A 109,763-nucleotide genomic window follows, 5' to 3' on the forward strand; every position below is an offset into this window, starting at 1 on the left:
GCTGCCCCTCGGCGACGTGTTCGGTCCCGCGGGGCTCGCGCTGGAGGCGGCCGCGGCGCAGCAGGACGACCCGGCCGCCAAGCTCGCGCTGCTCAACGACCACCTGCGGAGCCGCTGCCTCACGGCGGAGCCCGACGTGACGCTCGTACGCGAGGTCGTGGCCGCCATGCGGACGGCGACGCCGGGGACGACCGTCGACGACCTCGCGGCCGCCCACCACGTCTCGACCCGGACCCTCCAGCGGCTCTTCCGCCGCCACGTCGGCGTCGGCCCGAAGTGGGTCCTGCAGCGCTACCGCCTGCACGAGGCGCTCGAGCAGCTCGAGGACCGCGCGGGCGCAGACTGGACGCGCCTGGCGCTCGACCTCGGCTACTTCGACCACGCGCACTTCATCCGCGACTTCCGGGCCGTGACAGGCCGCACCCCGGCCACCTATGAACGCGAAGCGCGCTCGGTCCGCCGCCAGGCCGACGCGATCCCCGAAGCCGGGTGAGAAGCGCCGGGGGCAGGGGGGCGCGTCCGCGGCGATCAGGTCCGGCCGATCTCCCGCACCAGGCCATCCCGGGCCTTGCCGCCGAGGCGTCCGAACACGATCGACAGAAGCGGGTCGACGAGCTTCAGGGGACCCTTGAGCGACAGGCGCGCGTCATAGGTCACGTCGGCCAGGCCGCCGTCCCCGGCCGCTACGCTGATCTCGTCGATCGACACCACCCACGAGTTGTCACCACGCAGGACGACGGACGCTCCGCGGGTGACCGCCGTGGTCTCGTACTCCAGCGTGGTGGTCTTCAGCCTCACGCGGTACCGCGACCCGAGCGCGCCGGCCTCGCCGCGCGTCAGCTCGATGGTCTCGATCGATGGGTCCCACGCGGTGACGTTGCGGAAGTCCGCCATGTAGGCGAACGCCTCGTCGACGGTCAGGCGGGACGGGACGGTGGTGACATAACGGGCCATGACGGGTCTACGCAGCGGGCCCGCGGATGGACCGTCGGCCGCCGCCCCGGGACTCGACCTCAGGCAGGGATGGCGGCAACCGTTGCAAAGGCATCGGCGGGTCTCCTGGGTCTCGCCCTCGCGCTTCCGTCGGGCGCCGAGGCCCACGCGACCGAGCTCGTCGGCACGCAGACCCTGGCGATCCCGCGCTGGATGTTCTTCGTCGGTGCGGCGATCGTGCTGGTGATCTCGTTCGCAGCCCTCGGCAAGCTCTGGAGCCGGCCGAAGCTCGCGGTCGCCGCGCAGCGCACGGTGCTCCGCGTCCCGCGCTGGCTGGACCCGCTGTGCGGCGGCGTCGGGGTCGCGGGCTTCGCCGGCCTGGTGTACGCCGGGCTCGCCGGCGATCAGGACCCGGCCCAGAACATCCTGCCGACCGCGGTGTTCGTCGCGTTCTGGATCGGGGTCCCGATCCTGACGCTGCTGTTCGGCGACGTGTTCCGCCCGTTCAACCCGTGGCGCGCGATCGGTCGCGGGACGGGCTGGCTCGTCGGCCGGGTGGGCGGGGACCTGGCCGCCGTGGAGCCGCTGCGCTACCCCCGCAGCTACGGCTACCTGCCGGCGGCCGCCGGGCTGATGACCTTCGTGTTCTTCGAGCTGGCGTACACCGACCGCAACGAGCCGGCGACGCTCGCGGTGCTCGTCCTGATGTACGCGGCGGTGCAGCTGATCGGGATGGCGTGCTTCGGCGTGCAGGTGTGGACGGACCGGGCCGACGCGTTCGCGGTGTACTTCCGACTGTTCGCAAGCCTCTCGCCGCTGCACTGGGCGGGCCGCGAGCTGCAGCTGCGCGTGCCGCTGAGCGGCACCGCCAAACTCGCCGATGTCCCCGGGACGGTGGTCCTGCTGTGCGTGATGATCGGCTCGACGAGCTTCGACGGGTTCACGGTCTCGCGCCTGTGGAACACCATCGCCAAGGACGTCCTGCGGGTCTACAACGACGCCGGGATAGCCGCGGTGCAGGCCGGTGAGCTCACGTTCGCCACAGGGCTGGTCGTCGTCGTCCTCATCATCGGTGCGCTGTACCGGCTCGGCGTGCAGGGCATGCGCCGCCGGGACCGCGAGCACTCGGCCGCCGAGCTCGCGCTGCGGTTCGCGCCGAGCCTCGTCCCGATCGCGCTGGCCTACGTCCTTGCGCACTACTTCGGCCTCCTCACCTACCAGGGGCAGACGCTGATCGCACTCGTGTCGGACCCGCTCGGGCACGGATCGGACCTGTTCGGCACGGCGGACCGGTCGGTCGACTACGAGCTGGTCTCGGCGACGGCCATCTGGTACGTGCAGGTCCTCGTGCTGCTGGTGGGGCACGGCGCCGGGCTGGCGGTCGCCCACGACCGTGCGCTGACGATCTACGCCACACCGGCGGCAGCGGCGCGCTCGCAGCGGTGGATGCTCGGCGTGATGGTGCTCTTCACGCTGCTGGCGTTGTGGCTGCTGTCGGCGCTCGCCTGATCAGGGGGACGACACGGCGTAGAGCCGCGGCGGCGTGCTGACGCCCTGCAGGGGCGTGACGCCGCGGTCGGCGAAGGCCACGTCCCCGGCCGGAGCGAGCGCGGCGGGGATCGCGCCGGTGACGAGGATCTCCCCGGGTGCGGCGAGCGCGGCGACGCGCGCGGTGACGTTCACGGCTGCCCCGAACCAGTCGCTGCCGCGCTGGACGGCGGGCCCGCGATGCATCCCGATGCTGACCGAACGCGGGTCGGCGAGCTCGCGGACCAGCCGCCGCGCGAAGGTGACGGCCTGACCGGCGTCGTCGAAGCGCAGCAGACACGCGTCGCCGAGCATCTTGAAGTCCTCGGCACCGGGCGGGAGCAGCCGGCCGACCTGCGCGCAGAACGCCTGAGCGATGTCGGCGGCGTACTCGTCGCCGTGGCGCTCGGTCAGCATGGTGAACCCGACGAGGTCGGCGATGACGAACACGTGCGGTCGGCCGGAGTCGGTGGCGGCCGCGGCGGCCGGCGCGCCTGCAGTGGACCACGGGCCGCTCACGTGCAGCAGCCTTCGTGGCACGGCGCCACCGGGAGGGCGGCCGTCGGGGCGTCGTCCGGGCGACGACCGAGGAGCCGCATCGCGTTGAGCGTGACGAGCAGGGACGTGCCCATGTCGGCGGCGACGGCGACCACGAGCGTGACCAGGCCGAACGGGGCGAGCACCACGAGGACGCCCTTCAGCGCGAGCGAGGCGATGACGTTCGCGCGCATGATCCGCCGGGCGCGGCGCGCTTCGGTGACCGCGACGGCGAGCCGGTCCAGGCGGTCGGACATCAGCGCGACATCGGAGCTCTGCAGGGCGATGTCCGAGCCCGCTGCCCCCATCGCGACGCCGACGTCGGCGGCAGCGAGCGCGGGGGCGTCGTTGACGCCGTCGCCGACCATCGCGACCCGCCCGTCCTGCTGGAGCGCGCGGATCGCGGCGAGCTTGTCCTCGGGCAGCAGGCCGTGCCGGACATCGGTGATGCCCACCTGCGCCGCGATGGCGGTGGCGACCGGGCCGGCGTCGCCGGTCAACATGGTCACCCGCCGGATGCCGGCCGCCCGCAGCGCCGCGATCGCCGCGGCGGCCTCGGGGCGGGGCCGGTCGGCGAGCGCGAACAGCGCGAGCACCCGGTCGCCCTCGCCGAGCGCGATCACGGTCTGCCCGCCGGCCTGCAGCCCGGACAGGTCGGCGTGCTCGCCACCCGTCATGTCGGCGACCAGCCTCGGCCCGCCCGCCCAGAGGTCGCGGCCCGCGACGGTGGCGCGGGCGCCGCGCCCGGGGAGGGCGCTGAAGTCCCGTGCCTCCGGGAGCGCGAGCCGCTGCTCGCCCGCGGCCTGCACGAGCGCGCGGGCGAGCGGATGCTCGGAGCCTGCCTCGACCGCCGCCACGAGCGCCAGCGCGTCGCCGTGCGCGAGCGTCCCAAAGGGGCGGACGGCCGCCAGGGCCGGTCGCCCGTCGGTCAGGGTCCCGGTCTTGTCCAGGGCGAGTGTGGTGACGTCCGCGAGGTCCTCGAGCGCCTGGCCGCCGGTGATCAGCACGCCCCGGCGGGCGGCGCCACCGACTGCGGAGACCACGGCGACCGGCACGGAAATCACCAGCGAGCACGGGCACGCGACGATCAGCAGCGCGAGCGCCCGGTACAGCCACGTGTCGAAGTCCCCGCCGAACGCCGTAGGCACGACGGCGAGCACGGACGCCGCCAGCACGACGGCCGGGGTGTAGATCCGCGCGAAGCGGTCGACGAACCGCTCGGCCGGGGCCTTGCTCGCCTGGGCGTCCTGGACCATCGCCGCCACGCGCGAGAGCGTCGACTGCGCGGCCGGACGGGTCGCGGTGACGACCAGCGCGCCCTCCGCGTTCAGCGCTCCGGCGAAGACGTCGTCACCGGGGCCGACATCGACGGGGATCGACTCGCCGGTGATCGGCGACTGGTCGACCGCCGACGTGCCGGAGTGCACGGTCCCGTCGAGCGCCAACCGCTCGCCGGGACGCACGACGAACCGCATGCCGGTCTGGACCTCGGCGGCCGGGAGGGTCCGCTCGACGTCGCCGGCGAGAACGCGGACCTCGGTGGGGGCGAGGTCCATGAGGTCGCTGACCGAGCGCCGCGAGCGCTCGAGCGCAAGCGTCTCGAGCGTCGTCCCGACCGCGAACAGCACCAGCACCCACGCGCCCTCCCCGTACGCGCCGATCCCGACGCCGCCGATGGCGGCCAGCGCCATGAGCACGTTCATGTCGAGGCTTCCGGTCCGCAGCGCCGCGATCGCGGCACGTCCGGCGGGCCAGCCGCCCACGACCATCGACGCGAGGTACAGCACGGCGTCCGGCCCGCCCGTGAGCGTGAACAGCACACCGAGCAGCAGCAGCGGCACCGACACGGTCGTCGACAGCGCCCGCGCGTCCCGGCGCCAGAACGGCAGCGCCTCCCGGCGGCCGGACTCGTCCCGGACGCGGTAGCCGGCCGCCACCGTCGCCGAGCGGACCGCGGCAGCCGTGACCGGTCCGTCGACGACCAGCGTCCCGGCGCCGAACGACACCACAGCGCCGCGGACGTCCGGGAGCGCCAGGACCGCCTTCTGCAGCGTCGCGGCGCAGGCGGCGCAGTCCATCCCGTCGATCAGGTACCGGGAGCGTTCGTCGTCGGTGCGCGGGGCCGCGGTCGACGCCGCGTCCGGAGCCGCCGTCGGCAGCATCGGGAGCTCGACCGGGCTCACCCGGGCACCGCGCCCGCCGGGAGTGCCTGAACTCGGGGGAAGACGCGGACCTCCGTCCGCTCGGAGCTCCACGTCAGGCCGACCATGCCGACAAGCTAACGAGCGTTGCGACCGGGACGGCGAACCTGGGACTCGTCCTCGCCAAGACCAGGTGGGGAGCCACGTCGACGCGTGTTCTGACCGTCCGCCGGAACGACCCGGTTGCCAGCCACGCGATGGGGAAGACGCGCAGCTCCGTCCCAGACCGATCGAGGTAGACCCGATGATTCTCCGCTACGACAAGGTCGGCGTCCAGCTGCCGCCGCCGTCCGATTTCGACCCCGCCGGCGCCGCCGTCGTGCAGGAGCTCATGGGCGGCCGCTTCGGCGAGATGTCGACGTTCATGAACTACACGTTCCAGAGCTTCAACTTCCGCAACCGCCAGGGCGCACGGCCGTTCTACGACCTCATCGCGAACATCGCCGCCGAGGAGTTCGGCCACATCGAGATCGTCGCCGCGGCGATCAACACGATGCTCACCGACGTCGACGCCACCAAGTCCAAGCCGAGCCCGAAGAAGTCGCCGCTGCTGGGCGTGCACCAGCAGCCCGGTGCGTTCAACCCGCAGCAGTTCATCGGCGGCGGCCCCGGCACCCTCTGCGCGGACTCCAACGGCAACCCGTGGACCGGCGCGAACGTCTTCAGCTCCGGCGACCTCATCGAGGACCTGACGCACAACTTCTTCCTCGAGACCGGCGCCCGCAACAACAAGCTGAAGGTCTACCAGATGGTCGACCACCCGGCCGCTCGTGCCCTGACGGGCTACCTGATGGTCCGCGGCGGCGTGCACCAGGTCGCCTACGCGCGCGCGGTCGAGCACCTGACCGGCGCCGACCTGACGAAGCTCTTCCCGTCCCCGCGGATCCCGACGGACAAGATCCCCGAGTGCAAGCCGTACATCAAGAAGGGCGAGCACCTGAAGCTCTATCGCTGGTCGCCCGAGGACTACCGCGAGATCGCGGCCGTCTTCAACGGGCCCCATCCGGAGACCGGCGAGGACCTGCAGGTCGTCGACGAGGCGCCCGAGGGCTTCGCGCCGAATGACCTGCCCGACCAGCCGGCGTCGTTCGCCGGCGACTACGCGCCGGAGGAGATCGCCGAGATCGCGACCCGGCTACGCAAGGACGCGGGCCTCGGCGACGTGCCGCTCGGCGTCGTGGCGTAGGACGACGGGAGGGATCGGGGGCGCGCCGCTGTCGGCGGCCTCCGGTTCACGCCAAAGCCTGACCGGATGCCCGTCTACGGATACCCTCGCCGTCATGTCCGACGAGCTGTACGCCGAGAGGGTCGCCGGGAACGAGGTCGCGTTCCGGCGCGTCAACGAGAGCCTGCGTGCCTCGACGGTGGCAGCGGACCACGACCAGCCGCATCCCTTCTGCTGCGAGTGCGGGCGCATCGGGTGCAGCGAGCTCCTGCAGCTGAGGCTGGCGCAGTACGAGCAGGTCCGGGCGAACCCGCGGCAGTTCTTCGTCGTCGACGGCCACCAGATCGACGAGGTCGAGGAGGTCGTGGCACGGCACCCGGGCTTCCTGATCGTCCAGAAGAGCGGGACCGCCGGCGCGATCGCCGCCGCTGAGGACCCTCGCGGCTAAGGCAGGCAGAAGCGCATGAGCACGCTGGTCCCGCCGTCCTTCGCGGTGGTGACCCGCAGCGTGTCGGTGAGCTGCTCGATGATGAGCAGTCCCTGTCCGAGCCCGCCGGGACTCCGGGCATGGCCGAGCCCGGGCCCGGTGTCGCGGACGACGATCTCGAGCGCGTCCTCGGCACCGGAGATCTGCAGGTCGATCACGCCGTCGGCGACGCCGGCGTAGGCGTGGATCACCGCGTTGGAGACGGCCTCGCTGACCGCGATCGCGACCGCGTCGATCGTGTCCTCGCGCGCGCCGAGCGCAGCCGCCCGCTCACGGCACCGCATCCGAACCGCGGCGACGGACGACGGCACGGCAGCGAGTCGCTCGGTCGTGACCTGACCGGGGTCCGACGGTTGCCGGCGTGACGCTTCATCCACCCTGCGGGCCTTCCCTGGGACGTGCTGCCTGAACCGGCCGGTCATCCTGCCGTCGTCCCCAGCCTACGTCAGCGGCTTGCGCAGGTATCGCTGCTCCGTGTCCATAGGGACGAGCGCGACGCTGCCGTCTGCACGTCAGGGCGCGAGGCGCGGGAGCGGTTTCGTCCGTCGCTGGACCGCGAGCGCCGCGTCGGCACGCGCGACGACCTCGGCGGTGCTCTCGTGTGGTCGTAGCGCTGCGAGCCCGACCGTGATGAACGCGGCGTCCGGGGCGATCGCGAGTCGAGCTTCGATCGTTGCGAAGCGCGCGCGGGCCGCGTCGAGTCCCGCGTCCGCGAGCGAGCAGACGAACTCGTCGCCACCGACACGTGTGATCAGGTCGTACGTGCGCAGGTGCTGTCGCAGTGCGGCCACGACGCGCACCAGGAGCACGTCGCCGGCAGCGTGTCCCTGCTCGTCGTTGACGCGCTTGAGGCCGTCGACGTCGACGTAGGCCACGACGAGTCCGAGCCCCGTGCGACGCGAGCGCTCGACCTCGCGCGCCAGCTCACGCAGGCCGACGCCGCGCGTCCTCGCCCCGGTCAGCGGATCGCTCTCGGTCTGGGCGATCCGGCCGAGCAGCTCGTTGCGGTCCGTGGTGGAGTGCAGCCGCCCGCGAGCGGAGACCTGGCGGTCCTCGGCCGAGCTGCGCCGGTCGCGGCCGGCGGCCGCCTCGTGCTCGGCAGCGCTCGTCCGTCGCTCGTCCGCGCGCTCGCGCTCGCCGGCGTTGGGCCTGCGCTCGGCTGCATCGCGTTCGAGCCGCACCGTCCGGGCGGCGGACTGCACCTCGCGCGCGTCGGCCTCGCGGTCGCGCTCAAGAGCGCTGAGGTCACGGGAATGCGCGACGGCGTCGCGCGACTCGGCGGCCCGCTGGATGTCGTGGCTGCTCGACGCCGCTGTGTCGGCGGTCAGGAGCAGGTCGTCCGGGCGTCGGCCCAGTGCCGCCATGGGCAGACGCAGGATCGCGTGGGTCCCGCGCGGAGACCGGGCGACGATGCCGAAGCTGCCGGACAGCCGCGCAGCCGTCCGCTCCACGCGCTGCAGCCCCAGGTGACCGTCGGCGCGCGCAATGCGGGCCGCGCCGGGCTCGAACCCGAGGCCGTCGTCGGTGACCTCCAGGACGAGGTCGTCGCCCGCTGCCGTCAGGACGACGGCAGCGGCCGCGGCGTGCGCGTGCTGGACGACGTTGCTCAGGAGCTCGCGGACGGTCTCCCGGAGGAAGGCGTCGTTGTACCCGTCGACCGCGGGCTGCACGTCCACCGTGATGCGGACATCGCTGCGCAGGCTCAGCGCGTGCGCGATCCGGCCGATCGCCACACTGAGCGGCAGCTCCTGCAGCGTCTCCTCGTGCATCGTCCCGGTCAGCGCACGCAGCTCGGCCACGGCGCCCTCCAGCGCCGCGCCGAGGGCCGGCAGCGCAGCGCCGTGAACCTCCCGTGCCTCCGCGAGCTCCTGCTGCGCGACCATCAACAGCTGGAGCGGGCCGTCGTGCATGACGTTCGCCAGCGTTGTGCGCTCGCCGGCTATCGCGCGACGAAGGCGGTCCTCTTCGTGGCCGTCATCCCTCGAGGTCGTAGGAGGTGCCCCCCGAGCGGGAGTACCTGGAGTCGACGCGCTGGGTGCCTGCTTGTCTGACCATCAGCTGCCTATCGTAGATGACGATCCCCCGCGTGCCGTCCAGCTTGGCGGTGGTGATGTGCGTGCTCGACCCCGAACCGGCGCCGGAAGGCTTGTGGCAGGTCGCGGGCCGGCCTGTCGCGAAGCAGATGTGTCGTGCGGAGCTGAGGGGGTAGCAGCCCGCCCATGAGCGATCAACGCGATTCCCCGCCCAGCGACCCCCGCGACTCCGAGAAGGACACGGAGGACGACCCGTACGCCGGCACGCTCGAGAAGCCGCGGAGCGAGGACGAGGGCGGTGACGGCGTCACCGATCCCATCCCCGACGCATGAGCGACCCCGCGCGGGTCGACGCCCGCCGGCGGCGCTGCTGAAGGCCGTAGAGGCAGCGCCGCCGAACGCCGCCGCCGAGGCGGTCGGGGACGTTCTCGGCGACGCGCTCGGGGCCCGCGACGTCAGCTTCCTTATCGCCGACTACAGCGGCCAGTCGCTCATCCGGCTGAGCCACTCCGACGGCGCGGGCGGCCACAGCGCGGGACGCGAGCGCGCCGAGACGGTGCCACTCGCCGGCACGCCCCAGGGCGAGGCGCTGCTCACGCAGGACGTGCAGGTCGTGCGCCGCGACGGCACCAGTTGGGTCTACGCGCCCGTGACCAGCCGCGGCGAGGCCGTGGGAGTGCTCGAGCTGGTGGTCGACGGCGACGTCGCGACCGACGTCAGCGCGAGCATCGCGGTGATCGCGCACGCCCTGGCTTACGTCGTCATCGTCAACCGTCGTTTCACCGACCTCTTCGAGTGGGGCCAGCGCACGCTCCCGCTCTCCCTGGAGGCCGAGATCCAGCACCGGCTGCTGCCCGGGTCCTACACGTGCGAGGGAGGGCAGTTCACGCTGGCCGGCTGGCTGGAGCCCGCGGGGGCATGCTGGAACGGACCGCGGCGTCCGTCGACGCTGCCTCGGTCCTCACGGCGGCGCGGCACCTGCATCCACGGGAGGCCGTGCAGCGCCTCGTCCGGGAGGTGGTCGCGGCCTGCGGCGGCGACCTGCGCGACGACGCGACGGTGCTGTGCCTCGACTGGCACGGCGGCAGGTCCGCGGTGCGCGACGCGCGGGCCGGCGCGGACACCTAGCCGAAACCGTTGACGACCGGGGAGGGGGCTCCGTGCGCCGCACACAACGCCGGGCGCAGCGTCGGTGGCCGGTCCCAGCACCGTGCAGCCGCTTTGTTCCGCGATCGCCCCAGCAGCGCCGGCAGGCTGGTCGAGGTGACGTTCGCGGGGCGGTCGTCACCCGCTCGGTGCCGTTGAGGCGGAGCCGCGCCGTCAGGCGCCACGCTCGCGGGCCGCGTCGACAACCGTCGCACCGCCGATCAGGTGCTCGTCGACGATCCGGGTGACGAGGTCCTCGTCGAGCGCGCCGTACCACTGGTCCTCCGGGTGGACGATCAGCAGGGGACCGTGGTTGCACGGGTAAAGGCATCCGGTGCGGGTGACGAGGACGTCGTCGTCGCCGAGGCCCCGGGCCTCCAGCACGTCGAGCAGCCGGCGGTGGTTGCGGGCCGCGCCGCGGGCAGAGCACCGCGGCCCACGGCAGATCAGGACGTGGTGGCGATGCTGCGGGATGCGCGACCACGCGGGCTCCGACAGTGCCGCAGGACTTGCGTCGATCGCGACAGTCGGGCGTGACATGGCATTCGCGACGAGGCGCTCGCCGTGGGTCCGCGGGAGCGATGTGGTGATGGCGACCGGCGGCCGGCCGGGACCGCGGGCGCCCCACTCGGCTGCCACGCGGCGCGTCCAACCCGCGAGGTTCGCGTCGGCGGGAACGGCCAGCGGAGTGAGGATGACCTCGCTCGCACCCGCGGCCACCGCGGCGTCGAGGGCGTCGGTGAGGGCGGGCGTCCCGCCGGCGAGGAACGCGACCGCGACCCGCGTGTCCAGCCGCTGCGCCGCCGCCGCCGCGAGGCGTCGCAGGGCCGCCTCGCGACCGCTGCCGTCGGCGTCGCGGACGACGATGATCCGGTGGACGCTCATCCCGGTGACCCGGTTTCGCGGCGGTCGCTGCTGGCGACCGGGTGGACGACGGGGGTGCCGGTGACCGGATCGGGGATGACCCGGCAGGCGACGCCGAAGACCGCCTGGACGAGCTCGCCGGTGATGATGTCGGCCGGCGCGCCCTGGGCGACGATCGCGCCGCTGCGCATCGCGACCAGATGGTGCGCGTAGCGGGCGGCGAGGTTCAGGTCGTGGAGGACCGCGACGATCGTGCGGCCCCGCTCAGCGTTGAGCTGCTCGAGGAGGTCGAGGATCTCGAGCTGGTAGGCGAGGTCGAGGAACGTGGTCGGCTCGTCGAGCAGCAGCAGCGGCGTGTCCTGCGCGAGGGCGACGGCGATCCAGACGCGCTGACGCTGGCCGCCGGAGAGCTCGTCGACGCGGCGCGTGGCGAGGTCGGTCGTGCGGGTGGCGGCGAGCGCGCCGGCGACGGCGTCGCGGTCGGCGGCCGACCACTGGCGCAGCCACCGCTGGTGCGGGTTGCGGCCGCGGCTGACCAGGTCCTCGACGATGACGCCGTCGGGTGCGATCGGCTGCTGCGGCAGCATTCCGACCCGGGTGGCGACCTCGCGCGTGGGCCGGTGGTGGATGTCGGTGCCGTCCAGCAGGACCTGGCCGGCGTCGGGCTTCATCAGCCGGGCGAGCCCGCGCAGGAGCGTGGACTTGCCGCAGGCGTTCGGGCCGACGATCGCGGTGACGCGGCCCTGCGGCACCTCGAGCGTGAGGCCGTCGACCACCGGCGGACCGCCGCCGAAGCCGAGGGTCAGCCCGCGCGCAGACAGGGTGGGCGTGTCGGTCATCCGGTGGCTCCGGTGCGGTTGGCGCGGACGAGCAGGGCGAGCAGGACCGGCGCGCCGAGGACCGCGGTCACCACGCCCACGGGGAGCTCCAGCGGGGCGATGACGCGGCGCGCTGCGAGGTCGGCGGCGCTGAGGAGCAGCGCCCCGCAGGCGGCCGACGGGAGCAGGCCGAGGTGCCGCGGGTCGATCAGGCGACGGGCGATCTGCGGGGCGACGAGGGCGACGAAGGCCACCGGGCCGGCGACCGCCGTCGCCGCGGCGGCCAGCGCGACGGCGGTGACCAGGATCACGGCCCGCGCGGCTTCGACCCGTGTGCCCTGCAGCCGCGCGAGGTCGTCGCCGAGCTCCAGGCTGCGCAGCTGCCGGTTCTGCGTGGCGAGCAGCGGGATCAGCACCGCGGCGACCACCGTGATCGACCAGGCCTGCGTCCAGTCGCGGCTGACGAGGCTGCCCGTGAGCCAGATCTCGGCCGCACGGGCGTCGTACAGGTCCGCCCGCGTGAGCACGTAGGACGTGACCGACCCGAGCGCCGCAGCCACGCCGATCCCGACGAGGACGAGCCGGTACGGGCTCAGTCCGCGCCGATAGGCGAGTCCGTAGACGAGGACGGCGCAGACCAGCGCGCCGGCGAGTGCGGCGAGGCTGATCGCGACCCCGGTGGCCCGGAACCAGACGATCCCGATGACCGCCGCGGTGGCCGCGCCGGCGTTGATCCCGATGACGTCGGGGCTGGCCAGGACGTTGCCCGCGACCCGCTGAAAGACGCAGCCGGACGCGCCGAGCGCTGCGCCTGCCGCCAGGCCGCAGATCGCGCGCGGCAGCCGCAGCTCCTGCACGACGTAGACCGACCGCGGCGGCCCGTCCCCGAGTACCGCGGCCGGGACGTCGGCGATCGCGATCGGGAAGTCCCCGACGGTGAGCGTGACCACCACGGCAGCGAGCGCGGTGAGGGCCAGCAGCCCGGTGACCAGCACCGTGCGGACAGAGGCGCTGCCGGGGCGGCGGGCGGGCGCCTGGCTGCGCGCGATCACAGGCCGCTCAGGCGCTGGCGACGGACGAGGAGGATGAAGACCGGCGCGCCGACGAGGGCGGTGACGATGCCCACCTGGATCTCCTGCGGGCGAGCGACGACGCGGCCGACCGTGTCGGCGACCACGAGCAGCGTCGCGCTCAGGACCGCCGCGTACGGCAGCAGCCAGCGATGGTCGGGACCGGTGATCGCCCGGGCCGCGTGCGGCACCGTGAGCCCGACGAACCCGATCGGCCCCGCGGCCGCCGTCGCGCTGCCCGCCAGCAGCACGACCGCTGCTGCCCCGGTCCCCCGCGTCCAGGCCAGCCGGCGACCGAGGGCCACGGCCAGCTCGTCGCCCAGGGCCAGGACGTTCAGGCCGCGGGCGAGGCCCGCGCTGAGCGCGATGCCGACGAGGACGAACGGCAGCAGCGGCGCGACGACGCCCTGGCTGGTCCCGTTCAGCGACCCGACGACCCAGAAGCGGTACTGGCGCAGCGTGTCGAGGTCCAGGAACGTGAACGCCGAGGTGATCGCGCCCAGCATCGCCGAGACGCCGACGCCGGCGAGCGCGAGCTTCACCGGCGTGGCGCCGGTCGGGCCGGTCGACGCGAGCAGGTAGACCAGGCCGCCGCCGAGCGCCGCGCCGAGGAAGGCGAACCACACGTAGCCGCTCAGCGTCGTGATGCCGAGGGTGGCGATCGCGAGCACCGCCGCCAGCGAGGCGCCCGCCGTCACCCCGAGGATGTCGGGCCCGGCGAGCGGGTTGCGCGTCAGGCCCTGCGCCAGCGCACCCGCGACGCCGAGCGCGGCGCCCGCCTCGATCGCGACCAGGGTGCGCGGCACCCGCACGTAGCGCACCGCGCGCTGCACGTTGGAGCCGTCGAAGCCCGAGTAGGCGTCGACGACGTCGCGCACCGCGACGTTCCCGTTGCCGACCAGCACCGAGCACACCGCGGCCGCGGCCAGCAGCAGCAGTGCGCCGGCCAGCCCGGCGGCCTTCGCCGCCGGGTGGCCGAGCAGTCCCTCGTTCATCGCCGCGACCGGCGCGGCCGTCTACTTGACCCGGTCGGGGTGCAGCCAGCGGGCGACCATGCTGACCGAGTTCGCGAGCCGGACCCCGCCGCTCACGTCCGCGAAGCCGATCGAGTAGACGTGGCGGTTCTTGACCGCCGGCACGTTCGCCAGCGCCTTCTCCTTCAGGATCGCCGCGACCTCCTTGGTCGCGCCCGACGACGGCAGGTTCGTGTCGCAGCACGCCTCGACGAGGATGAAGTCGGGGTTGCGCTTCAGGATTTCCTCGACGCCGACCTTCGGGTTGTAATGCCCCTTGAGCTCGGGGAAGACGTTCGTGCCGCCGGCGAGCTTGATGATCTCGTCGGCCGGGTCGACCGTGCCGTAGACGCCGAACCCGTCCTTGCCGTAGCTGACCATCGCCACCGACGGCTTCGGGGCCCCGGCGACCGCCTGCTGCACGCCCGCGACCTCCGCCTTCATCGCGGCGATCGTCTTCTCCGCCGCTGCCTTCCGGCCGAAGACCGTGCCGAGCCCGCGGAGGTTCTCGTAGACCGTGTCGATGGTGACTGACGGCGTCCCGAGCTTGTCCTGGTCCTCGCCGTCCTTGCGCGGGCAGACGGTCGTCACGAGCCACGAGTCGATCCCGAGCTCCGAGAGGCTCGCCCGCGAGCCGTACTGCTCCGCCGTGAACACCCCGGGGAAGCCGCTGATGACGAAGTCCGCTCCGCGCTTGAGGAGCTCCTCCTTGCTCGGGATGTCCTTGAAGTACGTCGTGCCCTTCTGCTGCGCGGCGTACTCCGGCAGGATCGTGTTGTCGATGTACGCGGTCCCGACGAGCTGGTCGGTCAGGTCGAGCGCGTGCGCGAGCTCGATCGCCGGCTGGTAGACCGCGAAGATCTTCGACGGCGCCTTGCGGACCGACACGTCGATCCCGCAGTCCTTCACGGACGTCGCTGCGGTCGCAGTCGTCGTGGCGGCGCCGGGCGCGGTCGGCGTCGAGGCGGATCCGGAGTCGTCGGAGCCGCAGGCTCCGAAGGTCAGGCCGAGCGCGACGACGGCCAGCGGGGCAAGGGCACGGCGGCGAGCACGCCGACCGGGCAGGGGCAGAGCAACAGACATTGAGACCTCCTCGGGATTACGCGTCCCGTCAGCGGGGTGATCGAGAAGGAGGAGTTCCTGGCTTCGGCCCCCGGAGGGACCGTTCACAGTGGCGCGACCGCGCCGGCTTTCCACCGGCTTCCTCGCTCCGTCTCGCTGAAGGCCGTGACGCTATCACTCCCGTCAGCGGGCTAACCCGCGCGGCAGCCGTTGTGCGGTCAGCGCCGCCGCCCGCAACCCCGCCGGATCAGCGGGAGAGCCGCAGCGCGCGCGTCGCCGCGACCACGTGGCCGAACCCGTCGCGGCCGCGGAGCGTGGCCGCGTAGCGACCGGGCGCAAGGCGCGGGAGGGGGCGGCACCGCGCAACGGTCGTCGCCCGCGACAGGCGGACCGTCGCCGCGGTGCTGCGCCGACCGGCCCGGCGGACGGTGATCGTCGCCCGTGGGATCGATCCCCCGATGGCCCGGACGCACACGCGGCCGGCGCGGAGCGTGGTGAAGGACGCGCGGGCGTGGGGCCGCAGCACGACCGCGGCGGTGGCGGACGCGGTCGGGGCACCGCGCGTGTACTGCTGGACCGCGTGCGGGGGTCCGAGGTCGACGGGCACGGCGAGGCGGCCGGCCGCGTCGGGCCGCACGACGGTGGTGGCCCCGCCGGTGACGACGTCGACCTTCGTCAGGCGCGGGAAGAACGGCGGGGTCGTGACGCGGGTCGCGCCGCTGCCCGTGACCGTCAGCCCGCTGCGCCCGGCGTCGCGGAGCTCGAGGAACTCGAGCGCGCGTGCGGGGTCGGCCGCGACGTCCCAGCCCCATACCGCGAAGCGTGGCTCGATCGCGCGGAAGGAGAAGCGCGCGGGGACCTTACGGGGCCGGGCGAAGGCGGCGGTGAATGCAGGCAGGCTGTCGGCGATCTCGCGCGCGAAGTTCGGGACCGAGTGGCAGCCGGCGGGATACTCGACGAAGCGGTGCGGGACCTGTGCCGCCGTGAGCGCACGGTGGAAGCTGCGGCTGCCGTTCGCGACGGCGATCTCCAGCGCGCAGCCGGGCAGGTCACCCGGCTGCTCGCCGAGCGCAGGATCGAGGGTGCCGTCGGCGGTGAGGACCTGCAGGTCGACGTCCCGCAGGTTGCCGACCAGATCGACGGGGTTGTGGCCGCGCCAGCGGACCTCCTGCGTGCCCCGCGGACCGTAGATCGCGTCCGGCGATCCGCCCTGCAGCAAGGGGCTCGCCGTCAGCACCTCCTGGTTGGGATGCAGGTTGCTGTCGCCCGCGCCCGAGAGGCTGGACGCGGCGGTGAAGAGGTCAGGGTGCCGCGCGGCGAGCATCATCACGCCGTAGCCGCCCATCGACTCGCCGAAGATGGCGCGGTGCGCGCCGCCCGGAGCCGTGCGGTAGGTGGCGTCGATCAACGGAATCAGCTGGTCGATCACGAAGGTCTCGTACTGCGGCGCCCCGCCGGCGCCGCCGTTGTACCAGTCGCTCCAGTAGCCGCTGTCGCCGCGCGGCGCGACGATGATCGACCCGTACCCGCGGGTCAGCCGCTCACCGCCGTACGAGGCGAACGTCGTCTCGTCGTGGTTCGTCCCGCCCAGGTAGTAGGTCACCGGCCAGCGCCGGGCGGGCTGTTCGGCGTAGCCGACCGGGAGGTAGACCTGGACCTTCACCGGCCCTGCGAACGCCGTCGTCGCGACGGTCAGCTCGATTCCGCGGTCGCCGAGCGGCCGCTGCGCGCTGATCCTGGCCTCGCCGGCGCGAGCCGAGGGGGCGGTTAGCACGAGCAGCACGACAGCGCCCAGGAGCGCGGCTGCCGCCGCGAGTCCGTCGTGGCGAGTCTTCTGGCCACCTGTTGCGAGCATCCCTGACCCTCCTCCGGTACGCCGGGGATCGGCGTGGGAAGACCATGCCAGAGGGCGGGCGGCGGCGCGCGTGGCCGGCCCACGAAGATCGGCGCGGGTCCCTGTGCGCCGAACCCGCGCAGGGTTCACCGGCGGTGTGGGAGGATCGACGGCCGCGTACTCGCCCGCGGCACGATCGTGATCCCGGCGAGCATCCGCTACCCGTCGAAGAAGGCCCCCGTGCACCAACGATCCCTTGCGCTCCTGGGCGCGCTCCTCGCGTTCGGCGCGTGCGCCGGCACCGCGCAGGCCGCGAACCCGCCGGCGTTCGCCGCGCCCGCAACCGCGACCGTCCACCCGGGCGTGATGACCTTCACCAAGGGGTCGCAGTGCACGGCGAACTTCGTCTTCTACGACGCCACGACGACGTACATCGGCCAGGCTGCGCACTGCTCGGGCACCGGCGGGGCGACCGAGACCGACGGCTGCACCGCCAAGTCGCTGCCGATCGGCACGCCGGTCGAGGTCGGCGGGGCGTCCAAGCCCGGCCGGCTGGCCTACAACTCGTGGCTGACGATGCAGGCAGCGAAGGAGAAGGACGCCGACACGTGCCAGAACAACGACTTCGCGCTGGTCGCGCTCGACTCGGCCGACGCCGGCAGCGTCAGCCCGGCGATCCCGACGTTCGGCGTCCCGACCGGCCTGAACACCACCGGGGTCGAGGCGGGGGAGACGGTCCGCAGTTACGGCAACTCCGGGCTGCGCGGCGGCATCGCACTGCTCAGCCCCAAGACCGGGTTCAGCGTCGGGCAGGGCTCCGGCGGCTGGAGCCACACCGTGTACACCCTGACGCCCGGCCTGCCCGGCGACTCGGGCAGCGGCTTCATCGACGCGCGCGGGCGTGCGTTCGGGATCCTGTCCACCCTTTCGCTCCTCCCGCTGCCTGGGTCCAACGGCGTCAGCGACCTGTCCCGGGCGCTCGCCTACATGGGCGCCCACGGCGGCCCGGCCGTGGTGCTGGCGGACACGAGCCGCGCCGCGGCTCCGGTGCCCGCAGCCGCGAGCGGCCCCGCGCAGGCGCCCGCGACGAAGGCGACGACGACGAAGGCCAAGAAGGCCGCGGCGAAGGCGAAGAAGGCGAAGGCGAAGGCCAAAGCGGCGAAGGCGGCAAGGGCGAAGGCGAAGAGGAAGGCGGCGGCGGCCAAGGCCAGGCGGGCCAAGGCCGCCAAGAAGAAGGCGCAGCCCGTCCGGGGGTAGGTCGGGTCCGGGGCCGCTCGGAGCACACCCGCTGACGGTCCCTCTGCGGGCCGCGCGGCGGACTATCCTCGGCGGGCGGTCGCCCGGTGGGCGCCTGCGATACGCCCCCACCCCGGAAAGGGACGCCGATGTCGGAGACCACCTGCCACATGTCGATCTCGCTCGACGGCTTCGTCGCCGGGCCGGATCAGAGCCAGGATGACCCCTTGGGCAAGCGCGGGAAGGAGCTCCACGCCTGGCACATGGGCGACCCGCGCGCCACCGAGGCGAACACGACCGCGGCCGGCTGGCTCATGCGCCCGCGCGGCGCCTACGTCATGGGCCGCAACATGTTCGGGCCGATCCGCGGTGAGTGGGACGGGGACTGGCAGGGATGGTGGGGGGCCGAGCCGCCCTACCACGCGCCGGTCTACGTGCTGACCCACCACGCGCGCGAGCCGCTCGAGCTGGAAGGCGGGACGACCTTCCACTTCGTCACCGGCGGCTTCGACGCCGCCTACGCCCTCGCGCGTGAGACGGCGGGGGACGACGGGGTCGACATCGCGGGCGGCGCCTCGACCGTGCGGCAGGCGCTCGCCGCCGGGGTCGTCGACGAGCTCACGCTCGACATCGCCCCGGTCCTGCTGGGGGCCGGCGAGCGGATCTTCGACGGCGTCGCGTCCTTCGGCTTCGAGCCGGTCGAGGTGCTGCACTCGCCGCTGGCCACGCACATCCGGTACCGCCGGGCAGGGTGAGGATCCCGGCGCCGTGATGAGTTTCCGCCGCGCCCGCCGTCTCATCGGGCGCCCGGACGATCACCAGACCCAGGAGACCCCCTTGTCCCACGCAGCGACGGCCGACGCGAAGGCCGGCCCACGATGAGCCCCCGCGACCCGATCACGGTCACGCCATACCGCGTCGCCGACCTGCTCGCCGAGGACGAGCGGATGCCGGTCTGCGTCCACGTCATCGACCATCCCGACGCACGCGTGCTGGTCGACACCGGCCTCACCGAGCTGCACCCGGCGGCCGCCGACCTCGATCCGCGGCTGCAGCCGCTGACCGAGCAGGACCTCGATCTCGCGAGCATCGACATCGTCGTCAACACCCACCTGCACTTCGACCACTGCGGCGGGAACCACCTCTTCGCCGGCCGGCCGGTCTACGTCCAGCGGCGTGAGCTCGACGACGCGCGTAACCAGGACGACTACACGATCCGCGAGTGGGTCGACGCCCCCGGCGTGCGCTACGTCCCGGTCGATGGCGAGCTCGAGCTGCTGCCCGGGCTGCGCCTGGTCCCGGCCCCGGGCCACACGGCCGGCATGCAGATCGTCGTCATCGAAACCGGTGGCCGTCCCATCGTCGTCGGCGGCGACGTGGCGGTCTGGTTCGGCGAGCTAGACGACCCGCAGACCGAGGGCCAGCGCCGCGTGTGCGCGCTGGACCCCGAGCTCGTCTGGCTCACGCACGTCGACGAGCCGTGGCGACCGGCGAGGGTCCGCTCGTCCTTAGGCTCGACCTGAGTCGGTCGGCGCCGTGATGCCCGGTCAGGCTGCTGCGTTCGCTACGCGGCGGGGGATGGTCCGGCCCGGCGCACGATCGGGGTGGGGTGACGTCCCTGCCGGCCGCATCGATCTCGACCCGCCTGAACGTGGGGCAGATCTTCACCGTTCGCTCACCGCGCAGCCGCTCAGGACCGGTACACCAGGGGCATGAACACCACGTCGACGGCCGCGGCGCTGCTGGAGCCGATCCCGGCACACGAGAGCTGCGGAAACCGGGTGGACGAGCAGGGCACGATCGTCTGCCACGGGAGCTTCACGTGGAAGCTGCGGCGTGCTGCGGAGCCGGGAGCCCGCTGACGGGCCGGCGGTCGATCCTCCGGGACAAGAGTCCTGCCGCGAGCACGCAGCCGGTCGAGGCCCACAGGCACGCCTCGAGGCCCTGCCACTGGTAGAGCGCCCCGGAGAGGATGGTCCCCGCCAGCCGGCCACCGGCGTTGGCCATGTAGTAGAAGCCGACGTTCATCGCGACCTTGTCGCCGTCGGCGTAGGCCAGGATCAGGTAGCTGTGCACGGCGCTGTTGAGGGCGAAGACGACGCCGAAGACGATGAGGCCGGTGATCACCGCGAGGACCGGGTCGGCGCCGGTCGCCAGCACGATCGCGATCGCGGCCGGGAACGCGGCGAGCAGGAACGCGAGCCAGGCGGCCGTGCCGCCGTCCGGGCTGCGGACGTAGCGGGGCGCAGTGGCCTGGACGAGTCCGTAGCCGAGCACCCAGACGGCCATGAAGATCCCGACCTGCCAGAACGACCAGCCATGCTCGGCACGCAGGAACACCGGCAGACCTACCACGAACCACACATCCCGGGAGGCGAAGAGGAAGACGCGGGCCGCCGCGAGCGCGTTCACCGCGGGGTTGTTGGAGAACATCTGCCGGAACCGGGCCTTCGCGTCCGGGCGGCCCAGCTCCCCCCGCATCAGCGTGACGACAGCGACCAGGGCGGCGAGGACGAGGCCCGCGAGGAGCAGCATGCCGGCCTGGAAGCCGACCAGCGTGAGCAGCAGGCAGCCGAGGAAGAAGCCGACGCCCTTCAGCGCGTTCTTGGAGCCGGTGAGAATCGCCACCCAGCGGTAGAGCGCACCGGCGTCGTCCTCGGCCACCACGAGCCGGACCGCGGACTTCGAGCTCATCTTCGTCAGGTCCTTGGCGATCCCCGAGAGCGCCTGGGCGGCCATGACATAGCCGACCGCGAGCCACGACGGGGGCACCGCGCCGAGCATCACCAGGGCGACCAGTTGGACCGTCAGCCCGCCGATCAGCGTCGCGCGGAGGCCGAGCCGGGCGGCCAGCCACCCGCCGACGAGGTTCGTCACGACCCCGAAGACCTCGTAGAAGAGGAACAGCGAGGCGACCTCGAACGGGCTGTAGCCGAGCTCGTAGAAGTAGAACAGCACGAGCATCCGGCTGGCGCCGTCGGCGATCGTGTCCGCCCAGTAGGCCGCAGTCACAAGGACGTAGTTGCGTACGTCGGCGGACCGCGGCACCCCTGTCTCCTGCGTGACCGCCGGCATCGCTCAGGTCGCGAGGGCAGCGCCGACGAGTCCGGCGAGCTCGACCAGGCGGTTCGCGTAGCCCCATTCGTTGTCGTACCAGGCGAGGACCTTCACCTGCGTCCCGCCCGTGACCATCGTGGAGAGGGCGTCGACGACTCCCGATCGTGGGTCGTTCGCGTAGTCGACGGACACCAGCGGCCGTTCCTCGTAGCCCAGGATGCCGGCGAGCGGACCGTCGGCCGCGGCTTTCAGCAAGGCGTTGACCTCGTCGACGGTCGTCGGGCGCTCGACCTCGAACACGGCGTCGGTGAGCGACGCGTTCAGCAACGGCACCCGGACGGCGAGGCCGTCGAGCTTCCCGGCCAGTTCGGGGAGGATCAGGCCGATCGCGGCCGCCGAGCCCGTGGTGGTCGGGATCAGGGAAAGCGAAGCCGCCCGCGCCCGGCGGAGGTCCTTGTGCGGGGCGTCGACGATCGTCTGCGTGTTGGTCGCGTCGTGCAGCGTCGTGATGGTCCCGTGCCGGATCCCGAGACCGTCCTGAAGGACCTTGACCACCGGTGCCAGGCAGTTGGTCGTGCATGACGCGGCCGTCAGCACCCGGTGCTCCGCGGGGTCGTACCGGTCGTCGTTGACGCCCATGACGACGTTCAGCGCCTCGACGTCCTTGACCGGCGCGGCGACGATGACCGTCCGCACGCCGGCATCGAAATAGGGCTGGAGCGCCTCCACGGTCCTGAACCGCCCCGAGCACTCCAGCACGATGTCGACGTCGTCCCACCCCCCGCCACCGGGGGTGGCGGCGTCGGTGAAGACGAGGTCGGTGCCGTCGACGGTCAGGGTGCCGGCGTCGCCGCGGGCGCCCCGATCCCAGCGGCCGTGGACCGAGTCGAACGTGAACAGGTGCGCCGCGGTGTGCGCGCCGCCGATGGGCTCGTTGACCTGGACGAACTCGAGGTCGGGCCGGTCCCAGCCGGCGCGCAGCGAGAGGCGACCCATGCGGCCGAACCCGTTGATGCCGACGCGCATCGGCTCAGGTCGCCCGGGCGGGCTTCGCGGCGCGGATGATGGCCGCCGCGGCCTGGTCGTGCACGCGGTGCGTCTCGCGGATCTCGATCGCGCCGAGCCCGGCGTCGGTCAGCGCCTGCTCGAACTCCTCGCGGGTCAGCGCGCCGGCGATGCAGCCGGTCCACGCTGCCATGTCCGCACGGGTCGCGGCGTCCATGCCGGGGTCGGCGATCACGTCGGAGACCGCGAACCGGCCTCCGGGCCGCAGCACGCGGGCGACCTCGCGCATCACCTGCGGCTTATCGCCGGAGAGGTTGATGACGCAGTTGGAGATCACTACGTCGACCGACGCGTCGGGAAGGGGGATGGCCTCGATGTGGCCCTTGACGAACTCGACGTTCGCGAGCCCCGCCTGCGCCGCGTTCGCGCGGGCGAGCTCGAGCATCTCGTCGGTCATGTCCAGGCCGATCGCGCGGCCGGTCGGGCCGACCCGCGCCGCGCTGATGAACACATCGCCCCCGGCGCCGGACCCGAGGTCCAGCACCGTCTCGCCATCGTGCAGGTCGGCGACGGCGGTCGGGACGCCGCAGCCGAGCGACGCATCGAGAGCGCCGCCGGACGCGGCGAGCTCGTCGGCGTCGTAGAGCGCATCGCCGAAGACCTGCGTGCCGGCCGCGTCGGTCAGCGCGACCTCCGCCGGGCCGCAGCACGACGCCGGGGCGCTCGCCCCGGCCGCCGCGGCGCGCGCCGCGGCCGCGTACTTGGCCCGGACCGTCTCGCGGACGGCGTCGGCATCGGCCCGGGCGTCGCTCAGCTCAGCCATGTGGTCAGCTCCTTCAGCGCCCCAGGGCGCAGGTAGTAGTACATCCAGGTTCCGCGCCGCTCGGCACCAAGGACCCCTGCGGTGACCAGGACCTTCAGGTGCTTGGCCACCGCGGCCTGCGACATGTCGAAGAGCGGCAGCAGCTCGCACTGGCAGATCGCCTCGGGGTCTGCCTTGCGGATCGTGTCCACGATCCGCAGCCGGGTCGGGTCCGCCAGGGCCTTGACGAGCGTTGCCAGTTCGACCGCCGCCTCGGCATCCAGGTCCGGGACGACGGCCGCGATGCAGCAGCCGCCGGCCTGACGTTCACGGGGGGACATCACCGGTGCGGTCGTGCTCACGATGCCTCACCATACACAACCGAAAGGTGATGACAAAACCGATCAGTTATGCTCTAGTGGAGCGTGGAGCATGAACCAGGGTTCCGCCACCGTTGCGGTGGTGAATGTCCGGACGAGCGCCCGGCCCGGCCGGAGGTGGCCCCGAAAGGTGGCCGACGGTCAGGCGGCCAGGCGGGAGTGGGCTGCCGACACGTCGTCGCCCGCGATCGCCACGCGGTCGCGTCCCGCAGCCTTGGCCTCGTAGAGCGCGCGATCGGCACGGGCGAACCAGCTGTCCGCGGCCTCGCCGGGGAACGCCTCGGCGATGCCGACGCTCGCGGACAGCTGCAGCGTCTCGCGCGGACCGGCTACCTCGAGCTGCCGCACCGCCACCAGGAACCGCTCGGCCAGGCGGCAGCCGTCCTCGGCGCTCGCGTCGCGCAGGATCACCGCGAACTCGTCGCCCCCGAACCGGGTGACGACGTCCCGCCGTCGGGGAAAGCTGCGGGCCAGCGCGCTTGCGAACGCCTCGAGCGCGCTGTCGCCGGTCTGGTGGCCGTGGCGGTCGTTGATCTGCTTGAAGTTGTCCAGGTCGACGACGGCGAGGCACGCCGGCTCGTCGACGAGCGTGCGCACCTGCACGGCGCGGGGCAGCTCGCGCTGCAGGACGCTGCGATTCCCGAGCTTGGTGAGCGGGTCGACCTCCACCTCGCGGCGGGTGTCGTCGAGCTCGACCCGGAGGACCTCGACGCGCTCCCCGAGCTCGCGGGCCAGCTGGACCTGGCGTGCGCTGCGCTCGTCGGCGATCTCCGACAGGCGCTGGACGGTCTGCAGGGCGGTCGCCTTCAGCTCGGCGGCGGGGCCTCCGGCCGCGGCGCGCAGGCGGTCGAGCTGCCCGGCCGCGTCCGCGTCGTTCGCGCCGTCGCCCACGATGGCCTGCGAGAGCCCGTCGACGACCAGCCAGACCGCGTCCTGCAGGTCGGTCATCGAGCGGGCCACGGCGTCGCGGTCCTCGCGGACGTGGGCGACGACGTGGCGGCGGAGCCCGGCCCAGTCGCGGCCGGTCGGGGCGGCGCCCCCGCGGGCGTTCGGGGCCGGCTCGAGGAGCAGGAGGTGCCGTGCCCAGGCGTCGAGGCGGGCGGCGGGCTCGGGCCCGCCGGACGCCGCCTCCGCAAGGGCACGCACGATCGCGGCGGCCGCGTCGAGGACCGAGTCAGGGGTGCCGTCCCGGCTGCCGCGAGCAGCGGCGGGGGCCGGCTGCGGCTCGGGGGCGCTGGAGCGACGGAGCTTCACGCCACCGCAGTCGCCCGGAGCGCGGCGGACTTGAGCGCGCGGTCAGTCGCGCCAGGACACCGCGAACTCCGACGTGCGGACCGACCGGCGCGGCTGCACCGGCGCGGTCACCGCGGCGTGCACGATCTCGGAGCCGAGCTCCAGGTCGAGGTGCACCACGTTCTGCCCGCGTTCCCGCAGCGCACTCCGTGCGCTGCGATCGCCGACCGAGTCGCAGATGCGCTGCAGCCGCTTGGCCAGCTCCGCATCGCCGACGTGGGTGAACCGGATGTACCGCTGCCCTTCGAGCTCGTGCAGGCGCGGGCTCGCGTCGCGGTCGCGGTCGGTGTTCGGCCGCCGGCCCGGGAACTGCCGCACGACGCAGACGTCGGCGACGGCTCGCCCGTCGATGAAGGCCTGCCCGGTCGTCTCGGTCCGCTGGCCGCGGCGGTGGGCGTGGTTCGTCGTCGTGGTCCCGTGATCCATCTGTGTGCCTCGTTGTTCGCGCATCCGTGCGGTGGCGCCCAGGTGGGACGCCACCGCGCCGTCGTACCCAACGATGGCCGCGCTACACGTTGTCGCATTTGACACCACTGCGGCGCCGCCGAAGTCAACGCCGGGGCAGTGCGGCGACCAGGTCGCGGTGGGCCAGCACGACGGCCGGGTGCTGCTGCAGCGCGTCGAGGTAGCGGTAGCCGAATGCCGTTGCCGGGTCGGGGACGCGGAGCAGCGCGTCCACCCGCACCAGCGCCGCGTCGGCACGAGGCTCGTCCTGCTCGGCACGCGCGGCGTCGAGCTCCGTGATGAGCCCGGCGAGTGGGCCAAGCCACGCGAAGCGCTGATCCTCGGTCGCGGCCTGGAGTGCCTGCATCGCGGTGAGGCGACCGTGGACGCGCTCGACCTCCTTGCGCTGCTCGTCGAGCAGTTCGCGGTGGAGCTGCACGAGCGCGAGCCGGGCCGCCTCGGTCGACGGACCGGTCATGCCGCGCTCGGCGCGCCGGCGACCAGGGGCTTGACCGCGGTCCCGAGCAGCTCGATGCCGCGCAGCATGGCGTCGTGGCCCAGCCGCTCGTTGGTCATCTGCAGCGTGATCCGGTGCAGGCCGCCCAGGTCCTCCGAGGCTGCGAGGATCTTCCCGGCGACCGTCTCGGGGTCGCCGATGAACAGCGCGCCGCCCGGCCCGCGCTGGACGTCGTAGCTGTAGCGCGACGGCGGCGGGTACCCGCGCTCGCGGCTGATACGGCCGAAGAGCTGCTCGAAGCCGGGCCAGAACAGGTCAGCCGCCTCCTGTGTGGTGTCGGCGACCATCCCGGGGACGTGGATCGACACCTTGAGGTCCGCGGGCGCATGCCCGGCCCGCGCGCCGGCGGCCCGGTAGAGGTCGACGAGGGGCCGGAACCGTGCCGGCTCGCCGCCGATGATGGCCACCATCAGCGGCAGCCCGAGCGTCCCGGCCCGCTCGAACGACTCGGGGCTGCCGCCGACGCCGAGCCAGATGGGCAGCTGGTCCTGCACCGGCCGCGGGTAGACGCCCTGCCCGGTGAGCGGAGCCCGGTGGCGCCCGGACCACGTGACGGTCGGCTGCGCGCGAATGGCGAGCAGCAGGTCGAGGTTCTCGGCGAAGAGCGAGTCGTAGTCGGCCAGCGAGAGGCCGAACAGCGGGAACGCCTCGGTGAACGACCCGCGGCCGACGACGAGCTCGGCCCTCCCGCCGCTGATCAGGTCGAGCGTCGCGAACTGCTGAAACACCCGGACCGGGTCGGCCGCGCTCAGCACCGTGACGGCGCTGTTCAACCGGATCCGCTCGGTGCGGGCGGCGATCGCCGCGAGGATCAGCGACGGCGCCGAGTCCAGGAACTCGGGACGGTGGTGCTCGCCGACGCCGAAGGTGTCGAGGCCGGCCCGGTCGGCCTGCTGGGCTTCCTCGAGGAGGTGCGCCATGCGCTGCTCGGGGGTCAGGGCGACCCCGGTGGACGGGTCGGTCACCGTCGAGACGAAGCTGTCGATTCCGATCTGCATGTCGTCTAGTAAAGCACAAGCGGACCACGGTCCGTTTATGCCATACGGGGGCCTGAGCCTGCAGGCGTCAGGTGGTCGCCGCTCGAGGTCGCGGGTGCCGGTGCGCGTACTCGTCGGGACGCGCCAGCATGACGCCGAGCATCGCCGGGAACATCACGGTGTGCTCGGCCATCATGAGCGTCGTGTAGTCGGTGACCGCGCCGGCGGCGAGCAGGGCGAGGACGCCGAGGGTCGGCACGACCATCGCCGCCGCCATCTCGCCGGCGACGCGCCACCGGTGGCCGCGGTAGCGCATCCAGCCGACCATCGGGGCGGTCATCGCGACGCACATCACCGCAAGCAGCAGGGCGGGGGCGTTGTCGTCGTCCGCCCCGGCGGCCTCGAGCAGGTGCTCGGCCGGGACGAACAGCACCGCCATCCCGACGAGCATCGCCACGACCATCTCGACGTAGTGGCGCCAGAAGGTGAGCGAGCGGAGAGCGGACACACCCGCGATCGTACGCTGGCGTACCGTTGCGGGCGATGAGCACCCCGACGCCCGCCGAACGCCGCACCCCGACCGTCGCCGTCATCGGCGCCGGGATGTCCGGCCTGTGCATGGCCGCGAAACTCAAGCGTGCCGGCATCGAGGACTTCACGGTCTACGAGAAGGCCGCCGACCTCGGCGGGACGTGGCGGGACAACACGTACCCCGGGCTGACGTGCGACGTGCCCTCGCGCTTCTACCAGTTCCGCTTCGCGCCGAACCCGGACTGGTCGCGGTGGTTCTCCGCCGGCCCCGAGATCTGGCGGTACTTCGACAAGGTCGCCGACGACCTGGACCTGCGCCGTCACGTCCGGCTGAGCAGCGAGCTGGTCGACGGCCGCTGGGCGGACGGCCGCTGGCAGCTGCGCTTCGCCGACGGCGCCGAGGCGAGCGCCGACTTCCTCATCTCCGCCTGCGGCATCCTGCGCATCCCGAACGTCCCGGCGATCGCGGGCCTCGACTCGTTCACGGGGGCGGTCTTCCACTCCGCGCGCTGGGACCACTCCGTGCCGCTCGCCGGCCGCCGGGTGGCGGTGATCGGCACCGGGTCGACCGGCGCCCAGATCGTCGGTGGCCTGGCCGGGGTGGCGTCGGAGGTGCGGCTGTTCCAGCGCTCGGCGCAGTGGATCCTCCCGATGTTCAACCCGCGCTACTCCCGCCTGACGAAGCTGCTGCACCGCCGCTTCCCGCAGCTGGACGTCCGCGGCTACGACAAGATCAGGGCGCGGGCCGAGTGGATCGGGTCCGCCGTCACCAGCCCGGGGCCCAAGCGCACGCTGCTGCAGACGATCTGCCGCCTGCACCTGCGCCGCGTCCGGGACCCGGAGCTCCGGGCCGCCCTGACCCCCGACTACCAGCCGATGTGCAAGCGGCTCGTCGCGTCCTCGGCGTTCTATCCGGCGATCCAGCGCGCGGACAACCACCTCGTCACCGACCCGATCGACCGCGTCGAGCCGACCGGGATCCGCACCGCGGACGGCACCCTGCACGAGGTCGACGTGATCGCCCTGGCCACCGGGTTCGACGCCCACGCGTTCATGCGTCCGCTCGCGCTGACCGGGGTGGACGGCGTGACGCTCGACGAGGCGTGGGCCGGCGGGCCGCGGGCGTTCATGACCGTCGCGCTGCCCGGGTTCCCCAACCTGTTCACGCTGATGGGCCCGCACAGCCCGGTCGGCAACTACAGCCTCACCGAGATCGCCGAGAGCCAGGCCGACCACATCCTCGGCTGGATCGACCGCTGGCAGTCCCGGGACATCGACGCCGTCGCCCCGACGGAGGAGGCGACCGCACGGTTCAACGCCGAGATGCGCGCCGCGATGCCCGGCACGGTGTGGGCGACGGGCTGCCAGAGCTGGTACCTCGGCGCGGACGGGCTGCCCGAGCTGTGGCCCTGGACGCCCGACCTGCACCGGGCCCGGCTGCGCCAGGTGGAGCCCGCCGACTACGAGATCACGGCGCCGGCAGCGACCTGACGAAGCGCCCGGCTGCGGGGTCGTAGCGCCGGGCCTCACAACCCTCGGGCGTCCGGTCCTTCGGTGAGACATGTCACACTGCGTCGCGTTTTCCGCGAGCCGTCCGGGGCATTGGAGTCTGGTGCGATTGCTCGATCCGTTCGGCCTCTCGGCCCACCCCGCCGTCCCGCCGATCAGCCTGCCGCCGGGCCAGACCGTCGTCGTCCCCGGACGCGGCGAGCTGTTCTACCGCGACAGCGGCGGCACGGGACCGGTGCTGTTGCTCCTCCACGGCTGGATGGCCACCAGCGACCTGAACTGGATCACGACCTACGGGCCGCTGCAGGCGGCCGGATACCGGGTGCTGGCACTGGATCACCGTGGTCACGGCCGCGGCCTGCGCGCGCCGCAGCCGTTCCGCCTGGAGGACTGCGCCGGCGACGCGGCGGCGCTGCTCGAGGCGCTGGACGTCCGCGACGCCGTGGTGGTCGGCTACTCGATGGGCGGGCCGATCGCGTCGCTCGCCGCCTACCGGCACCCCGAGCGGATCGCCGGGGTCGTGCTCGGCGCGACGGCGCTGCACTGGAAGGGGCTCGGCATGAGCGTCCTGTGGAGCGGGATGGCCGGGCTGCGCCTGTTGCTGGGCCTGGCCCCCGACCTGCTGTGGCGCGCGATGGTGCGGGCGGGCGGGGCGCCGGCCGACTCGACCGGGAGCTGGATCGCGGGCGAGCTCTCGCGGGGCTCCAGCAGCCACCTCGCCGAGGCCGGCCGCGAGCTCTCCCGGTACGACGCCCGGCCGTGGATCAGCGACCTGCCGGTGGCGGCCGCCGTCATCGTCACCACCCGCGACGCCGCCGTCCCGCCGGAGAAGCAGCGCGCGCTCGCGGCGGCGCTCGGCGCCCGGGAGTTCGACATCGACGCGGACCACATGGCCGCCACGCATCCGTCGGGCGTCTTCCCGCGGGCGCTCCTGGAGGCGGTGGCCCACGTCCGCAGCACCAGCAGGTCCACCCGCGCGGTCGCGGCCTGAGGCAGGCCCGCGCCGCGCCGCGCTACTCCGGGGCGAGCGCCGTCAGCACGTCCAGGTCCGGGGTCGGGCGGCCCTTGAGGGACACCGGCTGGATGCAGACGTGGGTGGCGCCGGCCGCGTAGTGCTCCGCGATCCGCGCGCGGATCGCGTCGGGGTCGCCGATCACGATCAGGTCGTCGACGAACCCGGGGTCCTGGGCCTCGATCTGCTCCTCGGTGTAGCCGAGCCGCTTCCAGTTGTTGCGGTAGTTCGGCAGCGCGCCGTAGCGGGCGACCTGGGCGAGGGCGGCGTCGCGCGCGGCGTCCTGCTCGGCCGGCGCGGCCAGGATGACCTTCTGCTCGACGCACAGCAGCTTGTCGGGGCCCAGGATCTCGCGGGCCTGGCGGGTGTGCTCCGGGGTGGTGAAGTACGGGTGGGCGCCGTCGCTGCGATCGCGGGCGAGGGCGATCATCTTCGGCCCGAGTGCGGCCAGCACGACCGGCGCCGCCTCGGCGGGCTCGGGGCCCTGGTAGGGCGAGGCCTCCATGGCGTCCAGATAGCCGCGCATCGCGGTGACGGGCTTGTCGTAGGACAGGCCGCGCAGGCCCTCGACCAGCGGTTTGTGGGACACGCCGATCCCGTTGATGAACCGTCCGCCCGACTGCTCGGCGAGGGTGTTGCGCGCCTGCTTCATCGCGCCCGGGTGACGGTTGTAGAGGTTCGCGATCCCGGTCGCCAGCAACAGCGTGTCGGTCACCCCGACCAGGTGGGCGAGGTGCACGAGCGGGTCGCGGCCGACGGTCTCCGGGTGCCAGAGCGCCGAGTAGCCGAGGGCCTCGATGCGCTTCGCCGCTTCGCCGGCGTCGCGGGCCGAGAGCCCGTCCGTGAACGTCCACACGCCGATCGGACGCAGGGACGCGGACAGATCACTGGTGGTCATACCCCGATCGTATTGGGAGCACCGACCCCACTAGGGTGGCCCGATGCCCTCGGGTCCTCCACCAGACCCGACGGGCCGGCGGTCGCTGGACGACGCGGCCATCGCGCGACTGCTGACCGGCTTCCTGCGCCGCACGCACCTCAGCACCCCGGCCGACGTGGCCCGCGTCACCGCCGAGCAAGGGGCCGAGATCGGCGCCACCGACGTCGAGGTCTACCTGATCGACTACGCGCAGGAGGTGCTCGTCGCGCTCCCGCAGTCCGGCCGCCTGACGCCCCCGCCCCTGGCCGTGGCCGGCACCGTGGCCGGGCGCGCGTTCAGCTCGTCGACGATCCTGACGACGGCGGCCGAGGCCCCGGACCGCTGCCGCCTGTGGGTGCCCCTGCTCGACGGCACCGAGCGCATGGGCGTCCTGGCCATGTCGTTCGCCGAGCAGCTCACCGGAGACCTGCTCACGGAGACCTGCGAGCGGTACGCCCACCTCGTCGCGGCGACCGTCATGACGAAGGACGCGTACGGCGACAGCTTTGAATTCGCCCGGCGCCAGGCCCCGATGTCGCTGGCCGCCGAGCTCGTGTGGGGGCTCGCGCCGCCGATGATGTTCGCGACGGACGACCTCGCCCTGGCCGGCATGCTCGAGCCCGCCTACGACAACGGCGGGGACGTCGTCGACTACGCCGTGAACGACCGCTTGCTGCACCTGGCGATGTTCGACGCGATGGGCCACGGGCTCGCCGCCGCCGGTGCCGCTGCGTTCGCGCTGGCCGCCTACCGCCACAGCCGGCGCAGCGGCCACGACCTCACGCAGACCCACGCCGCGATGAACCAGGCGGTCGAGGACCAGTACCCCGACCGCCGCTTCGTGACTGCGGTGGTCGCGGAGCTTGACCTTGACTCCGGTCGCCTGCGGTACTTCCTCGCCGGGCATCCGCCGCCGTTCATCGTTCGTGGCAGCCGCCACGTCGTGACGCCGCCGGCCGTCGGCGTCCCGCCGCTGGGCAGCGGCCTGCCGCACCGCGCCCCCGCGATCCAGGAGGTCGCGCTGCAGCCGGGCGACGTCCTGTTCCTCTACTCCGACGGCCTGACCGAGGCGCGCGACGGCGACGGGGAGCTGTTCACGCTCGAGCGACTCACCGACTTCGTCATCCGCGAGGCGCAGGCCGGCCACCCTGCCCCGGAGATGCTCCGCCGGATCCGCACGACGATCCTGTCCGGCGGGCACGTCGAGCTGCGCGACGACGCCAGCGCGCTGCTGGCGGAGTGGCGCCGCGGCTCCGAGGCGAGGCTGCTGCCGCAGACGGTCCTGGAGTAGGCGCTAGCCGAGTGCGTCGGCGATCGCCAGCGCCGCCCGCAGCGGGAGCGCTCCGGGGTCCGGCTCGCCGAGCAGCTCCAGCGCCCGCCGCACGCGGTAGGCGACCGTGTTCTCGTGGACGCCCAGCTGCCGGGCGGCGCGGGCGTAGCTCTGGCCCTCCGCCAGGTAGCAGCGCAGGGTGTCCAGCAGCACGTCCGAGCCTGGCACCCCGGTCAGGGGCGCCAGCCGCCGCCGGGCGAACTCGCGGGCCCGGTCGAGGTCGCCCGTGAGCAGCGCGATCACGGCGACGTCGTCGTAGGTGGTGATGCCGCCGCCGGCCGCGTCGCCGGTGAGCCGCACGACGCGTGCGGCCGCCTGAGCGTCCTCGTGCGAGCGGCGGAAGCCGTCGAGCCCGTGCCCCGGGGTCCCGATCGTCACCCGGGCCCGCAGCCGGTCGCCGAGCGCGGCGGGCGGCCCGCCGGCCGGTGGGGTGGGCCGGTCGTCGCAGCCGACCCACGCCCACACCGACTGCGAGCCGCCGCGCACCAGCAGGGGCGTGCTACCGGGACGCAGCCACTTTGAGACCCGTGCGACGGCGTCCTGCAGGCGGGCGTCCTCGTCGACGGGATCGGTGAGCTCGTCGAGCCAGGCGACGACCGCCACGTGATGGCGCTCGAGGTCGTAGCGGAGCCGCAGCGAGACCGCGGTGGTGTCGAGCGGCTCGCCGTCGAGGATCGCCCGGACGGCGTCCACGCGCGCGGCCTCCGTCCCGCGGTCCAGGCGCCGTCGCTCCTCCCCGTGGATGCGGACCACGGGACTGGACATCGCGTCGACCCAGCGGAAGAGGAAGTCCGAGCAGCGGGCCGACGCGTGGACGAAGAGCTCGTGCTCCGGCGTCCGGGCGGCGAGCTCGGCCTGCCACAGCCGCCACAGCCGGGCGTGGCCCAGCCGGTACACCGTCAGGACGTCCGCCACGCTGAGCCCCGCGCGCGCGGTGGCCCGCGCCCAGCGCGCGACCTCGGGCGGCGGCGGGTTGCCGGCGGGATCGCTCCAGGTCCGTGCCATCGCCGTGACGAGGCCGACGTTCGCGGTCGCGCCGTCGACCATCAGGCCGCGCAGCTCGTCGTCGGCCACCGCAGCGGGCAGGTGCTCGGCCACCTCGTCGACGAGCTGGCCCGCGATCGCCGCGGTGCGGGCCGCCAGCGCCACCGCCACGTCCTCGCACAGGACGGCAGCACGTGCGTCGATGTCGGCGGCTGGCATCCGGTCAGCCTCGCAGACCGGGCTGTGGATCCCACAACGCCCGGCCGGTCCGGCCGTCGAACCACGGTGGCGGTCGGGACAGGGTCCGTGGGAGGTTCGGTGGGTCCAGCGACGAGGGAGCAGCGATGGCGACGATGGCGAAGGGCCAGACCGGGATCCGCGAGGTCAAGACGTTCTGCCGGATCTGCGAGCCGATGTGCGGGCTCGTCGCGACCGTCGACGGGGACGAGCTGACGCAGCTGCGGCCGGACGCGGACAACCCGGTGTCCCGCGGCCAGGCCTGCCCGAAGGGCATCGCGATGACCCAGGTCCAGAACGACCCCGACCGCGTGACCGAGCCGCTGCGCCGCCGCGCCGACGGCACGTTCGAGCCCGTCTCGTGGGACGAGGCCATGGACGACATCGCCGTCCGCCTGAAGCGCGTCCTCGCGGACGGGGACCCGCACGCCGTGGGCTGGTACTTCGGCAACCCGACCTACTTCTCGTACTCGCACTTCCTCTGGATGAAGGGGTTCGTCGACGCGATCGGGACCCGCAACCTGTTCAGCGCGAACTCCCAGGACGTCGCGTCGCGGTTCACGGCGAACGCCCTGGTCTACGGCTCGTCGCTGGCGATCCCGCTGGCGGACATCACCCGGACCGACCTCTGGCTGATCTTCGGCGGCAACCCGCTCGTCTCCCACGGGTCGCTGGTCTCCACGCCGCGCATCAAGGACGAGCTGACGGCGCTCCGGGACCGGGGCGGCCGGGTGGTCGTCGTCGACCCGCGCCTGTCGGAGACCGCGCGTGAGCACGAGCACGTCGGCATCCGCGCCGGAACCGACGCGTGGCTGCTGATGTCCCTGATCTGCGTGCTGTTCGAGGAGGGGCTCGTCGACACGGCGGCGGTCACCGAGCAGGTCGACGACATCGGCCCGCTGCGCGACGCGGCCCTGCTGCTGCCGCCCGAGCTCACGGTCGAGCGCACCGGTGTGCCCGCCGACCGCGTCCGGGCGCTCGCCCGCGACCTCGCCGCCGCGCCGTCGGCGGTCGTCTACGGGCGGACGGGGGCACACACGCAGGACTTCGCCACGCTCATCGCGGCGCTGACGGACGCCCTCTGCGTGCTGACCGGCAACCTCGACAAACCCGGCGGGCTGACCTTCGGGCGTCCGATGGTCCCGTGGTCGAAGATCGCGAAGCTCGCCGGCCTGGCCACCTACGCGACGAAGCGCTCGCGGGTCGGCGACTACCCCGAGGTGGCCGGGACGCTGCCGTCCGTCGTGATGCCGGCGGAGATGACGACCCCCGGCCCCGGCCGCATCCGCGCGTTCTTCTGCTCGGCCGGCAACCCCGTCAACACCGCTCCCGGCGGCGACACGCTCGTCGAGGCGCTCGGCGGGCTCGACCTGTTCGTCGCCCTGGACCTCTACGTGACGGAGACCACGCGCCACGCGGACTACGTGCTGCCGGTGACGACGTTCCTGGAGCGGGACGACCCGCCGTTCATCCCGAACGAGCTGGCGACGACGCCGTTCGCGCAGTTCAGCGATCCGGTCCTGCCGCCCCGCGGACAGGCGCGGGAGGAGTGGCAGATCATCGACGACCTCAGCCGGCGCGTCGGCCTGGTCCCGTCGAGCGTCCCGGCGGCGCGGCTGCTCGGGCGCCTCGGCGTCCGCGTCCCCCCGCATGTCGTCCTCGCGCTCGCCGTCCGGCTCAGCCCGGAGGGCGACTTCTTCGGACTGCGGCGCAAGGGGCTGAGTCTGCGCAAGCTGCGCGAGCGCCCGAGCGGGATCGTCTTGGGCGACGGCGTCCCGACGGGCGGCGGGCGCTGGCGCAAGGCGGTCAGTCACAAGGACAAGCGGCTGCACTTCGCCGGCCCCGAGCTCGTGGGCGAGCTGCAGCGCCTGCTGGCCCGGCCCGCCCCGGACCCCGCGCTGCCGCTGCGGCTCACGGGGCTGCGTGAGCTGCGGTCGCACAACTCCTGGATGCACAACGCCCCGAAGCTGATGGGCGGCCGCAAGCCGCACGCGGCACGGATGGCACCGAGCGACGCGGCCGCCTGTGACGTCGCCGACGGGGACCAGATCCGCATCGTGTCCCGTTCGGGCGCGATCGAGCTGCCCGTCCTGGTCACCGACGAGATCACGCCCGGCAACATCGCGGTCCCGCACGGCTGGAAGCACGAGGGCGGCTGGCGGGTCGCCACCGCGGCGAGCGGGAACAACCCGAACCTGCTACTCGGGACCGAATGCGACGACCGCAACGTGGAGCGCATCTCGGGCCAGACGGTGATGGTCGGGGTGCCGGTCCGGGTCGAGCCGGCCGACTCTGTCCCCGTGGCGGCGCCGGCCGCCGCGGCCGCGGTCCCGACCTGAGCAGGCCTTGGCGCGCCCCGGGCGCCGGGTCGCGGGGCTGGGGACTCCGCACTCCGCCTCCTCGGAGGTCTGACGTCACGCGGGCTCGAGCGCCTGCTGCAGCAGAAGCGCGGTCTCGAGCACGACGCGCCGGTCCGCGATCCGCGACCCGAGCAGCTCCTCGACCCGGGCGAGGCGGTGGGCGACGGTCTTCGCGTGGATGCCGAGCATCGCGCCCGCCCCGGTCTTGCGCTCGCCGGCCTCGAAGTACGCGCGCACGGTGGCGCGGAGGTCGGCGTTGCGACTGGTCGGGGCCGCGAGCGGGCCGAGCACCGCCTGCACCATCTGCCGGGCCCGGGCCTCGTCGGCGAGCAGCGTGGCGATCAGCGCGACCTCGGCGAGAGGGACGGCGGCACCGCCGGGGTGCATGCGGCGGGCGGCGAGCAGTCCGTCGCGGACCTGGGTCGCCGCCGGGCCGAGCGCGTCGGGTCCCGGGGGCGCGACCGCGGCGACCAGCCAGGCACCGGCCGGTGCGCCGGCCAGGACCGCGGGCAGACGGGCGGCGGCGTCGGCGGCCGCGACCCAGACCAGGAGCGTGCCGTCGGCCAGCTCGAGCGCCATGCGCGGAAGGTGCTGCGCCGCGCCGGTGACCGCGGCAGCGGCACCGACGGGCGGGACGGCGTGGCACGCGAGGACGAGCTGCGGGACATCGAGCGGGTGGCCCAGCAGGCCCGGGTCGACCTGCTCGCCGCGCAGGAGCGCGCGCAGCGCGGCGTCCCGCTGCCGGCCGGTGCGCTGGGAGGTCTCGACCATCGCGCTCCAGCGTTCGGCGATCACCTCGCACCCGTGGTCGACGTAGCCCGCGATGTGGGACATCGAATGGGCGATGAGCCGGGCCAGCTGCGCCGCGTCGTCGGCGTGCTCCGTCAGCTCCGCGATCCACCAGCGGTTCAGGTCGGCCTCGGCGAGGCGGTAGGCGCGGAGGAACGTCGGCAGCCCGGCCTCGTCGATGGCGACGTGGTCGAGCAGGCCGCGTACGCCGTCGGGGACGTCGAGCTGCGCCGGCGCGATCCCGAGCGCGAGCGTGGAGACGATGGTGCCGACGTTCGCGATGGTGGCCTGGTGGGCGAGGACGCGCGCATCGCCGACGGCGGCCTGGAACGCCGGGTGCACGCTCAGGACCCGGCGGGTGATCGCGTCGGACAGCTCGACCAGCCGCGGGGAGGCGGCGTCGATGGCGGTCCTGAGGCGCTCGCGGTCCCGGGACCCCAGCGGCGGGGGTTGCAGCGACTGGAGGCCGGCCATGTGCCCATGCTTCCACTTACCGGCGGTTCCCGCGCCCCGGAATTATCCGCCCCGGAGCACCGGACGTCCATCACTCGCACTGGCTTCGCGGTGCGAACGTGTGGGAGGTTCGTCCACGTGCAACCCTCGAGCCAGGTCCCGGCCGATGTCGTCCCCGCCCAGCGGGCGCTCAGCGACCTCGGGTGCTATCTGCTCGGGGGACACGCCGAGGATCCGGGCGTCCTGCTCGACGAGGCGCGGCAGGCGGAGGCGCTCGGCCTCGGCGCCGGCTTCCTGTCCGAGCGCTGGAGCACGAAGGAGGCCTCGTCCCTGTCGGGGGCCGCGCTCGCCGTGACCGAGCGGCTGCAGATCGTCATCGCCACCACGAATCACACGCTCCGTCATCCGATCGTCTCCGCCTCGTGGGCGACGACGATGCACCGGCTCTCGCGCGGGCGCTTCACCCCGGGGATCGGGCGCGGCATCGTCCCGCTGCAGAAGGCGTTCGGCATGCCCGCGATCACGACCGCGCAGATGGAGGACTGGGCCGGGCTGATGCGGCGCCTGTGGGCGGGGGAGACGATCGTCGACCACGACGGCCCCGCGGGTCGCTACCCGATGCTGCGCCTGGACTCGTCCTTCGACGAGCAGATCCCGCTCGCGCTCGTCGCCTTCGGGCCGAACTCGCTGAAGCTCGGCGGCCGGGCGTTCGACGACGTCGTGCTGCACACGTTCTTCACCGAGGAGACGCTCGCCCGTTCCGTGCAGACCGTCAAGCGCGCCGCCGAGGAGGCCGGCCGCGACCCGGGCCAGGTTCGCGTGTGGTCGTGCTTCGCGACCGTCGGCGGGCACATCGCCCCGGACGTGCAGCTGAAGAAGACGGTCGCGCGCCTGGCCACCTACCTGCAGTTCTACGGCGACCTGATGGTCGACACCAACCGCTGGGACCCGGCCGTGCTGGAGCGCTTCCGGGCCGACCCGGTCGTGTCCTCGTTCACCGAGATGATCGACGGCCGCGCGACCGGGGAGCAGATCGAGCACATCGCCGGCCTGATCCCCGACGAGTGGCTCGAGCCGGCGGCCACCGGGACGCCCGAGCAGTGCGTGGCGCGCGTGGAGCGGGAGTTCGCGACGGGCGCCGACCGCGTGATCCTGCACGGCGCGACCCCGGAGGAGCTGACGCCGGTCGTCGAGGCCTACCGTGCGGCGGGGGCGGCATGAGCCCCGTCGACGTCGTGACGCGCTACCTGGAGGAGATCTACCACCAGGGCGACGTCGACCTGGTCCGCGAGGTCTGCGGCGACCCGCTCGTCCGCCACGACCCCGGCGCCCGCAGCGAGCTCTCGCACGACGAGCAGATCGCGCGCATCCGCGGCGACCTCGAGAAGCACGAGCCGCGTTTCACCTGGGAGGTGCTCGCCGGGGACGGCCGCGACGCCGTCCTGGTCTGGAACTGCGCCCGCAGCAGCGGGCAGACGCTGAGCGGCATCGAGGTCTTCCGCGTCGTCGACGGCCGGATCACCGACGTCTGGAACGCGACCTACTCCGAGGAGCCCTGGCGATGACCCCCGCACTGCTCGACCGCATCGACCAGATCGACGCCGCCTGGATCGAGGCGGTCCTGCACGGTGCCGGCCACGACGGGGCCCGGGTGAGCGCGTTCCGTGCCACGCCGGTCGGCGCCGGCAACGTCAGCGACACCGTCCGCCTCGACATCGAGTACGCGGCCGCGGCGGACGCCCCGGCGTCGGTCGTCGCGAAGTTCCGCCCCAGCGACCCGGCCGTCCACCAGCACGGTCTGGGCAGCGGCGCCTACCACCGGGAGATCGGCGCCTACCGCGCCATCAGCGAGAAGGCCGCCTGCCGCATCCCGGAGCTGTACTGGGTGGGCGGCGACGAGACCAACATCAACCTCGTCGTCGAGGACCTCACGCAGACGGCGACGCCCGGCAACCAGGTGGCCGGGTGCAGCGTCGACGAAGCGCGCGCGGTGCTGACCGAGCTGGCCCGGGTGCACTCGGCGTTCGCGCCGCTGGACGAGGCGACGGCGCCGGCCTGGCCGATCCGGATGGCAGACGTCTGCGACTACTGGGCCGGCACCACGCGCACGGGCGCCGACCTGGCCTTGGCGCGCTTCCGCGGCCGTCTGGACGACCGCGACCTCGAGCTCGTCGACACCGCCGGTCGCCGCGTGCGCGAGTGGTACCTGCTGCCGCAGACGCGGCTCACGCTCACCCACGGCGACCCGCGCGTGGACAACGTCCTTTTCGAGCGCCTGGACGCAGGCGCGGTCGGCGCGGTCGTCATCGACTGGCAGGTCACCGGCCTGCGCAACCCGATGTACGACGTCGGCTACTTCCTGTCGGGGAGCATCGACGCGGCCGACCGCAAGGCGCACGAGCACGCGCTGATCGACGGCTACCTCGAGGTCTACGCGGCGGGCGGCGCGGAGTACGGACGGGACGAGGCGCTCGCGGACTACCGCACCCAGCTCCTGAGCGGCCTGATGATCACGACCGCGGCGATCGCGGTGCTGCCGGACAACGAGCAGGTGAACGCGCTCATCTGCGCGCTGCTGGAGCGCAACTGCGCGGCAGCTGCAGACTGGGACGCGTTCGCGGGGTTCTGACCGGGCTTCGCCCGTCTGACGACCGATTTTGGTCGTCAGCGCGACCAGAATTGGACGTCAGACGGGCGGGGGACCGCGGCGTTCAGGCCTCGGTCAGCGTGGGGTAGTCGGTGTAGCCACGGTGGTCGCCGCCGTAGAAGGTCGAGCGGTCGTACGGGTTCAGCTCGGCGCCCGTGCGGATGCGCTCGGGCAGGTCGGGGTTCGCGATGAACGTCCGCCCGAACGCGACCGCGTCGGCGTCGCCGCGCGCGACGATCTCGCCGCCGCTCGCGGGCGTGAACCCGCCCGCGACGATCAGCGTCCCCGGCCACAGCGGCCGCAGCAGCGCGGCCGCGGAGTCGATGCCACTGGGCGACGGCTCGTCGCGATGCCCGCGCGGCTCGACCAGGTGCAGGTACGCGAGCCCGCGCGACGCGAGCTCCGCCAGGACGTGCGTGTACAGCTCGAGCGTCCCCTCGGTCCCGGCGTAGCCGTCGTTCGCAGTGTTGTACGGGCTCAGGCGGACCCCGACCCGGTCCGGGCCTACCACCCCGGCGACCGCGTCCACGACCTCCAGCAGGAACCGCGCGCGGTTCGCGATCGTCCCGCCGTAGTCGTCGGTCCGCTGGTTGGAGTGCGGCTCGAGGAACTGCTGGATCAGGTAGCCGTTCGCGCCGTGGACCTCGACGCCGTCGAAGCCGGCCTCCAGCGCGAGGCCGGCGGCGACCCGGAAGCGGTCCACCACGCCCGGGATCTCGTCGCGCTCGAGCGCGCGCGGCGTCTCGAACGCCACCGGGCTGAACGTCGCGTCGAGCGCCCGGCCGGCCGGGACGACCGCGGACGGCGCCACCGGCAGGCCGCCGCCGGGCTGGAAGCTCGAGTGCGAGATCCGGCCGACGTGCCAGAGCTGCGCGACCATCAGGCCGCCCTGCGCGTGGACCGCGTCCGTCACCGCACGCCAGCCGGCGACGTGCTCCGGCTCGTGGATGCCCGGGGTGTCCGGGTAGCCCTGGCCCTCGGGAGCGACCTGCGTCGCCTCCGACACGATCAGGCCGCCGGCCGACGCGCGCTGCCCGTAGTACTCGGCGTTCAGGGCCTTGGGCGCGGTGCTGCCGCTGCCCGTCGCCCGCATGCGGGTCAGCGGCGCCATCACCACACGGTGCGCGAGCTGGAGGGCGCCCGCGGTGAGCGGATCGTGGAGGGTCGGTCGGGACATGGGACTCCGGGGTGGCTTCGACGACGGGCGGGGCCAATATAGGGCGCGGCCGGGACTGACCCCCCGTGCCATCCGGCCGGTAGCGTGGGGCGGTGCACCGGGTGATCGCAGTCCTGACGGTCCTGACCGCCCTGGCCTGTCCGGGGGTGGCGGGCGCCGCGGTCGCCGGTCCGCCGGACCCGGGGCAGACGACGACCGGATCGTTCGCGTCCGGTGGCGGCGACTACCGCTTCCTGCGGTACGTCCCGCGCTCGCTGCCGGCGGGCAAGCGGGTCCCGCTGGTCGTGATGATCCACGGGGCGCAGACGACCGCCGAGCAGGAGGTCCGCGTCACGGGCTACAACCGGCTCGCCGAGCGCGAGGGCTTCATCGTCCTGTACCCGGACGTCGACGCGCTCGGCCGCGTGGCTCCGGGACCGATCAACCAGTCCTGGAAGTTCTACGACCCCACGACCTACTTCCGCGGCTACAGCGACGCCGAGGCCATCGCCGCGATGACGCGGGACACGATCGCGCGGCTGCCCGTCGACACCGAACGCGTCTACGCGGTCGGCGTCTCAGCCGGCGGGCTCATGGCCGCCGTGGAGGCGGCCGCGTACTCCGACATCTTCGCCGCGGCGGCGAACGTCGTATCGGCCGGGTTCGCCGACGGGCTCTGCTTCGTGACCGGCACCGGCATACCGGCGGCGGTCAGCGCGGAGCTCGCGTTCGCGCAGATGGGCCCGCGGGCCCGCGTCGTCCCGACGATGGTGATGACGTCCGACGCCGACCTCGCGTTCCCGAGCGCGTGCGGTGAGAAGGCGCTCGAGCAGGGGCTGCGCATGAACAACCTGGTGCTCAGCGGCCGCCAGGGCACACCGCTCGCGCTGACGCCGGCGAGCGTGCGTCGCGACCAGGTGCCCGGCGGCTACGCGTATGACGTCAGCAGCTACCGCGACCGCGGCGGCTGCCTGGTCGGGGAGAAGTGGCTGATCCACGGCATGCCGCACTCCTGGCCGGGGGAGCCCACGACCGATTCCACGGGTGTCGCCGCGATCCGGTCGCCCGACGGAACGGCGGCGACGTGGGCGTTCGTGCGGCGCTACACCAAGGGCACCACCTCGCTGCCCTGCGCCGAGGCCCCGGTGCCGCCGGTCGCCGCCGCCCCGCCGTCGAGGACGTGTGCGGCGCGCTCGGTCACGGTGCGCCTGCCGCCCGGTGCCCGCGCGCGTCGCGTGACCGTCGACGGCCGCCGTGTCCGGCTTCAGCGGCGTGGCGCAGCGGTCCGGGTCCGGCTGCCGGCGACCACGAAGGCCCGGGCGACGGTCCTCGTCCGCGCGCGGGCCAAGTCCGGCCGGACGATCACGCGCCGCCACACCTTCAAGCGCTGCTGAGCGGGTCAGTCCGGCGGCGGAGCCGAGCCCTCCGCCTCCGCTTCGGCCTGCTGCTCGCGGCCGTCCTCGGCGAGGTCGTCGTTGCCGACCAGCTCGCCGGCCACCTCCTTCGCCTTCCCGGCGATCTCGCTGAACAGGCCGGCGCGGGTGAGCTCGGGGTCGTCGTTCTCGGGCATACCCCTAGCTGCGGCTCCAGGGGCCACGTAGATCACTCCGGCGCCGGGGGAGCGGCCACCGACGGGGTGTGGCAGCGCGAGGTGTCGTTTTCCGCCATCTGACGCTGCCACCCTGCTCGTGACCACGGACTCCGCGGTTGTCCGGGCGTGCCCAGCGCCGCCTGGGGCGGTTGGTCGTCCGGAAGTGGGGCATCCGGGCGGTCGATGCAGCGTCACTCCTCACCGCCCGCGGTCCGCGTGGCCTCGGTCCCCGCCCGCCACGTCTACGTCCGCCACCTCGCGGACCCCGCCGGGGCGGACGGCGTCACGCGCCTGGAGGACGTCGTCGCGCCCGGGGCGGTCCGCGCCCCGCACGGGTGGTACCCGCCGGGGATGCTCGACCCGGACTGGGCCCGGCGCAGCGCGGACGCGTTCGACGTCTTCCACGTACACTTCGGCTTCGACGGGCGGACCGCCGCCGAGCTGCACGCGCTCGCGGACGCGCTCGACGAAGCCGACGTCCCGCTGGTGCTCACGGTCCACGACCTGCGCAACCCGCACCACCCGGACCCGGGCCTGCACGACGCGCAACTGGCGGCGCTGATCGGACGTGCGGCGGCCGTCGTCACCCTGACCCCGGGCGCCGCTCGCGCGATCACCAGGCGCAGCGGCCGGCTGGCGGCCGTGCTCCGGCACCCGCACGTCGTCCCGCTCGAGCGGCTGGGTCGCCCGAGACCCGATCGCGACGGGTTCGTGGTCGGGCTGCACGCCAAGAGCGTGCGTCCCAACATGGACGTGACGGGCGTCGCGTCCGTCCTGGCGGACGTCGTCCCGCAGCTCCCCGGCGCGAGCCTGCGCCTCGACCTGCACGACGAGGTCCTGGACCCCGCGTCATGCCATCACCAGCCGGCGCTGGCCGACCACCTGCGGGAGCTGACGACTCGGCCCGGCGTCGAGCTGCGCGTGCACCCGTACTTCACCGACGCCGACCTCTGGGACTACCTCCAGGCCATAGACGCCTCCGTGCTTCCGTATCGCTTCGGGACGCACTCGGGCTGGCTCGAGGCCTGCCATGACGTCGGCACCGCGGTGCTGGCGCCGTCGTGCGGCTTCTACGCCGAACAGCAGCCGTGCCACTCGTTCGGCCTGGACGAGGACGGCCTCGACACGGACTCCCTCGCCGCCGCGGTCGTCGCGGCGCATGCGACCTGGGCGGCCGGCCGGGTCCCGCAGGCCGACGCAGCCACCCGCCGCGCGGAGCGCCTCGGCCTCGCTGCAGCGCACCGCGCGCTCTACGAGCGCGTCATGGCCGGCGACACCACGGCGTACGAGCGGGCGGCGTAGCGGTGCGGATCGGGATCATCGCCGCGGCGCGGCATCCCGTCGCGGAGCCGTTCGCCGGCGGGCTCGAGGCGCATGTCTGGTTGCTCGCGGACCGCCTGCGGCGACGCGGGCACGACGTCGTCCTGTTCGCCGGGCCGGGGTCGGACGCCCGCCTCGGGGTCGAGCTCCTGGACCTCAAGCGACCGCTGATCAGCGCGGCCGCCCGGGCTGACGTGAGCATGTGCGCCGCCGACTGGCTCGACGAGCACCACGCGTACCTCGAGCTGATGCTGCGGCTCGGCAGCGGTGCCGCGGGGCACTTCGACGTCGTGCACAACCACAGCCTGCACCACCTTCCCGTGGCGATGGCGGCGTCGGTGCCGTTCCCGATGCTGACGACCCTCCACACGCCGCCGACCCCGTGGCTCGAGTCCGCGCTGCAGGTCGACGGCGCACGCGCGATGGCGTTCGCCGCGGTGAGCCGGCACACCGCAGAGGCCTGGGCGGACGTGGTCCCGGACACCGTCGTGGTGCCGAACGGCGTCGACATCGAGCGCTGGCAACCGGGCCCGGGTGGGGGACCGCTCGCGTGGTCCGGGCGCATCGCGCCCGAGAAGGGGACGCACCTCGCGATCGACGCGGCGCAGCTGGCCGGCGTCCCGCTGGTCGTCGCAGGCCCGGTCGCCGACCGTCGCTACTTCGAGGCCGAGGTGGAGTGGCGCCTCCGCCTGCCCGGGGTCGCCTACGCCGGGCATCTCACGCACGACGGGCTGGGACGGCTGCTCGGCGGGGCGAGCGCCGCCCTGGTCACGCCGTGCTGGGACGAGCCGTACGGCTTGGTCGTCGCCGAGGCGATGGCCTGCGGCACGCCGGTCTGCGCGTTCGACCGCGGCGCGGTGGGGGAGGTCGTCGGCCGGGACAGCGGCCGCCTGGCCACCCCGGACGACGTCCCGGCGCTCGCGGCCGCCGCCGTGGACGCGATGGCACTCGACCGGGCCGCGGTACGTGCGCACGCCGTCGCCACCTGCTCGCTCGAGGTCATGGTCGACCGCTACGAGGCGCTCTACCGACGGCTCGGGCGGCCGGGCTCGGCACGGCACCGCGATGCACCGCAGACGGCGTCCGTGGCCGCGTGATCGGCTACTACGTGCACCATCACGGGCGCGGTCACGCGACCCGCGCAGCGTGCATCGCGGCCGCGCTCGCGGCCGACGGCGTCGTGGTGACCGGCCTTGGCAGCGGTCCCGTGCCGGACGGCTGGGCGGGGCCGTGGGTGTCGCTCGCCCGGGACGACGACGACGACGGCGGTGCGGTGGCCGTCGGCGGCGCACGGGACGAGACCGCCGGCGGCGCGCTGCACTGGGCCCCGCCCGGCCACCGCGGCCTGCGCGAGCGCGCGGCCCGGCTGCTGGCGTGGGCGGCAGCAGAAGAACCAGCAGCGCTGGTGGTGGATGTGTCCGTGGAGGTCGCGGTGCTCGCGCGCGCGGCGGGCGTCCCGGTCGTCGTCGTGGCCATGCCGGGGGACCGCCGCGACGCGCCGCATGCGCTCGCCTACCGGCTGGCGGACGCCGTGATCGCGCCGTGGCCCGCCTGGGCGTCCCCGATGGAGGCGACCGCCGAGGTGCGTGCCGTCGGCGCCATCTCCCGCTTCGACGGGCTCGACCGCGGCGCGACGCGGGGCGGCGGGGACGGCCTTCGCGAGGTGGTCGTGCTCTCCGGGGCGGGCGGCAGCGCGCTGACCTCGGCGCAGGTCGACGCGGCGCGGGACGCCACCCCCGGATGGGCCTGGACGGTCCTCGGCCCGGCGCCGGGACGCTGGGAGCCCGACCCCTGGCCGCTGCTCTGCCGTGCGGACGTCGTCGTCACCCACGCGGGCCAGAACGCGATCGCGGAGGTCGCGGCCGCCCGGGCGCCGGCGGTCGTCGTCCCGCAGGAGCGGCCGTTCGGCGAGCAGGTGCACCTGGCACGGGTGCTGGCGGCGGCCGGACTCGCGGGTGTCGAGCACCGCTGGCCCGTCGCGTCGCGCTGGCCGGACGTGCTCCGCAGCGCGGTCGCGCGCGGCGGGGACGGGTGGTCGGCTTGGGCGCCGGGGGACGGGGCGGCGCAGGCCGCGGGGCTCCTGAGCGGGCTGATGGGCAGGGGCGATCCGGTGCCGTGCGCACCGCGCTGATCACGACCGTCGCGGGGCGGACCGCGCACCTGCGACGCCAGACGGCGGACGTCGGCAGGCTGCCCCGCCGGCCCGACCGCCAGGTCGTGGTGGCGATGGGGGAGGGCGAGGCCGAGCGCGCCCGGCCGGCGTGCGCGACGTCCGCTGATCTCCTCGAGGTCCCCGTGGAGCGCGGCGAGCTCCCGCTCGCGGCCGCCCGCAACGCCGGCGCCGCCCGTGCGATCGCCGGCGGCGCGGAGCTGCTCGTCTTCCTCGACGTCGACTGCCTCCCCGGGCCGGGGCTGCTAGCGCGCTACGCGGCCGCGGCCGACGACGGTGCGCTGCTGTGCGGTCCGGTCGCCTATCTGCCGCCGGCACCGCCCGGCGGCTACCCGCGCGACCTCACCGGGCTCGCGGCGCCGCACCCGGCCCGACCGGTGCCGCCGGCGGACGTCGTCCTTCCCGGTGGCGACCACCGGCTCTTCTGGACGCTGTCCTTCGCCGTGACGGCCGCGACCTGGACGCACCTCGGCGGCTTCGACCCCGGGTACGTCGGCTATGGCGGCGAGGACACCGACTTCGGCCAGCGGGCGCGGGCGGCGGGGGTGGACCTGCGCTGGGTCGGCGGCGCCTGGGCCTTCCACCAGCACCATCCGACGGCCACCCCGCCGGTCCAGCACCTCGACGCGATCCTGCGCAACGCGGCTCGATTCCACGCCCGCTGGGGCTGGTGGCCGATGGAGGGCTGGCTGCAGGCGTTCGCGGCGGACGGCCTCGCCCGCTTCGACCCGGTCGACGGGACGTGGTGCGCGACGGCGAAGTCCGGCCCTTCTCGGGACGCGCGGAGTATCCCGGGGGCCTGACCCGCCGGATCCTCCGCGCGCGTCGAGGTCCCAGGACGCGCGGAGCTTCCCGGGGGCCTGACCCGCCGGATCCTCCGCGCGCCGTCATCCTGTGCGGGAGGTCCCCCGCATGGGTGTCACGGACCCGCCGTGGAGGGGATGTCCGGACGTGGCGCGTCGGCGAGGCTCGACCGATGGACGACCACTGCCGCGCGGAGCCCCGCCGCACCCCACGCGGCGGGCGGGACGGGTAGCGATGCTCGGCGGCGGCACGCCCTCGCGGCCGCTGCCGCCGGTCGGCCGCCGGCCGGTCACTCCGCCCGGTCCCGCGACCGCGCACGAGACGCGCCCGACTCCCGCCGCCGCGTCCGCGTCCGGGCCGTCGCACGGCACCGCGGGACACGTCCCCGGCGAGGTCGGCATCTGGGTCTTCATCCTCGGCGACCTGCTGGTCTTCGCGATCTTCTTCGGGGTGTTCATGGTCGAGCGCGGGCAGTCGCTCGAGGAGTTCCGGGCCGGCCGCGAGAGCCTGAACACGCTGCTGGGCGTGCTCAACACCCTGCTGCTGCTGACCGGCTCGATCCTGGTCGTCCTCGGACTGCGCGCCGTCCGTGACGGCGCGCCGCGTCTCGCGTCCCGCCTGATCCTGGGCGCGGGCGCGACCGGTGTGCTGTTCGTCGTCAACAAGGTGATCGAGTACGGCGAGAAGCTCGACGCCGGCGTGACGCCCGGCGACAGCGATTTCTACACGCTGTTCTTCGCGTTCACCGGCATTCACCTGCTGCACCTGCTCATCGGGCTCGCCGCCCTGCTCTACCTCAACGCGCTCGCCCGCCGGCCGCAGGTCAGCGTCCGCGACCTGGCGTCGATGGAGAGCTGCGCGAGCTACTGGCACCTCGTCGACCTGCTGTGGCTCGTCCTGTTCCCGTTGTTCTACCTGGTGGCCTGATGCTCGCGCGGATCACCCGGAACAGCCGCGCCGCCGTCGTCGTCTTCGCCGCGCTGGCGGTGGCGACGCTCGTGTCCTGGTGGCTCGGCATCGACGAGGGCGGCGCCCCGGGCGAAGGGGCGTCGGTGGGGACGGCCGCCGTCATCGTGATCGCCTTCGTCAAGGTGCGCCTCGTCGGCCGCCACTTCATGGAGCTCCGCGACGCGCCCGCCGTCATGCGAATCGTCCTCGACGCCTACGTCGTCGTCGTCTGCGCCGCGCTCATCGCCATTTACGTCGCCACCACGTGAACGCCCGTTCCCCCGAGACCGGCGGCCACCGCCGGGCAGGAAGGCCCTCCCCGCCATGAACCCCGAGACCGCGACACCGGGCCGCACCGCCGCTCAGGCACCGCCCGTCCCCGAGCCGTCCAAGCTGCGGCTGGCCACCACCGGCCTGTCGACCCGCACCCAGATCGCGTGCGCCTGGTCCGGGCTCGGGCTGATCGTCGTCGTGGTCGCCGGCTTCCTGCTCATCGCCGGCTTCCTGCCGCCGCGGTACTCCAGCGACTCGGCGCAGCAGATCGCGGCGTACTACGCGGACAACACCGACCGGATCCGCATCGGTGTCGTCCTCGGCTTCGTCGGCTGGACGCCCTGGGCGGCACTGACCGCGGTGATCGCGGTGCAGCTTGCCCGCATGCAGCCGTACCGGCCGGTCCTGGCCGTCATCCAGCTGGTCACCGGCGCCGCCGGCTTCATCTTCCTGACGCTCTCGACGATCATCCTGCTGGTGGCGACCTTCCGGCCCGAGCGGTCGCCCGAGATCACGCAGGCGCTGCACGACCTCGGCTGGTTCACGCTCTTCATCACCGTGCCGGCGTTCTCGACCCAGGCGCTCGTCATCGGCATCGCGACCCTGCGCAACGACCCGCCGGTCCAGGTCTACCCGCGCTGGTTCGGCTACGTGAACATCTGGGTCGCGATCCTGTTCGTGCCGGCGCTGATGATGCCGTTCTTCAAGTCCGGCCCGTTCTCCTGGCAGGGGGCGCTGGTCTACTGGCTGGCGTTCATCGTGTTCTTCATCTGGATCCTCGTGATGTTCTACGTGATCCGGCGAGCCGCGTTGGACGAGGCGGCGGAGGAGGCGCGCGCCGCCACCGCCGCGGTCCCTGGCTGACCGCGCGGGCCCGGCGCCGGACCGCGCAGGCCTACGCGGCCTTGGGACCGAGCACGTGGACCACGATGCCCGAGGCGAACGTCGTCGTGTCGAGCAGCTGCAGGTGGGTCAGCGGCGCGCCGTCCAGCAGCCGGGCACCGCTGCCGGCGACGACGGGGAACACCCACAGGTGCAGCTCGTCGATCAGCCCCGCGGCGATCAGGTCGGCGCTGAACGTGCCGGTGCCGTACTTCAGGAGGTCGGGTCCGCCGGCGGACTTCAGGTCGCGCACCGCGTCGACCGCGTCCCCCTCGAGGACCTCTGCGTTCCAGTCCGCCGGACCGGCCGGCAGCGTCCGGGACGCGACGTACTTCGGCCGTGCGTTCATCTCGTCCGCCCCCGGGTCGCCGGCCCGTGAGGTCCAGGGCTCGATGAACGCCTGGTAGGTCTCCCGGCCGAGCAGCAGCGCACCGGTCGCCTGCGACAGCTTCCCGGCGTAGCCGTTGTGCTCCTCGTCCCAGTAGGGCATGCCCCAGACGTGCGGGTCGCCGATGACGCCGTCGAGGGTGATGAAGGTGGACTCGATGATCTTGGTCATGATCAGGAGGACGGGCCGCCGCCGCGAAACTCATCGGCGCGACCACGTGTCGGGAGCGCGCGCCCCGGGCTCACCACAGCTTGGGCACGAACTCGGGCGACCCGATGATCGACGCGCTGAAGCTCAGCGCGAACAGGACGATCGCGAACAGGGCGATGATCGCGATACCGCGCTGCCATGCGCGCGCGTCGCCCCACCACTCCCAGAAGCGCTGCAGCCCGTCGAGGACGATCATGGCCAGCCGCTCGGCCCAGACGAACTCCAGCGCGAGCATGCCGAGGCCCACGAAGACGATCGCCCAGCCCGGCCCGGGCAGCGGGATCGCGACGATGCCGACCACGAGGACGATCACGCCGGCAATCGCGTAGGCGACCCGGAAGGCGCGGGACTTCTGCCGGTGCAGGTCGCGCCGGTCGGCGAGCTGCTCGGCCCAGGAGTCGCGGTCGACGGGCGGCGGCGGGGCGGGACCGCTCATACCGCAGAGGTCCGGTGGGGCGATGCGGGAACGGGCACCCGCCAATCTTCGCGGTCTTTCGTCCCGCGCGGTGCACTTCTCTTCCCGGGCGCTGCGCGGACCCGCCCCGGGCCCCGTGCGGGACCATGGGGACATGACCGCTGCCGACCGGTTCGTCCCGTACCCCAAGCTCCGCGAGGTGGCAGCCGACGAGCCCGGCGGCACCTGGGTCGCAACCGAGAAGCTGCACGGCGCGAACCTCGCGATCGTGGTGACGCGGACGGACGTCGCGCTCGCCAAGCGCCGGGCCGTGCTGACGCCCGACGCGATGCCCGGCTTCTTCGGCGTGCAGCGGCTGTGGCCGGCCCTCGCCGCGTCCGGACGGCTCGCGCTCGATGCCCTGCCGGGGACGCAGGCGCTGATCCTCTACGGCGAGCTCGTCGGCGGCGGGTATCCCGCGGCGGCAGCCGGCAGTCCGGACGGCGCCGGGCCGGTCCAGACCGGCATCGCGTATTCGCCCGGCCTGGTGTGGTGCGGGTTCGACGCCCGCGCGGAGCACGACGACGGGAGCGCCACCTGGCTGGCGGTCGACGAGCGCCTGCGAGTCCTGGCCGCCGCCGGGCTGCCGGCCGTCCCGGAGCTCGCCCGCGGCGGGCTCACAGCCCTGCGCCGGCTGCCGGTGCTTTTCCCGAGCCGGCTGCCCGCGACGCTCGGCCTGCCGCCGCTGGCCGGCAACGACGCCGAGGGCTTCGTCCTCATGCCCGCAGGCCCGCAGCCCGTGAGCGGATCGCGCACCGCTGAGAAGCACAAGCAGCCGCGCTTCGCCGAGGACGAGCGCTACGCCGGGGCGCGGCCGGCAGTGGTCGGTGACGCGGTCGACGCCGAGCTGACCGACCTCGCGCAGGCGCTGCTGACCCCGGCCCGCGCGCAGGCCGCCCGGTCGAAGACGGGCCTGGACGCGGAGGCCACGGTCGCCGAGCTGGTCGCCGACGTCCTCGACGCGGTCGACGAGCAGGTCGGGGGCCTCGACGCGCCGGCACGTGCGTCCCTCGAAGCGGCCGTGGGCCCGGCGGCCTGGCGGCTCCTGGGCCGCTGACGGCCACGGGTCCCGCACGCCCTCCTGCGCCGAGACCCGGCGAGCATCCGACCGGGTGATGAAAGACGGGTTCCGGCGCCCGGGGCGGGGATCAGGGCGCGAATCTACGCGCGCTCGCCAAGGACCTGGAAGGAGGCCAGGGCGCCCTGGATCCGGCGGCCGACATCACCCGTGAACAGCGTGTAGGAGTGCACGACACCGCGGCGCCCCGCGATCGCCGCCTGCACGTCGGCGGACAGTGCGGCGTCCAGGCGGTACCGGCCGCCCGCGATCGGCGCGGAGAAGGTCAGGGTGCGCGTGGCGCCGCCGGCGGGCTCGAACAGGAGCTGCACGCGGACGCTGCCACGGGCCCGCGGGCTGACCGTGCCGGCGGCACGTAGGCGGGCGCCGACGATCGTCGGCCGGCCCGCCCGCAGGCCCGACGAGCGGCGCGCCACACGCAGGCGCACCGTCTGGGGCTGCGTGTCGGCGTCGCCGCCGTAGGTCAGCGTCAGGATGCCGGACCCGGCGCGACCCTGGGCCGCCGACAGGGCTCGGTCGACGGCGATCCGGCGCCGGACCGCGTCGATCCGGGCGACGAACGACGTGGTGACGCCGGCGGTCTGGAACGTGACGCGCACGGTGCCCGAAGCGCGTGCGCTGATCGGCGCAAGCAGCGTGAGCCGGCGACCGGCCCCGGCGATCCTGACGCTCGCGACCTCGAGCTTCGCCGGTCCGAGCTGCGCGATCGGGGGCCTGACGAGGAGGCTCGCGGGCGCTGCGGCCCCGGGCGTCGGGACGCCGCTCGGCGTGGGTGCGCCGCTCGGCGCGGGGGCCGGGGTGGGGGCGAAGGTGGGGGTGGGTGTCATCGTCCCGCCGGTGGGGCTGCTCGGTCCGGACGGTGTCGCGGCCGGCGGGGAGGACGTGGTGCCCGATCCGCCCGTGCCCGCGCTCGTGCCGGATCCCGACGGCACGGTCGGCGTCGGCGTGGTCGTCGGGGTGGGGCTGGGAGTGGACGTGGTCTGAGTGGGGGACGGCGCCGGGGCGGGGGCGATCGTGAACGACCGTGTCGCCGGCGTGGCGTCCACCCGTCCGCCGCTGTCCCGGGCGCGGACGGCGAAGCTGTGTGGTCCGTCGGCCAGCCCGGTGAGCTGCCGGGGACTCGTGCACGCCGACCAGGCGCCCTCGTCGAGCCGGCAGTCGAAGCCCGTGCCTGCGTCCGCCGGCACCGCGGCGAAGGCGAAGCCGACGGTTCCCGTCGTCACCGTTGCCCCCGCGGCCGGGCCCGAGCTGATCGCGGTGTCCGGCGCGACGGAGCTGTCCGTGAGCGTGACGCCCACGCGGCTGGTCGCAGCCGGGTCGGCCTTGTCGCCGACCGAGGCGACGCTGATGGTCATGCCGCCGGCGGTGAACGTCCGCCCGCCGACGAGCCCGAACACATCGCCGTCCGCCGGGTTCGGCTTCGCGTGGGCCTGCAGCGTGGCGGTGCGCCCGTCGGAGTCGACGGCCGCGACCGTGACGCCCGGGTTGTAGAACTGCGTCTGGTAGGTCGCGAGGGTCGACGCGTAGTAGGACAGCGCGTCGCGGCCGCCGCCGCTGCGCCAGTCGACCGAGTACGCGGTGCCCGTCACGGGATCGGTGACCCGCAGGCCGCGCAGCCCCGACCCGGTCCCCCGCGCCCGCAGGTCGTAGGTGCTCGACCGGGTGCGCTGCCCGTCGGGCAACGCGACGGTCGTGATCTCGTCGGGATCGGCGATGCCCAGGCGCGCGCGCTCGAAGGAGTCCAGGGCGGCCGGCGTGAACGGCGGGTCCCGCACGATCGAGACCCCCATGAACCCGTAGTAGTTCCCGTAGTCGTTGACGGTGCAGTTCGGGCCCGCCGGGTAGCAGGCGTGCGCATGCCCGAGGCTGAGGTTGTGGCCGAGCTCGTGGAGCAGGGTCGTCAGGTTCTTGGTCGGGGCCCAGTTCACGCTCAGCCGGCCGCCGCTGCCGATGCCCGAGCCGACGGTCCCGACGCCGCCGGAGCACGACGGCGCACCGATGACGATCAGGTGGTTGCCCGAGGTCGAGCCGAAGCTCACGTCGGAATAGAGCGAGGTGGCCGCCTCGTTGAACATGGCCGAGCCGCTCTTGCAGTCGCTCGTGGTCGAGAACGGCTTGAAGTCCGCGCGGGTGAACGCCGTGATCGCGCCGTTGCTCTCCTCGCGCCAGCGCGTGAGCGCGGCGTCGACTGTCGCCTTGACCGCCGTGTCGTCGGCGCCCAGGTCGCCCCGGTCGTCGACGCGGGCGACGTAGGCGCGGTGCGGTCCCGGTGCCGGCGCCGCCCGCGAGACCGTCGTGAGCGTCGCCGACCGCACGTCGCCGCCGGGGGTGGCCTCGGCGCGGACCGTGGCCCCGCGGGCCCGGGCGGGCAGCGTGGCCCCGCCGAAGTCGACCGGGGCCAGGTGCCCGGTCGCCGTCTCCACGAAGTAGCGCTGCGCGGCGTCGTCGGCGACCTCGACCAGCTCACCGGCCACGGTCCGCGTCGCGCCCCGCACGTCCGCGTCGGTGAAGCGCAGCGCCCCGGGCTCGGCCCGCAGGCTGGGCCCGGCGGCCGACGCCGACGCCGGCGGCCCGAGCGCGCTGACGCCGGCGACGAGGACGGTGACGGCAGTGGCCGCGCGCACTCGTGCGTGCACGACGGACCTGCGGCGGGCCGGTGGACCGGCCGCAGGACGAATGGGGTGAAGGCGCCGGGACATACGGGGACCTGTTCCTCTTCGGGCGACGACGCACCGCCCTTGAGACCCGGCCGCGCCGTCTGGACGCACCGGCGCTCTACGCCGTGGTCAGTGCGGTCCCTCGATCCGCTGGCGGAACCCGCGCGCCGAGTGCACCGCCGCCCCGACTGCCGACGCCTGATCGGCGAGCAGCCGGTCCGACGTCACCACGACGACGGTCGACGGGTGCGGACTGGCCCGGAGGCGGCGCACGATCTCGTCGTCGGCGGAGTTGGCGCGGGCCTTCGGGGCGTGGGCGACCTCGACGACGGTGGAGAGAATCGGCGGGGACGGCGGCCGCTCGAAGACGACGGTGACGTCCTCGCCCGTGGCGGCCGACCAGCGCTCGAGCGTGTCGACCAGCTGCACCATCGCCCGGTGGCGGTCGCGCCACCAGCCGTCCCCGCCGGTTCCGATGACGTTCATGCCGTCGACGAGCCAGTACACCTGGTCAGCATGGCGGACGGCGGATTCAGTCGTCCGCCGGCGCGAGGACAGCGCGCGCCTTCTCGCGGAACGCCGGGTCCAGGGCAAGCTGCTGCGCGAGCGTCTGCTGCGTGAAGCGCTCGCGCAGCGTCTTCTGGACGTCCGCGGGCAGGTCGCGCAGGAAGAGCGCCACCGCCGCGCCGCTGCGGGACCCCCTGGCACGCACGTACGAGACGTCCGTGAGCACCCCGTCGAGGGTTCCGCCCTTCGCCAGGAAGCTGCTGACCTTGGCGCGCAGCTTCGGCGTCTGGCGCAGCGGCCAGGAGAGGAGGCGGCGCAGCTGCGGGGTGCCACCCCGCTCGATCCGCCGCAGCAGCGCGGCCCACTCGGCGGCGGTCCCGGCGACGGACGCACCCGTCAGCGACCGGCTGTCGGCGATCGGCTCGCGGACCACCTCGCTCGGCTTGACGGTTCGTGCCAGCGCTGCCGCCTCGACCGCGCGCTCGCGCGGCGACTTCTGCGTCCACTCCGCGTCACGACCCCAGGCCGCGAACTCGCCGAGCAGCGGGTAGATCGGGTCCTGCTCGCGCATGCCCTGCGCCGCCGCCCACGCGTCGACCCTCGCCGCGCCGACCCGCTCGAGGAGCGCGTCCGCGGCGGCGTTGTCGGACAGCGCCAACATCGCCTCCGCCACGTCCGCAAGCGGCAGACGGGCAGCGGTCAGGCGCGCCTTGCGGTGGCTGCCGCCGTCGGTCCCGGGCACGTAGAAGCGCTCGACCGCCGACCGGGCGATCGTACCCCGCAGCCCGCCTGCCTCGACGGCCGCGCCGGCGATGAGGACCTTCCGGGTGGAGGCGAGCGGCATCGGCCGGCCCGGGTTGTAGGTCAGCGGCGTCCCGCGGTCGGGCAGCACCACCAGCGAGGCGCGCGCCGGGTTGTCCGCCATCCAGCGCAGCAGCCCGGCCGGGGTGCGGACGGCGGTCCCGGCGTCCACGGGCTTGGGCTTCGCGGCCGCGTCGCCTGCGCCGGAGTCGTCTCCGCAGCCGACGACGACGGTCGCCGCCAACAGGAGAGGGAGGAGTCGTCTGACGCGCATAGTATCGTTCCGCATATCCGCAAGACGCAAATCCGTAACTCAGTACCGTCAGTGAGCGACGTGGCCGCCGCACTCGAGTCGGTTCAGGCGCGACTCGACGCCATCGAGCGGGGAGCCGCGCCGCACGACGCGCCGCCGGCCCGGACCGTGGACCCCGCCGGCGGGAAGTGGTGGCTCCTGGACCGCCTCGACGAGCAGCGCATCGCGTACGGGGGACGGGTCGGCGTCGCGGAGGGCGACGTCGTGTGGCAGCTCGAGCACCCGGCGGGCGACGTGCTGGAGGGGGACCTCGGTCGGGCCGCGAACGTGCTGGGCGCGATGGGCCATCCGCTGCGCCTCGAGATCCTCAAGCATCTCCTCCAGGGCGCACGGACGCTCGGCGACCTGCAGGAGATCCCGGGTCTCGGCACGACCGGTCAGCTGAACCACCACCTCCGCGAGCTGCGCGGTGCGGGACTCGTGGAGTCGAGGCGGCGCAACGACTACGCCGTGCCGGCCGACCGCGTCGTCCCCCTCCTGACGATGATCGCCGCAGCGCTCGGGCGCGAGCTCACCTGAGCCGCAAGGCCGGCAGGCGTCATGGCGCCGGGTTTTGGTTGCCGCCACCCGTGGGGGGTAGGCGTTCAGGGTGTCCAACACCTCAGATGAAGACGTCTCCGGCGGCCTGATCGGCAAGCTCACCGGCAAGGCCAAGGCCGTCGCCGGCTCGCTGACCGGCAACGAGCAACTCGAGCGCGAAGGCAACCTGCAGGCGGCACGCGTCGACCAGCAGGCCGTCGCGGCCGAGCACGCGCAGACCGCAGAACAGGCCGAGGAGCAGGCGAAGGTCGACGCCGAGCTGCGCGAGAGCACGCTCGAGGCCGAGCGCCTGCGCGCGGAGCTGACCGCCGAGGAGCAGCTGGCCCAGGAGGAGGCGGCGAAGGAAGAGCAAGAGCGGACCGCCGAGGCCCGCGCCGCCGAGGAGCAGTCACGCGCGGACGCAGCGCGCAACGCGCAGGTGCAGGCGGCGGAGGACGACGCCGCGCGGCGCCAGGCCGAGGCCGACCGCGAGCAGCAGTCCGCGAAGGCCGAAGCGACGCGCGAGGCCACCACCGAGCAGGTCCAGGCCGAGAGCGACCGTCAGGCCGCCGAGCACGAAGCAGCACGCCTGCAGCAGGCGGCCGACGCCGCTGCGCAGCGCGCCCAGAACGTCGATCCCGAGGAGTCCTAGATGTCCCTGTCCCAGCTTCCCCGCACCGCCGTCGGTGCGTACGTCAAGGCCCTGCGCCTTCCGATCGACACCGCCCTGAAGCTCGCGGGGCACAACGACGCCTCGTCCGGTGGCAAGCTCGCCGCCGACCGCGCCGAGGCCGCCGTCCGTTCGGCGGCCGCCACGATCCTGCGCGACGACGAGCTGCGTGTCGACGCCGCCCAGCGCCGCATGGCCGCGGACGAGCGCACGCAGGCCGCCGACCTGGCCGCCCGTGCCGACGCGGTGCGCGAAGCGTCTGCAGCCGAGGCCGCCGAGCGCAAGGCCGACGCCGCGCGCCAGAAGCGCGAGGACGAGCAGGCCGCCGAGAAGGAGGCCGCCGAGCGCAAGGCGAAGGCCGCCGAGCGCGCCAAGCAGGCCAAGAAGCAGGCTGATGCGGCCGCAGCGCAGAAGAAGGCCGCCGCCGCGAAGAAGAAGAAGGACGCCGAGACCCGCGCCGCGAAGGCCGCCCAGAAGCAGGAGGAGGCGATCAACGCGAAGGAGCAGCAGCGGACCGAGCAGCTCGATCGCGATGCCAAGCAGGCACGTCTGAAGGAGCTCGCCGACCGCGAGGAGGCGCTCGCCCAGAAGCAGGCGGCGCTGACCGCCGCCGACGAGGAGAAGCGCCTCAAGGACGCGGCCGTGAAGGCAAAGGCGAAGCGGACGGCGTAACACGTCGAAACTGCGCTCCATACGGCCCGCGGATCGCGCGGGCCGTTCGCGCACGGACGATCTGGGGTAGGCGCCACGGATGCCTGCCGCAGAGACACACCGCATCGTGATCGTGGGTGGGGGCTTCGCCGGCCTTCGCGTCGCCCGCAAGCTCGCCCCCCGCGACGACGTCCACGTGACGCTGATCGACCGGGTGAACCACCACCTCTTCCAGCCGCTTCTCTACCAGGTCGCGACCGGCATCCTGTCGCCGGGCCAAGTGGCACCGGCACTCCGGAGCCTGTTCCGGGACCGTGCCAACGTCGACGTCCTGCTCGCCGAGGTCGACGCGATCGACCTGGGGACGAGCCAGGTCCGGGCCACCGGCTCCGAGACGCTCGAGGTCCCGTACGACACGCTGGTCGTCGCCGCCGGGGCCACGCACTCCTACTTCGGCCACGACGAGTGGGCCGACGTCGCCCCCGGCATGAAGTCGCTCGCGGACGCCGAGCGGCTGCGCAGCCGGCTGCTGTCCGCGTTCGAGGCGGCGGAGACGACGACCGATGCGGTCGCCCGGCGCGCCTGGCTGACCTTCGTGATCGTCGGCGCGGGCCCGACGGGCGTCGAGCTCGCCGGACAGGTCGCGTTCCTGGCGCGGCGCATGCTCAAGGGCGAGTACCGGCACTTCGCACCGGAGGACACGCGGGTGGTGCTCGTCGACGCGGCGCCGCATGTGCTCGGCGCGTTCCCGCAGCCGCTCCGCGCCAAGGCCCAGCGGCAGCTGGAGGCGATGGGGATCGAGGTGCTGCTGGACGCTGCTGCCGAGGGCATCGACGCCGACGGGATCGACCTGGGCGGTGCGTCCCCGGGGTCGCCCGCCCGGATCGACAGCCGCACGATCGTGTGGGCGGCCGGGGTCCAGGCTTCGCCGCTCGCCCACCTGCTCGCGGAGCCGTCGGGGGCGACGCTCGACCGTGCCGGCCGGCTGACCACGGAGCCGGACCTCTCGCTGCCCGGCCACCCGCACGTCTTCGCGGCCGGGGACATGATCGCGCTGGCGGACGTGCCCGGCGTGGCGCAGGCGGCGCTGCAGGAAGGCGCCTACATCGGCGACCTGATCGCCCGTCGGCTGGACGGGAAGGCGGCGCCGAAGCCGTTCGCCTACACCGACAAGGGCTCGATGGCGGTCGTCGGCCGCAGTCACGCGGTCGCGTCGGTCAAGAAGCTGAACCTCTCCGGGCGCCTGGCCTGGATGATGTGGGCGGTCGTCCATATCGCGTTCCTGGTCGGCTGGCAGAACCGCCTGGAGACGGTCCGCCGCTGGTTCTGGGACCTGACGACGAGCAACCGCCACGAGCGTCTCGTCGACATCGACGACGTGAGCTCGCGGCGGTGACGGCCGCGAGCTGACGAGCACCTGCTGCGGACAGCGGAACCGACCGCGGATCAAAAACACCTAAATCCCTATCTAAATACTTGAGATTGAGCGGGGGTGACGCTACGGTCCGCCGCATGTCGCTTCCCGAGCCCCAGCTGCGCCCCGAGACCGTCGCCCTGCACGGTGGCCAGTCGCCCGACCCGACCACCAAGGCCCGCGCGGTCCCGATCTACCAGACCTCGTCGTTCGTGTTCGACGACACGGAGCACGCCGCCGACCTCTTCGCGCTCAAGGTCCCGGGCAACATCTACAGCCGGATCATGAACCCGACCTGGGATGTCCTGGAGCAGCGGCTGACGCAGCTGGAGGGCGGTGTCGGCGCGGTGGTCACGGCCTCCGGGCAGGCGGCCGTCACCTACAGCGTGCTGAACATCGCGCGCGCCGGCGACAACATCGTCTCGGTCTCCCAACTGTACGGGGGCACCTACAACCTCTTCGCGCACACGCTGCCGCAGTACGGCATCGAGGTGCGCTGGGTCGACGCCGACGATCCGTCCGCCCTCGCTGCGTTGGTCGACGAGAACACGAAGCTCGTCTTCGGCGAGACGATCGGCAACCCGCGGCTGAACGTCCTCGACGTGCCGGCCTGGGCGGAGGCGGCCCACGCCCAGGGCCTGCCGCTGATCGTGGACAACACGGTCGCCACCCCGCTCGGCGCCCGGGTGCTGGACCAGGGCGCCGATGTCGCCGTCCACTCGCTCACGAAGTTCATCGGCGGGCACGGCACCTCGATCGGCGGCGTCGTCATCGACGCCGGCCGGTTCGACTGGGCGGCCCACGCCGAGCGCTACCCCGGCCTGACGCAGCCCGACCCGAGTTACCACGGTGTCGTCTGGGCGGACGTCCTCGGCCCCGCGGCGTACATCGGCCGCGTGCGCACGGTGCTGCTGCGCAACACGGGTGCCGCGCTGTCGCCGTTCAACGCGTTCCTGTTCCTGCAGGGCATCGAGACGCTGCCGCTGCGCATCGAGCGGCACAACAGCAACGCCGCCACGATCGCGCGCTGGCTCAAGGAGCACGCCGCCGTGGCGTGGGTCTCCTACCCGGGCCTGGAGGACGACCCGTACCACGAGGTCGCGGGACGCGTGCTCAGCGGGGGCGGCGGGGCGCTCGTGACGTTCGGGGTCGAGGGTGGCCTCGAGGCCGGCCGGCGCTTCATCGAGGCGCTCGGCCTGTTCAGCCACCTCGCGAACATCGGCGACGCCAAGTCGCTGGCGATCCACAACGCCTCCACGACCCATTCCCAGCTGAACGACGAGGAGCTCGCCGCCGCGGGCGTGACGCAGGACGCCGTCCGCCTGTCCGTCGGCATCGAGCACGTCGAAGACCTCATCGCCGACCTCGACCAAGCGCTGGCTGCCGCCCGGCGGCCGGTGGTCGCATAGGACAGGCGCTGCAGGAGGGCGTCACGGTGGACGGGACAGCCGCCGTGACCACCCAGCGGGTCGTCCTCTTTGCCGGGGACGACCCGCTGGCGTTGACCTGCGGGCGTGTGCTTGCGCCCGTCGAGGTCGCGTTCACGACCCACGGGACGCTCGCGGCCGACGCGTCGAACGCGGTGTTCGTCTGCCACGCGCTGACCGGCGACGCACACGCCGCCGCGCCCGACGGCTGGTGGCGGACGCTCGTCGGACCGGGCCTGCCGGTCGACACCGACCGCTTCTTCGTCATCACCCCGAACCTGCTGGGAGGGTGCCGGGGGACGACGGGACCGTCGTCCGTCGACCCGGCGACCGGCCGGCCCTACGGCCTGGACTTCCCGCCCCTGACGATCGCCGACCTCGTCGCCGTGCACCGGCGCCTGCTGCGGCACCTCGGCGTCACCCGGCTGCACGCCGCCATCGGCGGGTCGCTCGGCGGCATGCAGGTGCTGCAGTGGCTCCTGGACCGGCCGGACGAGGTGGCGCGCGCGGTGATGATCGGCGCCAGCGCACGCCTGTCCGCGCAGAACGTCGCGTTGTCGGCGGCCGCGCGTGGCGCGATCCTCGCCGACCCGGACTTCCGCGACGGCCGGTACCTGGAGCACGGGGTGCGGCCAGGCGCCGGGCTGGCCACGGCGCGGCGCCTGGCGCACGTCACCTACCTGTCCGAGCACGGCATGCAGCGGCGGTTCGCGGCGCCCGCGGCCGACCCTGCCGCGTCGACGCCGGACGCCCGCGCGTGGCTCGCGTCCCGGCTCCCCGTCGAGCACTACCTCGACCACCAGGCGGAGGAGTTCCTGGGCCGGTTCGACGCCCTGAGCTACCTCTACCTCTCGCGGGTGATGGACGACTTCGACCCGTTCGCGCAGGTCGCGCCCGGCGGACCGGACCTGTCCGTCGACGCGACTGTCATCAGCTTCGACTCGGACTGGCGGTTCGGTCCGGAGCATGGGGCGCGGCTCGCGGCGGGCCTGCGCGAGCGGGGGACGCGGTCGGTGCGTGAGCTCGTGCTCGAGACCGACGCGGGTCACGACGCGTTCCTGCTCGACGTCCCCGGCTATCGCGAGGCCGTGACGGCGGCGCTCGGCGACTGACTAGTCGGCGGGAGCGAAGCGGGGGACACGGGCGCCGTCCACCTCGACGTCCTCGAGGAACATCGACCGCGGGCGGACCCAGAGGTTGCCGTCGTCGTACAGCGCGCGGTAGACCACCAGCACCTCCAGCGTCTCGCTGTGCAGGGCCTTGCCGACGACCTCGTACGGCATGCCCTTGTAGTGGCGATAGCGCCCGGGAAGGGGCGGCTGGGCCTCGAGCGCCTCGCGGTCGATGTACGCAGGGTCCGGGTCGGTGGCCATCGGGCGATCGTACGCGCTGCTCGATGTGCCACCACGTGCGCGGGTGGCGTGTGGTGGCACATCGACGAGCCGGGTCAGCGGCCGCCGGCGGCCCGGCGGCCGGTGGCGGCGGGCCCGCGACCGGCCGCCGCCGCCCGCTTGCGGAACGGGTCCGCGAACCGCGGGTTCACCGCCACCGTCCGGTCCGTCAGCGTCTTCAGGAACGCGACCAGGTCCGCGCGCTCAGCGCGGCTCAGGTCGATGGGGGCGATCAGCGGATCCTTGAAGGGGCTGGCCCGGCCGTCCCCGGCGAACGGTCCCTCCGTGATCACGCGCCCGCCGTTCGCGTAGTGGTCGATGACCGCCTCGAGCGTCGGGATCGACCCGTCGTGCATGTACGGCGCGGTCAGCTCGATGTTGCGCAGGGTCGGCGCGCGGAACCGGCCCATGTCCTGCATGCGGCCGGTCACCTCGAACAGGCCCTGGCTCGCCTCGGGAAGGGCCCCGGTCCCGCCGATGTTGTAGAGCCCCGTGTTGTGGAACCGCGGCCGCTCGACGGGGACGCCGACGTAGCTGACCTGCTCGTTGAAGATGAACGTTCCGTGGCAGTGGTGGCACTCGGCCTTCTCGCCCATGAACAGCTGCTGGCCGCGGGTCTCCGCCGGGGTCAGCTTGACCTTGCCCTTCAGGTACTGGTCGTAGCGTGAGCTCGCAGAGACGATGCTGCGCTGGAACGCGGCGATCGACCGGATGATGGTCGTCCACGTGATGGGCCGCTTCAGTCCCGGGAACGCGCGCCGGAACCACCGCGCGTAGACGGGGTCGTCCGTGATCCGCTTCAGCACCTTGGCGCGATTCGCGTCGGTGATGCCGAGCTCGGTCGGCCCGGTGCCGAAGAGCGGCACCTCCATCTGTCGCTCGAGGCTGACCAGGCCCGGGTTCGCCCAGGCGAACGTCGCGTTGTAGGCGACGTTGACCAGGGTCGGCGAGCTGCGCGGCGTGCGCTCCCCGGTGGAGCCGACCGACTGGGCGCCGCCGTCGGTGAACGCGCGCGCCGGCAGATGGCAGCTCGAGCACGACTGCGTCGCGTTGCCGGACAGGCGCCGGTCGTAGAACAGCCACCGGCCGACGTCGACCTTGGCGGCGTTCATCGGGTTGTCCTTGGGGACGCGCGGCTGCGGGTAGCCCTTCGGCAGCTGCCAGGCGTACGGCGACACCTTCGTCCCGGCGGCACTCGCCGAGAGCTCGTACAGGCCGAGGCCCGCGACGACCGAGGTCGTCGCGAGCACCAGCTGCAGGACGGCGCGGCGCGGAGCCGCCGCGCGGCGCGGCGGACGCAGGCGCAGGCGGCTTCGCATCACCGTCAGCGCCCGATGGCCCGGAACACCGTCTGCCGCGCGGCCGGCGAGGCGCCCGTCCCGGTCCCGTCCGCCTTCCAGCTGACGCCGAGCGACCGGAACACACCGCCGCACTCGGGGTCCTTGGGGCCCGACATGCAGCCGGGGGCGTTCGCGCGGTTGACCGTGATGTCGTTGCCCGCGAGCAGGGCCTTCACGTCGACCGCGACGCGCTGCCGGGCCGGGTTGAAGGACCCGAGCCGGACGTGGGCGCGGTTCGGCGTCGTGCACCGCACGGTCTGCCCGGTGGCGGGGTTGCCGCTGCAGCCGACGCTGCCCAGGTGCACGAAGAACGTGCCGGCCTGCCAGGCGCCGGGGGCCGCCGGTGCCGCGGGGGCACCGGGCGCCGCCGGCATCCCGCCGTGCTGGCGCATGTGCATCGCGGCGGCCGCCGCGCCCCCACCGGCGGGATCGGTCACCTCGATCTTCGTGAACTTCCGGCCGACCTGCCAGGACCAGCCCATCGCCGTGGAGTTCAGCGGGGCCGGCGCGGCGGCGACGTCGGTGTGGTTGAGGGCGAAGGGCACGCCGACCGTCCACCGCACCCCGGTGTACCTGCCGGCGGGGACGGTGCCGCGCACGCTCGGGTTGAGCGCCGCGTTCCCGTCCTCCGCGCAGGCGCCGGTGCCGTTCTCGAGGTCGATCAGCGTCACCGCGCCCCCGCGCCGCGTGACCTGGAACGCGCTCGGCGTCAGCTTGACGGGGACCTCGAACCCGGACGCCTTCACGAGGCGCACGTCGGAGACGAAGAAGCGCAGGTCGCGCAGCTGGGCGGCCTGGTTCGTGGTGCCGAGCCCGGCGATCGGGGTCCCGCACGCGACGGGCTGGGTGCCGGCGACCGCGCCGAAGGCGATGTCGACCTTCTGCGTCCTCGGCGCGGGCTTCTTCTTGGCGTGGCCGCTGTGAGCCACCGCGATGGCGGGGGCGACGACGGCGAGCGACAATCCGGCCGCGGCCGCGAGGGCGCGCGTCGGCAGGGCGTGACGATGCATGTGGTGATCCTTCGGAAGGGTGTGCTGACGGTTCGGCGGTGGCGGGCCGCAGGAGGGCCTGCCGTCGCAGGGGCCGGCCGCGCGTGCGCCGAGGGGCGCGGGCGGACGGCGTCGGCACGTCGACGCACGGACGACGGGACGCCCCGTCGGGGTCCCGGACGGCGGTCAGGTCAGCGCGTCAGGCCGTCGCGGGTGGACCGCGCACGCCGCAGGCGAAGGCGACGAGGCGGGTCCGGCACGGTGCGATGAAGGGACGGCGGCGGACGACGACGGGGGCGGCCGGCCAGCGGCGGCGACGCGTCATCGCGTGCCGCGCCCGGTCGATCAGGTCCTCGCCCAGGTAGCGGCCGCGCAGCAGCGGCAGGACCAGCAGCAGCACCGGCAGCACGCCGAGCAGCGCGCCTGTCCCGGAGGCGATCGCCGCGGCCAGGACCGCGAGGGCGACGAGCTTCAGGATCAGGGGACGGCGGGCCACGAAGCGCGCATCGTACGACACGACCTCCCGGCCCGCACCTGCTCGCGGGCCCGGTCCGCCGGCCGCCACCCGTCTGACGACCGGTTCTGGTCGCTCTGACGACCAAAACTGGTCGTCAGACCGCGCGCGGGTCGACGACCCGAGAGGTCCGTGCTGTTTTCAGCGACCCCGGGCGCGGGCGCTCGCGGCGTCGCCGATGACCTGCCAGAGGGCGACGAGGTCGTCGACGAACGCCTCGCGCGGATAGTCGAGCTCGCCGTCCAGCCAGTCGAGAACCGCCTGGCTCGTCCCGCCGACCAGCATCGCGGCCGACAGGTCGATCACCGGCCCGGCCGGGAGGTCGTGCAGCTCGCGGCCGTGCGTGGCGACCGTGGTGATCACCTGGCGGATCGCTGCAGCGCGGTGGCCGGCCGCCGCGTCGCCGGCCGGGACCGCGCCGAACAGCACGCGGGCGCGGCGCGGGTCGTCGGTGAGGTGCGCGACGAAGGCGCCGACCGCGCGGCGGGCGACGACGTCGGCGGGATCGTCCGGCCGGATCGCCGCGAGCGTCACCGCGATCGCCTCGTCGGCGAGCCGCGTGGTGACTGCAGCGATGACCGCATCGAGGCTGCCGAAGCTCTCGTAGAAGTAGCGCTTGTTCAGGCCGGCCGCGCGGCAGAGCGTCTCGATGGTGAGCCGCCGCCACCCGTGCTCGGCGACGAGCGCGAAGGCGGCGGTGGCCAGGTCGTCCCGGCGCTGTGCGAGGCGCTCATCACCCGTCTGGCCCCCGTACGTCCGCGTGGGGGTGGCCTTGACCGGGGTCATCTTGCACGCTAGCGTACCAGATCATGAGCGCGCCTCTGACCCTTAAAGCGCGCGGTGTCGCCGCCTCGATCGTCGCCCGCGTCCCGTCGGGCGGCCCGCGCCCGCTGGCGCCCGCACCGGCCGGGAGCGGCCTGCGGCCCGTGATGGGGACGCCGGGACTCCCGGTCGTCGGCAGCACGCTCGGCTTCCTGCAGAACAGCCTCGCGTACATGCGCCGGTTCCACGCCGACTTCGGCACGGTCTTCTGGACCAACGCGTTCGGGACGCGCCTGGTGCTCGTCGTCGGACCGGACGGCATCGAGACGGTCCTGGCCAACCGCGACCGCGCCTTCGCGAATAAGGAGGGCTGGGAGCACTTCATCGGCGCGTTCTTCGAGCGCGGCGTGATGCTGATGGACTTCGAGGAGCACCGCCATCACCGCCGGATCATGCAGCAGGCGTTCAAGCGCGAGCGCCTGGTCACCTACCTGGACAAGATGAACCCGGCGATCGAGCGCGGGCTGGCCGCGTGGCAGCCCGGCGCGGACTTCGAGCTCTATCCCGCGATGAAGCAGCTCACGCTCGACATCGCGACCGAGGTCTTCGTCGGCGCGGACCTCGGCGCCCAGGCCGACCGCCTGAACGAGGCGTTCATCGATGTCGTCGTCGGCGGGCAGGCGATCGTCCGGGCCGACATGCCGGGCGGCCGCTGGCACCGGGGCCTCGAGAGCCGGCGCCTGCTGGAGGACTACTTCCGCACCCAGATCCCTGCGAAGCGCGCGGGGGACGGGGAGGACCTCTTCAGCGTCCTGTGCCACGCCGAGAGCGAGGACGGCGAGCGCTTCAGCGACGACGACGTCGTCAACCACATGATCTTCACGCTGATGGCCGCGCACGACACGAGCACGATCACGCTCGCGATGATGGCCTACTACCTGGCCGCCAACCCGGTGTGGCAGGAACGCCTGCGCGAGGAGTGCCGCGCGCTCGGCAAGACGACGATCGGCTACGACGACGTCGACGCCCTGCCGCTGATGGACCTGGTGTTCAAGGAGACGCTGCGCATGAACGCGCCGGTGGGCATGGTCGCGCGCGAGGCGATCAAGGACACCGCGATCGACGGCTGCTTCATCCCCAAGGGGACGCGGATCATGCTCGGCATCTACCCCATGCAGCGCATGGAGCCGTGGTGGAACGACCCGGACACCTTCGACCCGGAGCGCTTCACCGAGGACCGGCGCGAGGACGCGTCGCACAAGTTCGCGTGGACTCCGTTCGGCGGCAACGTCCACAAGTGCATCGGCATGCACTTCGGGAGCATGGAGGTCAAGGCGATCCTGCACCAGCTGCTGCTGGGCTACTCCTGGACCGTCGACCCGGGCTACGAGCCGCTGATCGACTACGGCACCGGCCCGTTCCCCGGTGATGGCCTGCCGATCACGCTCCGCGCGCTGTAGCCGCTCAGCCGCTCCGCGGTCGTCCGTGACCGCGCTCACTGAGCCTGGGTGCGCGGGCGCACAGACGCGCCCGTCCCGCGGCAGGAAGCTCTCCCCAGCGCAGGTCACCACCGCCCGACAGGAGAGATCATGTTCCGCACCGCCACCGTCGCCGCCATTGCCGCCGCCGTCCTCGTCGCCCTTCCCGGTGCTGCCGGCGCGGCCGCCACGGACCCGTCCGGCCCGAGCGAGCTCATCAGCCGCCCGGGACCGGCCAAGCTGAGCATCGTGACGGCCGCGCAGAAGACGAACCTCAAGGGCATGATCACCGTGAAAATCCGCACGTACCGGCAGCTGATGCAGGGGCCCATCGTCACCGGCACGGTCGGTGTCACGGGAATGAAGCTCACCGTCGACGTCATCGGGTTCAACGACGGCAGCGGCTACGAGGATCAGCAGTACCTGCAGCCGTGCGTGAGCACGACCGACTCGCAGGGCTACCTGACCTGCACGTTCACGCCGCCGACGCTCATCAACGGCAGGCCCGCCACGTCGTTCCTCGCCCAGGCGCTCTACGACCAGGGCAGCCACAGCAACTGGCTGCAGGCCGCGAAGGCCGTGACGATCGTCAAGTAGCGGCGCGGCCGCCGGCGGCGCCGCCCGCACCGGCGGCGCCGGATCGCTCGGCCACCAGGCGATCGACCTCCGCGCGGTACAGCCGCGCGGGGTCGATCGCCATCTGCGCGAACACGCCCTCGACCTCCAGGCTCACGATCCCGTGCAGCCGCGTCCAGGCGACCACGCCGAGCGCGAGGATGCCGGCCGCGTGGGGGGTCCCGGAGGCCGTGCCCCAGGCGACCAGATCCCGCCGTAGCGTGGCGTCCGGGACGGCCGGGGCGTCCTCCGGCGGTCCGATCGCCGCGATTCCGGCGAGCAGCACGCCCATGCTGCGCTGCGACGCCGGGATGACCCGCTCGGGCGCGAGCGCCCCAGAGCCGTACGTGCTCCCGAACATTAGTCGGTAGCGATGCGGCTGGGCGAGGGCCCAGTTGCGGTACGCGGCCGTCGCGGCGCGCAGCCGGCCGTCCGGCCCGCGCCGGCGAGTGGTGGCGGCCGCGTGCACAAGGGCGTCGGCGAGCTCCTCGTAGCTCTCGGTGACCAGCGTCGCCAGCAGCTCGTCGCGCGAGGCGAAGTAGCGGTACATCGCCGGCCCGGACATGCCCATGGCCTTCGCGATGCCGTTGAGGGACAGCTCGGCCGGCCCGCCGGCGGCGATCTGCGCATAGCCGTGCTCGCGGATCTCGGCCAGGGCGGCGGCCCGCAGGCGGTCGCGTCGGGACGGGGGAGCAGACGTCGGAGCCATGTCGACGACACTAACAAACTCTAAAGTTTGTTATAGACCTGTAACTCTGTTACAACTATGAACATGACTTCAGCAAGCACCGCAGTCCTCACCGAGATCGTCCTCCCCGGCGTCGTCGAACCCGACGGCCTGTTCGTCAACCACCGCCCCGTCACTGCGCCTGGGCGCGGCCAGGCGCTCGTCGAGGTCGAGGCGGCAGGCGTCTCGTTCGCTGAGCAGTCGATGCGCCGGGGCCGCTACCCGGGTCAGCCGCGCTTCCCGTTCGTCCCCGGCTACGACCTCGTCGGCGTGGTCGGACGGGTGGGCGAGGGCGTCGCCCCCGGGCTCGTCGGGCAGCGTGTTGCGGTCGCCACCAAGACCGGGGGCTGGACGACCCACGCCGTCGTCGACGCCGCCGACCTCATCCCGGTGCAGGACGGCCTGGACCCGGTCGAGGTCGAGACGCTCGTGGTCAACGGCATCACCGCCTGGCAGATGCTGCACCGCAAGGCACGCGTCGCGGCGGGGCAGACGATCCTGGTCCACGGGGCCGGGGGCGGCGTCGGCATGACGCTGGTGCAGCTGGCCCGGCACGCGGGCATCCGCGTGATCGGCACGGCGTCGCCCCGGCAGCACGACGCGCTCAGGGCGCTCGGCGCCGAGCCCATCGACTACCACGACCCGGACCTCGCCGGGCGCGTGCGCGAGCTGGCCCCGGGCGGGGTGGCCGCCGCCTTCGACCACCTGGGCGGACCGAGCTTCGAGCGGTCGTTCGACCTGCTCGCGTCCGGCGGCACGCTCGTCGCCTACGGCACCGCGAGCCGGCGCGACGACACGAACAACCTGCTCGTCGGCTTCGCGGCGATCTTCGCCCGCTTCGGCCTGTGGAGCCTGCTGCCGAACGGTCGCGGCGCCACCTTCTACAACTTCTGGGGTGGCCGGCTCACGCGCCCCGCGGCGTTCCGCCGCAGGATGGCGGCCGACCTCACCGCGGTCCTGACGCTGCTGCGCGACGACGCCATCGCCGCGCAGGTCGGCGCGCGCCTGCCGCTGGCGGAGGCGGGTCGCGCGGTCGCCCTCGCCGAGTCCGGCACGGTCAGCGGCAAAGTCGTCCTCATTCCGTGAGTCGCGCGGCGGTCCCCGCGACGCAGGGACGGGGGGCGCACTACCCGCTGCAGTGCATTGTCCCTATTCTCTATGGAGATTATGGTTTATCCCATGGGGATACCCCTCACTGTCCGCCGGCTCGGCGCGATGGCCTCGCTGCTGGTGACGTGCGCCGCGTCGCTGGGCACGCCGCCGTTCCGCTGGCGCGGCGAGTTCGCGCGCCAGTCGGCGACGATCGTGCGGACGTCCCTGCCCGCCATCGCCCTGTCGATCGCCGCCTGGGGATTCAGCGGGCCGGGCCTGCAGGCCGGCAACTTCCTCGTCACCTTCGGGTCGATCGACCGTGCCGGCGGATTCATGGTCGTCGCGATCATCCGCGAGTTCGGGACGTTCGTCACCGCGACCGTCGTCGCCGGGGTGGTGGGGACGATGCTCACTGCCGAGCTCGGCGCCCGCAAGGTCCGCGGCGAGCTCGACGCGCTCGAGGTCCTGGGCGTCGACCCGATCCGCGAGATCGTCGCCCCACGCGTGGCCGCGATGACCGTGACGATGATCGGCCTGGACCTGCTCGCGCTGGTCTTCGGCGTGGCCGGCGGGTACGTCGCGACCGTCGGCGTGCTCGGCGGCACGACGGGTGGGTTCTTCACCTCGTTCTTCGCGAACACCACATTCGCCGACCTGCTGGCCAGCGTCATCAAGGTCGCGATCTTCGGCCTGCTGATCGGCGTCATCTGCGGCTACTACGGGCTGACCGCGTCCGGCGGTCCCGCCGGGGTGGGGCGCGCCGTGAACAAGGCCGTCGTCGCCTGCCTGATCGCGATCTTCTTCGTGAACATCGTGTACACGCAGTGGTTCCTGGCGCTGTTCCCCGACGTGAGTGTCTTCCGCTAGATGTCTCTCTCCGTCCGCAACGGGCCGACCGCCTTCGATCCGCCGCCCGACCCCCGGGACGCGCTGGAGACCGCCGGCGACATCACGCGCTTCGGCTGGCGCCTGCTGCGCTCGCTGGCCCACATCCGGCCGTACCTCGGTGAGGTCATGCGCCAGGCCGCGATGATCGCGACCGGCTCGGTCCTCGTCATCGTCGCCGTCGCGTTCCTGGCCGGCGCGTCCTGCGGCCTGGAGTCCAGTGCGCTGGCGCGGGCGTTCGGCGCGTCGCCGGTCGCGGGCGGCTTCAGCACGTGGTGCACGTTGCGCGAGGTCGTCCCGTTCGTCTTCGGCTACATCCTCGCGGCGAAGGTCGGCTGCGGCATGGTCGCCGAGCTCAGCGCGATGCGCGTGCAGGAGGAGATCGACGCGCTCGAGACGATGGGCGTGAAGTCGCTCGCCTACCTGGGCGGGACGCGGCTGCTGGGGGCTGCGATCGCGCTCCCCGCTGCCTACGTCCTGGCGATCGCCACGTCCTACGCCGCCGCGTACCTGATGAGCGTGGAGCGCTTCGGGGACGTCTCACCGGGGACGTGGAAGCTGTACTTCTTCACCTTCCAGGACAAGTGGGACCTGATCTTCTCGATGACCAAGGGCCTGGTCATCGCGGTCTTCGTGATCGTCGTCGCGCTGCACCACGGCTACGGGCTGCGTGCCCGCGGGCCGGTCGACGTCGGGGTCGCCACCGCCCGGTCGATGGCGACGTCGATCATCGGCGTGACGCTGATCTCGACCGTCGGCACGCTCATCTTCTGGGGCGCCAACCCGCGGATCCCGTTCGGCTGATGGTGCGTGCGCCCATCGTCAGGTGGCGGCTCGCGGTCGCCGGCCTCCTGCTCGCCGCCACCGTCGCCCTGCTGGTCCTCCGCTCGGGTGATCAGGCCCGCACCGTCACGGCATCGTTCGCCGGGGTCCAGGGCGTGGTCGACGGCGCCGAGGTCCGCGCCGGCGGCGTCCGCATCGGCCGGGTGACCCGCGTCTGGCTGGACGACGCCGGGCAGCCGCGCGTGCGGATGGCCGTCCGCCGCGACTACGAGCTGCGCCGGGGGGCACGGGCCGCGGTCAGGCTCGGATCGCTGTCCGGGCAGTTCAACCGCTACGTCGCGCTCACGAGCGGCAACGGCCGGTCGCTGGGGGACGGCCCGGTGACGCTGCCGCGGGCCGCGACGCAGTCACCGGTCGAGGTCGACCAAGCCCTGGCCGCGCTGACGCCGGCCACCCGCGCGGACCTGCGCGCGGCGCTCGCCGGCCTGCGGGCCGGCCTCGACGGCAACGGTCCCGACATCGCGCGGACGCTCAAGCACAGCGCGGACGCCCTGCGGCAGACCGCGCTCGCGGCCGGCGACGTCAGCGCGGACGGCGCGGCGCTGAAGTCGCTGGTGGCCGACAGCCGCCGCATCACCGCCGCGCTCGCGGCCGGCCGCCCGGAGCGGCTCGCCACGCTCGTGGACGACCTCGGGGCCGTGCTGCGGACGACCGCCGGGCAGGACGCGGCGCTGCGCACGACGATCACGAACCTCCCGGCCGCGCTGCGCGAGCCGCGCCGCGCGCTGACCGAGGTCCGCGACGCCGTGCCCGACCTGCGCGCGGTGCTGCGTGACGTCGCGCCCGGCCTGCGCGAGCTGGTCCCTGCCGCCGGCGAGCTACGGAACGGGCTCGTCGCCGGCGGCCCGGCGCTGCGGCAGACCGCCGCGCTGACGCGGACCGCCCCGGCCGACCTGCGCGCGCTCACCCCGTTGCTGCGCGACGCGCGCACGACCGCCACGCAGCTGACGCCCGTGCTCCGCCGCGCCGGCCCGATCCTCGACCAGACCCGGGTGCGACTGCCGGACTTCTTCTCGTTCTTCGCCGGATGGGCGGACTTCACGAGTGTCTACGACGCCAACGGCCACGGCGCCCGGGTCGGCCTCGTGCTGCCGCCGGCATCGACCAAGGTCCTCGATCCGAGCGACTACGCCGCCGGGCAGCTGAAGCCGCCGTACCTGCGGACGCCGGGCTCGCTCGCGGGCGTCCCGTGGAAGGACTACGCGGACTCGTTCGTGGCGGGCGGCACCGCGTCCGGCGACGTCGACCCGTCCGCGACTCCCGACCCGGCGGCCGCGAAGCGCGGGACGAAGTGAGCCGCGCGCTGACCGCCGCCGTCGTCGCGGCCTTCACCCTCGCCGGCGCCGGGATCGCCTCCGTGCTCGTCGGCGGCTCCGGCGACGAGCGCACCTACAGCGCCCGGTTCACGAACGCCCGCGGCCTGCTCGCCGGGACCGATGTCCGCGTGGGCGGCGCCATCGCCGGCCGCGTGCGCGCGGTGGAGCTGGCGGACGACGGGGCGGCGCTCGTGCGCTTCACGGTCGACGACCGGCGCGCCCGCCCGCGGGCCGACGCCGCCGCCGCGATCCGTCCCGTCGACCTGCTCGGCGACAACTACCTGTCGCTGTCCCCGGGATCCGCCGACCGCGAGCTGCGCGGCGCCATCAGGACCGAGAACACCGGCAACGCCCCGCGCCTGGACCAGCTGCTGTCGACCTTCCGCGCCCCGGTGCGGGGCGCGCTGCAGGCCCTGCTGGTCGAGGGCGGCCTGGCGCTGGATGCCCGCGGCACCGACCTCGCCGCGAGCGCGGTCCGGCTGCGGCCCGCGCTGCAGGCCGCGCAGACCGTCGCCGACGAGCTCGACGGGCAGAACCGCGCGCTCGCCCGCGCGGTGGTCAGCGCCGATCGCGCGGCGGGCCAGGTGACGGACGGCGAGGCGCAGATCGGCCCGCTGCTGCGCGGCCTGTCGCGGACGCTCGGCGCGACCGCCCGTCGCGCGCCGGAGCTCGACCGCAGCCTCGCCGGCATGCCGTCGACGCTCGCCCGGCTGCGCAGCACGGCGACGCGCCTGCAGGCGACCGCGGGCGCGGCGACGCCGCTCGCCGCCGACCTGCGCGACACCGCACCCCAGCTCACCGCGGCGGTCACGGGCCTCACGCCGCTGCTGGACCGGCTGCAGGGTGCAGCCACGGGCCTACGGCCCGCCGTCCGTTCGGCGACGGCGCTGCTCGATGAGGGCGCGCCGACGCTTCGCGCCCTGGACCGCGGCGTCGCCCGCGTGCAGGCGACGACGCCCAGGACCGCCCAGCTGGTCGACGCGCTGGTCCCGGCCGCCCCGAAGATCGCCGACGGCTTCCTCGTGAACTTCCCCGACCAGGCGCAGGAGCCCGGGACGCAGCCCGGGGACCCCTTCGCCGACCCGCGCCGCGCGTACTGGCGCGGCGCTGCCGTCCTCAGCTGCGAGGCGTTCGGCGTCCCGGTCCGGCCGGGCTGCCTCACCGAGGCGCTGGCGTCGTTCGCGCCGACGGCGCGGAAGGCCGGCCCGGCGACGTCCGGCAGCGGGACAGCGTCCGCGGCCACGCCCGCGCGCGCGACGGGCAGCGGCGCCGACCGTCCGGTGCCCCCGGCCGCGGCCGGCGGCGCGAACGCCGCGGGCGCAGCGGTCAAGAAGATCACCGACCCGCTGCTCGACGCGCTCGTGCCACGCCGCGACGCGGGCACGCCGGCGACCCCGGGCCGCGAGTCGGTCGGCGGCCTCCTCGACTTCCTCCTGGGGCGCTGACCGATGAGCACCCGCCGCCCGCAGCCCCGCACCCGTGTCCCCGACACCCAGATCGCGAGTGTCCGCCGCGAGACCGTCCTGGGCCTCGTCGTGCTGCTTTTCGTCGGGGTCATCGCCTACCTGTCGACCACGGCGATCAACGGCACGCCGTTCACGAGCGCTTACGAGGTCCGGGTCCCGCTCCCCGCCGAGTCGCCGGTCGTCCGCGACGGCGATCCCGTCCGGATCGGCGGCCGGCGCGCCGGGCAGGTGCGGAGCGTCGAGCTCGGTGCCGACGGCCGGACCGCGCTGGCGCTCATCGAGCTCCCCGACCATCGGGTCGGCCCGGGCGCGAGCGCCCGGGTGCGGCTGAAGGGCCTGGCCGGGGCGACGTACGTCGCGCTGAGCCCGGGTGACACGCGGCGCCCGCTGCCGTCCGGCGCGACGCTCGCCGCCGGCAGCGTGACCGGCGCGGCCCAGCTGAGTGACGTCGTCGCCGCATTCGACGCCGAGACGCGCGGCGCGCTCGGGCGGACCCTGACCGGGAGCGGCGGCGGCCTCGCCGGCCGCGGCACGACCCTCAACCGGACGCTCGCCACGCTGCCCGGCACGCTGGCGCAGGCGACGCCGCTCCTGCGCGCGATGGTGCCGCAGCCGGGTGCCCTGACCGGGCTCGTGGACGCGTTCGACGGCATCGCCGGCGCCGCGGCCCCCAGCGGGACCACCGACCTGCGGCGCCTCGTCCCCGCCGCGCGCCGGGTCCTGCAGACCACCGGCGCCGCGGCCGGCGACCTGGACCGGACACTCGCCACGCTCCCGGCCACGCAGCGTCAGATCACGCGGACGCTGCCCCGCGCGGACACGCTCCTGGCGGACGTGCGCGCGGCCGCCGGCCGCCTGCGCCCGGGCGTCCAGGCGCTGCGGTCCGCGCTGCCGGCGGTCCTGCGCGTCGAGGACCGGCGTGCGGGCCTGACCACGCTCGCCGACGTCGGCCGCACCGCGAAGCCCGTGCTGGACATGACGCTGCCGGTCACGCTGCAGCTGCGCGGGACGGCCACGGCGTTGAGTGCGGTCAGCGACCCGCTGGCCAAGCTCGCCACGGACCTCGTCCCGTACCGCAACGAGCTGACCGAGGCCCCGGCCGGCTTCACCCGCTGGGGCGACTTCGTCTACCAGGACGGTCAGGCGAAGGGCCACCGCGCCGTCCGCTTCTCGATGGTCTTCACCCCGCCGTGCCACCGCAGCGCGTTCAGCCCGCCCGGCACCGGCGCGGGCAACCGGAAGGCCTGCCGGTGAGTGCCGAAGGACTCGCCCAGGGGGCTCGCCTTCGGACGGGCGAACCCGCCCAGGGGCTCGTTCGCCCGCGTCGGAGGCTGCGCCATGCCTAGTGTCGTCACCCGCCCCGCGGACCACCGCCGCCTGCTCGGCCTGGCGGTGCTCGTCATCGCACTCGCCGGCTCGCTGCTGCTGTGGCAGCGGCCCAACCCGTTCGCCGGCCACACGACGGTCCACGCGATCGTCGACGACGCGTCCGGGCTGGCCCCGGTCGGCGCCGAGGTGCGCGTCGCCGGGACGAAGGTCGGCACCGTCGAGAGCCGGCGCCGGGTGGGGGACGACGCCGAGCTCGAGCTGCGCCTGGACAAGGACGCCGGCACGATCCACCGCGACGCGACGGTCAGCCTGCGCCCGCGGCTCGCGTTCGAGGGCACCGCCTTCGTCGACCTGACCGTCGGCACGCGGGCTGCCCCGGCCCTCGGCGGCCGGACGATCCCGCGCGCGCAGACGTCGACCTACGTCCCGCTCGCGGACGTGCTGAGCATCCTGGACCGCGACGGGTCGCGTGCGCTGCAGGGGACGCTCGCCGGCCTGCGCGACACGCTGAGCACCCCGGCGCCGGGGGCGATCTCCGCCACGCTGAAGACCGCGCCCGCGCTGACCCGGACGCTCGGCCGCACGGCCCGCGCCGCACGCGGCCCCGAGGCCCGCGAGCTGCGCCGCGCCATCAGCGGGTTCGCGAAGACGGCCCGTGCGGTCGCCGCCCACACCGGCGACGTCCCCGCCCTGGTCGACGAGACGGGGACGACCGCCCGCGCCCTCCAGACCGAGGGCGGCGCGTCGCTGAACGCGACGCTCCGCGAGCTGCCGCAGGCCACGCGTCGCCTGCAGACCGGCGGCCGGGCGCTCGCGCAGACGGTCCGCACGCTCAGGCCGCTGGCACGTGACCTGCGGCCCGCCGCCCGCACGCTGACCCCGGCGCTGCGGACCGCGCGGCCCCTCCTGCGGCAGGCGGCCGGGACGCTCACCCGCGCCACGCCGGTGCTCGCCGAGCTGCGGGCCGGGCTGGACGCCGTGCCCGGCGCTGCGCCCCCGACCCGGGCCGTCCTGACCGCGCTGCGTCCCACGCTGAACGTCCTCGACACGACGCTGCTGGGCGCGCTGGAGCGCAGGACGACGCTCGGCACGCCGGCCTACGTCGCGTTCCTCGGGCTCTTCGCCGGCGGCGGCGGCGCCTCCTCGTCGTTCGACCAGGGCGGCCACTTCATGCGCTTCGGCTTCCGCTTCCTGACCGGCCTGGCGCTGCCGCTGCCGCCGTGCGCGCTGCTGCAGTCCGCGGCGCCCGCGGTCGGGCAGGCGCTCCAGCAGGCCGGGGCGTGCACGCCATGACCACGCGCTCCGCCAGGCGCCGCGGGTCCCGTGCGGCCGTGACACGTCCGCGCCGTCGCGTCGTGCTGTCCCCGGCCGGCCCGACCCCGCGCCTGGGCCGCACGATGATCGTGCTCCAGGCCGTCGCGGCGCTGCTGTTCGTGGGCGCGCTGCTGCGCGCCGAGGGCGTCCGGCTGCCGTTCACCGGCGACGCCGGCTGGACGCTGCGCGCGACGTTCGACGACGCGTCCGGCCTGCGCGATGGGCTGCGCTCGCCGGTGCTCGTCAGCGGCGTCCCGTCCGGCACGGTCGACGACGTGCGGCTGCAGGGCGGCCGCGCCGTCGTGACGCTGCGCCTGGACGAGGACGCGCGCGGCAAGGTCCGGACCGACGCGGTCGCGACGGTCGAGCCGCGGTCGGCCCTCGAGGACCTCACGGTCAACCTGACCCCGGGGTCGGCCTCGGCGCCGGGCGCACCCGACGGCGGGACGATCCCCACCGCCCGCACCCGCGGGGCGGTCACGCTCGACCGCGTCACCGCCGTCCTGGACGCGGACACCCGCAGCCAGCTCGCGCTGCTGCTGGACCAGCTCGCCGTCGGGCTCCGCGACCGGCCCGGGGCGCTCCGCGACGCGATCACCGCGCTGGCCCCCGCCGCCGACAGCGGCCGGCGCGTCACCGCCGCGCTGAGCGAGCGCCGCGACCGGCTCGCCCGCCTGGTCGGCTCGCTCGACCGCCTCGCCACCGCCATGGCCGCGAACGCCGACGCCCTGGAGCGCAGCGTCACTGCCGGCCGCGCGACGGTCCGCGTCAGCGCGCGCCGGCAGGCGGCACTCGCGGCCACGGTCCGCGCACTGCCCGGGACGCTCCGCGCCGTCGACGATGCCCTCCGGCGGACGACCGCGCTGGCGACGCCGCTGGATCCGGCGCTGCGGCGCCTGCGCCCGGCCGCCCGCGCGTTGCCGGGTGCGCTGCGCAAGCTGCAGCAGACGACGCCGGACGCCCGCGCCCTGCTGACCGATGTCGACGCCCTCGTCCGGGACGGCGGCGCGTCGGTCGCGCGCCTGCGGTCGACCCTGCGCCGCCTCGGGCCGACCGCCACGCGCCTGACGACGCCCGTCCGGCAGCTGCAGCCGATCGTGAAGGCGTTCGACGACCGCCGCGACGGGATCGGCCTGCTCGGCGAGCGGTTCAGCGGCGTGCTGTCCACCAACGACGAGAACGGCGCGATCCTCCGCGGCCTCGGCTTCTTCGAGGCGTTCAACCCCGCGAACTTCGGCGTCCCCGGCGCGACCGGCGCACGCCTGGCGTCGCTCAAGGCGCAGGTTGTCCGCGCGCTGGTCTCCACCTGCCGCGAGACCAACGCGCTCGCCTGCCTGACGCGCTACCTCGTGCCGGGGCTGCCGGGCGCGGTCCGTTCGCTGGGTGATGTGCCGAAGCTGATCGACGGGGGAGGGAAGGGCCGATGAACCTGTTCCTGACCCGCCGCGCGAGGCTCGGGCTGCTGGTGTTCGCGGTCGTGTCGATTGCGCTTGCGCTGTTCCTCTCGGCGCGCTTCGGCGGGCCGGCGCTGCGGACCAGCACGCCGTTCACGGTCAGCACCGTGCTGCCCGACTCGCAGGGCGTCGGTCCCGGCTCGGACGTCCTCGTCCGCGGCGTCCACGCGGGCCGCGTGGGGAAGGTGACGCGGACCGCCGGCGACCGCACCCGCCTGAAGCTCGAGCTCGACGCCGGCGCCCGCCGCCACGTCCGCACCGACGCCGTCGTGCGGATCGGGACCAAGACGCCCCTCGGCGAGGCGTTCGTCGACCTCGACCCGGGCCGCGCGGCGACCCGAACGCGAGAGGGCGCCGTCATCCGATCCGCGCCGACGGTGCAGATCGACGAGGCGCTCGAGGCGCTCGACCCCGGGGCGCGGCGTGACCTCGCGTCCGTGCTGAAGACGAGCGGCCGCGGGCTGCGGTCGCCCGCGGCGGCTGCCCGTCTCGGCGCCACCGTCGAGGGTCTCGACCAGACCGTGGCGGCGTTCGACCGGCTCACCGGGACGCTGCGCGGGCAGGCCGGCGACATCGCGGGGGCGGTCCGGTCCGGGCGCGCGATCTTCGGGGCGCTCGCCACGCGGCAGGCGGGCATCCGCAGCCTCGTGGTCAACGCGCGGCGGACGCTCGACGCCGCCGGGGCCGACCCCACCGCACTGCGGGCCGGCCTGCGTGAGCTGCCCGGGCTGACGCGCGAGATCCGCGGCACGCTCGTGCAGGCCGAGGGCCTGATCGACGACGCGCGCGGGCCTGTCCGCGACCTGCGGCGCGCCGCGGGGCCGCTGACCGCCGCGCTCACCGCGGCGCCGGCTCCGCTCGACGACCTCGGCACGGTGCTCGGTCGCGCGGCGCAGGTCCGCGCCGCGGCCGACCCGGCGCTCGCGTCCCTGAAGCGGACGCTGCCGGCGCTCACCCCGGCCCTGCGCGGGCTCGGCCCCGCGCTGGCGAACGTCGTCCCGATGCTCGACTACCTCGCGCCGCGCACCCAGACCATCGCGGCGTGGTTCACCAACACCGACGCGCTCGGCCAGAACGGCGACGCCCGCGGCAAGTGGGCGCGGTTCTTCATCGGCATCGACCCCAACACGGCGCTCGGGATCCCCGGGGGCAGCGCCCCGCGACGCAACGCCTACACGCCGCCCGGGGACGCCGCCGCGAACCGGGCCTTCCAGGCGGGCGACTTCCCGCGGCTGCAGCCGTACGCGCCGGCCCTGGCCGGAACGGGCAAGGTGGCCGCGCGCCGCTGACGGTCGCCCGTCGGCCGCGGCCCGGCGGCAGACGGCATGCAGCCATTCGCGCTCAGCGTCACTGGCTGCATGCCGTCTGCTCAGCGCCGACCTGCGCGACCGACAGCGGACCGCCTCACGGCGCGGCGGAGGGCGCCGCGGGCGCCGCGGGCGCGGACGGTGCGGTGGAGTTCGTCGCCGGCGTGTCGGTCCCCGGACCGATCGGCCCCGTGATGGTGTCCTGGATGGTCGCAGTCGTCGGCTGATCGGTCGGCGTGTCGCTGCCACCGGTGGAGTCGGCCGCGCAGCCCGCCCCGATGCCTGCGGCCGCCGCGCAGATCCCGACTGCGGTCATGCGGAGCCTGCGTGTGGTCTGTCGATTGCCATCCATGCACGCCGCCTACCCCGTGACGCGCCGATGATGTGGCGCGTCGTTCGCAACCGTTCGCGCGGGCAGCGCGCGGCCTGCGGATCACCCCGGCCGAGACCGCCCATGCCGGTCTGCGGCCCGTCGCAGCTCGCCCGCGAGCGCGGCCCGGTTCAGCGGCTTCGGGAGGAACGCGTCGGCCCCGGCGTCGCGCGAGCGGGCGCGGTCCTCGTCGAGGACCGACGCGCTCGTCACGACGATCCACGGCTGCCGGCCGGCCGGGGCAGCGGCACGGATCGCGCGCGTCGCGGCGGCCCCGTCGAGGTTCGGCATGTGGAGGTCCATGAGCACGAGGTCGTAGTCCGCCCGGTCGGCGGCCGCCACGGCCTCGCGGCCGTCGACGACCAGGTCGGCACTGATGCCGCTCGCGCTCAGGAGCGCGCTCATGACGTGGCGGTTGACCGTGTGGTCCTCGGCCACGAGGACGCGCAGCCCGGCGACCCCGGCCTCCGCGGGCTCGGCGTGGACGGCCGCCCAGGTCGTCCCCGACGGGCGGATCGCCTCGGCGAGGCCGCGATGCGTGATCGGCAGGGCGACCGCGCGCCGGTGACGATCGAGGGCACCCGGATCGTCGACGAGGACGACTTCGACCTCGTCCCGGTCGCCGTCCCCGTCGCCGGTGCCGGCTCCGGCGACAGCGGCCAGCTCCTCGCCCACCACCCGCAGCGACGCCGCCGGATCCACCACCGCGCCCAGCCGCGCCACGGCGAGCTCCACCGCCCGCTGCGTGCCGGCGTGCGGATGGGAGACCGCGACGCGGACACCGTCCAGCGGACGCTCGCCCGCCGCCGGGGGCGGGCTCAGGCCCGGCAGCCGCAGGCGGAACTGCGAGCCGGACGAGACGTCCGGGACACCGTCCAGCGTGCCGCCCATGAGCTCCGCCAGCCGCCGGCTGATCGGCAGGCCGAGGCCCGTGCCGTCCTGCTGGTGGTCGGTGTCCGCGGCCAGCTGCGCGAACGGCTCGAAGAGCGTCGCGAGCTGCGCCTCGCTGATCCCAGGCCCCGTGTCGCGGACGTCGGCGACCAGCGTGGGTCCGTCCGCGCCAAGCCGCAGCGTGACCTCGCCGGCCGGGGTGAACTTGACGGCGTTCCCGAGCAGGTTCACGAGGATCTGCCGGACGCGGTGCTCGTCGGCGTCCAGCTCCCCGACATCCGGCTCCACCTGCAGCACGAGCCGCAGGCCCTTCGCCTGGGCCTGCGCGGCGACCAGCGCGACTGCGTCCTCGGCGCAGGTGACGGGGTCGAAGGCGGCCGGCCGAACCGCGAGCCGGCCGGCGCCGAGCCTCGAGTAGTCCAGGATCTCGTTGATCAGCCCGAGCAGGTGCTCACCCGACGCATGGATGGTCTCGACGTAGGTGTGCTGCTCCGCGTCGAGCGACCCGTCGCGCAGCAGCTCGGCCAGGCCGATCACCGCGTGCATCGGGGTGCGGAGCTCGTGGCTCATGGACGTGAGGAACTCGGTCTTCACGCGGTCCGCCTCCTCCGCGGCCGAGCGTCCCGTCCGGTCGTCCGACCGCAGGTGGCGGAGCTGCAGCAGGATGATCGCCAGGGCGCCGCCGGGTGACAGGGCCGCGGCGACCAGGACGTACGGGCCCGCGCCGCCCGGGAGGTCCGAGTCCAGCAGCGTGGCCGCCAGGACCAGGTTCACCCCGAGGACCGCCGCTCCGGTCACGAGCGCCGCGGCCAGGGCGCGTCCGTCGAGGTAGGACACGGCGAAGGCCAGCGCCCACACGCCGCCGAGCAGTGCCGCGATGCAGGTCTCGGGCACGCCGAAGACGCCCGTCAGGCACGGGAACGACGTGCCGAGGACGACCAGCAGCGCGGCGTCCGCGACGCGGCCGGTCCGCAGCAGCGTCCGGGCCCAGGCCAGGGCGGCGACCGTCACCCAGACCGTCAGGCCGGCCCACGCCGAGCCCGTGTCGGGGGCCAACACGCCGAAAGCGTTCAGGCCGGCGGCGAGGAGCACGGCGAGGACCAGCGTCGGGCCGACGAACACCTCGAGCCGCTGGACCTCGCTGCGACCGACCGCCGCTGCGGTCGTCATGTGCTCGTCGCCGGCATCCTCCGGCGACCATACGGCGAAGGGGCGCCGCATGGGTCCGCCGTGGACGGACTGCTGCGAGACTGCGGACGTGACCGGCACCGCCACCGCACGAGCGCACCCCGCACTGCGCCTGGTCCTGTGCGACGACGCGGTCGCCTACCCGCTGATGGTGGCGGCCTGGCTACGCGCGCTCGACGGACTCGAGCTCGTGGCGGTGCTCCCGGACCTCGCGGCGCTACGGGCCCGGGTGGCCGACCTGGCGCCGGACGTCGTCCTGCTCGACGTCGTGCTGCCGGACGGACGCGTCGACCGCGGCCTCGTGGACGCGCTGCGGACGGCCGGCGGTCCGGACCTGCGCGTCGTCCTCGTGTCCAACCACCTGCCCGACGACCTAGAGCAGATCGCGGCGGAGGCGGGCGTCGACGCGTGGTGCTCGAAGATCGACGGCGCCGACGGCCTCCTCGGCGCGCTCCAGCAGGCCTGACCGCACAGCGACACCACCGCTGCCGACGACGACCTCGTCGTCATCGATCCGCACGAACCGCTCGACGCGCTCGTGGTCGGCGAAGCAGAGGGGGCAGCACCCGAAGGCCTCCATCGTCGGACCGCCGAAGTTGGTGCCGCAGGACGGGCAGTGCATGAGGCTCATACCCTTGTCTGCCCCGAACGCCCCCGCGGCAACCGGCCTGACCGCGCCCGGATCAGGCGGCTGCGGTCAGCACCTCGGGGCCGCCCGCGGCCACCATGATCGTGTGCTCCGCGTGCGCCGAGCGGCTGCCGTCCCGGGTGCGGATCGTCCAGCCGTCGCCGTCGACGCTGAACGCAGGCCGCCCGGCGACGATCATCGGCTCGATGGTGAAGACGAGGCCCAGCGTGAGGACCACGTCGCCGTCGGCGTCGGGGTTCGGCCAGTTGTGGACGGTCGGGGCCTCGTGCATCGCGCGCCCGATGCCGTGGCCGGTGAGCTCGCGCACGACGGTGAACCCGCGGGCCTCGGTGACGCGCTCGACGGCGCTGCCGACCTCGCGCAGCGTCGCGCCCGGCTGGGCGGCGCGGATCCCGGCGGCGAGCGCTGCACGAGCCGCATCGATCAGCCGCCGTGCCTCGAGGTCGCCGTCGCCGACCGTGACCGTGCGCGCTGCGTCCGCGTGGTAGCCGCGGAGCTCGGCTGCCACGTCGAGCGTAATCATCTGACCGTCCCGCAGCGCGCGCGACCCGGGGATCCCGTGCACGATCTCGTCGTCGACGCTGATGCACACGCTTCCCGGGTAGCGGTAGGTGAGGATCGGCCCGGACCGCGCCCCGCGCCGGGCGAAGTGCGCGGCGGCCAGCGCGTCGAGCTCGGCTGTGGTGACCCCGGGGGCCACGGCCGCCTCGAGCTCATCGAGGGTCTCGGCGACGAGGCGGCCGACCGCGCGCATCCCGGCGAGGTCCCTGGGCGTGTCCGCTGACATGGCCTGTAGTAAAGCGACAGTGAATCGTGATTGCCCGCGGCGATAGGCGGGAACCTTCGCACCATGGCCTTGAAGACATGGACCGTGGAGACGCAGGGCAACCGCCACGAGGTCACCCTCGACTGGGGGTACTGGGGCGGGCGGAGGACCGTCTCCGTGGACGGGAAGGAGGTGGACTCCAGCACGTTCCCGCTGCGCTGGAAGTCGACGCAGGAGTTCGACCTGGACGGCACGCCGTGCGTGGTGCGCACGAAGCCGTCGACCAAGTTCTCCGCGCGCTTCCTCGTCGAGCTCGAGGTCGACGGGCGGCTCATCGACTCGTCGAGCCCACGCGACGGCTGGGAGTCGAAGAAGAAGGCGGCGTGACACGGCGGCTACGCTGAGGCGATGACGGGCTCGTCGCAGCGGCAGGGCAGGGCGTGAGACCCACGCCGAATCGCCCTTGGGGCCCGGGCCTCAGCTCCGCGAGCGGCGCCGCGACACGGCCCGCGCCGCCGCCGGCGCCCTCCGGCCCGATGACCCGGTCGGTGGCACGTCTGCCCACCGACGCGACGTTGCCGGTCGATGTCGTGGTCAACGGCCTGCCGCAGACCGAGGGCGTGGACTACTTCATCGTCGGGCGGCTGATCGTCTTCGACCGCGCGCTGTTGGCCGGCCCGCCGCCGTCGCGTCCGCGCCGGATCCTCGCCGCATGCCTCGGCATCCACGTCGGCGGCGACACCCTCGACGTGCATTACCGGACCGGCGGCACGTTGCGCGCCGCCACCGGGCTCGACATCGCCCGCTGCTGACGACACCGCCTCATGGGAGGCTTGTCCCATGAGAAAACTGACCTTCGCGATGAACGTGTCGCTGGACGGCTACATCGCCGCGCCCGGCGACGACCTCGGCTGGACCGTGCCGTGCGACGAGCTGTTCCAATGGTGGTCCGACCGGGTGGGGACGACGGACCTGGCGCTGTACGGGCGCAAGCTGTGGGACGGCATGAGCGCCCACTGGCCGACCGCCGAGCAGCAGCCGGACGTGACACCGGCGCAGGTGCAGTACGCCCGCCGCTGGCTGGAGATGCCGAAGGTGGTGTTCTCGTCGACGGTCAGCTCGGTCGACTGGAACGCCCGCCTGGTCACCGGCGACGCGGTCGCCGAGATCACGCGGCTCAAGGCCGAGGGTGACGGCACGATGGACATCTGCGGCGCCACCCTGGCCGCGGCCGCGATGCGGGCCGGGCTGATCGACGAGTACGTGCTGGCCACCGCCCCGGTCCTGGTGGGCGGAGGCACGCCGTTCTTCACGGCCCTGGACTCGTGGGTGAACCTGTCGCTCGTGGAGACACGGACGTTCCCCGGTGGCGTCGTGCTGACCCGGTACGAGACCAGGCGCTGACCCTGCGGGCGCCCAGACGGGCGCCGAGGGTCGGGTCCGGGGCGGGCTCAGCCGGCCGCGACCGCGGCGGTCGCAGCCGGCGACGCCGACGTGATGCCGCGGAGCAGGTCAGCGGCCTTCTCCCCGATCATGATCGTGGGCGCGTTGGTGTTGCCCCCGGGGATCACCGGCATGATCGAGGCGTCGGCCACGCGCAGGCCCTGCAGCCCGTGCACCCGCAGCTGGGAGTCGACGACGGCCAGATCCTCGGTGTCGCTCATGCGGCACGTCCCGCTGGGGTGGTAGAGGAGCATCATCCGGCGGCGGATGTCGGCCTCGAGGTCGGCGTCGTCCGTCATGTCCGGGCCGGGCTTGATCTCGCGCACGATCTTCCCGCGCAGGGGGTCGGCCGTGGCGATCTCACGAGCGAGCTTCATGCCGGCGACGAGCGACCGGACGTCGTCGAGCTCCGAGAGCGAGTTCGTGACCAGGCGCACCTTCGCGGTCGGGTCGCTGGAGCCGAGCCACACCTGGCCGCGGGCCTGCGGGCTGACGAGCACCGGGCCGAGCACGATGGCGTGCCCGTCGAACGTCTCCGCGCCGTGGTCCTCGAAGTAGGCGGCGCCCATGTGCATCTGGATGTCCGCGGCCGGCAACCCGGGGCGGGTCCGGACGAACGCGTTGACCTCGGCGACCGTCGAGGTGAGCTTGCCGCTGCGACGCAGACCCCACTCGAGGAGGTTCTTCGGCGCGTCGGCCTCGTACAGCGTGTCGGTGTCGGACACCTCGTAGAGCGCCGTCATGAACGGGTGGTCCTGCAGGTTGCGGCCGACGCCGCGCAGCTCGTGGCGCGGCTCGATGCCGACCGCGCGAAGCTCGTCCGGATCACCGATGCCGGACAGCATCAGGACCTGCGGCGAGCCCAGCGCGCCGGCGGCGAGGACGACCTCGCGCTCGCACCGCGCGAGCTCCTCGCGGCGGCCGCGCTGGTAGCGGACCCCGGTGACGCGATCGCCCTCGAGCTCGAGGCCCAGGACGAGTGCACCGGTCACGACGGTGAGGTTGGGGCGGGCCATCGCCGGGCGCAGGAAGGCGTCGGCCGTCGACCACCGGCGGCCGTTCTTCTGGAACACCTGGAACGGCGCCACGCCATCCTGCTCGGGACCGTTGTAGTCGACGGCGCGCGGGATGCCCGCCGTGACGCTGGCCTCGAGGATGTCGCGGCAGATCCGGCGCGGGGAGCGCTGCTCGGCGACCTCGACCGGCCCGCCGGCGCCGTGGAACTCGGACGCGCCGCGGGCGTTGTTCTCGGACTTCATGAAGTACGGCAGAACGTCGTCCCAGCCCCAGCCGGGCGCGCCCTGCGCCGCCCAGAGCTCGTAGTCGAGCGGGCGGCCGCGCACGTAGAGCATCGCGTTCATCGAGCTGGATCCGCCGAGCGACTTCCCGCGCGGCACGTACATCCGCCGGTCGTCCACGTGCGGCTCGGGCTCGGTGTAGTAGTCCCAGTCGAGCTTGGTGTGGAACTGGTTCGGGAACGCCGCCGGGATCTTGATGTTCGGGCTGCGGTCCTGACCGCCGGCCTCGAGCAGCAGGACCCGGGCCGTCGGATCCTCGGACAACCTGCCGGCCAGGACGCAGCCGGCTGACCCGGCGCCGACGATGACGAAGTCGTAAGTGCTCATGGAAAACACTTTACGGCATGTAAAGCGTAAAACGCAAGTGCTTTGTCATAGCGCAGCTGTGAAGTACCATGCCCGCTCATGGCCACCCTCAGCCGGCGGGAACGCACCGACGCCACGCGCCAGTCCACGGAGGCCGCCCTCATGGCCGCGACCGTCGAGCTCCTGGGCGAGGGGACGCCGTTCGCGGAGCTCGGTATCGAGCAGATCGTGCGGAAGGCGGGCTTCTCCAGGCCGACCTTCTACAGCTACTTCCGCGACAAGCGCGAGCTGATCCTCAAGCTCGGCGAGGTGCTCCGGGACGCGGTCGCGGCCGCGGCCGATCCGTGGCTGACCTCAGGTCAAGGCATGGTCCGCGAGACCCTGCAGGGCGTGCTCGAGGCCTACCGGGCCAACCGCGAGACGCTCGCCGCGATCACCGAGGCCGCCACCTACGATCAGGAGGTCCAGGCCTTCTGGCGCTCGTTCAACGAGCGCTTCGCCGTGATCGCCACCGAGCGCATCGCCGCCGGCGTCCCGGCGCTCGATCACGCTCACGCCGCGGCGCGGGCCTACGCCCTGGTGTGGATGACCGAACGGTCGTTCACCGAGCACGTCGCCGACCCCACCCGGGACGAGGACGCGCTGCTCGACGAGCTGGCCGGCGTCTGGCAGCGCGCGACGAACCCCTGAGGGCCGCTGCGTTGTCGTGCCACGGCGCGGTTGGCGGCCCGCGCTTCTGGGAACTCCGTTCGACCATGGACCTCGCACGGATGCCGCTGTCCCTCGCCCGCTGTCCCTTGCAGCGCCTCGGGCTGACCGACGCCGACCCCCCGTCCCGCGCCGACCCACCGCCGCGCGGCTTCGCCGGCACGGTGGCCGACGGCTACCTGCCCGTGGCCGAGGCGTTCGGCCGGATCCTCGCCGGGGGCGGCCGCGGTGGGGCGCTCACCGTCCGCCGCGGGACGCAGACGCTGGTCGACGTCCACGCCGGCTGGGCGGACCCGCGCGAGGAGCGGGAGTGGACGGCGGACACCCCGTCGCTGTCGTTCTCCACGACCAAGGGCGTCACGGCGACCGCGGTGCACGTCCTCGTCGACCGCGGCCTGCTGGCCTACGACGAGCCCGTCGCCACCTGGTGGCCGGAGTTCGCCGCCGGCGGCAAGGAGCGGCTGACGCTGCTCGACGTGCTGAGTCACCGCGCCGGCCTGTCCGACGTCCGCGCCCTCGCGCGTCACGCGACCGACGTCCTGGACGCCGAGCGCATGGAGGAGCGTCTCGCCGCCGCGCGTCCGTCGTCCCTGCGCGGCGCTCCCGGGTACCACGCCTACACGTTCGGCTGGCTCGCCGGCGGGATCATCCGGCGCGTGACGGGGCTGCCCGTCGGCGACGCCGTACGCACGCTCGTCGCCGAGCCCCTGGGGCTCACGGGACTCTCGATCGGCCGTCCGCCGGGCGGCGTCGCCCCGGCCGAGGTCGTCGGCTCGTCCCTGCGCCTCTACGGCGCGACCGAGCGGCTGATCGCGCCGGTCTGGGGCAACGTGCCGCTGACGCGCGCGACGGTACGCGCGCTCGTGTTGCCGGGCCTCAGCGGCCTGGTCTACGGGCGCGACCCGGCGATCTGGGACACCCAGATGCCGGCGGTCAACGGCGCGTTCACCGCCCGAGCCCTGGCGGGGATGTACGCGGCGCTCGCGAACGGCGGCGCCGTCGGGGGCCGGCGACTCATGGGCGCGGAGACCGTCCGGCGCCTCGGGAAGGTCCAGGCCCGCGACCGGGACCGCGTCCTGGGCCTTGGGATGCACTGGCGGGCGGGCTACCACCATGCGTTCATGGAGGGCGCGCCGGCCCGCCAGGCGTTCGGGCACTACGGCTACGGCGGGTCCGGCGGCTGGGCCGACCCGGAGAGCGGCCTGTCCTTCGGATACGTCACCAACGACATCGGTGCGATCACGTCCCCGGTCGGCGACCGCGCGCTCTTCCGGCTCAGCGGCGTCGTCCGGCGCTGCGCGGACGGCCAGGCGCTCGCGGCCGCTGCGTGAGCGCCGCTCAGACGAGCAGCGCGGCCTTCTGCGGAGCAAGGATGAAGCTCTCGACCGAGTAGTCCGGGTCGACGCTGTTCGAGCTGAGGAAGGCGACGACGGTCCGCCCGGTCGCCTCTTCGACGCCGGCGATCAGCGCCGGACCCATCGCCTCCTGAAAGGCGCGGCGGGTCCCGAGAACCAGCTCCTTGCGATCGAAGTCCACGAGGGTGTGCTCGCCCTTGGTCAGGGTGTCCTGCATGACGACGGTCACGAGGTCACCGTTGAGGTAGGCGCGGGCCTGCGTCGGTCCGCGGCCGGTGGCGTCGCGGGTCACGCGGACGACGAGGTTCGCGATGACGCTCGTCACCGATACGAGCTGGGCGTCTGCCTGTGGTTCGGCCATGGGGGTGGCCTCTCTGCCGACCTCCTGAAAGCAAGAGCCCCCCGGCGACGGAGGTCAGGCGGGTGCTTCCCGCCGAGGGACCCGCAAGACATACGGGGCCGGATCAGGTGGCCGGGGTCTGCCTGCGTTCCACCACACTAGGGCGAACAGCGGGCGGCCGCCGCGCCATGTGGCCGACGCGCCGGCAATGAACGCCTTCAGGCGCCGGCGGCGGCCGGGACGGCGAGGGCATGGCGGATGTCCGCCGGCCGGTCCGTCGTGATGGCGTCGACGCCGAGGGCCGCCGCCCGCGCGGCCAGGACCGGGTCGTTGATGGTCCCGGTCGTCACCGCCAGACCACCGTCCTGCAGACGGTCGACGAGCCTCTGGTGCAGGAGGAAGTGCTCCACGCAGACGCCGCGTACCCCGCTGCCGTGCGCCCACGCCAGCAGCGCCTCCGGCGCGTAGTCCGCCCAGATGACCACCCGCGCCGCGAGGCCCCGCGCTGCTGCCGCCTCGCACGCGGCGGTGTGGAAGGACAGCACCTCCAGGCCGTCCCGCCCGCCGCGCGCAGCGACGACGTCCGCCACCGCGTCCGCGGTGGCACGGGCCAGCGACGGGTCGCCGTGCGCCTTCACGTCGAGCTGCAGCGCGAGCGAGGCGGGGACGGTCTCCAGGAGCTCCTCGAGCAACATCGGCGGCTCGTTCGTGGCGGCGCCGCTGCGGTCGCGCAGCGCGGCGGTCTCCAGCGCCGACCAGGGCGTCTCGTGCGCCCAGCCGTCGAACGTCGTGCCCTGCCGCAGCCACGGGTCGTGCAGCAGCACGACCCGGCCGTCGGCCGTCAGGCAGACGTCGGTCTCCAGGCCGTCGACATCGTCCGCGAGCACCGCGCGCAGGCTGAGGCGGGAGGAGTCCGGGCCGTGGCCGGCGCCGAGCCGGTGGGCGATCAGGGCGGGCCGCATCCGACCATGGTCCGGTGTCGCCGGCCCCGCCGGATGATCAGGCGGTGACCAGCAGGTGAAGATTCCGCCAACATCAGCCCGCGTCGGCTGCGGCCTCGAGCGCAGCCCGGCAGGTCAGGTGCCGTGGCTACGTCGTCGCGGTCAGCTTCGTTGCCATCGCAGTTCGGTCGCGGCCGGCGTGCTTGGCGTCGTACAAGGCGGCGTCCACCCGGCCGATCAGCTCGTCGACGGTCTCGCGACCGTCCCAGCAGGCGACCCCCGCGGAGCACGTCCGTCCTTCGGGAACCGCGGCTCGGAGCCGGTCGGCGACCGCGAGGGCCGCGGCGGGGTGACAGTCCGCGAGCAGCACGCAGAACTCCTCGCCGCCCCAACGGCCCAGCAGGTCGCCGCTGCGGAGCTCGGCCCGCCACGCCGTCGCGCTGCGCTGCAGCAGGACGTCTCCCGCCGGGTGACCGAACTCGTCGTTGTAGCCCTTGAACCCGTCCATGTCGAGCATGACGACGGCCACCGGCGCGCCCGAGCGCTCCGAGCGGGCGAGCTCCCGCTCGAGCACCTCGTCCATCGCCCGGCGGTTGGCGGCCCCGGTCAGGGCGTCGGTCCGGGCGAGCTCGCTCAGCGCGTCGACGTGACGCCGGAGCCCCAACTGGGTCTGCGCCGCGGTGGCGAGGACGGCCAGCGCGTCGAGCTGATCGGGGTCCAGCGTGCGCGGCGCCGGGTCGTGCACGCACATCGTCCCGATGGCGTGGCCCTCCGCGATGAGCGGAAAGCCGGCGTACGACCCGATCGTCCCGTCCGTGACGAACGGGTTGGCGGCGAACCTGTCGTCGGCACGCGCGTCGCTCACGAGCAGCGGGCGGTCGGGGTCGAGGATCGTCCACGTGCAGAAGGTGAGCCCGCGCTCGACGGCGACTCCGGGCGTCCCGAGCCCGCGCGCGGCGCAGAACCACAGCTGCTCGGCACCGACGAGGTTGATCTCGGCAGACGATGTGGCGCAGATCCGGGCGGCCAGCCGCACGAGCCCGTCGAGCGCTGCCTCCGGCGGTGCACCGACCGCGCCGACCCGGTCCAGGGCAGCGACACGTTCGTCGTCGTCGGACGGCGTGGACAGGACGGTGGCGGGGACGGGTCGTTGCACGGGGGTGTCTATCGACGGGTGATTCTCGGTACGTCGGCAGTTGCCGGCCGGACTTGAGCTGAACCTGTGCAAAATCGTCTGCGGAGTTGGCACGCGAACACGTGTTCGCGCGACCGCCGGCTGGGTACGCGGTCCCCATGAGCAACCAGGAGCCGACGCCCACCCCGAACCCCGAGAAGGATCCGAACGACTGGGTCACCGGCGACGAGCCCGCGACCGGGCCGCAGCTGTCGTACCTGCAGACCCTGGCGCAGGAGGCGGGGGAGGACGTGCCGGCCGACATCACGAAGGCCGACGCGTCCATCACGATCGACGAGCTGCAGGCGCGGACCGGGCGCGGCACCGACAGCGCCGCCTGACCCGGGCCGCCTGCCGTCGGGCGCCGGACGCTACCCGGCGCTCCCGGTCAGCCGGACCGGCAGGTGCTTCAGCTGGCTCGAGAACTGCGAGACCACCCAGCTCGGCTCGCCCGCGAGCGCCATCTCGGGGAACCGTCGCACGCTCTCCTCGACGAGGATCTTCAGCTCGAGCCGCGCCAGCGCGGTCCCCAGGCAGAAGTGCCGGCCGCCGGCGCCGAACGCCTGGTGCTCCGGGTTGCGGGTGACGTCGAAGCGGTCCGGGTCCTCGTAGCGGCTCTCGTCGCGGTTGGACGACGGGTACCACATGGCGATCTTGTCGCCCTTCTTGATCGGGCAGCCGCCCAGCTCGGTGTCCTTGGTCGCTGTGCGGCGGAAGTGGGCGAACGCCGGGAACATGCGCAGCGCCTCCTCGACGGCCGCCGGGACGAGCGTCAGGTCGTCGATCAGGAGCGCACGCTGATCGGGGTTCTCCATCAGCGCACGCATGGTGCTGGTGTACGTCGCTTTGGTGGAGTCGTTCCCCGCGGCCATGAGCAGGACGAAGCCGGCGAAGATCTCGGCGTCGGTGAGCACGTCGCCGTCGATCTCGGCGAACACGAGCGTGCTGATCATGTCCTCGGTCGGATTCGCGCGTCGATCGTTGATCAGCTTCATGCACTTCTCGTACATCGGCGGCAGGTGCTCGGCCACGAGCTGGTCGAGTCCGCCGGGGTTCATGACGGGGTCGCCGAAGCCGAGCAGCGTGTTGATGGCCTCAGCCCAGGGCTTGTCGTCCTCGGGATCCAGGCCCATGAAGCTGCCGATGACGCGGGCCACGACGGGCTGGGCGAGGTCGGTGACCAGGTCGCACTCCGTCCGGCCCTCCAGGCCGTCCATGACGCGGTCGGTGATCTCGCGGATGGCCTCCTCGTGACGGGCGATGGCCTTCGGCGTGAAGGCCCGCTGGAACAGCGCCTTGATGCGGTCGTGCATCGGCGGGTCCATGCCGATGAACATGCCGCGCACGAGGTCCTGGGGGACGCCGTGGTCGGTGAGCAGGAAGTTCTCCGCGGACGAGTAGGTCTGCCAGTCCTTGCTGACGGTGTGCACGTCCTCGGCGGTCGTCACCGACCAGAAGCCGGCGTCCTCCGGGGTCTGCGTGATGCCCGGACTCCAGTGGACGGGGCACTGCGCGCGCAGCTCGGTGAAGACCTCGTGCGGCGGACCGGCCTCCCAGAGCTCGTTGTCGGCGACACGCAGGTTCTCGAGGTCCAGGGATTCACGAGTTGACATGGTGTCGACACTAATCGGGTTCGCCTGGTGCGTGTCGGAGAATCGGCGGGTGCAGGGTCACCGAGCGGCCGCTCCGGTACAGGCGCGCCCGTCGGCCGCCTGACGCCCTCGACGCGGACCGGTCCACCGTCGGCTCGACGAAACCCGGCGTCCCCAGCACCTTGCGCTGGAAGTTCCCGGGGTCGAGCGGATGTCCCCAGACCGCCTCGTAGACCCGGCGCAGGTCGGCGACCGTGAACGGCTGCTCGCAGAACGACGCGCCGATCGGGGAGTACTCGAGCTTCGCGCGCACGCGCTCGACGGCGTCGCCCAGGATCCGCGCGTGGTCGAACGCGAGCCCGGCTCGGCCGCGACCGCCTGTCGTGGCGAGGTCTTCGACGGGCCAGTAGCGAGCGGACCGCGCGTCCGTCCCGGCCTGCGGATCGGGGGCGTCGGGGACGATCGCGATGTAGGCGACGCTGACGACGCGCATCCGGGGGTCCCGGCCGGGATCGCCGTATGAGCCGAGCTGCTCCAGGTGCGCGGCCTCTCGCTCCACGCCGGTCTCCTCGCGCAGTTCGCGGGCGGCGGCGTCGTCGAGCGACTCGGCGGGCCGGACGAAGCCGCCCGGCAGCGCCCAGCTGCCGCGGAACGGGTGCTCGCCACGCTCCACCAGGAGCACGCACAGGCGGCCCTCGCGCAGGGTCAGGAGCGCGACGTCGACGGTCACCGCAACGGCGGGGTACGCACTCGCGTCGTACCCCTGCAGGAAGGCGCGCTCGCTCATCCGAGGGGCTCCGCGAAGGTCCAGACCAGGGCCGCGTCGATGGCGGCGACGCTCGCCGCCATGCGTTCCTCGAGCGTTCCGGTGACCTCGATGACCGGCGCCCGCACCGCGGTGAGCCGCTCCCGCAGGCGTCCGGTCATCCACGCGCGGACGTGCTCGCCGTCGCGGTAGCCGTCCTGCTCGAAGGGGATCTCCGGGCCGGTGAGGATGTGCAGCGCGTACTCGCGCGAGGCGCCGATCGCTTCGACCGCGGCGCTCGTGTGGCCCAGATAGCGCTCCTGCCAGACGGCTGTCGCCAGCGCGGGGGTGTCGCAGATCAGCACCGGGCTGGCGCGGCGGGCGGCGTCGTCCTCCTCCTGGCACTGGCGGCGGGCGATCAGCTCGAAGGCGGCGTCGTCCCACACGATCGCGTCCATCGCGACGCCGCTGTCCACGAGCTCCTCCGTGTAGCGACGGCCGTACTCCGGCACCCACTCGGTGGCGTAGTGGGCGGCCAGGGCGCGGGCGAGGGTCGTCGTCCCGGTCGACTCGGCGCCGACCAGCGCGATGCGCCTCGTCAGGTACGCGCGGACCGCCGGGCCGATGAGCGCCCATTGCCCCGGCGGGTCGGCGCGGACCGCCGTCCCCGACACCGGGACGGCGCGGCGAGGGAGGTCGACGAGCACGTGCCGCGCGCCGCCGAAGCGACGGGCGAGCTCTTCGCCGTACGCCTCCGAGCTGAAGACGAGGTCGACGGGCTCGGGGCAGAGTCGCAGGAAGACCTCCATGTGCACGTCCCACGCGTGCGGGTCGGTGTAGTCGACGGGATGGTCGTCGACACCGGCCACGACGCGGACGTCCGGGTGCCGCTCGCGCAGCCAGGCCGCGCGCAGCTCCAGCGGGATCGACTCGCAGGTCGCGCCGGCGAGGATCACGGTCACCGTGTCGCACTGCGCGACCGCCGTGTCGATCAGGTGGTGGTGGCCGGCGTGCGGCGGGTAGAACTTCCCGAGCACGACGCCGTGGACGCTCATGCCGTCACCGCGGGCGTGTTCGCAGTCGGGCGCGTCCCCTGGACCTCGGCCCGCCACGACCGCAGCGCGCTGACGCAGATGCCCAGGAAGACGACGTAGACGATGGCGGTCAGCAGCAGGTCGCGGGACAGGTAGAGGGGCACGTAGATGAGGTCGACGGCGATCCAGACGTACCAGCTCTGGACCTTGCGCAGGTTCAGCAGCGCCTGGGCGCCGAGGCTCATCGCCGTGGTGGTGCCGTCGAGCACCGGCGCGCTGTCGCCTGCCGCGTCGAGGATCGGGATCAGGATCAGCGCGGCGACGACGACCCCTGCCGCGGTGGTCAGCAGCAGCGCCGGCGACGCCGAGCTGGTCTGCAGCTCGGTGTGGTTCGGGCCGAAACGCAGCCACGCCCACCACCCCTGGACGCCGAGGCAGATGAAGACGATCTGCAGCGAGGCGTCGGCGAACAGGCGCGCGTCGACGAACAGGACGCAGAAGAAGGCCGAGTTGAGCATGCCCCACGCGAACGTCGACACGCGGCCGGCCGCGGCCAGCGACACGGTGATGATCCCCGTGACGAAGCCGAGCAGCTCGGCCCAGGACGTGGGCGCGCCGGCGAGGTGGAAGGCGGGGTCGTTGAGGGTCTCGAGGAGCTGGTGCATGGTTCTTGTCGAAGCGACAATAGTCGATTGTTGTCGACTTGACAAGAACTTCCGCCGGGGTGCGGCGCGCGCGCCGGGCCGGCCCGCGGGGGCGCTCGCTGTCAGGTACTGCCCACCATGCGGTGCAAGCCCTGACAGCGGCGCCGTGGGTGTGGCGCGTCAGCGCGTGCGGTGCGCGATCCAGACCGCGTGCGGTCCGCCGGCTGCCGCGTGCAGCTGCTGGTTCTGCAGGCCGGACCGCGGGACGGCGAAACGCGCGCCGCGGCTGCGGCACGCCTTCCGCGCGCGGGAGAACGGCACGGCCTTGGCGGTCAGCGTCCAGCGGGTCCCGCTCCTGATGCACGCCGCCCGGCGGGCGACCGTGCAGCGCGACGTGCGCCAGCGGGCGTCCGTTCCCTGGACGGTGCAGGTCGCCGTCGCCTTCGGCTGGCCGGCGGCCCAGCTCCAGATCGACGCCGCTATGCGGCCGTCCTGCGGCAGCAGCTGGTCGAAGCCGAAGAGCCCGACGCCGCAGGCGGTCATCGCGGCGACCTTGGCCGGCGTGAGTGCCTCCGGATCGACGGACGGCGTCGCCGGGTCGATCACGGTCGCGACCAGGGTCGAGTCCTCGTAGTAGCGCACGAGCTTGGTCGCGTAGACGCTGCGGGCGTAGGTGCCGTCGCAGGCCGGGTAGGGCCGGTAGGCGGCGGTCCGGCCGCTCTCCACGTGGACCGGGTTCCAGTCATGCACGTTGCTCGCCCAGCCCTTGGCGCACTTGCCCACCAGGACGACCCGTGCGCCGGACGCCCGGACCTGCGCGCGGGTCAGCGTGAGCGGCAGTGGCGAGCAGCCGTTCGCGGCCCGCGTCCCGGCGGCCGGGCGGTAGATCAGCGACCTGCCGTCGGGGCGCCGGAGCACTGCGTCGAGCGTCGCGACCGCCAACGGGTACGCCGCGTCGTTCTCCATGTCGTCCTCGAGGTAGAGCAGCAGCACCTCGTCCGCGTGGCCCGGCGCGTTCAGCCAGTTCGCGACCTCGGGCAGAACCGCGGTGAACGGCGGTTCGCTGGTGCAGCCGGCGTCGAGGGCGGACGGTCCCTGCCCGTGGCAGACCACCACCTCGCGGCCCCCCGGGGCGCCGGACCGCGCGAGGTAGTGCAGGTCGATCTCGAGCGACCGGATGTCGATGTCGAGCTGGTCGGTGAGGCTCAGCTGCTGGTTCGAGTCCGAGCGCGAGGCCGTGAACTCCTCGCTCACGCTGTTGAACGAGTTGTGCGTCCCCAGCCAGGGCGCCTGCAGCAGCGGCAGTGCGTCGCCGAGCCGGGACTGGAACTGGGCGTTGCGGTGCACCGCCGACGTCAGGTACGCGTCCTTCTCCGCGCGCGTGACCCGCTTGGCGAGGGGGAGCGTGCACTGCGCGTCGGGGACGCCGGCCCGGCGGCACGCGGCCGACAACGCCTCGGTCGCCTTGCCGAGCAGCGTGCACGGAAGGGCGATGGGCGCGAGCTGGGCGCACGCGGCCGTGGGGGAGGGGGCGGGCACCGGCGCCTGCGCCCGGCCGGTCGGCGCGGTCGCGGCCGCAGTGGTCAGCATCACCGCGGTGACGGTGAGAAGCGCGCGGGCGCGCGAGCAGGTCCCCATGTGGCGAGGCTCTCACATTCCCTTCACACCGCGGGCTGGCCGCAGGCGCACGCCGCCGGTGGCAGGCCGCGGGTAACATGCCTCCCTCGACGCACCACGGGGAGTGGCGCAGTCTGGTAGCGCACCCGGCTGGGGGCCGGGCGGTCGCAGGTTCAAATCCTGTCTCCCCGACTCAGAGAAGCCCTGCAAATGCGGGGTTTTTCTCGTTCTGGTGGGTTCAGTCGACCGTCATTTCGGACCGTTCGTGCACCGTCCGGGTACACCTAAGCGGGCTCGTCGCGCCGCACTCGAGGCTCGCAACCGCTCGACCTACCGATGCAGAGGGCGCCCCAGCCACTCCAGGCCGGGGTCGCCGAGGATGCGCGTGTCTGCTTGGAGCTCAAGGCGACGATCGACGTCGGTTGGCTTCATCTCGCGTCGTGCCCTCCGATGAGGTCTCACGGCTGCCGCGCGATCAGGCGGGCAGGAAGCCGTCCGCCTGGAGCTTGGGTCGCAAGCCGCCGCGGGCGACGATGTCGTAGACGTAGTCGGGCATCGGCGTACCGGCGAGCGTCAGGCCGTCGGATGCTCGGATGAGGTCGGTGCTCTTTACGTCCACGCGGATCTCGTCGCCGTCCTCGAGTGCCTCCGAGACGCCGGGGATCGTGACGGCAGGGAGTCCGGAGTTGACGGCGTTGCGGAGGAACAGGGAGTTGAACTCATCGGCGATGAGGGCGGCGACGCCGAGGTGCTGGAACAGGGTCGCGACGGGGCGGCTCGAACCGAGGCCGAAGTTGCGGCCGGCGACGACGATGTCGCCCGGGCGGACCTCGTCGGTCCAGCCGGGGCGCAGGTCGTAGAACACGTGCTTGGCGGCTTCTTCGGGGCTCATCCGGATCGCGAAGCCGGGGTACATGTTGTCGGTGTCGACGGCGTCGCCGAAGACCCAGACGCGTCCGTCGATGATCATGCGAGCTCCCTGGGGTCGATGATGTGGCCGGCGATGGCGGCGGCGGCGACGGATCGGGGGGAGGCCATGTAGATCTCGGCGTCGGGGCTGCCCATGCGGCCTCTGAAGTTGCGGGTGCTGGCGGTGAGGCAGACTTCGCCGGCTCCGAGCAGTCCCATGTGGTAGCCGAAGCAGGCGCCGCAGGTGGAGTTCGTGACGATCGCGCCGGCCTCGCTGAGCGCCTCGACGTAGCCGGCCTTGACCGCCTGCGTGTAGACGGCCTGGGAGGCGGGGGTGACGATCAGGCGCACGCCGTCGGCGACCCGGCGGCCGCGGAGGACGTCCGCAGCGATCGCGAGGTCCTCGAGCTGGCCGTTGGCGCAGGAGCCGATGAAGCACTGGTCGACCTTGCGCCGGTCGATCTGCGAGATGGGGACGGCGTTGTCGCTGACGCCGCCGGGGCGTGCGACGTACGGCTCGAGCGCGCCGAGGTCGATCTCGCGGACGTCTTCGTAGACGGCGTCCGGGTCAGGATCGGCGACCTGGAACGGGCGGTCACTGCGCTCGGCGAGGAAGGCGCGGCAGAGCTCGTCGGCTGGGAAGGTGGTGAAGTCGGCGGAGATCTCGGCGCCCTGGGTGGCGATGGTGCGACGGTCGTTCATCGGCAGGCTGGCGAGGCCGGGGCCGCCGAACTCGAGGTTGCGGTTGGTGGCGTCGCCGTAGGTGCCGGCGATGTGGAGGAAGATGTCCTTGCCGCTGACGGCGTCGGGTCGGGTGCCGGTGAGCTCGTAGCGGATGGTCGGCGCGACTTGAAACCAGGTCTTGCCGGTGCACATGATCGAGAAGATCTCGAGTGGGCCGAGGCCGCGGGCGGCGGTGTTGTACGCGCCACCGGCGCAGGTGTGGGAGTCGGTGCAGGTGAGGATCTCCCCGGGGCGGGCGAGGCCGTTCTCGGCGATGACCTGGTGGCAGATGCCGTGGCGGCCGACGTCGTAGAACCGCTCGACGCCGAAGCGCCGGGCGAACGCGCGGGCGCGCACGCCGCCATCGGCGTCGCCGACGGTGGGCGCGGGGACAGCGTGGTCCATGACGATGGCCAGCTTGTCGGCGTCCGCGATGCGGGTCGGCTCCTGCCAGCTCACCGCGAACTGCAGGTCGATGAGGACGGTCATGTCGACGTCGCAGACGACGACGTCGCCGGGGGCGACGTGGTCCAGGCCAGCGCCGCGGGCGAGGATCTTCTCGATGATGGTCATGCTCATTGCGGGGCTCCGATGGCGTTCCAGCGGGCGAGGTCGAAGAGCTCGAAGAACCCTCTGAGTCCTGCGGCGCTGTGGTCAGGTTCGGTGACGCCGGCGAGCTCGCCGAGCGCCGTGATCGTGGCGTCGGCGACCGCGCGCAGGGCGGCGCCGGGATGGATGGTCATCCGGTAGCCGAGCTCGGTCAGCCGCGCCGCGCCGGGGTCGGGCGTCCGGCCGCCGGGGACGAGGTTCAGGAGGAGCGGCGCGTCGACCTCGGCGGCGATCTGCTCGATCTCGGCGATCGTGCTCGGTGCCTCCACGAAGATGAGGTCGGCGCCGATTGCGACGTAGCGCTGGGCGCGGGCGATCGCCGCGTCGACGCCGTGGAGGGACAGGACGTCGGTGCGGGCGACGATCAGCGCGTCGGTTCGCGCGGTCAGGGCGGCGTCCAGGGTGCGGGCAAAATCGTCCGCCTCGACGACCTCCTTGCCGGTGAGGTGCCCGCAGCGCTTCGGGAAGGTCTGGTCCTCGAGTTGGATCGCGGCGACCCCGGCGCGCTCGTACTCGGTGACGGTGCGCGCGGCGTTGACCGGCGAGCCGTAGCCGGTGTCGGCGTCGGCGATGAGGGGGATGTCGTCGAGGACGCGCGCGAGCATGCGGGCGCGGTCGGTCATCTCGGTGAGGGTGACGAGGCCGATGTCCGGAAGGCCGTAGCCGGCGGCCGCGACGCCGGCGCCGGTCATGTAGGCGGCGCGGAACCCGAGGCGCCCGACGACGCTTGCGGAGATGCCGTCATACACGCCGGGGGCGACGATGAGCTCGTCGCCGTCGAGGAGGGTGCGGAGCTTGTCAGCGGTCATTGGAGAATGTCCGTGGAGGAGGGGAGGCCGAGGTCGGCGAGGATCTGGGCGCCGACGTCGGAGTGGGTCGGGCCGGCGTGGCCGCCTTCGCCGCGGTCTGCGCGGGCGAGGTAGAGCAGCGCGCCCGCGCCTCGCCGCTCGATCGCGGTCAGCGCGTGCTCGATCTGAGTGCCGCAGTCACACGCGAGGGCGTGGAAGACGTCGCCGGCAAGGCAGGCGTGATGGATGTGCACCGGGACGTCATGCCTGCCGGCGACGTCGCCCTTGACCACCGCGATGTGCTCGGCGCCGTCGGCCACCGATCGGTAGCCGACGGCGGTGAACGTCCCGTGGGCGGTGGGGAGCGCGGTCGACACGACACGTTCGACGCTCCGCTCGCGGCGTCGCCGGGCGATCAGGTCCGCGGCGTCTCGGAGCACGGCCTCGTCAGACGCGAGCGACACGTCGCGCGCATCTGACGCGCCCGCCGGGCAGCTGCTCGCAGGGGTGAGAGTGTCGATGGCGCTACGCACGGTCGACCGCCGCCCTGATCGCCGCGGCGGCGTCGTCGAGGATCGGGCCGTGGCCGGTCGCGAGCCGCGTCGGCGCAAGCTCGGCGAGCCGGGCGGCGCTTTGGCGTGCGGCCTCCTTGTCCCAGGTGAGCAGCGCGGGAAACGGCCACCGCCAGATCAGGTCGCCGGAGACTGCGACGCGGCCGAGGGTCGTCAGTGCGTCGCCGGCGATGAGCAGTCCGTCGCGCGTGTCGATCAGCGAGATGTGCCCAGGGGAGTGGCCAGGTGTGTCGAAGACCTGCAGGGAGCCGACGAGGTCGCCGTCGCTGACGAGCCGCGTCGGGATCGCGGTCGGCGCGGCGACCGAGCGCGCTTTGATTCGACGCTGCTCGGCACCCGTCAGCGACAGGTCCCCGGCCATCAGCCGTGACTCTCGCCTTCCGACGATGAGCTCGACACCGTCGTCGATCAGATCGTCGACGCCGGCGACGTGGTCAGAGTGCGCGTGGGTCAACAGGATCCGGCGGAGCGGCAGCCCTGTCCGCGCGATCGCGGCCTGCACTCCGCCGAGGCCGCGGCGGGGCCCGGTGTCGACGAGTGTGACGCCGTCGTCCTCGCGGACGACGTAGGCGTTGCAGACCCGGAGGAACGTCACCTGTTCGACGCTCACGCCGTCGGCCCCTCTGCGGCGGTGGTCAGCGTGCCGTACCGGCCACGGAACACGGTCAGCGGGTCACCGGCGCCCGTCCGGGTCTGGGCGACGGCGGCGAGGAACACGGAGTGCGTCCCGATGACCTGCGCGTCGAGGACCGAGCACTCCAGGTGGGCGAGGGTCGCCGCGAGCACCGGGGTGCCGCCGGCGCCGGTCTCGAACGTCAGGCCGTCGAGCTTGCCGACGCCCTTCCGGGCGCAGGCATCGGCGACGTGCTGCTGGGCGGTGCTGAGCATGTTGATCGCGAAGCGGTCGCTGGCCCGGATGGCCGATTCGGTGTCCGACGTGCGGTTCACGCAGACGAGCACGGTCGGCGGCTCGAGGGTCACAGGGGTGACGGCGCACACGGTCGCCGCGTGCACGGTGTCGCCGTCGGCGGCGCTGATCACCGTCACCCCGGTGGCGAAGTGACCCATCACGGTCCGGAACTCGCCGGGCGATGTGGTCACCATGCGTTGGCGCCGCCGTCGACGGTCAGCGCGGCGGCGGTGAAGAAGGAGCTCTCGTCGCTGGCGAGGAACAGCGCCGTGTTCGCGACCTCCTCGGGACGACCCAGCCGCTTCAGGACGTGCTGCGCCTCCAGGCCGGCGATGACGGCCTGCTGCTGTTCTGCGGGGAGCGCGGAGACGAAGCTGCGCGGCATCGGCGTGTCGATCGCGCCGGGAAGCAGGCAGTTGACCCGGATGCCGGGGGCGAGGTCGATGGCGGCGGTGCGGGCGAACGCCATCGCGCTTGCCTTGGCGCCCGCGTAAGCCGCCATGTTCGGGACGGCGATCGTTGCGCCGCTGGACGAGTTCACGATGATCGAGCCGCCAGGGTTCGTCATGACCGGGCCGAACGCGACGAGCGTCAGGAAGACCGACGTGGCGTTGTTGAGGTGGACGGTGTTCCACTCCTGAAGGCTCGTTTGGAGCACGGGCTTTCCGAGGATCACGCCGGCGTTCGCGAAGAGCACGTCGACGGTCCCGTCGGCGGCGGCGTGGTCGGCCAGCGCCTGGACCTGCTGCTCGTCGGTGACGTTCGTCTCCCGGAAGGAGAACCTGAAGCCGGCCGCGGTCAGTTCGGCCTCGAGGGCCTTGCCTGCGTCAGCGTTGATGTCTGCGCCGATGACTTCGGCGCCTTCCCGGCAGAAGGCCCAGCACGTCGCCGTGCCGATGCCGCCGGTCGCGCCGGTGATGACCGCGCGCTTGTCGTCCAGTCGACCCATGTAAGTCCTCGCTGTCGTGTCGTTGTGGGTGCGCGGGGTCAGCCGCGCAGGCCGGCCTGCCTGAGCAGCGGCATGACGTTCTCGTCGAAGTAGGCGAGCTCGGAGGCGTAGTCGAGGAAGCCGAGCATCATCCCGTCGACGCCGACCTCGCTGACCTGCACGAACCGCTCGGCGATCTGCTCCGGGGTGCCGACGAACGTCGGCGCGCTCCAGCCCGCGATGAAGCGGTCCTCGGCCGACTTCTGGGCGAGGATGTCGTCGAACGAGCGGCTCTGCACGCCGAGGATCGACATCAGGTTCTTCGCGGCCTGCCGGTCGCCCTTCTCGAGGATCTCGCGTAGCGCGTCCTGCGCCTCGGCCTCGGTGTCGCGGCACACGACATACGCGCCCGAGAACATCTTGGGGTCACGGCCGTACCGGTCGCGGGCGAGTCGCTTGAAGTCGTCGACCATCGGCCGTGCGGTGGCGGGGTCGTCGACGGTGACGAAGCTGACGTCGGCGTTACGGGCGGAGAAGTCGCTGCCGGCGGGGGAGGAGCCAGCGTTCATGATCACCGGGTGCGGTTGCTGGATCGGCTTCGGCCACGCCTCGGCCTCGACGATCGTGAAGAACTCGCCGTCGAAGCTCAGCGGCTGCTCGTCCGTCCAGAGGTGCTTGATGATCGTCAGCCACTCCTCGCCGACGCGGTAGCGCTCGTCGTGCTCGCGCTGGGCGGCGCCGAACATCTCCATCTCCGGCTGGAACCAGCCCATGACGATGTTCAGCCCGAACCGTCCGCCGGAGATGTGGTCGATCGTCGCCGCCTGCTTCGCCGCCACGATGGGGTGGATGACCGGGACGTGGGAGGTGGCGAAGACCATGATCCGCTCGGTCGCCTGCGCAAGCCCTGCCGCCCATGTGTAGGTCTCGAAGTTCTCGCCGTTGAAGTTCGTCTCGCCCCCGAAGCCGCGCCAGCGGCCGAGCGGGATCAGGACGTCCAGTCCCATCGCCTCGGCCTGGCGTGCCAGGCCGAGGGTGTGCTCCCACGTGATCTCGAAGCTCGTCGGCGCGTGCGAGATGCTCATGCCGTTGCTGACGTTCGTGGCGAAGGTGCCGAGCTTCAGCCGGTTCTTCGTGTCGTACAGCGGGAGATGCGCCCGGGCCGCGGCGAGGTCGTCGCCGGCGGGCCCCTGCAGCGTCCCCGTCCCCTGATCGTGATTCATCATGGGACGAACGTACGCCGCTGTGACAGCATGGAGCTATGTCCCAAAGCGAGGAATCAGCGTCCATTCCTCCTCGGTTCGAGACAGATGCGCAGGAGCCGTTCGTCGTCCTGGGTGCCGACGGTGCGATCGGCGGCTTAGGGGCCTGGGGCCTCGCCGGCGAGAGCCTGCCGGCGGGTGCGCTCGATCGCGTCTTCTCCACCTACCGGGCGATCCAGGCGTCCGAGTCCGATGTGGATGAGGTGCTGAGGCTGACGGTCCACAACGCCCAGGCGTTGCTCCGCGCGGACCTCAGCAGCGTCTGGCGCCCGACGGGCCGCCTGCCGTCGGGGCGAGGCGTGGTTTCGGCGAGCGTCGGTCACCAGGTCGAGTCGTGGGCCGCCGAGCTGGCACCCGACCAGACCGGGATCGGCCGGGTCTGCCTCGACCTCGGCTGCCCGGTGCTCGTCGTCGACTACCGCGCCTACGCCGACCGGGCCGCACCACCGGTGACGCCGTTCCTGGCCTGGTCGGAGGCGGCGGCGACCGTGCTCTGCCTGCCGCTTCGGGAGGGCGGGGACGAGGCCGCCGGTGTGCTGTACGTCGCGCGCCGCCGGCTTCTGCCCTTCGGTCCAGCAGAGATCGAACTGGCCGCGGCTTTGGCCGGGCAGGCTGCACTGGCGCTGCGGAACGGCAGGCTGCGACGTGAGCTGCAGGAGCAGCACGCGCTGGTTGAGCATTCGGCGCGCGTTGCCGCGCGACTTTCAAGGGCGGCCGTCGACGCGGGCGTCGACGGACTGCGACGTGCACTCGAGCGCGACATCGGCCGACGGGTCGACTACGTACCGGCGTCGGACGGCGAGCTTCCCGGCGTCGAGGTCGCGCCCGTCGTCGCTGGGCGCGAGCGCTACGGCGACCTTCACGTGTACGGCCGTCCGCTGAACCCTGCGGACGCGGTGAGCGTCCAGCAGGCGACGAGCCTGCTGGCCCAGGAGATGGCGCGCGAGCGCGCACTCAAAGAGGCGCGGGTGCGGACGGGCGCTCAGCTGCTCGGGTCGCTGCTGGACGGCGTGGGCGTCACTGAGGCACACATCGCCGAACGCGCCCGGCGCATCGGGTTCGATCTGCGACGCCCGGTCGTCGTCGTGGCTGTCGCCCACACGGGTGCCGAGCTCCCAGCCCTCCATGCAAGCGCGACCACCGGAGGCATCGCCGTCGCGGACGTGCTCGTCGCCGAAGGACCGGACTGCGCGCTGCTCGCTGTCGCGGCGCCCGAGGGCTGGACGCCTGACGCAGCGGTGGACTCCCTGCTTGCGCGCCCGGACGTGCGCTGCGCGGGTGTCAGCGCGCGGCGGCCCGAGATCGTGGGTGCCAGTAGGACCGCTCTCGCGTGCCTGTCGCTCGCCCGGGAAGCGCCCAACCGCCGTGCGGTCTCCGTCGGCGACCTGGGGCCGCTGGAGTTCCTGCTCGGAGCCGCCGACGCCGTGACGCAGCTGCAGCGGAACGTCAGCGATGTCCTTGGGGCCGTGCAGGCCGCGGAGCGCCGGGGCGGCGCGCCGCTGCTCGCGTCGCTCGACGCCTACCTGAGCAGCGGGCGGCGACTTGCGATCGCCGCCGACCGTCTAGGCACCAGCGAGAGCACACTCAAGTACCGCCTCACCCGCGTTCGGGGCCTTGTGGGCGGGATCGAAGGGAGCCATGCGTTCGACCTCTGGCTCGCACTCCGTGCCCGTGCGTTCCTCACGCATCTCGGACACGCCTGCGAGACGAACGCCGGAAGCTGATCTGGTCGAGCGGCGCGGCGTCAGTCCGAGACAGCGCTCGGGGAGCTGCTGTACCTCCCTCCGGCGCGCGCCCTCGCGTAGTCCTCGGGCGCGTAGAACGGCAGGTCGTCCGTAGCGGTCGTCTGAGCGATGTAGTCGGCCATCAGCGCTCGCGCCTCCGGGCTCGTGAGCGTCGAGAAGAAGCCGGCGTTCTCCACGCGCATGCCGGCGTCGAGGTCGGCCGCGCCGCCGATGTACGCGCCGCGCTTGACGGCGGCGACCGCCGGCTTCAGCCGCCTGGCGAGGTGGCGGGCGAGCTCGTGGGCGCGGTCGAGCAGGTCGGCGGGGTCGAGCACCTCGTCGATGTAGCCGATCTCGAGCGCGGTCTCGGGGTCGACCGCGCTTCCCTCGAGCATGATCTTCAACGCCTGCTGTAAGCCGACGAGGCGGGTCAGGCGGACGGTCGCGCCGCCTCCGGGCGGGAAGCCGAGCAGGATCTCCGGCTGGCCGATGACGAAGTCGCCGGCGGCCATCAGCCGGTAGTCGCAGGCGAGCGCCAGTTCGGAGCCGCCGCCGAGCGCGGAGCCGTTGAGTGCGGCGATGAAGACCGCCCCGCAGCGGTTCATGCGCAGGAACGTGTCGTGGAAGTCGACGACCTCGATGACGCCGCTCAGCGGGGTCGGGCCGGCGGCTCTGCGCCCGCCGGGGACGCGGCGCGTCACCTGGGCAGCGCGGACGGCCGCTGATCCCAGGCGGGGGGAGACGTTCGGGCTGCCGGCGCCGGCGTCCTGCAGCCAGGACACGCTGGCGTGGGCGGCGAACCGCTCCGGGTGCGTGCCGGTGATCACAACGGCGCCGACGTTGTCGTCGTCCTCGGCTCGGGTGACGAGGGCGGCGAGGTCGGCGGCGATCTCGGGACCGAGCTCGCCTCGTGGCCCGCCGTGGAGTCGCGCGGTGAGCACGCGCCCCTGCTGCGTGACTTCGAGCCCGAGGGGCTGCGTGGCGGTGGCGTGAGTCGTCATAGCCGACCGTACCAGGCTGAGTTGTATATTTGTACTTAGACGGCTAGGCTTTCGACGTGCCCGGAATCGTCGACGCTGATGCCCACCCCGCTCCCGCTCGCGTGGAGAGCCCCGAACACTGGATCAAGCTCTTCGGTCAGGCGTTCGCAGCCGGGAGCTTTGCGAGCGTCGCTCGTCTGGCGGCGCTGACCCACCCCGGCTACCGGGCGGTCCAGCCGCAGGCTCCTGACGCGCTCGGGCCGGAGGGGATGCTCGACTTCTTCGCCCGCGTGTACGCCCTCGTGCCGGATCTCCGTGGCGAGGTCGTCGAGGCGAACGTGTACGACGGCGGTGTCTACGTCGATGTACGCCTCGGCGGGACCATCGGCGGGCGACCTGTGAGCTGGGTCGCGTGCGACCGGTTCTGGTTCGAGGACGGGCTCGTCAAGGGCCGCGTGACGTACTTCGACCCGCTGCCCCTGTTCGGAGCCGTCGCCATGCGGCCGCGGTCGTGGCGACGGTGGTGGCAGTCAGGCCTGGGGTTCCCCACGCGGAAGGTCTCGGGCAGCGTCGACCCTCGTTTTTCGACGACATGACGCCCACGGCTGAGTCCGCGCCCGCGAGCTGACGGGCGCGGGGAGCCGACGTCAGGGGGTGGCCAGCCCCAGCTCGCGGAGCCGGTCCTCGTGCTCGGCGAACCAGGCTGCTTCGTCCCCGGGCGCGGGCATGATCAGGCCGGCCTCCATCGCCACGCGCGGGTCGACCTCCTGGATCGCCATGAGTAGCTCGCCGCCGCTCTGTCCCGTCTCCGCGGTCCACATGGCGGCGAGGTCCTGCAGCAGCGCCTGCCGCACGGCGAGCTCGCGACCCTCGCGCACCTGGCCGACGATGATCGTCGTGTGCGACGGCTGGCCCGCGGTGAACAGGCGGCCGGGGGACACGTCCTGGAAGAGGACGTTGACGAAGATCGCCGGGGCCCCGGTGTTCTCGGTGTGGATCCGCGTGATCTCACCAGCGATCCGGCGGCGGATGTCGTCGGTGAGCAGGTCCTCCTGGGCGATCACCTGGTAGAGCGGCATGTCGTCCTCGTTTCGTCGTGGGTCGTGTGCCGCGACCGTACCACAGCTGAGTTTTTCTTCTGTACCTAGCATGGGGTCACGCGGGAACCGCCGGGAGCGCGCCCGGCCCGGGGATGATCACCCCGTCGTCCGGGCTCGAGACGACGTGCCCCTCGGTGCAGGTCAGCACGAGCTCCAGTGGTGCGCCGCAGGCGACGTGCTGCACGAGCATCGGCGGACCGTCGGCCGGGCCGCGGTGGCGATCGCCCCACTGCATGAACGCCATGAGGATCGGCATCAGCTCCTTGCCCGTCGCGGTCAGGCGGTACTCGTCGCGGGCCCGGCTGCCGGGCTCGCGGTACTCCGACCGCTCCAGGATGCCTTCGTCCACGAGCTTGCCCAGGCGCTCCGAGAGGAGGTTCCGCGGGCAGCCGAGCACCGTCATGAACTGCTCGAAGCGCGTCGCCCCGAAGAAGCTCTCGCGGATGATCAGCAGCGTCCACTTCTCGCCGAGGACCTGGAGTGTCGCGGCGATGGTGCAGTTGCTCGCTTGGTAGCTGGTGCGCTGCATGCCCTGGACGCTAGCAACGCTGGGTCACGAAACTGAACGTAGGCCGTCGACCGCGTGATCAGTCGAAAGGGTCGCTTCCGGCGGCGCGGAGGACGGCGAGCGCCTCGACGGAGACTCGCAGCTCAAGCAGTCTGCCTGGCCCGCCCTTGAGGTCGAGGACCTCCGTCAACTGGTCCAGTCGATAACGCATCGTGCTTTCGTGGATGTGGCACAGTCGAGCCGCGTGCTCGACACGGCCCTCGGCTCTGCAGTACGCGGCGAGGGTGTCGAGGAGCGGTATCCGCGCGACTCGGTCGGCGAGGTGGACGGCTCCGAGCGCCCGGCGGACCGTCGCGGCCGCGTCCTGGGAGTCGCCGTCGACGATCGTGCGGAACAGTCCGAGGTCGGCCACGTCGACGAGATCCTCGCGGCCCGGGTCAGCGGCCAGCGCCAGGCACGCGTCGGCTTGGCGCAGCGCGCGCTGGTGGTCGCCTGCCGCGGCGCGGCCGACCCCGGCCCGCACCAGCCCGCTCGTTCGCAACGCCTCGACGACGCTCGCATGGATGGAGGCCTCGGCCGGGAGCGCGAGGACCACCGAGTCACCGCGGTCGAAGGCCAGGACCGCGCTTCCCGCCGGGAGGCGGGACCGTACGGCCGAGCGGGCTTCCAGCAGCAGCGAGGTCGACCCGCGCAGCGGCCGGTGGCGCACCACCGCCATGACGGTCGCGGGCTCTGCCAGGTCGAGGCCCTGCCGAGCGGCGCGGATGGCGAGCGCTCGCGGCGCCGGTGCGGGCGTCGAGACGAGTTCGGCGAGGAGCTCACCGTGCAGCTGCCACTCCGCCTCCTCGGCGCGGCGGCGGGCCAGGAGCTCGGAGACGACAGCGGTGCTCGCGGCGTCGACCGCCTGCTCTTGGAGGTCGCTGAGCGAGTCGGCACCGTCGACCTGAATCGCCCCGAGCTCCTCGCCGGCGGCTACCAGCTCGCGCTGCACGTGCTCCGCCGCCGGGGGTCGGGTCAGCCGCGCGCCATCGGGCGCGTACCAGCCGGGTTCCTCGGCGACCACGTTCTGCTGGATGGACACCCCGCGTCCGAGCGCCGAGGCGAGCACGCGGGCGACGCCGGCCAGCCCGTCGCCGGCGATCAGGCCGGCGTGGACCCGCGCATCGATCGAGAGTGCGGCCTGCAGGTGCTTCGTTCGCCGCTCGACCTCGGCAAACATCGCACCGTTGCGGACCGTCATCGCGCCCTGGGCGGCGAGGGTCCCGAGCAGCACGCTGTCGCGCCGCTCGAACCGCGCGTCGCCCCGACGGCCGATGCACAGCAGGCCGACGAGCTCGCCGGCGATCAGCGGTGTGCAGATCAGGGCGCGTACGCCAGCCGCGATCAGCTGCACCTTCGATGCTGCGGGTGTACGGGTCGACCGGTCGAAGTCGTTGACGATCAGCGTCGCCTGCCGCCGCGCGGCCTGCGCCCCGAACCCGGACACGGACTGCCGGCCGATGTCGAAGTTCGCGTCGATGCCGACGTGGTGCACGACGACGAAGCCGTCTCTGTCGTGATCGACGAGCGACAGCCACCCGATGTCGGCGTCCAGGACGTCGACAGCGGCCTCGACGAGCACGCGCCGGGAGCCGACCGGGTCGAGTTCCTCAGCCTGCACTCGGCGCAGGGCCGCGAGGAGTGCCACCTGCTCGCCGACGCTGAGCTCGGCGCCGGCGGCGATGTCGTCGACGAGCTCGTCGGCGACACCGAGCTCGGGGACGAGCGCGGCGGGCGCGGCGCGTCCCGTCGGCTGCGCGTCGTCCTCGCTCATTGCCGCAGCCTAGATCGACGCGGATTGGTGTAGGAGCATGCGGAGGGCCTCCCGGTGCGGCGCGACGTCGGTGTCCTCGTTGATGGCGAGCAGGAGGCTCAGGCCGCTGCAGACCGCCAGGAACGCTTCGGCCACGTCGACGGAGCGCGGCCCGGGCGGCAGGGTGCCGTCGGCCCGGTGGGCCTCGATGGCGTCGGCGAGCCCGTCGCGCAGCTGCCGCTGGGAGGCGCCCACGACCGTTGCAAGCTCCGGGGAGGTGGACGCCAGGCCCCAGACCTGGGCGAGGAGCTTGGCCTGGCCCTCGTCCCGGGCGCGGGTTCTGAGGCCCTCCACGAGGTCGTCGAGTGCGTCGTCGTCGAGTGCTTCGATGGCCCCGTCGGACGCTGCGCACGCGACGGCGGTGACGAGCTCGTCCTTACCCTTGAAGTAGCTGTAGATCGCGCCGGTGGAGAGTCCCGACTCGGCGACGATCGCGGCCATCGACGTGCCGGCGAAGCCGTCCCGCGCGAAGCAGCGACGGGCTGCGTCGAGGATCTCCTCTCGCCGCCGGGCGAGGTGTTCGGCGTCCACCTTCGGCACGAGGAGACGAGCGTACCAAGCTGCCCACAATAAAGAACGAGGATTCGTTTTTTTGCTATAACGATCGCCATGACCCGAATCGACCCACCATCTAGCGACGCGTCGAAGGGCCCCCAGGCACCAGTCGTCGTCTACGGCGCGACCGGCTACACGGGCAAGCTCGTCACCGCGGAGTTCGCTCGGCGCGGTGTCCCGATGGTGCTCGCGGGCCGCTCGGCGGAGAAGCTCACGGCCGCGGCCGCACTGGCCGGCCCGCTCGTGCGAAACACGATCGTCGCGTCACTATCGGACCACGATGCGCTGTGCCGTGTTGCGGGCGCGGGGACGGTGCTGGCCAATTGCGCCGGGCCATTCGCCCACACCGGCGGCCCGGTCCTGCGTGCCTGCGCGGCAGCCGGGACCCACTACCTCGACACCACGGGGGAACAGGGCTGGATCCACAGGGCCTTCGAGGACCACGACGATGAGCTCCGCCGCGCCGACGTCGCGGCGGTGCCCGGAATGGGCCTGGACTTCGCGCCCGGTGACCTACTCGCGCACCTCGTCGGCGTGGCCGTCGAGCCGTGCACGCGGATCGTCATCGCCTACCACCTGGAGGGCTTCGGGATGACGCGCGGGACGCAGCGCTCCCTGCTCGAGGCGATGGGCGGCCGCGACATCGGCTTCGTCGACGGTGACTGGGCGACCGGCGCAGGTGCGCGACCGGTCCGCGAGTTCATGACGTTCCCCGGTGCCATCGGCCGGCAGCGCGTCGCCCGCTACCCGGCAGGCGAAGTCGTCACGGTGCCGCGGCACGTACGGACGGGGGAGATGGTCCTGCGAATCTCGGGCGCGTCGGTCATGCCGCGCGCGTCGTGGGTGCTGCCCGTCACCGCCCCGCTGTTGCCGTCGCTGCTCCGGACCCCGGCGAAGGGCCTCCTCGACCGGGTGATCGGCCGGCTGCCCGAAGGCCCTTCCGAGGACGCTCGTCGTGCCGTGCGCTGGACGATCACGGCCGAGGCCACCGGTCAGGACGGCCGCGTCGCCCGCGGCATCGTCAGCGGCCCCGACGTCTACGGACTCACAGCAGT

The 109,763-nt window shown here is 73.5% G+C and carries 114 protein-coding genes, 1 tRNA gene and 1 riboswitch (2 of these 116 only partly in view); of the genes, 54 read left to right on the forward strand and 61 right to left on the reverse strand.

Translation table 11 applies throughout. The annotated features are described in order from the left end of the window. A protein-coding gene (locus DSM112329_RS09685) for a helix-turn-helix domain-containing protein (protein WP_354701610.1) crosses the window boundary here: on the forward strand, positions 1-493 show its 3' portion. Its footprint begins 380 nt before the window's first position; the window shows 493 of its 873 coding nt (coding positions 381-873); its start codon lies off the left edge, out of view; its stop codon occupies positions 491-493. 35 nt (positions 494-528) lie between these two features. Here the strand turns inward: DSM112329_RS09685 and DSM112329_RS09690 are convergent, their stop codons facing one another. Continuing rightward, positions 529-954: an SRPBCC family protein gene (locus DSM112329_RS09690; RefSeq protein WP_354701611.1), complete on the reverse strand. Its 426-nt coding sequence runs from the start codon at positions 952-954 to the stop codon at positions 529-531. 69 nt (positions 955-1,023) lie between these two features. Here DSM112329_RS09690 and DSM112329_RS09695 point away from each other — a divergent pair, with 69 nt between their 5' ends. Then, entirely contained in the window at positions 1,024-2,442 is a 1,419-nt protein-coding gene (locus tag DSM112329_RS09695; RefSeq protein ID WP_354701612.1) for a fenitrothion hydrolase, read from the forward strand. Here DSM112329_RS09695 and DSM112329_RS09700 read toward each other — a convergent pair whose 3' ends face one another. Continuing rightward, complete coding sequence (locus DSM112329_RS09700; protein WP_354701613.1) at positions 2,443-2,979, reverse strand: adenylate/guanylate cyclase domain-containing protein; 537 nt, start codon at positions 2,977-2,979, stop codon at positions 2,443-2,445. Beyond that, positions 2,976-5,180, reverse strand: a complete 2,205-nt coding sequence (locus tag DSM112329_RS09705) for a cation-translocating P-type ATPase (RefSeq protein WP_354701614.1) — start codon at positions 5,178-5,180, stop codon at positions 2,976-2,978. The genes DSM112329_RS09700 and DSM112329_RS09705 overlap by 4 nt, the downstream gene beginning before the upstream one ends. Positions 5,181-5,442: 262 nt before the next feature. Here DSM112329_RS09705 and DSM112329_RS09710 point away from each other — a divergent pair, with 262 nt between their 5' ends. Continuing rightward, positions 5,443-6,384: a manganese catalase family protein gene (locus DSM112329_RS09710; RefSeq protein ID WP_354701615.1), complete on the forward strand. Its 942-nt coding sequence runs from the start codon at positions 5,443-5,445 to the stop codon at positions 6,382-6,384. Between the two features lie 94 nt (positions 6,385-6,478). Further along, entirely contained in the window at positions 6,479-6,811 is a 333-nt protein-coding gene (locus DSM112329_RS09715) for a hypothetical protein (RefSeq protein WP_354701616.1), read from the forward strand. On the opposite strand, the gene DSM112329_RS09720 is transcribed toward DSM112329_RS09715, so the two are convergent. Then, positions 6,808-7,161: an ATP-binding protein gene (locus tag DSM112329_RS09720; protein WP_354701617.1), complete on the reverse strand. Its 354-nt coding sequence runs from the start codon at positions 7,159-7,161 to the stop codon at positions 6,808-6,810. The two genes, DSM112329_RS09715 and DSM112329_RS09720, sit on opposite strands and share 4 nt — an antisense overlap. Positions 7,162-7,362: 201 nt before the next feature. Then, a complete protein-coding gene (locus DSM112329_RS09725; protein WP_354701618.1) occupies positions 7,363-8,760 on the reverse strand; it encodes a diguanylate cyclase in 1,398 nt (465 codons plus the stop codon). A 309-nt stretch (positions 8,761-9,069) separates the two neighbouring features. Here DSM112329_RS09725 and DSM112329_RS09730 point away from each other — a divergent pair, with 309 nt between their 5' ends. Continuing rightward, positions 9,070-9,216, forward strand: coding sequence for a hypothetical protein (locus DSM112329_RS09730; protein WP_354701619.1), 147 nt, complete (start codon positions 9,070-9,072; stop codon positions 9,214-9,216). Next, positions 9,182-10,024 carry a hypothetical protein gene (locus tag DSM112329_RS09735; protein ID WP_354701620.1) on the forward strand — a complete coding sequence of 281 codons (843 nt, stop codon included), beginning with the start codon at positions 9,182-9,184 and terminating at the stop codon, positions 10,022-10,024. Before DSM112329_RS09730 ends, DSM112329_RS09735 begins: the two co-directional genes overlap by 35 nt. 179 nt (positions 10,025-10,203) lie before the next feature. On the opposite strand, the gene DSM112329_RS09740 is transcribed toward DSM112329_RS09735, so the two are convergent. The 6 genes from DSM112329_RS09740 to DSM112329_RS09765 all read right to left on the reverse strand — a co-directional run bounded on the left by DSM112329_RS09740 (position 10,204) and on the right by DSM112329_RS09765 (position 16,711). Then, on the reverse strand, positions 10,204-10,914 hold the full coding sequence (locus DSM112329_RS09740; RefSeq protein ID WP_354701621.1) for a (2Fe-2S) ferredoxin domain-containing protein: 711 nt from the start codon (positions 10,912-10,914) through the stop codon (positions 10,204-10,206). After that, positions 10,911-11,732: an ABC transporter ATP-binding protein gene (locus tag DSM112329_RS09745; protein WP_354701622.1), complete on the reverse strand. Its 822-nt coding sequence runs from the start codon at positions 11,730-11,732 to the stop codon at positions 10,911-10,913. The genes DSM112329_RS09740 and DSM112329_RS09745 overlap by 4 nt, the downstream gene beginning before the upstream one ends. After that, the gene (locus tag DSM112329_RS09750) at positions 11,729-12,763 is read right to left on the reverse strand and encodes an iron chelate uptake ABC transporter family permease subunit (RefSeq protein ID WP_354701623.1); all 1,035 of its coding nucleotides are present in this window, start codon (positions 12,761-12,763) and stop codon (positions 11,729-11,731) included. The genes DSM112329_RS09745 and DSM112329_RS09750 overlap by 4 nt, the downstream gene beginning before the upstream one ends. Next, positions 12,760-13,776 (reverse strand): iron ABC transporter permease, encoded by a 1,017-nt coding sequence (locus DSM112329_RS09755; RefSeq protein WP_354701624.1) that lies wholly within the window; start codon positions 13,774-13,776, stop codon positions 12,760-12,762. Before DSM112329_RS09755 ends, DSM112329_RS09750 begins: the two co-directional genes overlap by 4 nt. A 21-nt stretch (positions 13,777-13,797) precedes the next feature. Further along, positions 13,798-14,877, reverse strand: coding sequence for an ABC transporter substrate-binding protein (locus tag DSM112329_RS09760; protein ID WP_354701625.1), 1,080 nt, complete (start codon positions 14,875-14,877; stop codon positions 13,798-13,800). 51 nt (positions 14,878-14,928) lie between these two features. Then, a riboswitch (cobalamin riboswitch) is annotated at positions 14,929-15,001 on the reverse strand. 102 nt (positions 15,002-15,103) lie between these two features. Further along, the gene (locus tag DSM112329_RS09765; protein WP_354701626.1) at positions 15,104-16,711 is read right to left on the reverse strand and encodes an alpha/beta hydrolase family protein; all 1,608 of its coding nucleotides are present in this window, start codon (positions 16,709-16,711) and stop codon (positions 15,104-15,106) included. A 219-nt stretch (positions 16,712-16,930) separates the two neighbouring features. On the opposite strand from DSM112329_RS09765, the gene DSM112329_RS09770 reads away from it, so the two are divergent. The 4 genes from DSM112329_RS09770 (at position 16,931) to DSM112329_RS09785 (ending at position 19,788) form a co-directional block, all read left to right on the forward strand. After that, a complete protein-coding gene (locus DSM112329_RS09770; RefSeq protein ID WP_354701627.1) occupies positions 16,931-17,947 on the forward strand; it encodes a serine protease in 1,017 nt (338 codons plus the stop codon). A gap of 128 nt (positions 17,948-18,075) precedes the next feature. Then, on the forward strand, positions 18,076-18,681 hold the full coding sequence (locus tag DSM112329_RS09775) for a dihydrofolate reductase family protein (RefSeq protein ID WP_354701628.1): 606 nt from the start codon (positions 18,076-18,078) through the stop codon (positions 18,679-18,681). Positions 18,682-18,804: 123 nt separating this feature from the next. Next, on the forward strand, positions 18,805-19,449 hold the full coding sequence (locus DSM112329_RS09780; RefSeq protein ID WP_354701629.1) for an MBL fold metallo-hydrolase: 645 nt from the start codon (positions 18,805-18,807) through the stop codon (positions 19,447-19,449). A 189-nt stretch (positions 19,450-19,638) separates the two neighbouring features. Next, entirely contained in the window at positions 19,639-19,788 is a 150-nt protein-coding gene (locus DSM112329_RS09785; protein ID WP_354701630.1) for a hypothetical protein, read from the forward strand. Here the strand turns inward: DSM112329_RS09785 and arsJ are convergent. From arsJ to DSM112329_RS09830, 9 genes are all read right to left on the reverse strand, one after another. Next, the gene (gene arsJ, locus DSM112329_RS09790; RefSeq protein WP_354701631.1) at positions 19,745-21,001 is read right to left on the reverse strand and encodes an organoarsenical effux MFS transporter ArsJ; all 1,257 of its coding nucleotides are present in this window, start codon (positions 20,999-21,001) and stop codon (positions 19,745-19,747) included. The genes DSM112329_RS09785 and arsJ overlap by 44 nt on opposite strands. Before the next feature lie 3 nt (positions 21,002-21,004). Then, positions 21,005-22,009, reverse strand: coding sequence for an ArsJ-associated glyceraldehyde-3-phosphate dehydrogenase (locus DSM112329_RS09795; RefSeq protein ID WP_354701632.1), 1,005 nt, complete (start codon positions 22,007-22,009; stop codon positions 21,005-21,007). Between the two features lie 4 nt (positions 22,010-22,013). Next, positions 22,014-22,811 (reverse strand): arsenite methyltransferase, encoded by a 798-nt coding sequence (gene arsM / locus DSM112329_RS09800; RefSeq protein ID WP_354701633.1) that lies wholly within the window; start codon positions 22,809-22,811, stop codon positions 22,014-22,016. After that, the gene (locus DSM112329_RS09805; RefSeq protein WP_354701634.1) at positions 22,799-23,152 is read right to left on the reverse strand and encodes a metalloregulator ArsR/SmtB family transcription factor; all 354 of its coding nucleotides are present in this window, start codon (positions 23,150-23,152) and stop codon (positions 22,799-22,801) included. Before DSM112329_RS09805 ends, arsM begins: the two co-directional genes overlap by 13 nt. A gap of 159 nt (positions 23,153-23,311) precedes the next feature. Continuing rightward, entirely contained in the window at positions 23,312-24,424 is a 1,113-nt protein-coding gene (locus tag DSM112329_RS09810; RefSeq protein ID WP_354701635.1) for a GGDEF domain-containing protein, read from the reverse strand. 42 nt (positions 24,425-24,466) lie between these two features. Then, a complete protein-coding gene (locus DSM112329_RS09815; protein ID WP_354701636.1) occupies positions 24,467-24,889 on the reverse strand; it encodes a hypothetical protein in 423 nt (140 codons plus the stop codon). Between the two features lie 124 nt (positions 24,890-25,013). Then, complete coding sequence (locus DSM112329_RS09820; RefSeq protein ID WP_354701637.1) at positions 25,014-25,385, reverse strand: hypothetical protein; 372 nt, start codon at positions 25,383-25,385, stop codon at positions 25,014-25,016. Continuing rightward, positions 25,382-26,422: an LLM class flavin-dependent oxidoreductase gene (locus tag DSM112329_RS09825; protein WP_354701638.1), complete on the reverse strand. Its 1,041-nt coding sequence runs from the start codon at positions 26,420-26,422 to the stop codon at positions 25,382-25,384. The genes DSM112329_RS09820 and DSM112329_RS09825 overlap by 4 nt, the downstream gene beginning before the upstream one ends. A gap of 67 nt (positions 26,423-26,489) precedes the next feature. Continuing rightward, positions 26,490-26,909 carry a hypothetical protein gene (locus DSM112329_RS09830; RefSeq protein WP_354701639.1) on the reverse strand — a complete coding sequence of 140 codons (420 nt, stop codon included), beginning with the start codon at positions 26,907-26,909 and terminating at the stop codon, positions 26,490-26,492. Positions 26,910-26,944: 35 nt separating this feature from the next. On the opposite strand from DSM112329_RS09830, the gene DSM112329_RS09835 reads away from it, so the two are divergent. Next, the gene (locus tag DSM112329_RS09835; protein WP_354701640.1) at positions 26,945-28,423 is read left to right on the forward strand and encodes an NAD(P)/FAD-dependent oxidoreductase; all 1,479 of its coding nucleotides are present in this window, start codon (positions 26,945-26,947) and stop codon (positions 28,421-28,423) included. Positions 28,424-28,544: 121 nt separating this feature from the next. Beyond that, positions 28,545-29,432, forward strand: coding sequence for an alpha/beta hydrolase (locus tag DSM112329_RS09840; protein ID WP_354701641.1), 888 nt, complete (start codon positions 28,545-28,547; stop codon positions 29,430-29,432). A gap of 22 nt (positions 29,433-29,454) precedes the next feature. Here the strand turns inward: DSM112329_RS09840 and DSM112329_RS09845 are convergent, their stop codons facing one another. Next, positions 29,455-30,351 carry a TIGR03620 family F420-dependent LLM class oxidoreductase gene (locus DSM112329_RS09845; RefSeq protein ID WP_354701642.1) on the reverse strand — a complete coding sequence of 299 codons (897 nt, stop codon included), beginning with the start codon at positions 30,349-30,351 and terminating at the stop codon, positions 29,455-29,457. Positions 30,352-30,394: 43 nt separating this feature from the next. On the opposite strand from DSM112329_RS09845, the gene DSM112329_RS09850 reads away from it, so the two are divergent. After that, the gene (locus DSM112329_RS09850) at positions 30,395-31,663 is read left to right on the forward strand and encodes a PP2C family protein-serine/threonine phosphatase (protein ID WP_354701643.1); all 1,269 of its coding nucleotides are present in this window, start codon (positions 30,395-30,397) and stop codon (positions 31,661-31,663) included. Between the two features lie 3 nt (positions 31,664-31,666). Here the strand turns inward: DSM112329_RS09850 and DSM112329_RS09855 are convergent, their stop codons facing one another. Beyond that, positions 31,667-32,905, reverse strand: a complete 1,239-nt coding sequence (locus tag DSM112329_RS09855) for a helix-turn-helix domain-containing protein (protein WP_354701644.1) — start codon at positions 32,903-32,905, stop codon at positions 31,667-31,669. Positions 32,906-33,030: 125 nt separating this feature from the next. Between DSM112329_RS09855 and DSM112329_RS09860 the strand changes: the two genes are divergently transcribed. After that, positions 33,031-35,262 (forward strand): molybdopterin-dependent oxidoreductase, encoded by a 2,232-nt coding sequence (locus tag DSM112329_RS09860; RefSeq protein WP_354701645.1) that lies wholly within the window; start codon positions 33,031-33,033, stop codon positions 35,260-35,262. A gap of 75 nt (positions 35,263-35,337) precedes the next feature. Here DSM112329_RS09860 and DSM112329_RS09865 read toward each other — a convergent pair whose 3' ends face one another. Next, a complete protein-coding gene (locus DSM112329_RS09865; RefSeq protein WP_354701646.1) occupies positions 35,338-36,546 on the reverse strand; it encodes a helix-turn-helix domain-containing protein in 1,209 nt (402 codons plus the stop codon). A gap of 117 nt (positions 36,547-36,663) precedes the next feature. On the opposite strand from DSM112329_RS09865, the gene DSM112329_RS09870 reads away from it, so the two are divergent. Genes DSM112329_RS09870 through DSM112329_RS09880 form a run of 3 tightly spaced genes read left to right on the forward strand, consistent with a single transcriptional unit; the run spans position 36,664 to position 39,154 of the window. Beyond that, positions 36,664-37,746, forward strand: coding sequence for a TIGR03857 family LLM class F420-dependent oxidoreductase (locus DSM112329_RS09870; protein ID WP_354701647.1), 1,083 nt, complete (start codon positions 36,664-36,666; stop codon positions 37,744-37,746). Then, a complete protein-coding gene (locus DSM112329_RS09875) occupies positions 37,743-38,090 on the forward strand; it encodes a nuclear transport factor 2 family protein (protein ID WP_354701648.1) in 348 nt (115 codons plus the stop codon). The genes DSM112329_RS09870 and DSM112329_RS09875 overlap by 4 nt, the downstream gene beginning before the upstream one ends. Further along, a complete protein-coding gene (locus tag DSM112329_RS09880) occupies positions 38,087-39,154 on the forward strand; it encodes a phosphotransferase (RefSeq protein ID WP_354701649.1) in 1,068 nt (355 codons plus the stop codon). The genes DSM112329_RS09875 and DSM112329_RS09880 overlap by 4 nt, the downstream gene beginning before the upstream one ends. Positions 39,155-39,236: 82 nt before the next feature. Here DSM112329_RS09880 and DSM112329_RS09885 read toward each other — a convergent pair whose 3' ends face one another. Beyond that, a complete protein-coding gene (locus DSM112329_RS09885) occupies positions 39,237-40,349 on the reverse strand; it encodes an alkene reductase (protein ID WP_354701650.1) in 1,113 nt (370 codons plus the stop codon). Positions 40,350-40,441: 92 nt separating this feature from the next. On the opposite strand from DSM112329_RS09885, the gene DSM112329_RS09890 reads away from it, so the two are divergent. Then, positions 40,442-41,722, forward strand: coding sequence for a PHB depolymerase family esterase (locus DSM112329_RS09890; protein ID WP_354701651.1), 1,281 nt, complete (start codon positions 40,442-40,444; stop codon positions 41,720-41,722). Between the two features lie 5 nt (positions 41,723-41,727). Here the strand turns inward: DSM112329_RS09890 and DSM112329_RS09895 are convergent, their stop codons facing one another. After that, the gene (locus tag DSM112329_RS09895) at positions 41,728-41,898 is read right to left on the reverse strand and encodes a CsbD family protein (protein ID WP_354701652.1); all 171 of its coding nucleotides are present in this window, start codon (positions 41,896-41,898) and stop codon (positions 41,728-41,730) included. Positions 41,899-42,102: 204 nt separating this feature from the next. Between DSM112329_RS09895 and DSM112329_RS09900 the strand changes: the two genes are divergently transcribed. The 7 genes from DSM112329_RS09900 (at position 42,103) to DSM112329_RS09930 (ending at position 48,298) form a co-directional block, all read left to right on the forward strand. Next, positions 42,103-43,221: a glycosyltransferase family 1 protein gene (locus DSM112329_RS09900; protein ID WP_354701653.1), complete on the forward strand. Its 1,119-nt coding sequence runs from the start codon at positions 42,103-42,105 to the stop codon at positions 43,219-43,221. Positions 43,222-43,223: 2 nt separating this feature from the next. After that, the gene (locus DSM112329_RS09905) at positions 43,224-44,336 is read left to right on the forward strand and encodes a glycosyltransferase (protein WP_354701654.1); all 1,113 of its coding nucleotides are present in this window, start codon (positions 43,224-43,226) and stop codon (positions 44,334-44,336) included. Beyond that, positions 44,333-45,370 (forward strand): glycosyltransferase, encoded by a 1,038-nt coding sequence (locus DSM112329_RS09910; protein WP_354701655.1) that lies wholly within the window; start codon positions 44,333-44,335, stop codon positions 45,368-45,370. The genes DSM112329_RS09905 and DSM112329_RS09910 overlap by 4 nt, the downstream gene beginning before the upstream one ends. Further along, positions 45,355-46,212, forward strand: a complete 858-nt coding sequence (locus tag DSM112329_RS09915) for a galactosyltransferase-related protein (protein WP_354701656.1) — start codon at positions 45,355-45,357, stop codon at positions 46,210-46,212. Before DSM112329_RS09910 ends, DSM112329_RS09915 begins: the two co-directional genes overlap by 16 nt. Positions 46,213-46,447: 235 nt before the next feature. After that, complete coding sequence (locus DSM112329_RS09920) at positions 46,448-47,140, forward strand: cytochrome c oxidase subunit 3 (RefSeq protein ID WP_354701657.1); 693 nt, start codon at positions 46,448-46,450, stop codon at positions 47,138-47,140. Continuing rightward, on the forward strand, positions 47,140-47,430 hold the full coding sequence (locus DSM112329_RS09925; protein ID WP_354701658.1) for a cytochrome C oxidase subunit IV family protein: 291 nt from the start codon (positions 47,140-47,142) through the stop codon (positions 47,428-47,430). The genes DSM112329_RS09920 and DSM112329_RS09925 overlap by 1 nt, the downstream gene beginning before the upstream one ends. Before the next feature lie 55 nt (positions 47,431-47,485). Continuing rightward, positions 47,486-48,298 carry a hypothetical protein gene (locus tag DSM112329_RS09930; RefSeq protein ID WP_354701659.1) on the forward strand — a complete coding sequence of 271 codons (813 nt, stop codon included), beginning with the start codon at positions 47,486-47,488 and terminating at the stop codon, positions 48,296-48,298. Between the two features lie 31 nt (positions 48,299-48,329). Here the strand turns inward: DSM112329_RS09930 and DSM112329_RS09935 are convergent, their stop codons facing one another. Together DSM112329_RS09935 and DSM112329_RS09940 are read right to left on the reverse strand one after the other, a co-directional pair. After that, positions 48,330-48,875 carry a dihydrofolate reductase family protein gene (locus DSM112329_RS09935; RefSeq protein WP_354701660.1) on the reverse strand — a complete coding sequence of 182 codons (546 nt, stop codon included), beginning with the start codon at positions 48,873-48,875 and terminating at the stop codon, positions 48,330-48,332. A gap of 70 nt (positions 48,876-48,945) precedes the next feature. Then, the gene (locus DSM112329_RS09940) at positions 48,946-49,350 is read right to left on the reverse strand and encodes a TIGR02611 family protein (protein ID WP_354701661.1); all 405 of its coding nucleotides are present in this window, start codon (positions 49,348-49,350) and stop codon (positions 48,946-48,948) included. Positions 49,351-49,483: 133 nt separating this feature from the next. On the opposite strand from DSM112329_RS09940, the gene DSM112329_RS09945 reads away from it, so the two are divergent. Continuing rightward, a complete protein-coding gene (locus DSM112329_RS09945) occupies positions 49,484-50,425 on the forward strand; it encodes an RNA ligase family protein (RefSeq protein WP_354701662.1) in 942 nt (313 codons plus the stop codon). A 104-nt stretch (positions 50,426-50,529) separates the two neighbouring features. On the opposite strand, the gene DSM112329_RS09950 is transcribed toward DSM112329_RS09945, so the two are convergent. From DSM112329_RS09950 to DSM112329_RS09960, 3 genes are all read right to left on the reverse strand, one after another. Continuing rightward, positions 50,530-53,082, reverse strand: coding sequence for a hypothetical protein (locus DSM112329_RS09950; protein WP_354701663.1), 2,553 nt, complete (start codon positions 53,080-53,082; stop codon positions 50,530-50,532). A gap of 150 nt (positions 53,083-53,232) precedes the next feature. After that, on the reverse strand, positions 53,233-53,610 hold the full coding sequence (locus DSM112329_RS09955; RefSeq protein ID WP_354701664.1) for an NYN domain-containing protein: 378 nt from the start codon (positions 53,608-53,610) through the stop codon (positions 53,233-53,235). A gap of 25 nt (positions 53,611-53,635) precedes the next feature. Then, positions 53,636-54,655 carry a serine hydrolase gene (locus DSM112329_RS09960; protein ID WP_354701665.1) on the reverse strand — a complete coding sequence of 340 codons (1,020 nt, stop codon included), beginning with the start codon at positions 54,653-54,655 and terminating at the stop codon, positions 53,636-53,638. A gap of 90 nt (positions 54,656-54,745) precedes the next feature. Here DSM112329_RS09960 and DSM112329_RS09965 point away from each other — a divergent pair, with 90 nt between their 5' ends. The 6 genes from DSM112329_RS09965 to DSM112329_RS09990 all read left to right on the forward strand — a co-directional run bounded on the left by DSM112329_RS09965 (position 54,746) and on the right by DSM112329_RS09990 (position 60,517). After that, positions 54,746-55,243, forward strand: a complete 498-nt coding sequence (locus DSM112329_RS09965; protein ID WP_354701666.1) for a helix-turn-helix domain-containing protein — start codon at positions 54,746-54,748, stop codon at positions 55,241-55,243. Between the two features lie 70 nt (positions 55,244-55,313). After that, entirely contained in the window at positions 55,314-55,895 is a 582-nt protein-coding gene (locus tag DSM112329_RS09970; RefSeq protein WP_354701667.1) for a hypothetical protein, read from the forward strand. Beyond that, the gene (locus tag DSM112329_RS09975; protein WP_354701668.1) at positions 55,896-56,585 is read left to right on the forward strand and encodes a hypothetical protein; all 690 of its coding nucleotides are present in this window, start codon (positions 55,896-55,898) and stop codon (positions 56,583-56,585) included. 79 nt (positions 56,586-56,664) lie between these two features. Continuing rightward, a complete protein-coding gene (locus DSM112329_RS09980; RefSeq protein ID WP_354701669.1) occupies positions 56,665-57,960 on the forward strand; it encodes an NAD(P)/FAD-dependent oxidoreductase in 1,296 nt (431 codons plus the stop codon). A 116-nt stretch (positions 57,961-58,076) separates the two neighbouring features. After that, positions 58,077-59,387 carry a PLP-dependent transferase gene (locus DSM112329_RS09985; RefSeq protein WP_354701670.1) on the forward strand — a complete coding sequence of 437 codons (1,311 nt, stop codon included), beginning with the start codon at positions 58,077-58,079 and terminating at the stop codon, positions 59,385-59,387. Positions 59,388-59,413: 26 nt separating this feature from the next. After that, entirely contained in the window at positions 59,414-60,517 is a 1,104-nt protein-coding gene (locus DSM112329_RS09990) for a homoserine O-acetyltransferase (RefSeq protein ID WP_354701671.1), read from the forward strand. On the opposite strand, the gene DSM112329_RS09995 is transcribed toward DSM112329_RS09990, so the two are convergent. From DSM112329_RS09995 to DSM112329_RS10015, 5 genes are all read right to left on the reverse strand, one after another. Further along, positions 60,518-60,778 carry a DUF1653 domain-containing protein gene (locus DSM112329_RS09995; protein ID WP_354701672.1) on the reverse strand — a complete coding sequence of 87 codons (261 nt, stop codon included), beginning with the start codon at positions 60,776-60,778 and terminating at the stop codon, positions 60,518-60,520. 74 nt (positions 60,779-60,852) lie between these two features. Beyond that, on the reverse strand, positions 60,853-62,115 hold the full coding sequence (locus DSM112329_RS10000) for an MbnH family di-heme enzyme (protein ID WP_354701673.1): 1,263 nt from the start codon (positions 62,113-62,115) through the stop codon (positions 60,853-60,855). 5 nt (positions 62,116-62,120) lie between these two features. Continuing rightward, complete coding sequence (locus DSM112329_RS10005; protein WP_354701674.1) at positions 62,121-63,146, reverse strand: MbnP family copper-binding protein; 1,026 nt, start codon at positions 63,144-63,146, stop codon at positions 62,121-62,123. A gap of 178 nt (positions 63,147-63,324) precedes the next feature. Next, complete coding sequence (locus DSM112329_RS10010) at positions 63,325-63,621, reverse strand: hypothetical protein (RefSeq protein ID WP_354701675.1); 297 nt, start codon at positions 63,619-63,621, stop codon at positions 63,325-63,327. A gap of 159 nt (positions 63,622-63,780) precedes the next feature. Beyond that, positions 63,781-64,425 (reverse strand): TetR/AcrR family transcriptional regulator, encoded by a 645-nt coding sequence (locus DSM112329_RS10015; RefSeq protein WP_354701676.1) that lies wholly within the window; start codon positions 64,423-64,425, stop codon positions 63,781-63,783. 23 nt (positions 64,426-64,448) lie between these two features. Between DSM112329_RS10015 and DSM112329_RS10020 the strand changes: the two genes are divergently transcribed. Beyond that, a complete protein-coding gene (locus DSM112329_RS10020) occupies positions 64,449-65,861 on the forward strand; it encodes a cytochrome P450 (RefSeq protein ID WP_354701677.1) in 1,413 nt (470 codons plus the stop codon). 129 nt (positions 65,862-65,990) lie between these two features. After that, positions 65,991-66,476 (forward strand): hypothetical protein, encoded by a 486-nt coding sequence (locus tag DSM112329_RS10025; protein WP_354701678.1) that lies wholly within the window; start codon positions 65,991-65,993, stop codon positions 66,474-66,476. Here DSM112329_RS10025 and DSM112329_RS10030 read toward each other — a convergent pair. Beyond that, positions 66,469-67,203: a TetR/AcrR family transcriptional regulator gene (locus tag DSM112329_RS10030; RefSeq protein ID WP_354701679.1), complete on the reverse strand. Its 735-nt coding sequence runs from the start codon at positions 67,201-67,203 to the stop codon at positions 66,469-66,471. The genes DSM112329_RS10025 and DSM112329_RS10030 overlap by 8 nt on opposite strands. 63 nt (positions 67,204-67,266) lie before the next feature. On the opposite strand from DSM112329_RS10030, the gene DSM112329_RS10035 reads away from it, so the two are divergent. The 9 genes from DSM112329_RS10035 to DSM112329_RS10075 all read left to right on the forward strand — a co-directional run bounded on the left by DSM112329_RS10035 (position 67,267) and on the right by DSM112329_RS10075 (position 78,209). Next, positions 67,267-68,307 (forward strand): medium chain dehydrogenase/reductase family protein, encoded by a 1,041-nt coding sequence (locus DSM112329_RS10035; protein WP_354701680.1) that lies wholly within the window; start codon positions 67,267-67,269, stop codon positions 68,305-68,307. Positions 68,308-68,400: 93 nt separating this feature from the next. After that, positions 68,401-69,180 (forward strand): ABC transporter permease, encoded by a 780-nt coding sequence (locus DSM112329_RS10040; RefSeq protein WP_354701681.1) that lies wholly within the window; start codon positions 68,401-68,403, stop codon positions 69,178-69,180. Beyond that, a complete protein-coding gene (locus DSM112329_RS10045; RefSeq protein ID WP_354701682.1) occupies positions 69,181-70,002 on the forward strand; it encodes an ABC transporter permease in 822 nt (273 codons plus the stop codon). It abuts the gene before it with no gap. Then, positions 70,002-71,336 (forward strand): MlaD family protein, encoded by a 1,335-nt coding sequence (locus tag DSM112329_RS10050; RefSeq protein WP_354701683.1) that lies wholly within the window; start codon positions 70,002-70,004, stop codon positions 71,334-71,336. Before DSM112329_RS10045 ends, DSM112329_RS10050 begins: the two co-directional genes overlap by 1 nt. Further along, a complete protein-coding gene (locus DSM112329_RS10055; protein WP_354701684.1) occupies positions 71,333-72,802 on the forward strand; it encodes an MlaD family protein in 1,470 nt (489 codons plus the stop codon). Before DSM112329_RS10050 ends, DSM112329_RS10055 begins: the two co-directional genes overlap by 4 nt. A gap of 3 nt (positions 72,803-72,805) precedes the next feature. Continuing rightward, positions 72,806-74,077, forward strand: coding sequence for an MlaD family protein (locus DSM112329_RS10060; protein WP_354701685.1), 1,272 nt, complete (start codon positions 72,806-72,808; stop codon positions 74,075-74,077). 84 nt (positions 74,078-74,161) lie between these two features. Then, positions 74,162-75,445 (forward strand): MlaD family protein, encoded by a 1,284-nt coding sequence (locus DSM112329_RS10065; protein WP_354701686.1) that lies wholly within the window; start codon positions 74,162-74,164, stop codon positions 75,443-75,445. Between the two features lie 38 nt (positions 75,446-75,483). Beyond that, positions 75,484-76,893: an MlaD family protein gene (locus DSM112329_RS10070; protein ID WP_354701687.1), complete on the forward strand. Its 1,410-nt coding sequence runs from the start codon at positions 75,484-75,486 to the stop codon at positions 76,891-76,893. Further along, positions 76,890-78,209 carry an MlaD family protein gene (locus tag DSM112329_RS10075; protein WP_354701688.1) on the forward strand — a complete coding sequence of 440 codons (1,320 nt, stop codon included), beginning with the start codon at positions 76,890-76,892 and terminating at the stop codon, positions 78,207-78,209. The genes DSM112329_RS10070 and DSM112329_RS10075 overlap by 4 nt, the downstream gene beginning before the upstream one ends. 115 nt (positions 78,210-78,324) lie before the next feature. Here the strand turns inward: DSM112329_RS10075 and DSM112329_RS10080 are convergent, their stop codons facing one another. Both DSM112329_RS10080 and DSM112329_RS10085 read right to left on the reverse strand, forming a co-directional pair. Next, on the reverse strand, positions 78,325-78,543 hold the full coding sequence (locus DSM112329_RS10080; protein ID WP_354701689.1) for a hypothetical protein: 219 nt from the start codon (positions 78,541-78,543) through the stop codon (positions 78,325-78,327). A gap of 117 nt (positions 78,544-78,660) precedes the next feature. After that, positions 78,661-80,709 carry an ATP-binding protein gene (locus DSM112329_RS10085; protein WP_354701690.1) on the reverse strand — a complete coding sequence of 683 codons (2,049 nt, stop codon included), beginning with the start codon at positions 80,707-80,709 and terminating at the stop codon, positions 78,661-78,663. A 37-nt stretch (positions 80,710-80,746) separates the two neighbouring features. Here DSM112329_RS10085 and DSM112329_RS10090 point away from each other — a divergent pair, with 37 nt between their 5' ends. Further along, entirely contained in the window at positions 80,747-81,142 is a 396-nt protein-coding gene (locus DSM112329_RS10090) for a hypothetical protein (RefSeq protein ID WP_354701691.1), read from the forward strand. A gap of 217 nt (positions 81,143-81,359) precedes the next feature. Here the strand turns inward: DSM112329_RS10090 and map are convergent, their stop codons facing one another. After that, the gene (gene map, locus DSM112329_RS10095; RefSeq protein ID WP_354701692.1) at positions 81,360-82,112 is read right to left on the reverse strand and encodes a type I methionyl aminopeptidase; all 753 of its coding nucleotides are present in this window, start codon (positions 82,110-82,112) and stop codon (positions 81,360-81,362) included. 63 nt (positions 82,113-82,175) lie between these two features. Between map and DSM112329_RS10100 the strand changes: the two genes are divergently transcribed. The 3 genes from DSM112329_RS10100 (at position 82,176) to DSM112329_RS10110 (ending at position 83,495) form a co-directional block, all read left to right on the forward strand. After that, positions 82,176-82,478, forward strand: a complete 303-nt coding sequence (locus DSM112329_RS10100) for a hypothetical protein (protein ID WP_354701693.1) — start codon at positions 82,176-82,178, stop codon at positions 82,476-82,478. A gap of 161 nt (positions 82,479-82,639) precedes the next feature. Beyond that, entirely contained in the window at positions 82,640-82,903 is a 264-nt protein-coding gene (locus DSM112329_RS10105) for a hypothetical protein (protein ID WP_354701694.1), read from the forward strand. A gap of 28 nt (positions 82,904-82,931) precedes the next feature. Next, positions 82,932-83,495 carry a dihydrofolate reductase family protein gene (locus DSM112329_RS10110; RefSeq protein WP_354701695.1) on the forward strand — a complete coding sequence of 188 codons (564 nt, stop codon included), beginning with the start codon at positions 82,932-82,934 and terminating at the stop codon, positions 83,493-83,495. A 47-nt stretch (positions 83,496-83,542) separates the two neighbouring features. Here the strand turns inward: DSM112329_RS10110 and DSM112329_RS10115 are convergent, their stop codons facing one another. Next, on the reverse strand, positions 83,543-85,159 hold the full coding sequence (locus DSM112329_RS10115) for a GMC family oxidoreductase N-terminal domain-containing protein (RefSeq protein ID WP_354701696.1): 1,617 nt from the start codon (positions 85,157-85,159) through the stop codon (positions 83,543-83,545). A 78-nt stretch (positions 85,160-85,237) separates the two neighbouring features. On the opposite strand from DSM112329_RS10115, the gene DSM112329_RS10120 reads away from it, so the two are divergent. Both DSM112329_RS10120 and DSM112329_RS10125 read left to right on the forward strand, forming a co-directional pair. Then, positions 85,238-85,828 (forward strand): helix-turn-helix domain-containing protein, encoded by a 591-nt coding sequence (locus DSM112329_RS10120; RefSeq protein ID WP_354701697.1) that lies wholly within the window; start codon positions 85,238-85,240, stop codon positions 85,826-85,828. Positions 85,829-85,893: 65 nt separating this feature from the next. Next, positions 85,894-87,177 (forward strand): serine hydrolase domain-containing protein, encoded by a 1,284-nt coding sequence (locus DSM112329_RS10125; RefSeq protein ID WP_354701698.1) that lies wholly within the window; start codon positions 85,894-85,896, stop codon positions 87,175-87,177. Between the two features lie 7 nt (positions 87,178-87,184). Here DSM112329_RS10125 and DSM112329_RS10130 read toward each other — a convergent pair whose 3' ends face one another. The 3 genes from DSM112329_RS10130 to DSM112329_RS10140 all read right to left on the reverse strand — a co-directional run bounded on the left by DSM112329_RS10130 (position 87,185) and on the right by DSM112329_RS10140 (position 89,638). Beyond that, the gene (locus DSM112329_RS10130) at positions 87,185-87,562 is read right to left on the reverse strand and encodes a Na-translocating system protein MpsC family protein (protein WP_354701699.1); all 378 of its coding nucleotides are present in this window, start codon (positions 87,560-87,562) and stop codon (positions 87,185-87,187) included. Between the two features lie 197 nt (positions 87,563-87,759). Further along, positions 87,760-88,503, reverse strand: coding sequence for a glycerophosphodiester phosphodiesterase (locus DSM112329_RS10135; protein WP_354701700.1), 744 nt, complete (start codon positions 88,501-88,503; stop codon positions 87,760-87,762). 127 nt (positions 88,504-88,630) lie between these two features. Then, on the reverse strand, positions 88,631-89,638 hold the full coding sequence (locus DSM112329_RS10140) for a sensor domain-containing diguanylate cyclase (RefSeq protein WP_354701701.1): 1,008 nt from the start codon (positions 89,636-89,638) through the stop codon (positions 88,631-88,633). 137 nt (positions 89,639-89,775) lie between these two features. Between DSM112329_RS10140 and DSM112329_RS10145 the strand changes: the two genes are divergently transcribed. Next, positions 89,776-89,997 (forward strand): DUF3072 domain-containing protein, encoded by a 222-nt coding sequence (locus DSM112329_RS10145; RefSeq protein ID WP_354701702.1) that lies wholly within the window; start codon positions 89,776-89,778, stop codon positions 89,995-89,997. 30 nt (positions 89,998-90,027) lie between these two features. Here DSM112329_RS10145 and DSM112329_RS10150 read toward each other — a convergent pair whose 3' ends face one another. The 5 genes from DSM112329_RS10150 to DSM112329_RS10170 form a co-directional block, all read right to left on the reverse strand. Beyond that, positions 90,028-91,269 (reverse strand): cytochrome P450, encoded by a 1,242-nt coding sequence (locus tag DSM112329_RS10150; RefSeq protein WP_354701703.1) that lies wholly within the window; start codon positions 91,267-91,269, stop codon positions 90,028-90,030. A gap of 10 nt (positions 91,270-91,279) precedes the next feature. Then, complete coding sequence (locus tag DSM112329_RS10155; protein WP_354701704.1) at positions 91,280-92,035, reverse strand: NUDIX domain-containing protein; 756 nt, start codon at positions 92,033-92,035, stop codon at positions 91,280-91,282. Next, the gene (locus DSM112329_RS10160; protein ID WP_354701705.1) at positions 92,032-93,048 is read right to left on the reverse strand and encodes an AAA family ATPase; all 1,017 of its coding nucleotides are present in this window, start codon (positions 93,046-93,048) and stop codon (positions 92,032-92,034) included. The genes DSM112329_RS10155 and DSM112329_RS10160 overlap by 4 nt, the downstream gene beginning before the upstream one ends. Further along, positions 93,045-93,692 carry a nicotinamide riboside transporter PnuC gene (gene pnuC / locus DSM112329_RS10165; protein ID WP_354701706.1) on the reverse strand — a complete coding sequence of 216 codons (648 nt, stop codon included), beginning with the start codon at positions 93,690-93,692 and terminating at the stop codon, positions 93,045-93,047. Before pnuC ends, DSM112329_RS10160 begins: the two co-directional genes overlap by 4 nt. 159 nt (positions 93,693-93,851) lie before the next feature. Continuing rightward, positions 93,852-95,309, reverse strand: coding sequence for a hypothetical protein (locus DSM112329_RS10170; RefSeq protein ID WP_354701707.1), 1,458 nt, complete (start codon positions 95,307-95,309; stop codon positions 93,852-93,854). A 97-nt stretch (positions 95,310-95,406) separates the two neighbouring features. On the opposite strand from DSM112329_RS10170, the gene DSM112329_RS10175 reads away from it, so the two are divergent. Next, positions 95,407-95,480 (forward strand) — tRNA-Pro (locus tag DSM112329_RS10175). A 283-nt stretch (positions 95,481-95,763) separates the two neighbouring features. Here the strand turns inward: DSM112329_RS10175 and DSM112329_RS10180 are convergent. The 8 genes from DSM112329_RS10180 to DSM112329_RS10215 form a co-directional block, all read right to left on the reverse strand. After that, complete coding sequence (locus DSM112329_RS10180) at positions 95,764-96,258, reverse strand: 3-isopropylmalate dehydratase (RefSeq protein ID WP_354701708.1); 495 nt, start codon at positions 96,256-96,258, stop codon at positions 95,764-95,766. After that, entirely contained in the window at positions 96,255-97,499 is a 1,245-nt protein-coding gene (locus DSM112329_RS10185; RefSeq protein WP_354701709.1) for an aconitase/3-isopropylmalate dehydratase large subunit family protein, read from the reverse strand. Before DSM112329_RS10185 ends, DSM112329_RS10180 begins: the two co-directional genes overlap by 4 nt. Then, positions 97,496-98,338, reverse strand: coding sequence for an isocitrate lyase/PEP mutase family protein (locus DSM112329_RS10190; RefSeq protein ID WP_354701710.1), 843 nt, complete (start codon positions 98,336-98,338; stop codon positions 97,496-97,498). Before DSM112329_RS10190 ends, DSM112329_RS10185 begins: the two co-directional genes overlap by 4 nt. Further along, the gene (locus DSM112329_RS10195; RefSeq protein WP_354701711.1) at positions 98,335-98,781 is read right to left on the reverse strand and encodes a hypothetical protein; all 447 of its coding nucleotides are present in this window, start codon (positions 98,779-98,781) and stop codon (positions 98,335-98,337) included. The genes DSM112329_RS10190 and DSM112329_RS10195 overlap by 4 nt, the downstream gene beginning before the upstream one ends. A 61-nt stretch (positions 98,782-98,842) precedes the next feature. Beyond that, entirely contained in the window at positions 98,843-99,499 is a 657-nt protein-coding gene (locus DSM112329_RS10200) for an MBL fold metallo-hydrolase (protein ID WP_354701712.1), read from the reverse strand. Beyond that, positions 99,496-99,993 carry a flavin reductase family protein gene (locus DSM112329_RS10205; protein WP_354701713.1) on the reverse strand — a complete coding sequence of 166 codons (498 nt, stop codon included), beginning with the start codon at positions 99,991-99,993 and terminating at the stop codon, positions 99,496-99,498. Before DSM112329_RS10205 ends, DSM112329_RS10200 begins: the two co-directional genes overlap by 4 nt. Continuing rightward, positions 99,987-100,748, reverse strand: coding sequence for an SDR family oxidoreductase (locus DSM112329_RS10210; protein ID WP_354701714.1), 762 nt, complete (start codon positions 100,746-100,748; stop codon positions 99,987-99,989). Before DSM112329_RS10210 ends, DSM112329_RS10205 begins: the two co-directional genes overlap by 7 nt. A gap of 38 nt (positions 100,749-100,786) precedes the next feature. Continuing rightward, positions 100,787-101,953 (reverse strand): LLM class flavin-dependent oxidoreductase, encoded by a 1,167-nt coding sequence (locus DSM112329_RS10215; protein WP_354701715.1) that lies wholly within the window; start codon positions 101,951-101,953, stop codon positions 100,787-100,789. 35 nt (positions 101,954-101,988) lie between these two features. On the opposite strand from DSM112329_RS10215, the gene DSM112329_RS10220 reads away from it, so the two are divergent. Next, positions 101,989-103,713: a helix-turn-helix domain-containing protein gene (locus DSM112329_RS10220; protein ID WP_354701716.1), complete on the forward strand. Its 1,725-nt coding sequence runs from the start codon at positions 101,989-101,991 to the stop codon at positions 103,711-103,713. A 20-nt stretch (positions 103,714-103,733) separates the two neighbouring features. On the opposite strand, the gene DSM112329_RS10225 is transcribed toward DSM112329_RS10220, so the two are convergent. Then, positions 103,734-104,714, reverse strand: a complete 981-nt coding sequence (locus tag DSM112329_RS10225) for an enoyl-CoA hydratase/isomerase family protein (RefSeq protein WP_354701717.1) — start codon at positions 104,712-104,714, stop codon at positions 103,734-103,736. Positions 104,715-104,770: 56 nt separating this feature from the next. Here DSM112329_RS10225 and DSM112329_RS10230 point away from each other — a divergent pair, with 56 nt between their 5' ends. Then, the gene (locus tag DSM112329_RS10230) at positions 104,771-105,289 is read left to right on the forward strand and encodes a nuclear transport factor 2 family protein (protein WP_354701718.1); all 519 of its coding nucleotides are present in this window, start codon (positions 104,771-104,773) and stop codon (positions 105,287-105,289) included. Between the two features lie 51 nt (positions 105,290-105,340). On the opposite strand, the gene DSM112329_RS10235 is transcribed toward DSM112329_RS10230, so the two are convergent. From DSM112329_RS10235 to DSM112329_RS10250, 4 genes are all read right to left on the reverse strand, one after another. After that, complete coding sequence (locus DSM112329_RS10235; protein ID WP_354701719.1) at positions 105,341-105,772, reverse strand: tautomerase family protein; 432 nt, start codon at positions 105,770-105,772, stop codon at positions 105,341-105,343. Between the two features lie 76 nt (positions 105,773-105,848). Further along, on the reverse strand, positions 105,849-106,322 hold the full coding sequence (locus DSM112329_RS10240) for a helix-turn-helix domain-containing protein (protein WP_354701720.1): 474 nt from the start codon (positions 106,320-106,322) through the stop codon (positions 105,849-105,851). 58 nt (positions 106,323-106,380) lie between these two features. Beyond that, positions 106,381-108,114: a GAF domain-containing protein gene (locus tag DSM112329_RS10245; protein WP_354701721.1), complete on the reverse strand. Its 1,734-nt coding sequence runs from the start codon at positions 108,112-108,114 to the stop codon at positions 106,381-106,383. A gap of 9 nt (positions 108,115-108,123) precedes the next feature. After that, entirely contained in the window at positions 108,124-108,693 is a 570-nt protein-coding gene (locus DSM112329_RS10250) for a TetR/AcrR family transcriptional regulator (protein ID WP_354701722.1), read from the reverse strand. A gap of 69 nt (positions 108,694-108,762) precedes the next feature. Here DSM112329_RS10250 and DSM112329_RS10255 point away from each other — a divergent pair, with 69 nt between their 5' ends. After that, a protein-coding gene (locus DSM112329_RS10255; RefSeq protein WP_354701723.1) for a saccharopine dehydrogenase NADP-binding domain-containing protein crosses the window boundary here: on the forward strand, positions 108,763-109,763 show its 5' portion. It continues 145 nt past the right edge of the window; 1,001 of the gene's 1,146 nt are visible here — the first part of the coding sequence; it begins with the start codon at positions 108,763-108,765; the stop codon falls past the right edge of the window.

This window comes from Paraconexibacter sp. AEG42_29 (assembly GCF_040581415.1).
Lineage (GTDB): Bacteria > Actinomycetota > Thermoleophilia > Solirubrobacterales > Solirubrobacteraceae > Paraconexibacter.

What these genes read in the sequence shown, in the direction of transcription:
- DSM112329_RS09690 (WP_354701611.1), bottom strand. Translation starts at nt 954, where the DNA reads ATGGCCCGTTATGTCACCACCGTCCCGTCCCGCCTGACCGTCGACGAG.
- DSM112329_RS09695 (WP_354701612.1), top strand. Translation starts at nt 1,024, where the DNA reads ATGGCGGCAACCGTTGCAAAGGCATCGGCGGGTCTCCTGGGTCTCGCC.
- DSM112329_RS09710 (WP_354701615.1), top strand. Translation starts at nt 5,443, where the DNA reads ATGATTCTCCGCTACGACAAGGTCGGCGTCCAGCTGCCGCCGCCGTCC.
- DSM112329_RS09715 (WP_354701616.1), top strand. Translation starts at nt 6,479, where the DNA reads ATGTCCGACGAGCTGTACGCCGAGAGGGTCGCCGGGAACGAGGTCGCG.
- DSM112329_RS09725 (WP_354701618.1), bottom strand. Translation starts at nt 8,760, where the DNA reads ATGCACGACGGCCCGCTCCAGCTGTTGATGGTCGCGCAGCAGGAGCTC.
- DSM112329_RS09730 (WP_354701619.1), top strand. Translation starts at nt 9,070, where the DNA reads ATGAGCGATCAACGCGATTCCCCGCCCAGCGACCCCCGCGACTCCGAG.
- DSM112329_RS09740 (WP_354701621.1), bottom strand. Translation starts at nt 10,914, where the DNA reads ATGAGCGTCCACCGGATCATCGTCGTCCGCGACGCCGACGGCAGCGGT.
- DSM112329_RS09745 (WP_354701622.1), bottom strand. Translation starts at nt 11,732, where the DNA reads ATGACCGACACGCCCACCCTGTCTGCGCGCGGGCTGACCCTCGGCTTC.
- DSM112329_RS09755 (WP_354701624.1), bottom strand. Translation starts at nt 13,776, where the DNA reads ATGAACGAGGGACTGCTCGGCCACCCGGCGGCGAAGGCCGCCGGGCTG.
- DSM112329_RS09760 (WP_354701625.1), bottom strand. Translation starts at nt 14,877, where the DNA reads ATGTCTGTTGCTCTGCCCCTGCCCGGTCGGCGTGCTCGCCGCCGTGCC.
- DSM112329_RS09765 (WP_354701626.1), bottom strand. Translation starts at nt 16,711, where the DNA reads ATGCTCGCAACAGGTGGCCAGAAGACTCGCCACGACGGACTCGCGGCG.
- DSM112329_RS09775 (WP_354701628.1), top strand. Translation starts at nt 18,076, where the DNA reads ATGTCGGAGACCACCTGCCACATGTCGATCTCGCTCGACGGCTTCGTC.
- DSM112329_RS09780 (WP_354701629.1), top strand. Translation starts at nt 18,805, where the DNA reads ATGAGCCCCCGCGACCCGATCACGGTCACGCCATACCGCGTCGCCGAC.
- DSM112329_RS09785 (WP_354701630.1), top strand. Translation starts at nt 19,639, where the DNA reads ATGAACACCACGTCGACGGCCGCGGCGCTGCTGGAGCCGATCCCGGCA.
- arsJ (WP_354701631.1), bottom strand. Translation starts at nt 21,001, where the DNA reads ATGCCGGCGGTCACGCAGGAGACAGGGGTGCCGCGGTCCGCCGACGTA.
- DSM112329_RS09795 (WP_354701632.1), bottom strand. Translation starts at nt 22,009, where the DNA reads ATGCGCGTCGGCATCAACGGGTTCGGCCGCATGGGTCGCCTCTCGCTG.
- arsM (WP_354701633.1), bottom strand. Translation starts at nt 22,811, where the DNA reads ATGGCTGAGCTGAGCGACGCCCGGGCCGATGCCGACGCCGTCCGCGAG.
- DSM112329_RS09815 (WP_354701636.1), bottom strand. Translation starts at nt 24,889, where the DNA reads ATGGATCACGGGACCACGACGACGAACCACGCCCACCGCCGCGGCCAG.
- DSM112329_RS09820 (WP_354701637.1), bottom strand. Translation starts at nt 25,385, where the DNA reads ATGACCGGTCCGTCGACCGAGGCGGCCCGGCTCGCGCTCGTGCAGCTC.
- DSM112329_RS09825 (WP_354701638.1), bottom strand. Translation starts at nt 26,422, where the DNA reads ATGCAGATCGGAATCGACAGCTTCGTCTCGACGGTGACCGACCCGTCC.
- DSM112329_RS09835 (WP_354701640.1), top strand. Translation starts at nt 26,945, where the DNA reads ATGAGCACCCCGACGCCCGCCGAACGCCGCACCCCGACCGTCGCCGTC.
- DSM112329_RS09845 (WP_354701642.1), bottom strand. Translation starts at nt 30,351, where the DNA reads ATGACCACCAGTGATCTGTCCGCGTCCCTGCGTCCGATCGGCGTGTGG.
- DSM112329_RS09850 (WP_354701643.1), top strand. Translation starts at nt 30,395, where the DNA reads ATGCCCTCGGGTCCTCCACCAGACCCGACGGGCCGGCGGTCGCTGGAC.
- DSM112329_RS09855 (WP_354701644.1), bottom strand. Translation starts at nt 32,905, where the DNA reads ATGCCAGCCGCCGACATCGACGCACGTGCTGCCGTCCTGTGCGAGGAC.
- DSM112329_RS09860 (WP_354701645.1), top strand. Translation starts at nt 33,031, where the DNA reads ATGGCGACGATGGCGAAGGGCCAGACCGGGATCCGCGAGGTCAAGACG.
- DSM112329_RS09865 (WP_354701646.1), bottom strand. Translation starts at nt 36,546, where the DNA reads ATGGCCGGCCTCCAGTCGCTGCAACCCCCGCCGCTGGGGTCCCGGGAC.
- DSM112329_RS09875 (WP_354701648.1), top strand. Translation starts at nt 37,743, where the DNA reads ATGAGCCCCGTCGACGTCGTGACGCGCTACCTGGAGGAGATCTACCAC.
- DSM112329_RS09880 (WP_354701649.1), top strand. Translation starts at nt 38,087, where the DNA reads ATGACCCCCGCACTGCTCGACCGCATCGACCAGATCGACGCCGCCTGG.
- DSM112329_RS09885 (WP_354701650.1), bottom strand. Translation starts at nt 40,349, where the DNA reads ATGTCCCGACCGACCCTCCACGATCCGCTCACCGCGGGCGCCCTCCAG.
- DSM112329_RS09895 (WP_354701652.1), bottom strand. Translation starts at nt 41,898, where the DNA reads ATGCCCGAGAACGACGACCCCGAGCTCACCCGCGCCGGCCTGTTCAGC.
- DSM112329_RS09900 (WP_354701653.1), top strand. Translation starts at nt 42,103, where the DNA reads ATGCAGCGTCACTCCTCACCGCCCGCGGTCCGCGTGGCCTCGGTCCCC.
- DSM112329_RS09920 (WP_354701657.1), top strand. Translation starts at nt 46,448, where the DNA reads ATGCTCGGCGGCGGCACGCCCTCGCGGCCGCTGCCGCCGGTCGGCCGC.
- DSM112329_RS09925 (WP_354701658.1), top strand. Translation starts at nt 47,140, where the DNA reads ATGCTCGCGCGGATCACCCGGAACAGCCGCGCCGCCGTCGTCGTCTTC.
- DSM112329_RS09930 (WP_354701659.1), top strand. Translation starts at nt 47,486, where the DNA reads ATGAACCCCGAGACCGCGACACCGGGCCGCACCGCCGCTCAGGCACCG.
- DSM112329_RS09935 (WP_354701660.1), bottom strand. Translation starts at nt 48,875, where the DNA reads ATGACCAAGATCATCGAGTCCACCTTCATCACCCTCGACGGCGTCATC.
- DSM112329_RS09940 (WP_354701661.1), bottom strand. Translation starts at nt 49,350, where the DNA reads ATGAGCGGTCCCGCCCCGCCGCCGCCCGTCGACCGCGACTCCTGGGCC.
- DSM112329_RS09945 (WP_354701662.1), top strand. Translation starts at nt 49,484, where the DNA reads ATGACCGCTGCCGACCGGTTCGTCCCGTACCCCAAGCTCCGCGAGGTG.
- DSM112329_RS09975 (WP_354701668.1), top strand. Translation starts at nt 55,896, where the DNA reads ATGTCCCTGTCCCAGCTTCCCCGCACCGCCGTCGGTGCGTACGTCAAG.
- DSM112329_RS09980 (WP_354701669.1), top strand. Translation starts at nt 56,665, where the DNA reads ATGCCTGCCGCAGAGACACACCGCATCGTGATCGTGGGTGGGGGCTTC.
- DSM112329_RS09985 (WP_354701670.1), top strand. Translation starts at nt 58,077, where the DNA reads ATGTCGCTTCCCGAGCCCCAGCTGCGCCCCGAGACCGTCGCCCTGCAC.
- DSM112329_RS09995 (WP_354701672.1), bottom strand. Translation starts at nt 60,778, where the DNA reads ATGGCCACCGACCCGGACCCTGCGTACATCGACCGCGAGGCGCTCGAG.
- DSM112329_RS10000 (WP_354701673.1), bottom strand. Translation starts at nt 62,115, where the DNA reads ATGCGAAGCCGCCTGCGCCTGCGTCCGCCGCGCCGCGCGGCGGCTCCG.
- DSM112329_RS10005 (WP_354701674.1), bottom strand. Translation starts at nt 63,146, where the DNA reads ATGCATCGTCACGCCCTGCCGACGCGCGCCCTCGCGGCCGCGGCCGGA.
- DSM112329_RS10015 (WP_354701676.1), bottom strand. Translation starts at nt 64,425, where the DNA reads ATGACCCCGGTCAAGGCCACCCCCACGCGGACGTACGGGGGCCAGACG.
- DSM112329_RS10020 (WP_354701677.1), top strand. Translation starts at nt 64,449, where the DNA reads ATGAGCGCGCCTCTGACCCTTAAAGCGCGCGGTGTCGCCGCCTCGATC.
- DSM112329_RS10025 (WP_354701678.1), top strand. Translation starts at nt 65,991, where the DNA reads ATGTTCCGCACCGCCACCGTCGCCGCCATTGCCGCCGCCGTCCTCGTC.
- DSM112329_RS10030 (WP_354701679.1), bottom strand. Translation starts at nt 67,203, where the DNA reads ATGGCTCCGACGTCTGCTCCCCCGTCCCGACGCGACCGCCTGCGGGCC.
- DSM112329_RS10035 (WP_354701680.1), top strand. Translation starts at nt 67,267, where the DNA reads ATGACTTCAGCAAGCACCGCAGTCCTCACCGAGATCGTCCTCCCCGGC.
- DSM112329_RS10040 (WP_354701681.1), top strand. Translation starts at nt 68,401, where the DNA reads ATGGGGATACCCCTCACTGTCCGCCGGCTCGGCGCGATGGCCTCGCTG.
- DSM112329_RS10045 (WP_354701682.1), top strand. Translation starts at nt 69,181, where the DNA reads ATGTCTCTCTCCGTCCGCAACGGGCCGACCGCCTTCGATCCGCCGCCC.
- DSM112329_RS10050 (WP_354701683.1), top strand. Translation starts at nt 70,002, where the DNA reads ATGGTGCGTGCGCCCATCGTCAGGTGGCGGCTCGCGGTCGCCGGCCTC.
- DSM112329_RS10060 (WP_354701685.1), top strand. Translation starts at nt 72,806, where the DNA reads ATGAGCACCCGCCGCCCGCAGCCCCGCACCCGTGTCCCCGACACCCAG.
- DSM112329_RS10065 (WP_354701686.1), top strand. Translation starts at nt 74,162, where the DNA reads ATGCCTAGTGTCGTCACCCGCCCCGCGGACCACCGCCGCCTGCTCGGC.
- DSM112329_RS10075 (WP_354701688.1), top strand. Translation starts at nt 76,890, where the DNA reads ATGAACCTGTTCCTGACCCGCCGCGCGAGGCTCGGGCTGCTGGTGTTC.
- DSM112329_RS10080 (WP_354701689.1), bottom strand. Translation starts at nt 78,543, where the DNA reads ATGACCGCAGTCGGGATCTGCGCGGCGGCCGCAGGCATCGGGGCGGGC.
- DSM112329_RS10085 (WP_354701690.1), bottom strand. Translation starts at nt 80,709, where the DNA reads ATGCGGCGCCCCTTCGCCGTATGGTCGCCGGAGGATGCCGGCGACGAG.
- map (WP_354701692.1), bottom strand. Translation starts at nt 82,112, where the DNA reads ATGTCAGCGGACACGCCCAGGGACCTCGCCGGGATGCGCGCGGTCGGC.
- DSM112329_RS10100 (WP_354701693.1), top strand. Translation starts at nt 82,176, where the DNA reads ATGGCCTTGAAGACATGGACCGTGGAGACGCAGGGCAACCGCCACGAG.
- DSM112329_RS10110 (WP_354701695.1), top strand. Translation starts at nt 82,932, where the DNA reads ATGAGAAAACTGACCTTCGCGATGAACGTGTCGCTGGACGGCTACATC.
- DSM112329_RS10115 (WP_354701696.1), bottom strand. Translation starts at nt 85,159, where the DNA reads ATGAGCACTTACGACTTCGTCATCGTCGGCGCCGGGTCAGCCGGCTGC.
- DSM112329_RS10120 (WP_354701697.1), top strand. Translation starts at nt 85,238, where the DNA reads ATGGCCACCCTCAGCCGGCGGGAACGCACCGACGCCACGCGCCAGTCC.
- DSM112329_RS10125 (WP_354701698.1), top strand. Translation starts at nt 85,894, where the DNA reads ATGGACCTCGCACGGATGCCGCTGTCCCTCGCCCGCTGTCCCTTGCAG.
- DSM112329_RS10130 (WP_354701699.1), bottom strand. Translation starts at nt 87,562, where the DNA reads ATGGCCGAACCACAGGCAGACGCCCAGCTCGTATCGGTGACGAGCGTC.
- DSM112329_RS10135 (WP_354701700.1), bottom strand. Translation starts at nt 88,503, where the DNA reads ATGCGGCCCGCCCTGATCGCCCACCGGCTCGGCGCCGGCCACGGCCCG.
- DSM112329_RS10145 (WP_354701702.1), top strand. Translation starts at nt 89,776, where the DNA reads ATGAGCAACCAGGAGCCGACGCCCACCCCGAACCCCGAGAAGGATCCG.
- DSM112329_RS10150 (WP_354701703.1), bottom strand. Translation starts at nt 91,269, where the DNA reads ATGTCAACTCGTGAATCCCTGGACCTCGAGAACCTGCGTGTCGCCGAC.
- DSM112329_RS10155 (WP_354701704.1), bottom strand. Translation starts at nt 92,035, where the DNA reads ATGAGCGAGCGCGCCTTCCTGCAGGGGTACGACGCGAGTGCGTACCCC.
- DSM112329_RS10160 (WP_354701705.1), bottom strand. Translation starts at nt 93,048, where the DNA reads ATGAGCGTCCACGGCGTCGTGCTCGGGAAGTTCTACCCGCCGCACGCC.
- pnuC (WP_354701706.1), bottom strand. Translation starts at nt 93,692, where the DNA reads ATGCACCAGCTCCTCGAGACCCTCAACGACCCCGCCTTCCACCTCGCC.
- DSM112329_RS10170 (WP_354701707.1), bottom strand. Translation starts at nt 95,309, where the DNA reads ATGGGGACCTGCTCGCGCGCCCGCGCGCTTCTCACCGTCACCGCGGTG.
- DSM112329_RS10180 (WP_354701708.1), bottom strand. Translation starts at nt 96,258, where the DNA reads ATGATCATCGACGGACGCGTCTGGGTCTTCGGCGACGCCGTCGACACC.
- DSM112329_RS10185 (WP_354701709.1), bottom strand. Translation starts at nt 97,499, where the DNA reads ATGAGCATGACCATCATCGAGAAGATCCTCGCCCGCGGCGCTGGCCTG.
- DSM112329_RS10190 (WP_354701710.1), bottom strand. Translation starts at nt 98,338, where the DNA reads ATGACCGCTGACAAGCTCCGCACCCTCCTCGACGGCGACGAGCTCATC.
- DSM112329_RS10205 (WP_354701713.1), bottom strand. Translation starts at nt 99,993, where the DNA reads ATGGTGACCACATCGCCCGGCGAGTTCCGGACCGTGATGGGTCACTTC.
- DSM112329_RS10210 (WP_354701714.1), bottom strand. Translation starts at nt 100,748, where the DNA reads ATGGGTCGACTGGACGACAAGCGCGCGGTCATCACCGGCGCGACCGGC.
- DSM112329_RS10215 (WP_354701715.1), bottom strand. Translation starts at nt 101,953, where the DNA reads ATGATGAATCACGATCAGGGGACGGGGACGCTGCAGGGGCCCGCCGGC.
- DSM112329_RS10220 (WP_354701716.1), top strand. Translation starts at nt 101,989, where the DNA reads ATGTCCCAAAGCGAGGAATCAGCGTCCATTCCTCCTCGGTTCGAGACA.
- DSM112329_RS10225 (WP_354701717.1), bottom strand. Translation starts at nt 104,714, where the DNA reads ATGACGACTCACGCCACCGCCACGCAGCCCCTCGGGCTCGAAGTCACG.
- DSM112329_RS10235 (WP_354701719.1), bottom strand. Translation starts at nt 105,772, where the DNA reads ATGCCGCTCTACCAGGTGATCGCCCAGGAGGACCTGCTCACCGACGAC.
- DSM112329_RS10240 (WP_354701720.1), bottom strand. Translation starts at nt 106,322, where the DNA reads ATGCAGCGCACCAGCTACCAAGCGAGCAACTGCACCATCGCCGCGACA.
- DSM112329_RS10245 (WP_354701721.1), bottom strand. Translation starts at nt 108,114, where the DNA reads ATGAGCGAGGACGACGCGCAGCCGACGGGACGCGCCGCGCCCGCCGCG.